Source organism: Oricola cellulosilytica (assembly GCF_019966575.1).
GTDB classification, from domain to species: domain Bacteria; phylum Pseudomonadota; class Alphaproteobacteria; order Rhizobiales; family Rhizobiaceae; genus Oricola; species Oricola cellulosilytica.
In genome coordinates this window covers 56,800-168,963 of record NZ_JAINFK010000004.1, presented here as the reverse complement: position 1 = coordinate 168,963, position 112,164 = coordinate 56,800, and the positions used below count along the sequence as shown (strand labels likewise).

Genomic DNA, 112,164 nt, shown 5'->3' with positions numbered 1-112,164 from the left:
CGGCGGCGAGGAGGGTGCGCACGCACCACTCCGGCAGCTTACGGCGGTGGCTGAAGACGGAGGCAAGCGTAGCGCCGAGATGCACGACCGGGCCCTCCCGTCCGGCACTTGCGCCGAAACCGAGCGAGATCGCTGTGGTGAGCGCCGAGAGGATGCCATCACGAAAATCGAGCGGGCGTCCGGCGTGGGCCTTGGCCTCGATGACATCGGCCACGCCGCCGGTGCGCCGCGAACCGATCTGGTGGAGGAGCACACCGACGATTGCGCCGCCCGCAACCGGGGCGAGCAGGACCCAGTACCATTCGAGGTTCGCGATGGACGTGACCACGTCCTCTGAGCGCGTGCCGAGCCACAGCATCTGGAAGAGACCGATCGATTCGCGAAACAGGATGGCGGCAATGCCAACGGCGGCGCCGATGAGAAGCGACAGCGCCCAGATCTTCGGCTGGCCGGTCGACAGGAATGTCTCGATGTTCGGACGGACCCAGCTTGCGACAATGGCGGGAACGCGTTTGAGGGTCTCGATCATCGCTTACAGTTGCACAAGCCGGATACGGCGCATAATGATTTGCTCCAGTTCAAGCGTGGCATGGGGGAGACCGGGCCCGCAAGCGCGAATTGAAATGCGGAGGACGCGTTGGCACTGAGCGACATATCGGCGATGGCCCGCAACGAGACCGGGATCGCGCTTGCGCTCGACATTCTCAAGCAGCGATTCGGAGAGCGCTTCGCGACGGGCGACGCGCTACGCCAACAGCACGCCCACACCATGACGTATATCCCGGCACAGTTGCCAGACGGGGTAGTGTTCGCGCAAAGCGCCGACGAGGTGCAGGCGGCGGTCGAGGTCTGCGCGGAGCACAAGGTACCGATCGTGCCATTCGGGACGGGAACATCGCTGGAGGGCGGCGTCAACGCGCCGGGCGGCGGAATCAGCGTCGATGTCAGCCAGATGAATTCCGTTCTCAGGGTCAATCCGGAAGATCTTGACTGTACGGTTGAGCCGGGGGTCACCCGCAAGCAACTGAATGAGCATCTGCGCGATACCGGCCTGTTCTTTCCCATCGATCCGGGAGCCGATGCGAGCCTTGGCGGCATGGCCGCGACTCGCGCCTCGGGCACCAACGCGGTGCGCTACGGAACCATGCGGGACAACGTGATAGCGCTTGAGGCTGTGATGCCGAACGCGCGCAGGATCCGCACGGGAAAGCGGGCGCGAAAAAGTTCGGCGGGCTACGATTTAACCCGCCTGATGATCGGCTCGGAAGGAACGCTCGGTATCATCACCGCTCTGACGCTCAAATTGCAGGGAATTCCCCAGGCGATCTCGTCGGGCGTGTGTCCTTTCCCGACGGTGGATGCCGCGTGTCAAGCAGTGATCATGACGGTCCAGATGGGGCTTCCGGTGGCGCGAATCGAACTGGTCAATGCTCTGCAGATGCAGGCAATGATCAACTATTCAAAGCTCGAACTTCCGGTTTCGCCGTGCCTGTTCGTCGAGTTCCACGGAACCGACGCCGGCGTGAAGGAGCAGGCCGAGACATTCGGCGAGATCGCCGCGGAGCTTGGCGGGGGCGAATTCATCTGGTCTGTGCGGGAGGAAGAGCGTGCGAAGCTCTGGCAGGCCCGTCATGACGCCTACTGGGCGGTGCTCGGTCTGCGACCCGGCGCCAAGGCTCTCGCGACCGATGTGTGTGTCCCGATCTCGAAGCTTGCCCAATGCATTGCCGAGACCGAGGCCGATATCGAGGAGTCGGGGCTGATCGCGCCGATCGTCGGACATGCAGGCGACGGTAACTTCCATGTTTCGCCCCTGGTGAACGTTGATGACCCGGACGAGATCGCGGTTCTCGAACGGTTCGTCGAACGGCTCAATCTGCGAGCGCTGTCGATGGACGGAACCTGTACCGGTGAACACGGAATCGGACAGGGAAAGATGCGCTTTCTCGAACTCGAACTGGGCGGGGCCGTCGACGTGATGCGCGCGGTCAAGCGTGCGATCGATCCGGACAATATCATGAACCCGGGCAAGGTCTTCATCCTCTAGGTCAGAACCCCAAGGCGTCGCACCGCGGGCAGAGCCCGTCCGCGACCTGCTGGACGGCGAAAGTTAATTCTCATTCCGGTTGCGGGCAGGGCAGTTCCCTCTAAACTTGCGGTCCAAGATTCCCCGCCTCGAAGCGGGCGAATGCAATCGGATGCACGGAGCGAACGCTGACACGCTTGTTCGTCATCTTCGGCGGTCTGGTCGCGCTGGCGCTTATTGCGGCGCTGGTGGCACCGTATTTCATCAACTGGAGCGTTTACCGCGACCAGTTCGAGCGGGAAGCTTCGCGGCTGCTCGGCCAACCGGTGACGGTGGCAGGCGACGCGACCGCACGTCTGCTGCCGTTTCCGAAGGTAACATTCGAGGAAGTCAGAGTGGGTGGCCCCGATGCTCCGGTGCTGGTCGCCGACAGGTTTTCCATGGACGCTGAACTTGCGCCCTTCCTGCGGGGCGAAGTTCTGATCTACGACATGCGGGTCGAAAATCCCCGGATGACGGTGCGGCTGGGGGAAAACGGGCTTCCCGTCTGGCCCATTGCGGCTGGCGGTCCGGTCAGTCCGGCGCGGGTGACACTCGAAAAGGCGCGAATCGTCAACGGTTCGATCGAACTTGCGGACGAGGCGGCCGGCCGTACCTGGATGCTCACCGGACTGGATGCGACGGTTTCCGCGCAGAGTCTCTACGGACCTTTCAGACTTGACGGAGATGCCCGGCTAAACGGCATGCCGCTCAACCTGCGCTTGAGCACCGGCAATCTCAGCAAGGAAGGTTTCGGCCTGCGGACGGTGCTGGACCTGCCGAGGCAGGAAATCGAGATCACTGCGGATGGCAGGATCGCCGAACCGGATGACGGGCAGACTGGGCCCTATGCCGGCACATTCGCGATCCGCCCCCGCAGCGGAGAAGCTCCACGCTATCTGGTCGAGGGGGATTTCACAGCCTCACCACGCACTCTCGACATACAACAATACCGGGCAGAGTTCGGCGAGGCTGACGATCCGTACATCGTCACCGGTTCCGCCGGAATTTCCGGCGGGACCGACCCGCGCTACCGGCTCGACGTGCGGGGCAATCAAATCACCTTTCCGGAGGAAACGGTTGAGGAAGACGGGGAGGCAACGGCAGGCGCGGATTTCGCGACGGTCGCCGAGCGGCTTGCGGTCGCGCGTTCGGCGCTGACGGCACTGCCGTTCCCGCCCATTCCCGGAAGCATCGACATCGATCTTCCGGCGGTGATCGCCGGGGGAACCACAATTCGTGACATCCGTGTGATCGCCTCACCGAACGACCAGGACGGCGAAGCATCGGAAAGGAGCTGGAAGCTCTCGCGCCTGGAGGCACAGCTTCCCGGCCGGACGAAGGTAGAGGCCGACGGAGTCCTGCGGCTGCCAGTCAGCGATGACGGGGAAGGTGGTGACGGGACCCGCTTTGCCGGCAATCTGGTGCTGGCTTCGCAACAGCCGTCAGGCCTAGCGGTGTGGCTGACGGGGTCGGCGGACGAAGCGGTGCGTAAGCTTGATGCAGCCGGTTTTGCGGCAAAGGTCGAGATAACTCCGCTGCGCCAGACGGTCGAGGATCTCGAGGTCATTCTCGGACCGGCGCGCTTGCGCGGTTCGCTCGAAAGGGTGTCGGATCCGGTGCGCCGCTCCACGCTTGACGTCACGCTTGGCGGGGATGAACTGGATTACGCCACGCTCGAAGCTCTGGCGATCGTTTTCGTGGGCGAAGATGGCGTGCGTCGTTTCGCCGATCAGGACGTGGACCTAGCCCTCAAACTCACATCACCGGAAATCCGCGGCGTCCGTCTCGCCAGTCTCGACGCATCGATCCGCTCGCGCGGCGCGAAGACCGAAATCGACCGGCTGTCGATGACGGGCCTGTACGGCGCTTCCGTCTCCGCCACCGCGAGCCTCGAACGGCGCGAAGACGGTGTCCGGGGAACGCTCGACACGACAATTTTCGCCATGAACGGAGCCGAACTGCTGACCGGACTCGCGCAAAGGTTTCCTTCAGTCGAGATGATCGGTGCGGCCGGTGCGGTGGCGGCGCGCAATCCCGATGCATTCTCCGAAACGAGGCTCGATGTTGTTGGAACGGTCGATCAGAAGGCCGAATTGTCCGGGGAAGCCAGCCTGAGCGTGTCGGGTGCCTCTGGCGGAACCGGGATCTCTTTCACAAGCACGGCTACGGGTTCACTTTCGGATGCTGAGAAGATCAGGGTGATGGTGGATGCCGGCTTCGTAAACGGCGATGCCGAAACCCTGCTGCGGCAAACAGGCCTGGAGGCGATCACACTGGACGGGCTGGGGGGACTTTACGCGCGGCTCTCCGCGAACGGGAGCCTGTTCGACGGAATGAAGTCGACATTCTCGGTCGAGGGCAACGACATGTTCGCTCAACTCAATGGCGTGCTGACCTCGGATATACTTTCGACCGGATTCACGGGAACAGGAACCGTCGAGGCACGCGACATCGAGCCATGGGTGATGGCGCTCGGCTACAGCCTTCCCGGGATGGGGCTAGGGACTGCGACCGATCTGACCGCGGCGGTCTCGCATCGCGGGGGAAAGACCGTGCTGCATCAGGTCGAGGCGATTTTCGACGGAAATCGAGTGCGCGGCGATCTGACGGTCGACCGGAACGGAGGCGTGCCGGCAGTTCGCGGAGACCTGGCCTTAGACTATCTCAACGCCGTCAGGCTGTATGATATCGTCACCGGGAAACCGGGCGACCTCGGACTCGGCGGAGGGGAGGGTGCGGACAAGCGCCGTTTCGCCGCCCCCTATCTCTCCTTGCACGATATCGCCATCGGCCTGCGGGCGGAGGAGGTCGCCTTGCCCGCTGGGGCTACACTCAAAGCGCTCAGCGGGGATTTCACCTACGCGGCCGGGGCGATGGCGCTGAAGGAGTTCGAGGGCCGTTTTGCCGGTGGGCACGTCGGCGGGCGGGTCGAATTGCAGAACACCGGCGGCGAGTTGATCGCAAGCGGGCAGATCGCCATGAGCGGCGTGGAGGCGGCGTCGCTGCTGCCCTCGATCGACGGCGTCATCTCCGGAAAGGGCGATCTCACCTTGCAGGTGACGGGAAGCGGCCGGACCACCGGCGCGGTGGTATCGTCGATCGCGGGATCGGGGGTGCTTTCGACCGGTCCTCTGGAGGTTGCGGGTATTCGCGCGGACGGATTTGCGCCGATGGTCGCCGAAGCCGATGCGATTGGCTACGAAATTAGCGCCTCGGAGATCGAGGCGCTAGCAGAAGCTGCGTTCCTGACTGGCCGTGTGACGCTGCCGGCGGCAGACTACCCAATCCGCCTCTCAGACGGCATAGCGCGGATCACCAATGCGGCGATTTCGACCGGCCCGCTGTCGATTTCCGCCGATGCCAGCCTGGATCTGAAGTCCGGCGCGATCAGCGGCAATGCGCGCCTGGGTTACGATCCGGGCGAGGAGAGCGTGGCAGGTCCGCAGCCGGAAGTATCGCTCTCGTTCCAGGCTGCGGATGGCGGTTTCTCCGTGGAGCGCGATTTTGCCGCGGTGACGGGGTATCTGACTCAGAGGGCTCTCGAGCAGGAGCAAGCGCGGGTCGAGGCCTTGCAGGCGCGTCTTCTGGAAAAGCAGCGGCTGCGCCGGGAGGTACAGTATCTGCGGTACCGCACAAATGCATGGATCAGGGCGCGCGAGGAAGCCCGCTTGCGCGCCATTGCCGCCGAAAGGGCAGAACGTCTCGCCAACGATGCCGCGGTCCCGCCGGAAGCGGAGGATGCGGAAGAAGATGCGCTACTGCTCCAGGAACCGAAGAGCACGTCACCGAGCGCAATCCCCAAGGTGAGCAAGCCCTCCATAGAGATCCAAAGACTGCTGGATGTGCTGCCGGAGGCGCCCGGCACCGGAAACGGAACGCCGCAATTCAGGTTCGGTCAGTAGGTTTCGCGGACAGCCTGCCAGCCAGAGCCTCGTACAGGACATGTACCCGCAGCGCGGAGGAAAGGTTGGAGTCGCGCGGCTTGCGGCGGTCGACTTCGGCGATCAATGAGGCGAGTGAAAGCCCGGACCGTTCTGCCAGGTGCCGAAGACAATCCAGGAAGGGCGGCTCGATCGAAAAACTGGTCCGGTGGCCCGCAATGGTGATCGAGTGTTTGCGAACGGCCACGACGCGGAAAATTCCCGACGCGCTACTTGTTCTTGCGGAATGAATCCAGCGACACCACGTCGGCGCCGGGTTTGCCGTCGTCGTCGGTCTCCTCGTCGGCGGTTTCCTTCGCCGAAGCCGAAGACTTCTTCTTTTTCTTGCCGCCGGATTTATCCGGCGCGGAAATTTCCTCAATGGCGCTGGAATCGTTTCCCGCCATCGCGGGCCGCTCGCCGCTAACGTCAATCGGTTCAGCGTTCTCTACGTCGAACTCCAACTCGAAATTGACGGAGGGATCATAGAAGCCGCGGATCGCGGAATATGGGACGTGAAGCTTTTCCGGCACGTCCGAGAACGATAATCCCACGTCGAAGGCGGTCTCGGAGACCTCCAGTTCCCAGAACTGGTGCTGGAGCACGATCGTCATCTGCTCCGGGTACTGCTCGCGCATCCGGTTTGACACCTTGACGCCGGGTGCGCCGGTCACGAAGGTAATGAAGAAATGATGGTTCCCCGGCAGTCCCGTCTTGGCGACTTCCGACAACACTTTCCGGATCACGCCACGCAGCGCATTCTGCACCAGAATGTCATAGCGAATCATGTCCTCGGTCATCGGATACACGGTCCTTCGGCGCGCTTTTCGATCCGCCATGGTGTGCGTTTTTCGCGCTCCAAGGTCAAGGGGTTTGGGGGCGCCCAGCCGTGTCACTTTTTGCCGGGCCGATCCGACCGGGCGATTACTGGAAGGTTCGAAGGACAGGGGAACGGGGACAAAGTGAAGGCTTCTGTTGCCAGGTGCCTCCGAACCCCGCCTAGAGGGGCAAACCCCTAGGACTTAATTTGAAGCTGTCGCACCGCCATTAGGCAGCGAGACGTGCCTCTGCATAGTTGTCGTTTGCAACTACTGAATTGACCCGATAACGGTGGTATCATACCGGACAAAAGAACGATCTTTACACCCTCGTCGATCCTGTTTCGCCCCCATCACAAGCGGTTCGGCGGAACCGTTTATGGTGGAGGCGCCGGGTACCGCCCCCGGGTCCGAATGGTTTATTGCATCGCCAGTTTATTGTCATAGCCGGTTGCCCGGCACTTCCAGATATAGACACTTCGCGCCGCGATTTCAAAGGGGTCGGGTTGACTTTGGCCACCCTGTCACGATCATGCGCGAAACCGGGCGAGCACACCGGAATGGTGCCGCGGCGATCCCGGCCAAGGCGTACTTCCGGCTCGAGGGAGGATCTGCGGATGAGCGATTATCTCGACGATGTGAGGCGTTACGACGCGAACGCGGACCCGGCCGTGGTCGACAAGATCGTCAAGCATCTCGGGATCGCGCTGCGCAGTCGCGATTCCTCGCTGGTTTCTTGCTCCGATCCAGGCGAACTGGCGCGCGTGCGCCAGAAATGGTGCGGCAAGAAGCTCGGCAACAAGAATGAAGCGGCGTGTGACGAAGTTATCTCCAAGGTCTGCGGGCAGATGGGCGGCGATCGCGCAAAAAGCCGGGTGACCTTCTATTATCTCGTCGCCAAGCACTTGGGAAAGCTCTCGGACCTCTGAGTTTCGGTGACCCGGCGGCGCATTTCTGTGCGCTGCCGTGCGCGCGGCGTGGACGGCAAACGTGGAATCGTGTTTCTGATCGGTCATGAAGCAGTATCTCGATCTCATGCGTCACGTGCTGGAAAACGGCACCGATCGGGGCGACCGGACAGGCACCGGCACGCGTTCCGTGTTCGGCCACCAGATGCGGTTCGACCTGTCGGAGGGGTTTCCGCTGGTCACGACCAAGAAGCTGCATCTTCGCTCCATCATCTACGAGTTGCTGTGGTTCCTGCGCGGCGAGACCAACATTGCATGGTTGAAGGAAAACGGCGTCTCGATCTGGGATGACTGGGCCGACGAGAATGGCGATCTCGGGCCTGTCTACGGCTATCAGTGGCGTTCGTGGCCGGCGCCGGACGGCAGGCATATCGACCAGATCGCGAACCTCGTGGAGGGCATCCGGAGCAATCCGTTCTCGCGCCGGCATATCGTTTCGGCGTGGAATCCGGCGTTGGTGGACGAGATGGCGCTGCCCCCCTGCCACTGCCTCTTCCAGTTCTACGTCTCCGATGGCCGGCTTTCCTGCCAGCTCTACCAACGCTCAGGAGATATCTTTCTCGGCGTGCCGTTTAACATCGCCTCCTATGCGCTGCTGACCCACATGGTGGCGGAGGTGTGCGGATTGCAGCCGGGAGAGTTCGTGCACACGTTCGGCGATGCGCATCTCTACTCCAACCATTTCGAGCAGGCGAGGACCCAGCTTGCCCGCGAGCCGCGCCCGCTGCCGTTCCTGAAGATCAGGCGCAAGGTCGACGACCTGCTGGACTTCCGTTTTGAGGATTTCGAGATCGTCGGCTACGAACCGCACCCGCACATCAAGGCGGCGGTGGCGGTGTGACCGGCATCGATCCTGTGGTATCGATCGCCGTCGCGATGGCGGAAAACCGCGTGATCGGCCGGGATGGGGGGCTGCCTTGGCGGCTGTCATCCGACCTCAAGCGCTTCAAGGCGCTAACGATGGGAAGCCCGGTCATCATGGGACGCAAGACCTATGACAGCATAGGCAAGCCGCTGCCAGGACGGCTGAACATCGTCATCACGCGAAATGTCGACTGGGCGGCCGACGGCGTCATGCGGGTTGGCACTCTTGACGCGGCCATTGAACTCGCGACCGCGTATTTGGAAAGCGCTGAACCCGATCCGGCCGATCAGCAGGTGCCGCTCCCCAACGAAATCTTCGTCATCGGCGGCGGGCAGATCTTCGGACCCGCCATGGCACTGGCCGACAAGCTTTGCGTTACGCATGTGCTGGCGGAGATTGAGGGCGATACGTACTTTCCTGTCATCGATCCTGTCGTCTGGAAAGAGGTGTTGGGTGAGGACGTTCCGGCCGGCGAGAAGGACAGCCACGCGACGCGCTATGCGGTTTATGAGCGGCGGGCTGTGTAGCCTGCAATCTCATCGCGCCTGCAGCTCCGCCAGCAGTTCGGCGAGAAGCTGCATTCCGGCGCCCCAACCCTTGTCCAAGTTGGCGATCGCCGCAGAGAAACAGGCAATCTCGGCGTCGGTCGCTTCATGTGGCACCCAGGACAGGTGCAACCTCGTCTGACCGGCAGCTTCCCTGAAAGTCACAGTCGTCAGCAGGACAAGCGGCCAGTCAGCCATCATCGGATTGGCGACCACGTTCCAGTTCACGTCGCAATTTGAGTGCAGCCAGACCAGTCTTTCGGGCGGCGTCACCTCTGAATACTCCACCCGCTGATAATGGGAGTTGCCCCCCCATTTCATCTCGTTAAGCCAAAGTCCGCCGGGTTTCACCTCGAGGCGGTGGATGATTGTCTCCGCACCCGGACCATACCAGCGCGGAATGAGCTCCGGATCGGTCCAGGTTTTCCAGACCAGTTCACGCGGGGCGTCGAATACCCGCTCCAGTTTGTAGGTCGGCAGATCACTCATTCACCCCTCCCTTTGTCTCGGCGTTCTGTATTGCTTCCAACAGGCCATCGAGCTGATCGAAACTTGACGACCAGAACGTCCTGAATTCCTCGAGCCAGTTTACCGCATCGGCCATCGGTGCGGCCTTCAGCCGAGCTGGCCTGCGCTGCTTCTCAGTGTCCCGCTCGATCAATCCGGCGTGTTCCAGCACCTTAAGGTGCTTCGACACTGCCGGCTGACTCATTTCAAAGGGCGCGGCGATTTCATTTACCGATGCCTCGCCAGAGGCCAACCGGGAAAGTATTGCCCGACGGGTTGGATCAGCCAGCGCGGCAAACACCGCATCGAGGTCAGGAGGTTTAATATAACCAACTGGTTCCATAACTAATTGGTTATATGTAGTGTCTAATCATGTCAAGCTGCTTGTATGGAGTGACTGATGAAACGATTTGGCGACAGCTCACGATCCATGCGCCGCAGGTGCCATCTTGCTCTTCTTTAAGTTCCAGCCAAACAACGCCGCGAACGCGGCGAGCGCCATCAGGTTGATCCATACCGGTGCCGGCCAAAGTAGCGCGGCGCCGACTGCAAAAGTGGCGGCACGCTCGAAGATGTTGAGGCGAGCCTCCCAGTAGCCTTCGATGGCGGCCGCCACGGCCCACAAGCCGAATACCGCGAAGGCGAAGATGCGGAGCATTTCCGGCCAGTCGCCGGAGAGGAAGGGCGTGTAGGCGAAGAGCAGCGGAACAAAATAGAGTCCCTTTGCGGCCTTCCAGGCGGCGAACCCGGTTTTCATCGGCGGACTGCCGGCAATCGCAGCGCCCGTGAAGGCGGCGAGGCAGACCGGTGGTGTGACGTTGGAATCCTGCGAAAGCCAGAAGATGATCATGTGCGCCGACAAAAGGGCGGCGGCAAGCACCTCCGGCTGGAACGCCTGGTCGTAGAGAAGCGATAGGCTTTCGAGCGGCAGCGCCGCAATGATCGCGGAGGCTTCGTCGACCGGCATCGGCGCTGCCAGCGCCGCCAGCTTCTCCGGCACGGCAAGCATGAAGATCGCCTTCGCTGTTTCCGGCAATTGTCCGGAGGCGAGGATTTCGGTCAGCTGGCTCTGGAGGATGAGCTGGTAAAGCGCGGGGGCCGACAGTGTGCCGAGCACGATATAGGCCGCCGTGACCGGCAGGCCCATACCGAGAACGAGCGACGCGAGCGCGATCAGCACCATGGCGATGAGGAGCGAGCCCTGCGACCATGTCGAAATCATCAGCGAGAAGGTGTTGCCGATTCCGGCGGTGGTGATGACGTTGACGATCAGGCCCACGGCGGTCAGCAGGACGGCGGTCATGATCATGTTGCGGGCGCCGAGTTCCAGCGCCTCGACAATGCGGACAGGGCCCATGCGGTTCGGTGTCAGCCATGACGCCGCGACGCAGGCGAGGATCGCGTAGCCGGCGGCGTAGGTGGGGGTAAATCCGCGCACCAGCAGGACGATCAGCAACGCCACCGGGATGATGAAGGACGGGCCGCCGTCGCGGAACGTTTTCCAGATGCCGGGACCGTCTTCCTCCGCCAGCGCGGTCGCGTGCGAGCGCTTGGCCTCGATTCGCACGAAAAAGCCGACCGTCAGAAAATAGAGGATTGCGGGAAGCACGCTGACGGTAACGATCGTGGTGTAGGGGATCTGCGTGAACGAGGCCATGACGAAGGCGCCAGCGCCCATGATAGGCGGCATTAGCTGGCCCCCGGTCGATGCGGCGGCCTCGACGCCGCCCGCAAAGGTTGGGGGAAATCCGGCCCGTTTCATGAGCGGGATGGTAATGACGCCGGTCGAGGCGGTGTTGGCGACCGCCGAGCCGGAGATCGTTCCTGTCAGGCCGCTTGCCAGCACGGCGACAAATCCCGGCCCGCCGGTCATGCGCCCGGCGACTGCGCGGGAGACGTTGACGATGAAATCCCCCGCGCCAGATTTAAGGAGGAAAGCCCCGAACAGGATGAACATGAAGACGTAGGTCGAAGAAATGCGCGCGATGGTTCCAAACATCGCGTCATCACCGTAGAGCGCCCGGAACAGCACCGTCTCGGCGGAAAGCCCGCCGAAACGGAAGACGCCGGGAACGTATCTGCCCCACCAGACGATGTAGGTGAGCGCCAGCAGGATCAGGATCGGGATGATCAGGCCGGTGGTGCGGCGGGTGAATTCCAGTGCGCCGAGAATGCAGAGCGTTCCGGCGAGCCAGTCACTCCAAATCAGCCGGACCCCCCGGTCATAGATGGCGGTCTCGGCGTTGACCACGTAAATCGCCGCCGCCGCAACGGCGATTCCGAAACTGACGTCGACCACGCGCACGAAGCGGGCGCTGGCCCATTCGGCCGACACCACCGGAGAGACCAGTGCGCACAAAAGTACGAAACCGGCGAAGTGGAAGCCGTTCTGGGCGAGCGTCGACACGTTGCCGAACGAGTTCATCCAGATGTGGGCGAGCGATATGACTACGGCGATGACAAGGGTGACAAGCGCAAGTCCGCGCCGGTTCAGCCCCGGCGACCGGCTCTGGGTCAACGTCTCCGCGCGCAATGTCCGTCCCCCGTCTTGCGGCAGCAGGTCCGCGGAGCGGTCGTCCGCGGACCGTGAGATTTCGGCGCCAAGGCTGGTCGCCGGTGCTTTCCGCCGTTACTTGGCCATCAGGCGTTCGGGGATTTCCAGGCCCTGTTCCTTGTAATAGCGCGCTGCGCCTGGGTGCAGCGGTACCGGAAGACCGGCAATCGCCTTTTCAAGCGCCATCGCCTTGGTGGCCGGATGGATCGCCTGTAGGAACGGCAGGTTCTCGTACATGGTCTTGGTAATCAGGTAGACGTCCTCCTCCGGGAGGTCTGCATGGGTGGCGAGAAAGTTCGGTTGGGCGATGGTCGTGACGTCCTCGTCCACACCGGGATAGGTGCCGCCGGGGATGACGTATTCCGTCCAGAGGCCGCGGTCGCCGTCCGCCTTTTCCATTTGCTCGGGCGTGAAGGCGAGCAGCCTGACCTTGTCTCCGGCCGACGAGAAGAGTTGCGTGACGGCGCTGACGGGAACGCCCGCGGGTGTACCCATTCCGGCGGCCTTGCCGTTCTGTACCGCCTCCGCGCTTGGTCCGTACCCGCCATAGACCAGTTCGTAATCGTTATCGATGTCGATCCCGAAACCTGAAAGTATTGTGCGGTTGGAACCGATGGTTCCTGAATTCTGGCTGCCGAGGGCCATTGCCTCGCCCTTCAGGGCGACCATGTCCTCAATGGTTCCGGTCTGCGCCTTGTCGCTTGCGACAACGAAGTGCTCGACGTTTTGCCAAAGCATCGAGACCGCGCGCAGGTGTTCCTGCGGACCGTCGGCCTCTACCGGGCCGGTGCCGGACGCAGCGTAGAAACCGTAAAGGCCCTGGAGAATGGCGAACTGCGCCTCGCCATCACGTATGAGCTTGACGTTCTCGCCAGACCCCGCCGAGGAAATCGCCGACATGCCGATCTTTTCCTTCGGCTCCAGCTTGACCTTCGACAGCGTCGAGATTGCAACGCCAACCGGGTAGTAGGTGCCGCCGGTCGAAGCCGTCGCGAGGATGTAGTTGCGTGATTCCTGCGCCTGGACGCCAAACGAAGTGGTCGCCGCCACGGCGAGCGCCGCTGCGGCGGACAGGATAGTGCGTCGGGTCGATGTCGTCATAAAATTCCTCCCAGAATGACGATTTTCCGATGTCTAAATCCCCAAAGGGGACCGGACATGCCGGCGGCCATTGTTTACAAACCGCAAGGGGTTGCAAGCGGTTATCGCGAAATTTGGCGGAAGAACGAGGCTGGACGTGCGGTGTGGTGTCGCGGAAACCCTTGCTGCAACGTCGAAAAGGCGCAATTCGCGTTGAAAGCACTCCGTCACATTCCTATAACAGTCCTACGACTGATACCGCCGGATCGGGGTCCGGCGGTCTTTTACAATTCGAGAGGACGTGCATGCCCTGGAGCAATCAGAACGGCGGCGGAGGCCCTTGGGGGGGCGGCGGCAACAATGGCGGCGGCCCGTGGGGCCAAGGGCCTTCGGGTCCGCGCGGACCGCAGAGGCCAGGCGGACAGCCACCAGACCTCGAGGAGATCATCAAGAAGGGTCAGGACCGGCTGAAGCGCGCCATGCCCGGCGGTGGCGGCGCGAGTCCCGCATTCTTCGGCATTGTGGCCGTCGGTCTACTCATTCTCTACGGCATCCAGGCTTTCTACCAGGTCGATACCGACGAGCGCGCGGTCGAGCTGCTATTCGGCAAGCCGAAGGCCGAACTGTCCGAACCGGGCCTGCATTTCCACTTCTGGCCGATCGAAACGGTGGAAAAGGTGCAGATTGTCGAGAAGCAGATCGCGATCGGCACCGGCGGTCCGCGCCAAAGTTCCGGGCTGATGCTTTCCGGCGACCAGAACATCGTCGACGTGCAGTTCGCCGTTCTTTATTCGGTCATCGAACCGGCAGCATTCCTTTTCAACGTCGCCGCGCCCGACGAGATGGTGCGTCAGGTGGCGGAAAGCGCCATGCGCGAAATCGTCGGCCGGCGTCCGGCACAAGATGTGTTCCGCGACAATCGTGCGGCGATCGCCGACGAGGTTCGTTCATCGATGCAGGCGACACTCGATGACTATGGAGCCGGCATCCAGGTGAACACGGTGTCCATCGAGGACGCCGCGCCGCCCCGCGAAGTGGCCGACGCGTTCGAGGAGGTGCAGCGCGCTGAACAGAACGAGGACCAGTTCCGCGAGGAAGCCAACCAGTACTCAAACCAGAAGCTGGGCGAAGCCCGCGGTGAGGCGGCGCAGATACGCGAGGATGCGTCAGCATACGCGACGCGGGTCGTGCAGGAAGCCGAAGGTGAGGCGCAACGCTTCATCTCCATCTATGACCAGTACCGACTCGCTCCTGACGTGACGCGAAAGCGCCTGTTCCTCGAGACGATGGAAAATGTGCTGGCCGACTCCAACAAAATCATCCTGGACGAGGACGGAAACGGTCAAGGCGTCGTGCCGTACCTGCCGTTGCCGGAAGTGCAGAAACGCCGCACCCAGGACGGAGGCGCACAATAATGCTTAATTCCAATAGACTGACGCTGATCGGTATTTTGATCGCTGTCATCCTGATCACGATCTACGCCTCCGTCTTCGTCGTGAACGAACGCCAGCAGGCGATCGTGCTTCGGTTCGGCGAGATTCAGGACGTGAAGACCGAACCGGGCCTCTATTTCAAGGCACCTTTCGCATTCGCGGGCTTCGACAACGTGCAGATTATCGAAGACCGTTTGCTCCGGCTTGATCTCAGCGATCAACCTCCGCTGCAGGTTTCGGGGGGACGGTTCTACGAAGTCGACGCGTTCCTGACTTTCAAGATCACCGATGCGCGGCGTTTCCGCGAGCAGGTCTCCGGCGATCTGACTGCCGCGGCCGCCCGTCTGCGCACGCGTTTCGACGCGGCGCTTCGTCGGACTTACGGTCTGCGCAGCTTCGAGGCAGCATTGTCTGACGAGCGCGCGGAAATGATGCGGGAAGTGCGCGATCTGATCCGTCCGGATGCACAGTCGCTCGGGCTGACCGTGGAAGACGTGCGGATCGTTCGCACCGACCTGACGGCGGAAGTCTCGCAGCAGACCTTCGACCGGATGAAGGCGGAGCGTCTGGCGGAAGCCGAACGGATCAGGGCGCGGGGCCGCGAGACCGCCCGCCGCATTCGCGCCGTCGCCGACCGCCAGGTCATTGAAACGGTCGCCGAGGCGCAACGTGAATCCGAGATCCTTCGCGGTGAAGGCGATGCCGAGCGCAACCGCATCTTCGCCGATGCGTTCAACCGCGATCCGGAATTCTTCGAATTCTACCGGTCGATGGCTGCGTATCAAAAGGCGCTCGAGGATTCGGACACGACCATGGTGCTGTCGCCGAACTCGGAGTTCTTCCGGTTCTTCAAGAACGCGACGGGCACGTCATCCGCCGGCCCTTCAGCAGGCCTTCAAGGCGCAACTCAGGGCCAGCAGTAAGAGCTGCAATCCGCGATGAGCCTTTTTCTGACGGCCCTCGGTCTCGTTCTCGTGATCGAGGGCTTTCTCTACGGCGGCGTGCCGTCGTTTGCGAAACGCATGGCCGCGCTGCTGCAGGAGACGCCGGATGAAACCCTGCGCGTCGCAGGACTGCTGGCGGCGGTGGCGGGGCTCGGCCTGGTATGGCTCGGGCGTGCATTTTGACGAACGCCGTTTCAAAATGCGGCCATGCTTCTCAACTATGCGTGACCCGACTGTTGTGAACGGCCTCGCGCTCTTTAAGTATCAATGATGAAGACGGCGTTGGACGGCGGTCCGTGGACGCCCGGTCAAGTGGAGGAAGCCAGATGGCATCGCATTCAGTAGCGTCCGGAATTTGCCGTGGGGCGGTCAGCGCCGTTCTCGCCGCGGGAATCGTGATGGTACCGCCTACCATGGAAGCCGGTTTCGGCGGACAGGTTGCGGCGCAGGAGGGTCCCGCTTCGGTTGCCGAACTCTCCGAGCGCCTGATCGATTCTGTCGTCAACATTTCGACGTCGCAGTCCGTAGGCGGAGCGGACCGTAATGTGCCGCGTCCCAACCTTCCGGAGGGCTCTCCCTTCCAGGAGTTCTTCGATGAATTCTTCGAAAATCAACCCGATGGCCCCGGCGGTCCGCGAGGACCGCGTTCGCGCCAGGTGCAGTCTCTTGGCTCCGGTTTCGTGATCGACGCCGAAGGCATCGTCATCACCAACAATCATGTGATCGCCGATGCCGACGAGGTGAGCGTCAACTTCAACGATGGCACCAAGCTCGACGCGGAAATCATCGGCCGCGATGCGAAGACGGATATTGCCGTATTGAAAGTCGATCCTGGCGAGATGGAACTCAAGGCCGTCTCGTTTGGCGATTCAGACACCGCGCGGGTGGGCGACTGGGTGCTGGCAATCGGCAATCCGTTCGGTCTCGGCGGCACAGTTACGATCGGTATCGTTTCGGCGATCGGACGCGATATCAACTCGGGCCCCTACGACAATTTCATCCAGACCGACGCTGCCATCAACCGCGGCAATTCGGGTGGACCGCTGTTCAACATGAAGGGCGAGGTTATCGGCATCAACACTGCGATCATATCGCCCTCGGGCGGGTCGATTGGCATCGGCTTTTCGATCCCGGCGGAGCTGGCCGCCAACGTCATCGGGCAGCTTCGTGAGTTCGGCGAGACCCGGCGCGGCTGGCTCGGTGTGCGAATTCAGGCTGTCACGGACGAAATCGCTGAAAGTCTCGGCATGGATTCCGCCACGGGCGCGCTGGTCGCCGGCGTGGTCAAGGGGGGGCCGGTGGATGACGGCTCCATCGAGCCGGGCGATGTCATCATCGAGTTCGACGGCAAGGAAGTCACCAGCATGCGTGAACTGCCGCGCGTAGTTGCGGAAAGCCCGGTGGGCAAGGAAGTGGACGTGGTGGTGATCCGCAAAGGCGAACGCCAAGTCGTGCAGGTGACGCTCGGGCGGCTCGAGGATGGCGAGCAACTGGCGCTCGCCGAAGAGGAGGGCGGAGCCAACGGCGAGGCGGCCGGATTTGTCGAATTGTTCGGAATGACGCTGGCCGAACTCGACGACGAGCAGCGGGCGGCCTTCGAAATCGAGGAATCGGTCGAGGATGGCGTCGTGATCGTCCAGGTCGACCCGGATTCCGCAGCCGCGGAAAAGGGCATCCAGGCCGGTGAAGTGATCGTCGAGATCGCGCAGGAATCGGTCACCACCCCACAGGGAGCGGTCGATGCGATCGAGAAACTGAAGGGCGAGAACCGGCGCAACGCACTGTTCATGCTGTCGTCGCGCAGCGGCGAGTTGCGTTTCGTGACGATCCGTGTGGACTAAGTCTATCGGTCCCGAAAGCGGGAAGGGACGGGATTGCCAGCCTTCTGCTGTTTGCGCCACTCTTCCGCTGTGATGCGGTAGAGAACATGACGCTTCAAATGCGGATGGGTGTCGGGGACCCGAGGATGGTCGAAATCTCCCGACGCGTCGCGCCGCATTCCGAGCTGCTCCATAACGGCAGTCGAACGGCGATTATCCTGCGCGGCATACGAAACGATCTCCGGTAGTCCGAGATCAGCAAGTCCATAGCCGGTCCATTTCACGGCAGCCTCGGTCACATAACCCTTGCCCCAGTGGCGCTTGGCGAGCCGCCATCCAATCTCGACCGCTTTCGTCGGCAGATGTGGCTCGACATGGGCGAGTTGCAGGCCGCAAAATCCCAAGCATTCGCCGGAGGTGCGAAGTTCCATCGCATGAAACCCAAGTGTTGCGTCCGCATCCGCAACCCATTTGGCCAAAAGCTCATCGGCCTCCGGCCGCGTTCGCCGGAATACGAAAAACTCCATAACCTCCGGGTCTGAATTAATCTCGAAGAAGAGGTCGCCATCAGTATCCGTCCACGGCCTGAGAACGAGACGGTCAGTTTCCAGCCGGATCATCTGACGATTTCGCTATCGCGATAGCCCTGGAGGTACAACAGGGCCGTCAGATCGTTGTGGTCGATCCGGATTCCTGCCTGTGCCGCGACGGCTGGCTTGGCATGAAGCGCGACGCCGGCGCCCGCCATGGAGAGCATCGTCAGGTCGTTCGCACCGTCGCCAACCGCGATCACATCCGCGGGTTCGAGGCCGAGCCGCGCGGAGATCTCGGCCAACGCGTCGGCCTTTGCCTGCCGGCCGAGGATCGGCTCAGCGACCTCGCCTGTCAGGTGACCGTCCTTGCGAACAAGCCGGTTCGCTCTGTTCTCCTGAAAGCCGATCATCTCCGCGATGCGGCTGGTAAAGTCGACGAAGCCGCCGGAAACGAGGGCGCACCAGGCACCGTGCTTGCGCATGGTGCGGACCAGTTCCGGCCCGCCCGGCATGAGCGTGATCCGGTTTGCGATGACGGCGTCGATGGTGCTTGTCGGCAGGCCCTTTAGCAGCGCAACGCGTTCGCGAAGGGCCCCCTCGAACCCGATCTCGCCGTTCATGGCTCGTGCGGTGATGTCCGCGACGCGGGCGCCGACGCCGGCCTCGTCGGCGAGTTCGTCGATGCATTCCTGCTGGATCATGGTTGAATCCATGTCGGCAATCAGGAGTTTTTTGCGGCGGTTTTCCGCCGCGAGGAACTGCACCGCCGTGTCGATCTGCATGCCCGCAAGGTGACGCGCCAGGTCGCTTCGGAACGCGTGAACAGCCGCCTCGTCGAGAACCTGTCTTGACCAGACGTCCGCGGCGCGCTCGTCCGACAGCCAAGCGATCTCGGGGTCGGGCAGCAGAGATGCGACCATGCGCACCAGATCTGCGTCAAGAGTTGTGGCCGCCGGGTTGGCAATCAGGGTGACGATGGTGTTCATGGAACGGCTGCCTTCGGGGCCCGGATGAAAGATGGTGACGTATTGCAGAGAGACAAAAAGGATCGGCGCGCCGTCCTGATAGCGGGGCCAACGGCGAGCGGCAAGTCGGCCTTGGCCCTGGCGATCGCGGCCAGGTCGGGCGGCGTGATCGTCAACGCGGATTCCATGCAAGTCTACGAGGTGCTGAGGATTCTTACCGCGCGTCCCGGGCCCGAAGACATCGAAAAGGCGCCGCACCGGCTTTACGGACATGTCGATCCGGCGACCCCCTATTCGACGGGCCGCTGGCTTGAGGACCTGCAGGGTGTCATAGACGATCCCGCCATCGATGGCAGGCCGTTGATTTTCACTGGCGGAACAGGGCTCTACTTCCGGGCGCTGGAGCAGGGACTGTCGCCAATGCCGGCCATTCCGGTGGAGATCCGCGAAAGATGGCGAACACGGATGGCTGATGACGGGCCGGAGGCACTCCACGAAATACTGCGCGCCCGCGATGCGGCCGCCGCTGCGGCGATCCCCCCGCCTGACGGTCAGCGCATCGTGCGGGCACTGGAAGTGCTTGAAGCCTCCGGGATGTCCATTACAACTTTGCAGGCGCAGGCAGGCAAGGGACTGATCCGTTCGTGGAAGGTGGCACGCTATCTCGTCATGCCCGATCGCAAAGATGTCTATGCAAATATCGAAAAGCGGCTCGACGCCATGGTGGATCAAGGCGTGCTGGAAGAGGTAGCGGCGCTGCGCGCTCGGCAACTCGATCCGGCGCTTCCGGCCATGAAGGCGATCGGTGTGCGCGAATTCTCCGCCGTGCTCGAGGGGCGCATGACGATGGATGTTGCAATAGGGCAGGCGAAGACCGCCACCCGCCGATACGCCAAGCGGCAAATCACCTGGTTCCGCAATCAGCTGGGCGAAGACTGGCGCAAGGTGGGATCAGAATTCGCGGAGAAGGACTTCATTTGACGGATCGAGTTATTTAGCGGCCGAAATTAACGCACGGGAAATTCATCCCCGCTATTGTCGTCGAATCCATTGGCGGGCCGGTATGAAGTTCTATCGTTCGGAAATTGCATTTCTCATTTTTCTGTCCTTGCTGGTCGGGGCGGCGGCGTTCAGTTACCAGGCGCATGACGCAGTTCTGAGCCAAATGTCCGCGCGGCAAGGGGCGGCGGCAGGTCTCGATAGCGGGCTCTTCGCCGTGCGCGCGTCACTGACGCTCATTGCGATCGGGCTCCTTGCCGGATTCTTCTACTTTTATCCGCTCATCCGAGAGCAGGCGCGCGAGCGCGGCGAACTGCGCGAGATGACCGTGTCGCTGTCCGAAAAATCGGCGACATTCCAGCAGGCTGCGCTGACAGATCCGCTGACCGGTCTTCAGAATCGCCGCTACTTTGACGACGCGCTGGCGCAATACATGGAAGAGTTCGCGCGCATCGAGCGGCCGCTTGGCATCATGATCATCGACATCGATCACTTCAAGTCGATCAACGACACGCATGGCCACGATGTCGGCGACGAGGTGATCAAGTCTCTGGCGAAAACGGTTCTCGAATATACGCGGTATCATGACATCGCGGCGCGGATCGGCGGAGAGGAGTTCGCGGTGGTTGCGCCGAACTTGTCGATGGACGAACTGAACAGGCTCGCAAACCGCCTGCGGCTTGCAGTGGCGGAGCTGGCGATGAAGATCGGCAACGTAAGGTTGCGGATTACGGTTAGCATCGGCGTCGCGATCTGGGACGGCAAGGAAACGACTGCCAAACTCTACAAGCGCGCCGATTCCAATCTATACCAGGCGAAACGTGGGGGACGAAACCGGGTTTGCGCCTGACCGATCTGGGTCGGCCCGATCCGGTGCGATAATTTGGGCAGCGTTGCCGCCTTTACTTACGGAAACGGCTGATCAGATCGCGAGCCGACTGGGTATCTTCGCGGCGGGGCGGCGAAGAGGGTTGCGTCGCATTGCCGGGTGGATCGCGCAGCGGCGGTTCCTTCGTGAAAAGCGTGTCGTCGGCTGCGGAGGCTTGGCCGGGCGCCCGCTGATAGGTCGGCGGTGGCGCTGTTTTAAGCGAAGGCGCCTCGATACTGGGACGCTGCTCACCGACCCGTTCATCGCCCAATGGTTGGCGAACCTCCGAGAAACCACTGCTGTATTCTTCGCCGATTCCGCGCGGGTAACGCATCTTGTTGATCACGTCCCCCACGTTGACCGGCGTTTCCGCGTTCCTGGCGATGGCTTGCTCTTCGTAAAGATGATTGCCTGGCAGACGCTTCGTCTCGACATTCTGGAACTTCATGCGCATGGGCGTCGAGACGCCCTGACCGAAGGCAATCGCTTCGCGGTTGGCTAGCGACGGCAGGAAGTTGATGGCCGACCGGGACGAGCCGCTGATCGCGCGGCGCATGATCTCCTGGTCCCGGTCATTGCCGAGACGCATCGCGAAATAGGTATTGCACTGTGACAGGATCGTCTCGTCCAGTTCGCCCGGGCGCTGGGTCACGATGCCGAGATAAACGCCGTATTTGCGGCCTTCCTTCGCGATCCGTGCGATTGCCGAACGGGTGGGCGCGAACCCGGCGCTCTGGTCGGCCGGAATGTAGCGGTGGGCTTCTTCGCACACCACCAGCGTTTGTATTTGCGACTTACTCCAGATCGCCAGATCGAACGCGAGCCGGCACAGAACCGAGGCGACCGAGTTGACGACTTCCGAAGGCATGCCGCTCATCTGGAAGGCAGTGATAGGCTTGCCATGAGCTGGAACGCGGAAGAGCGTGCTCACGACGTCGGCGACGTTGTCCTCGATTGTCTTGCTGGCGAACATGAAGCGATAACGCGGGTCGTTGACGGCGGCGTCGATCCGCCCCATCAGCGCCTTCAGAAAGGGGCGCCCCTCGCGTCCATCCAGCATGCCCACGCGCTCGTCGAGCAAACGCATGAGATCCGATATACGATAGGGAACCGGTGTGTCCGACGTGATGGAGGTGGATTCCGAACTCTTGCGCAGGCTGGTCTTCTCGCTTCCGCTGAACTGCATCTTGGCAAGTGGGATGAGATCGCGCAGCGCATCGAGTTCCTCAGGAATGGAGGGGCGGCCGCGGTATAAAACCTCGGCAAATTCTTCCAAGCGGAACAGCCAAAACGGAAGGTCAAGGTCCCTGTCGTTGATGGTGATCGCCAGGTCCGGGAAGGCCACCGTGAATTCATTGTGGGGATCGAGAATGAGGATGCGGACGTCCGGTCGGCGTTCGACGATCTTGCGAAGCAGCAAAGCGACCGCCGTTGATTTACCGACGCCAGTCGTGCCGACTACCGCAAAATGGCGGGTAATCAAGCTGTCGACCGAAATCAGTGCCGGAATTTCCTGGTTCTGCGACAGGTAGCCGACCTCAACTGCCTGTACGTCCTTGTTTTCGTAAATAGCCAGCAAATCCTTGGCGCGAATGCGGTGCGCGACCGCGCCAAGATATGGATAGCTGGAAATACCGCCGGAAAACCGTGCGTTGCCATTGAGGTCTTCAGTGATCTCTCCGACTAGCTCGACGTGGATGGAGATCTCGTTTTCGGCGTCGCGAATCCAGGACCTGGATTGATTGTCGACCTTGAAGAGCATCCCGACGACGCGGTTTTCTCCAACCTTTATCGAAATCAGCTGACCGACCGACCAGTAATCATCGCTTGCGCCATCGGGGGCCGGCGACAGGGACGCGACGATCGCGTGCGTGCCGTCGCAGTAGACGACGTGTCCGTCGGTCCGGTTCCGTTGCTGGACAGATGGTTCCGGCATCGCTCCGTCTTCAACTGGAACCGCATTCCTCACGGTCTTCCTTCCCTGCAACTGATCGCGGTCTGGGTTTGCCGTACTATGAATAGGCGCGGTTAACGAATGCCTACGCTGCTCTGCACTTGACCTCGCAGGCTCTCACTCATAATCTCTCCACCAATGGCAAAAGTTATTCTCGTAGTACGATCGCGCATGGGCAGGGTGATGTAGTCACCCGGCGAAAGCACCCATGCGCGGACGACACCAAGGCTCCTCACGGGGCCTTTTTTATTGCACAGCTCCTTCAAAAACATCATTAGGTCTTGGTTGCCAGCGGACACCACAAGACGCCGAGAACGGGAATAGACGAATGAACGCGACGACGAAAACCACCGAACCGAAGGAAATTTCCGGTGCGGAGATGGTTATCCGCGCCCTGAAGGATAACGGGGTCGAACACATTTTCGGATATCCTGGCGGCGCTGTCCTTCCGATTTACGACGAGCTTTTCCAGCAGGAGGACGTGCAGCACGTTCTCGTCCGCCACGAGCAGGGAGCCGGCCACGCCGCGGAAGGATATGCCCGCTCGACGGGCAAACCCGGGGTGATGCTCGTGACGTCCGGCCCCGGCGCCACGAATGCTGTCACGCCGCTGCAAGACGCGCTGATGGACTCCATCCCGCTCGTCTGCATTACCGGCCAGGTCCCCACCTCGCTGATCGGCTCGGACGCGTTCCAGGAGTGCGACACCGTGGGGATCACGCGGCCATGCACAAAACACAACTGGCTGGTGAAGTCGGTCGACGACCTGCCGCGTATCCTGCATGAAGCGTTTCGCGTAGCTACGACCGGACGTCCGGGGCCGGTGGTCGTCGATATTCCGAAGGATGTCCAGTTCGCCAAGGGCGTCTACCAGTCACCCAAAACGGCAGAAATCCGGCCAAGCTATCAGCCCAGGCTGAGCGGCGACGAAGAATTGATCAAGGCCGCGGTCGAGCTGATGGCGACGGCCAAGCGGCCTATCCTCTACACCGGAGGGGGGGTCGTGAATTCGGGCCCGGAGGCCAGCGGATTGCTACGCGAGCTGGTGGAATTGACGGAATTTCCGATCACCTCGACGCTGATGGGGCTGGGCGCCTATCCGGCGAGCGGAAAAAACTGGCTGGGCATGCTCGGCATGCATGGGACGTACGAAGCGAATATGGCGATGCACGACTGCGACGTCATGATCAACATCGGCGCGCGCTTCGACGACCGGATAACCGGAAGGCTAGACAAGTTCGCGCCCAAGGCGAAGAAGATTCACGTCGATATCGATCCGTCCTCAATCAACAAGGTCGTCCATGTCGATCTCGGGATCATCGGGGACGTGCGTCACGTGCTGGAGGACATGGTGCGCATCTGGCGTGCATCGAAGGGCCAACAGGACCGGGCGGCTTTGGGACCGTGGTGGGAGCAGATCGACCGCTGGAAGGCGCGCAACTCGCTGGCGTACACGCCGAGCAAGGATGTCATCATGCCGCAGTTTGCGGTGCAGCGGCTCTACGAGGCGTCGCGCGCCTCAGGCAAAGAGACGTTCATCACAACCGAAGTCGGCCAGCATCAGATGTGGGCAGCCCAGTTTTTCGGGTTCGAGGCGCCGAACCGCTGGATGACATCGGGCGGGCTCGGAACGATGGGATACGGCCTTCCGGCCGCGTTCGGAGTGCAGATCGCGCATCCGGACGCCCTCGTCATCGACATCGCGGGAGACGCCTCGGTACTGATGACGATCCAGGAAATGTCATCCGCCGTTCAGCACAGTGCGCCGATCAAGGTGTTTATCCTGAACAACCAGTATATGGGGATGGTCCGCCAGTGGCAGCAGTTGCTGCACGGCAACCGGTTGTCGCATTCGTACACCGAGGCGCTGCCGGATTTCGTCAAGCTTGCCGAAGCGTATGGAGGGGTCGGGATCCGGGCGGAGAAACCCGACGAGCTCGACGACGCGATCCAGGAGATGATCAATGTGGATGCGCCGGTGATCTTCGATTGCCGGGTGGCCAATCTCGCCAATTGTTTCCCGATGATCCCGTCCGGAAAGGCACATAACGAGATGCTGCTGCCCGACGAAGCGACCGACGAGGCTGTGGCCAGCGCCATCAGTGCAGAGGGCAAGGCCCTTGTCTGAGGAAGCGGTACGGAATTGACGAGAAGGCCCCACATGCATCTCGTAATCGGCAACAAGCTCTATTCGTCCTGGTCGCTTCGGGCCTGGATGTTGCTGCATGCCTTCGAGATCCAGTTCGACGAAACCGTGATCGCGATGTATCAGCGCGATACCCGGGAGCGGATGCTGGCCTTTGGGCCGACGGGCAAAGTGCCGGTGCTGATCGATGGCGATGTGACCGTTTGGGAGAGCCTCGCGATTATGGAATATGTCGCTGACCGCTTTCCGAACAAGCGCGTGTGGCCTGTCGATCTTGATGCTCGCGCGCATGCGAGGTCCGCTGCGAGCGAAATGCATGCCGGCTTCACCGGCCTGCGCGCTGCCTGTCCCATGAACCTGACGAAGCGATTCGCGCCGAAGGATCGGGGCGCGGCCTGCGCGGCCGATGTGGTGCGTTTGCAGCAGTTGTGGAGCGAAGCGCGCGACCGGTTTGGTGGCGGTGGGCCTTTTCTTTATGGCGACTTCTCGGCGGCGGACGCTATGTTCGCTCCCGTGGTGACGCGGCTCGACACATACCAGGTTGCGGTCGACAAGCCGACCCGGAGCTACATGGACACCGTGCTGGCGCATCCGGCCTTTGCTGCATGGCGCGCGAGTGCGCTGGAAGAGCCTTGGCAACTGCCGCACTACGAAGAAGGCGAAACCGCTGTCGAAGTATTTCACCGGCCCAAATACAGGACCGTTGCACTCCAACACCCGGATCCACAGGGGAGTCATCCATGAACCGTCCCGTCAATCCGCCGGCATCAGCCTACTTCATAGCCAAGGAGACCGAGCGCCCCGAAACGCATACATTGTCGGTCGTGGTCGACAACGAACCCGGTGTTCTTGCACGTGTGATCGGATTGTTTTCCGGGCGCGGCTACAACATCGAAAGCCTGACCGTCTCCGAGACCGAGCACGAAAAGCATCTTTCGCGCATCACTATCGTGACGCGCGGAACGCCGCATGTGCTGGAGCAGATCAAGGCGCAACTCGAGCGCATCGTGCCGGTACACCGGGTTGTGGACTTGACGGTGGTCGCGCACGAGCGCGGTCATGAAAAGCCGCTGGAGCGGGAATTGGCCCTCATCAAGGTCTCGGGAACAGGTGATAACCGTGTCGAGACCCTCAGGCTGGCGGACGCATTCAGGGCGACGGTGATCGACGCCAATGTGGAGCACTTCATTTTCGAGGTAACGGGGCGCACATCGAAAATCGAGCAGTTCATCGCCATCATGGCACCGCTTGGACTGGTTGAAGTCTGCCGGACCGGCGTGGCTGCGATGAGCCGCGGTCCGGAGGGGATGTGAAATGAACGCCCGGCGAAGCTACACGCTTCGCCAGGCTGAAAGATTATCTCCCGCACGATGCAGTCGGGTGTGGGCCTTCATCACCGCCGCCGCCTCGCTCGCGAATTTCTCGCACGCGGCCAGACCGTCATCGGTCAAGAGGTCTACAAGGCTATCCGCTTGACAGCATTCGTGGGGGTTTCCTGCGTCGCGGGGTTGCTTCTGGCGTTCCGTTAGGGTCGGCCACGGTGGCCTGTTGCGCGGCGGCAGGGCCAGCGAACGAGAGCAGGGCAGCGGCGGTGAGTTTGCGGATCGTGAGCATTTTCATAATGTTGACGCCAATATCCAGACCGGTTTTAGGTCCTCATCGCCTGAACGTCCAAGTGTCAGCGGGGTCCGCGGTACGCACCCAGCGCAATGTCGGCTGCTGGCTCTAGCCAGCCGCATCATCGAGCGCCCGCGACGCTTCAATCAGCCGCCAACCGTCCTTCGAGCCGGCCAACTCGTCGCGCAGTTCGCGGTTCAGTTCGGCGGCGAGCCCTGGCACAATGACGGCCCGCATATGACGTCCGGTTTCACGGACGCGCACCTCTCTGCCAGGGTAACGGCGCTGGAGTTCGTTGCGGATTTTTTCTGCTGCAGGGTGGGTGTCGCTTGAGTCGAGTTTCCGCGGCGCGCCGTCTAGCAGTTCGGCAAAGGCAATGCGCACGTTGTCGAAGCCATCCTTCAGGATCGAGAAGGAAATGATGCCGGCTGCGGCGGCATCCGCCCACCAGAAACCGAACGCAATTCCGGCGATTCCGGCCATGCCCGCCACTCCCGTCTGCCAATCGGCAGCGTTCATTTGTGAATCCGTATGGAGGATCTTGTCGGCCAGGCGGTGGGCCGGACGTCTCTTCATGCGTCCTAGTATGACGGGCGGAACAACCGAATAGGCGAGAGCCGCCATCATCAGCCAGCCAAGCCATATGTCGCGTCCGAGGATCTGGACCGAGCCGATGGTGGGATGTTCCTGCCTTATCAGAGTAACCACCGCCTCGTAGAGCAGATATCCGCCCATGGCGGCCAGCGCGCAGGCGGCCGCGAAGAAGGCCAGCGAACCGAAGCGATGATACCCGAAAGGAAAGGCCGGATTTGGCTGCCGTCTCTCCAGTCTGATCGCCACTAGAAAAAGTATTGGCGGAAGAAGACTTAGGGCATCCTCGATCCACGCCGTTTTCATCGCCTGGCTCGAGCCCATCGTGAAAAACATAACAATAACGATCGTGACGAGGAAAAAGATCGTCCAGAGTTCCAGCCGAACGGCCCGGCGGGCCTCTTCCTCCAGTTCGGGTGGTAAATTTGCCCTCTGGGCTGTTCCCAGGACGCGATCGACCAGCATCTAATCCCCGACCGCCTTGTTCACTTGAAGCAGAAAGCCATTTTCACCCTTTCGGATCGCGAAAACCGTCTTCTCTCGCTTACCGTCGAGCAACACCTCGGAGACGGGTGACGAAAGACCAAACCGATTCTTGAAAGGTGTGTTTCGCGGCAATCCCCCAGCGAGGACGTGGATCTCGCCACTTTCGAGATCCGCGGCAAGGGCGTGTATTCCCGCCTGCCGATACTCCAGCCGGGCGTTTAGGTTTGCGGCCAGCCGGGTCAACGCCGCTTTTTCCGCTTCGTTTTCAGGTGGCACTGGCCCATCGGTTCCGACAATCAAGACGTCGCCTCTTACCGTCTGGCTGGTGCGGGATGGATCTTTCGGTAGCTCGCAGCCCAGAAGTGCCGACAGGCAAAAGAAAATCGCGCTTGCATATCGTAGCGAGTATGCCATGCCGGGTTCCTGTTTTTCCCGGATTGAGGAACGTACGGCCCGATAAATTGTTCCGGAGCCAGGCAACCTTCTGGTCGGCCCGGTTCGAATCCTCTAGAGCAGCGGAGATGAGATTTTCTCCCCAACAGGACGAGGCGCTGCAGGCCGTGGCGCGGTGGTTGAAGTCGGGCGAACGGCAGCTTTTTCGGCTGTTCGGCTATGCGGGCACCGGCAAGACGACGCTGGCGCGGCACTTCGCCGAGGACATCGACGGTGCAGTGCAGTTTGCCGCGTTCACCGGCAAGGCGGCGCAGGTGCTGCGCGCAAAGGGCGCGTCCAACGCCAAGACCATCCACTCTCTGATCTACCGTCCGCGCGGGGAGGAGGCCGTGTCGGACGAGACAACGGGGCGCACATCGATGTCGCCGACATTCTCGCTCAATCGCCAGAGCGATGTCGCCAAGGCGAAACTCATCGTGGTCGACGAATGCTCGATGGTCGACGAAGCGCTCGGGAGGGATCTCATGAGCTTCGGCACGCCGATCCTCGTCCTCGGAGACCCGGGGCAATTGCCGCCAATTTCCGGCGGAGGCTTCTTCACCGACGCTGAGCCGGACTACCTGCTAACCGAGATCCACCGGCAGGCGGCCGAAAACCCGATCATCCGGCTGGCGATGGATGTGCGAGCCGGCCGCGAGATCATGCATGGCGATTACGGTACGACGCAGGTAATCGCGAAGAGCGAGGTTGACCAGCAGGCTGTGCTTGCCGCCGATCAGGTATTGGTGGGCATCAATCGCACACGCCGCCGCTACAATCAGCGTCTTCGGGAGTTGAAGAACTTTACCTCGCCCTATCCCCAGGCAGGGGACAAATTGGTCTGCCTGCGCAACGATCCGGCCAAGGGTCTTCTCAACGGATCGCTGTGGAATGTCATGACCGCTTCGAAAGAGACGAGCAAGCCGGGCGTAAACTTGCTGATATCTCCTGAGGAAGGTGATTCCGATCGCGGCGTCTCGAAGATAAAGCTCCTGAAATCGGCCTTCGACTCACCAGAGCAGGACGTCGCCTGGCAGACGAAGAAGCGATATGACGATTTCGATTTTGGCTACGCGTTAACCGTGCACAAGGCACAGGGTTCCCAATGGAACGATGTTATGCTCTTTGACGAGAGCTTCGCTTTCCGCGACATGCGCAGCCGATGGCTGTATACGGCGATAACCAGGGCCTCGAATACACTTACCATAATTCGCTGATTGACAGCCCATTTTTCGGGTCTCTATACTGAGAGCAAAGAATTTTGGCGTTTTTTATCTTTTTAATTGTCGGCGCGTTATCAAGAAATGAATAGGTTCTCCGTATTTCGTAACATTCTAGCGAGTTCTGTACTTTTTTGGGATCACCATGACGGCATATGAGTTCATGCTTTACGGAGGGATCGGTCTTCTGCTCGTTTCCGCGCTCGTTCTGATCGTCCTAGGTTCACGAAAATCCGGGAACGAGCACGAAGGGTTTACCGAGACCTACGAGAGCCAACTCGAGGCGTTCCGGGGTAAGGGGCGGGATTAATACGGGGGTCGGTGCCGCCGGTTCGACGATGTTCATGTCGGGTCGCGTCGATCCCCAAACAGCACCCTGAAGGCCAATCGGCGTAGTGTGGTTTTGATTTTGCCGCGTCGGTGCTAGAGCGACGGTCCCGGCAATGGATCGAAGCTTGAGCGCATGCCAGCCAAACTTTCCGTAAATCTCAACGCGGTCGCGATGTTGCGAAACCGGCGCGATCTTCCCTGGCCCAGCGTCACCGGGCTTGGCCGGATCGCGCTTCAGTCAGGAGCGCACGGGTTGACGGTGCATCCGCGCCCGGACCAGCGACACATCCGATTCAGCGATCTGCCGGAACTGCGTGCGCTCATCGATGACGAGTTTCCCGACGCCGAGTTCAACATCGAGGGCTATCCGACACCGGAGTTTCTGGATCTCGTCGAGGCAAATGAACCCAATCAGGTGACGTTGGTCCCGGACCATCCGGCGCAAGCCACGTCGGATCACGGTTGGGATTTTGCCCTACAGGCGAACTTTCTTCGCGACTGCGTTCAACGCTTGAAGGCGCGGCGGATCCGCGTTTCCCTTTTTGCCGATCCCGACGCCGGAGACGCCGGCGTGGAGCAGGCCATGCGCACCGGCGCCGATCGGATAGAGCTTTACACCGGGCCATACGGCGCCTGCCACGACGATCCCGCTCGCGCGGCGGAACAAGCGGAGATTCTCGGAAGGACGGCTGACGCGGCGGTGGCGCGGGGGCTCGGGGTCAATGCCGGACACGACCTGACGGTGGACAACCTTCCGATGCTCGTCAGACGGGTTCCAAATTTGGCCGAGGTGTCAATCGGTCACGGCTTGACGGCGGATGCGTTGGAGTACGGGATGGCTGGAGCCGTTCACCGTTTTCTCCGTGCCTGCGAGAGCTAGCGCTCCTCAAAAATGTTTTCCGGAATTGAACGGTCCGACGCGGATACTTGCGGCGATCAGGCAGGCGGTGCTCCAGCCGATCAGCAGCAAACTGTTGATGCTCTCACTGCGGTGGCCGCTCAGGCGTACCTTGCTGCTCAGCCAGTTCATGAAATCGGTAACCCAGATCAGGCCGAAGTGTGAATGGCGACCGTGAGAAAGCCGATGGGGGTTCCGAGCGCGAGATTGGCCATCATGGCGGATCGAAGGACACGTTGTGCGGCTACGCTGAGGGTGGAAAGGGGCAACACCCTGTTCATCTTTGACTAATAGAATCCGCCATGAATCCCATGGAGGCGGCTCATGTTTCAGCGCCTGTTTACCAAGAGCGTTCCGCAGCAACGGTTGGAAGGTGCGATCGATCACCTGTCGGATCGGGAGGCGCAGGAAGCGCTGAGGGCCCGCAGCGCCGCGATGATACAGCGACTGGAGCGCAGGAGCAGCGAGGCGCGGCGCAAAGCTGTTGAGGAACAAGAGGCACGGCTCAAGGCAATCACCACTCCGCCGAGAGCGGACGACGGTCTCGCCCGCAGAACGCAACCGGATCTCGCAGAATCACCGGCGCCGGTGATTTACCAGTCAGCGACCGATAGCGAAACGGATCGAGGCGTGCCAACCGGGGCTATGGCCGACTGCGAGCAGTACGGCGAGGATGAGTTCATTGCTTCTGAAGAGCACCCTCCGGTCCAACACGAGGGCGCGGAAGTGAAGGTGAGTGCCGCTGATCCGGACGATGACGAACTTCGGCGTACGGCTGAAGAGGCGAAGGTGCGGATCGCAGCCCGTCTGAAGGCTCGCGAAGAGGGTGAGGGGGCGGAGCCATCCGAAACCGAAGGCCGGTTGGACTTCGGCCATGACGTTCCGCCGCTCGTGGATGACGGCGAGCCCGTCGACGGCGGCTGATCACATACGTAGATCGTACATCCTGGATATCCGGTCCACAGGTGTTCCGTCCGCGAGCGGCATGGCGCGCTCGATTGCCCAGTCCCTGAAACCCATTTTTTCGTAGTACGACAAGCCGCTGCGGTTGTCGGCGCGGATCGTCGCATTGATTGCGATTATGCCTCTTTGACAGGCGAATTCCAGCGTTGGGCCGAACAATGCGCGGCCGATGCCGCGCAGCTTCCGTTTCGGGCGCGCGTACGTCGCAATGTCGAGCCATTCTGACGGCAGGCGCGGGTGGGTGGAAAGACTCTGGAAACCGACCGGAACGCTCTCGGGGCCCGCAACCGCGGTATGACAGCAGACGCTGTTGTCGACGCACAAAAATGCCGCCAGAAAATCTGCGTCATCGATTGGCGTTTCCATGGCCGTCGTTCCACCGATCGCGATGATTGCATTCAGGATCGCGCTCAGTTCCGTGGCATCGGCCGGTCGGGCGGACAGCGATGTGTGTTCGAGTCGTATTGGAATGGTTGGCGGGGGCTGCCGGTTTCGTCAACGGTAATCGGATTTTACCTTGACGCAGTACCGTACGGTACGGTACGGCATCCGCATGAATAGTCATGAAGAGGCAGGCAGTAAGGCCAATTCCAACGGCGACGATTTTGCGCCCCGGCAGGCCGATGTGCTGGAGGCGGCGCTGGCGTTGCTGGTTGAGCGCGGGGGAGCGGGGTTGACGACAGCACGTCTGGCGCGCAGCGCGAACTGTTCCAAAGAAAGTATCTACAAGTGGTTCGGGGATAGGGATGGCTTGTTGGCGGCGATGGTCACCTATCAGGCAAGCAAGGTGGGTATCGGCGAGCCATGCGGCGGAACGTCGAGCGCGGCCGAGTTTCGGGCACAGCTTCTGGGCTTTGCGCACGATCTCCTGACGGTTCTGTCAGGACCGACGTCGCTTGCCCTGAACCGGGTTGCGATCGGGGAGGCGGGCCATGATGACGCCAATCTCGGAGGGCTACTGATCGAGCGCGGCCGGCGGATGATCGAGCGCCGCGCATCGGGTCTGCTGGAGGCCGGTCGCGCCCAAGGGTATCTGCGTTTTGACGACCGCGACGAGGCGTTCAACACGCTGTACGGCCTGATTGTCGGTGACCTCCACGTCCGTCTGCTGCTCGGGGACAAAGTCCCTGCCATGGCCAGCCGGGTGGCGATCGAAAGACAGGCCGCAACGGCCATCTCGAATTTCTACCGGCTCTACGGAGCCCCGGAAACAATCCAGACAGTCAACACGTAACAGCGAAGGAAACGATCATGCGTGTCTATTACGATCGCGATGCCGATCTCAATCTCATCAAGGGCAAGAAAGTTGTCATCGTCGGCTATGGCAGCCAAGGCCGGGCGCATGCGCTCAACCTGAAGGATTCCGGTGCGAAGAATATCAAGATCGCCCTGCGCGAGGGGTCCGCGACGGCCAAGAAGGCGGAGGCCGACGGCTTCGAGGTCCTTTCTGTCGCCGACGCCGCGAAATGGGCCGATCTGATGATGATGGCGACGCCGGACGAACTGCAGGCGGACATCTATCGCGATCATATCGCCGGTAACATCCGCGATGGCGCGGCGATTGCCTTTGCCCACGGCCTGAACGTTCACTTCGGGCTTATCGAGCCGAAGGACACGGTCGATGTGGTGATGATTGCGCCCAAGGGCCCGGGTCATACCGTACGCGGGGAATATCAAAAGGGCGGCGGCGTGCCGTGCCTGATCGCTGTCCATCACGACGCCTCGGGCAATGCGCACGACCTGGCGCTTTCCTACGCCTGTGGTGTTGGCGGCGGTCGTTCAGGCGTGATCGAGACCAATTTCAAGGAAGAGTGCGAGACCGACCTGTTCGGCGAACAGGTCGTCCTGTGCGGCGGTCTGGTCGAACTCATCCGCGCTGGCTTCGAGACCTTGGTGGAAGCCGGATACGCGCCGGAAATGGCATATTTCGAGTGCCTTCACGAAGTGAAGCTGATCGTCGACCTGATCTACGAGGGCGGCATCGCCAACATGAACTACTCGATCTCCAACACCGCCGAGTGGGGCGAATATGTTTCAGGCCCACGAATCATCACCGCCGAGACCAAGGCCGAGATGAAACGCGTTCTGACCGATATCCAGACGGGCAAGTTCACAAGCGAATGGATGCAGGAGTATCGTGCCGGTGGCTCGCGCTTCAAGGGCATCCGCCGGATGAACGACTCCCACCAGATCGAGGAAGTCGGCGAGAAGCTGCGCGGCATGATGCCCTGGATCAAGGGGAACGCCCTGGTGGACAAGGCCAAGAACTGACGACGCTCTAGCCAAACGAGTAGGGCCGCGGAATGATCTGCGGCCCGAACCGATACGAAAGACTCTGCCATGGCAATCGCAGATGACATCGAGACGCTGAAACGGCAGGAAGAAGCCCTGCTGTTCGAGACTTTTACGGAAGACGACGCATGGGCGCTCGGTTCGAGAATGCGCCAGCGGGCGGCCGATCAGAACCTGCCGCTCGTCATTGATATCCAGATTGCGGGGCGGCCGCTGTTCTATTCCGCCCTGCCCGGTACCTCTCCGGACAATCCCGAATGGGTGCGGCGCAAGATCAACGTCGTCATGCGCTATCATAAATGCTCCTACCGGGTGAGCCGGGAGATCGCGGCAGGCGGGGGAGCGCTGGATGAATTGCGCGGCGTCGCGCCGATTGACTTCGCTCCGCATGGGGGGTGTTTTCCAGTCCATATCCGGAGTGTCGGCGTCGTCGGAACGGTCACCGTGTCGGGTATTCCGCAGCGCGAAGACCACCGTTTCGTATTCGAGAGTCTTTGCGAGTTTCTCGGAACCGATCCGGCTCCGATCGCGCTCGGGCTCGAGGGGTGACCGGTGCGTGCTTTCCGGCCACTGATATCTGCCGGTTGAACAGCGCATGAAGATGCGAGACATGGAGACCATGTCCCGCTTTCCCTCGCTGAGTCGGCTTCGCGATACCCAACTCCTGCTGTCGCAGAAGCCGTTGCCCTACGTGGCCGGCAACCGTGCCGAGGTCGACGCCTACTGGCGGGCATGTGTCTCCACAAATCCGAGGCTCTGGAACGGTCCGTTCTTCATGTTCGACGGTGTGCGGATCGAGGACGGAGTTCTGCACGGGACCGGTTACCGCACGGATTTCGCCACCTTCCTGCACTGGCGCGCTCACGGCCGTTCTCAGGAACTCGTGCATATCACGGGGACGTCACTACCTGTGACGGAGGACGGCGCGCTGTTCGCCGTGCAAATGGCCGCCCATACGGCGAACGCCGGAGAGGTCTACTTTCCTGCGGGATCGTTCGACCCGAACGACCTGCGGAACGGGGTCTTCGACGTCGCGGCCAATATCGGGCGTGAACTTCTGGAAGAGACCGGATTTCTGCTCGAATGTGACCGGCCGGACGAGGGTTTCGTCGCGGTCTTCGAGAATGGCTGCTTGCATGTCGCCAAGCAGAGTCGTCTTCCGGGCTGCTTCGGCACCTGCGCGGCGATGCTGTCTTCGCATCAGCTAGCAACGGGCGACGACGAGATCGAAAGCGCGATTGCAATCCGTCGTAACGACCACAGCCGAATGCGGTTGCGGTCTTCCGCGCGCATGCTTGCCGATTGGCACTTCAGCAGCGCCGGATGAGCTATTCCGCAGGCTGGAGGCGATAGGCGATCAGCCTTGAGGTAAAAACCTGCACCGGCTCGCCGCCGCCATTGAGCGTAATGCTTTTCAGCGTCACCCGGGCCTGGTTCGGCCGCGAGCGGGACGGAACGATTTCGAGGATCTCCGAGCGCACGCGCAGCGTGTCGCCAGGGCGGACCGGCTTGGTCCATTCGATCTCTCCCCCCGATCCGATCATGCCACGGGCCAGCGGTACGCTCTCGACCAGTAGTCGCATGGTGATCGCAGCGGTGTGCCAGCCGCTTGCCACCAGTCCGCCGAACATGGTGTCGCGGGCTGCCATCTCATCGAGATGAAACGATTGGGGGTCGAACTCCGCGGCAAAGGATTTGAGCCGCTCTTCCTCCACCTGGTGGGCGCCCGATTCGAATATCTGGCCGACGAAAAGATCGTCGAGATAGAGCTGGGCGGTTCGGGATCGGGGCATGGGCGGTTCTTCGGCACTGGCGGATCGGAGTATTTTCCCCTAGCAGGATTACAGCGCAAAGGAGACATCATGCAACGAAGCTATGCGGTTTACGACGTCTTCACGGAGCGGGCGCTGGCCGGCAATCCGCTGGCCATCGTGTTCGACGCCGAAGGGCTGGAGACTGACGCCATGCAGGCGATCGCCAGAGAGTTCAACCTTTCGGAGACTGTGTTCGTTCAGCCGCCGGAACAGGAAGCGCAGACCGCGCGGATCCGCATATTCATGCCGGGCGGAGAACTTCCGTTCGCAGGCCACCCGACTGTCGGCACCGCAGTCGCCCTTGCTGAACGCAACGGCATTGGCGATGCGCTCGATCAGATCATCATCCTCAGGGAAACGATCGGCAACATTCGCTGCGCAGTACGCACTGAAGGCGAGTCCGGTTATGCCGAATTCGATCTGCCGCGCCTGCCCGAACCCCATCCTTGCGAACTCGACCCAGCTGCCGTCGCCGAGGCGTTGCGGCTTAATCCGCAGGACATCGGTTTCGAAAATCATACGATCAGTGCCTGGACCGCCGGAAAGCCCTATTTCTGCGTGCCCGTTCGCGGGCTCGATGCCGCGGCCCGCGCACAAATGAACGCGCAACGATGGACGGCGCTGTTCGAAGAGACCGACCCGCTAAAGATCGACTGTCCTTATGTCTATTGCCGCGAGACGGTGCACCACGAATGTGCCTTCCACGCGCGCATGTTTGCGCCGCACCACGGTATTCCAGAGGATCCCGCCACCGGCTCGGCGGTGGCGGCGTTGGCCGGCGCCATCAGCCATTTTGATGGCCTTTCCGACGGACCGGTTGCACTGCCGATCGAGCAAGGGATCGAGATGGGCCGGCCGTCCTTTATGCGGCTGGAGATCGAGGCGGCTGGCGGTGAGATCCGATCTGCCCGCATCGGGGGGGCGGCGGTTAAGGTTGCTGAAGGCACACTGTATGCGTGACACACTTTACATCCGGATTTCAGGCGACTAGATAGCCGCATCCGGCGGGTGTGTAGCTCAGATGGTAGAGCAGCTGACTCTTAATCAGCGGGTCCAGGGTTCGAGTCCCTGCTCACCCACCAGGGATTTCTGAATATGATCAGGCTCTTGAGTAGATCCGTTAAGCGGAACCAAAGGGGAACGTGAGACGCCGTGAGACCGTCTCACGTCTCACGCTCCGTCTCACGATAATCAGCGGGCTGGCACGTTGGCCGCCATAGATTTCCGGCTTTGGAAACCGGACTCCACAAGCGCGAGGATCACCGTTAAGATGCATGCGATGCGCAAATTTGTTAATATCCTCCTGCCGCTGGCGCTCTCTGGCTGTGTCGACGCGGCGCCGCCGCCAGCCGAAGAGCCGAAGTTAGAGGTGACGCCCGGCATGACGGACGGGCAGAAGGCGGCGGCCATCTACAGCTATTGCGGGCAACTGGCGCGCCGCGAATGCCCGCGGGCTACAATCGCCTGCGACGCGTACCGCCCGGAGTTCGTCAAGATCTGCATGACCCGGGCCGGCGTGCGGCCGGATTACACGCTGATGCTGTTGAGCCGCTGACGACCGCTCACGGCAGCTCGTCGATCGCCTCGTTCAGGCTGTCGAGCGTGGTCCAGAGGGAGCTGATCATGGTTTCCCGCAGTTCGAGCCAGCGGGTTTCGTCGGCCTCCTCGGCGACGTTGCGCAGGAGGGTCAGCAGGGCGACGGCTTCGGCAATGTGCATTTCGGATTTATCGGAAACGCTCACGGTTTTTCTCCGGACATTCCCCATGGTCCCGATCATAACGCTAGTGCGCATGGCGGGCTTGTCAGCCCCTGAAATTTTGTCAGTTCCGTTGGGGCATTTCGCCGCCGGCCGGCTGCAGGGCGTCATGGGCTCGGCGCACGGCGGCCATCGCCTGGTCCCGCGCCGGCGCGACGCCGTGCGTCGCCACGCCGCTGCCGGGCGGATTGTAGAGCAGGCAGGACCAGAACCATTTCCCGTCCTGCGGTCCGCCGTCGTGGCGATAGACGCGGCCGATGCCGGGCACGGCATAATCATGCGCGCCGATCCGCTGCCAGTTCACAGCGCCTTGTTCCCTTTCAGTCGGACGGTCTCCGGCGCCAAACGCTCCGAGACCAGATCGCCATGATCGTCGATATAATGCCGGACGAAGGCAATGCCAGCGGATTTCAGATCGTCGGCGATGCCGTCGACCGGCGCTGTCCAGCCGAGTTCGATCAGCGCCCGGTGCACCTGCCTGTCCTGATCGGCCGCGAGGTGCGCTGCAAGCTGCCGAGTGACGGCTTCCTGCAGTGGCAGCGTGTAGCCGATCGAGTGCCGGCCGTCCCTTTCGGCGTGCCAGATCGCGGCGTGCTGGCCTTCCGCCTTGATGCCCTTGTCCCTGTCGTATCCGTTCACAGCGCCTTCTCCTTCTCCGCCTCGACCTGCCGGTCGAACCACGCCTCGGTTTTCGCCACCGCGCGGGCGGCCCTGGCCGGATCGAACTTCGTCACGTAATGGCGCAGGATCTGCGTCTCGCGGGCGAAGCGGTGGCCGGAGAGATTGCCGATCTCGGCATAGTCGCAGCCGGCATAGTCCGCCCAGGACAGCGCCGTGTCGCGCAGATCCTGATCGCGAAAGTCGGAGAGCGACGGCATCGAGGCCGCCGCATGGTCGCGCACTTCGCGGAACACCTTGCGCCACCAGTCGGCCTTGAACGGCCGTTGCGCCCGCTCGTCGACGATGACGCGGGTCGGCACGACCTTCCAGCCCTTGCGGCGTTCTCTTGCCGCGGCAAACCGTTCGCGGACGATGCGCGCCTGCGGAATGAGCAGCCGCTCGCCGGTCTTGGACTGCTGCCAGAGGATGCCGTCCGCGCCGAACTGGCGCTCCTCGAGGGCGAGGCGGTCCTTCTGGCGCTGGGCCGAGAACAGGGCGAGCCAGATGCAGTCGGCGGCTTCGGGCCGGCCGAGCGCATCGGCGGCGGCGGTCAGCGCCAGCATCTCGGCGACCGTGCCGACGCGCACCCTTTCTTCGGGAACCGGAAGCCGGTCCTCGATCAGCGCCACCGGATTGGCGCGGGCAAGCCCCTCGCGGACCGCCCAGGCGAAGGCCTGCGACAGCATTGCCCGGACGCCGCGCGCCGTCGACAGGCCGCGGGCGATCTCGACGCGCTCGATCGCCTTGCCGAGATCGGCCGGCGCCAGCGCCGCGGCGGGACGGTGCCAGCCATGATCGGCCTCGGTCTCGGCGAGTGCGGCCGCGCAGCTGCGGTAGAACCGGACCGTGTCGGCGGCACGGGGCTTGCGGCGTTTGCGCCCCTCGACGATTTCCCGGCCCTTGTTGCGCGGATCGCGGTCGAGAAATCCCTCGACCAGCTGGGAGAGCGTGGTCAATCGAGTGGGGTTCGCCCTTAAGCTTCTCGCCGGCTGTACCCGCCGGCGTTTCCCGAAGGCGGCGGCCGTAAGCTCCTCGCCATGCGGCTTCGTCGCTGCCGCCGCAGAACGCGCGGCCGCGATATCGGCCTGTTTGGCTTCCGACCAGGCGCGGCATTCCTCGACCGTGAACCACGGACCGTCCCCGCCGTGGCGCAGATCCTCGCCGGCAAAGCCGAGCCGGCGCTGCGCGGCCGAGGCGAAGAAGCGCGGCCGGCCGTCGCGCCAGGTGACCAGCGGAATGCGGATCGTGATGGTTCCCATTGTGGTGGCCTTCGCCCTTAAGCGCCTCGCCTGCGGCTCGTTGCTGGCGAAGGCGGCGTGTCCCGTGTGCATGTCCTGTCTCCTGTCAGAATGCGGTCAGCGCTTGCGGTTTGTCAAAGGCGGCCGCCGGCGCGGGTCCGGCGCCGGCGGCCACGATACCCGGCCGGGAGGGGAAGGCCGGGCGGGGTGTCACAGCTGCAGCCGCTTTTCGAGCAGTTCGCGCAGGGGCGCGTCATCCTCCCCGGCCGCGAGAAGAAGGCGCAAGCCGTCCATGGCGCAGGCGAGCGTGTCGCCTTCCGGGAGGCTGGAGCCCATCAGGCCGTCGGGATCGCGCACGAACTCGATGCAGTCCTGACAGGCGGCTGCGAACTGGGCGGCGGCCGCCATGATCTTCGACTTCTGGTCGGCAGTCATAGCATTTTCCCTTCGGCGAGACTTTCGTCCAGCGCTTCCTTGATTGCCGAGAGGTGGTTTAAAACGTCGTCGCACTCCATGACGACGGTGTTGTCGACGTCGCCGTAGCAATAGCCGATTTCCTGCAGCAGACCTTCGATCTTGAGGACACGGCGCATTGAAAAGGAATGCGCCCGCTTCGGCGTCCAGTTGTTGAGGCTGGCGGTGCCGGTGCCTATCCGTCTCATGCGGTGCGCCTTTCCGCATTGCGTTGACGCCTCTGCTCGTCGGTCAGCAGGAAGTCCGGAACGCACGCCGGAATACTGGTCGGACCCGGCACTTGCGCTCTATCGATCAGCGCTTCGTCGGCTGGGAAATCAGCTCCGGCGCCGGCAGGCGGATTGCAGAGTGCGTTCAGCAGTGCGGCGAGATCATCGCGCGAGCCGACCTCGATTTTAAGCGTAAAGGCCGGACGCAAACGCTCTGCCTTCCGGTAGGTTTCCGCATCCTCTTTCTTGGCGAGAAAGCGCCTTCGCACATTGTAGATAATCATGGCGTTCTCCTTTGATGATGAAATGGGGAGGTTCGCGAGAGTCCGCCTCCCCGGTCGGGTCCTGCGCGCGGCCGGCGGAGAAAGGCAACGCCGCCGCGCGTCTCGCAATTCAGATGCGCCTTGCCCGTCAGGCTACGCGGCGCGGCGGGATCCTCGGCGGGACGCTTGGCGCAGGATCAAGATCGAGCGCCACAGGTTCGGCGTCGGGCACCGGCTTCGACGGCTCCATTCCGACCGACATCGCGTCGAGGGAAGCCTCCAGCGCCGTGCAGCGCGTCTTGAGGAACGCGATCTCCGTCTGGCGCCGGGCGATCTCGGCCTCATGGGCGGCGACGGCGTTGTCGGCCGCGGCGAGATCGGCGAGCATGGTCTCGACGAAGCGGCGGTTCTCCGCTTCCGCCTGCCCGCCGAACTCGGCCTCGATCGCCGCGCCGACCGCTTCCTCGAGGAGGGCGTCATGGCCGCCGCCGGGTATTGTCGTTTGCACCATGTTCATGATGGGTCATGCTCCTTTTGCTGGTGACGGAAAACCATTGCCGGTCGCGCCGGGCGGTGCGGCCGTCGCCGATGAGGACGAAGGCGGCGACCGCGAAACAGACGGCAAATGCGAGGACGAGGGCGGCATCCGCCCATGCGTTGGGATCGCTCATTCGATGCCCTCACCAACGCTTCGAAATACCGCCGTTCCGAGATCCGAGATCCGGGCGATCCCCGGCGGCTTGTGAAGACCCTCAACGGCCAGCAGGCCCTGCCGCCGAAGGCTTTCGATCGTGTCGGTGGCAAAGCCGCCGCCGCTGTTGTTTGCGAACCACCAGTGCCTGCGGCGGCGGAGCGGTGCATCGGCGGCGGCATCGAGGGCCTTGCGCATTGGCGGCGAAAGACTCCGCCAGCACGCTCGCAGTTCACTCCGGGAGGAGTTGGGCGTCAGGGGGTCAGCCATTGGCCGCCTCCCTGGCCGGGCGTGCGCGCCGGGCGCGGGCGTCCATGATCGCCAGCGTCATCTTTCCCGAGCCGGTGATCAGCAGCGTGTTGCGGCCGGAGCCGATGACGGAGCGTACCAGGCCGAGGCGCTTGAGGACGCGCACGGTCGCCAGCGTCACCGTCCAGCGCTCGCCGATCAGCCCGTAGCCGCCGCGGCGGCGCGACAGGCGCCACATGCCGGCCTTGCGCAGCGCATCCTTTTCGGTGCGCGTCAGGAGGGAGGGATCGACCAGGTCGCCGGCGTCGACCGGCGGCGGCGCGACGGCGCGGCGGGCGGTCATGCCGGGCCCTCCTCGAGGACGAGGTCCGCCGGCAGCCATGTCTCGCCATTGGTGGCGACCCAGCGCTCGACCGCGGCGCGCGACCAGCCATTGATGCCCGGCAGCTTGGCCGGAAAGCCGTGCGCCTCGAGATCGAGGCGGTGCTGGCGGAATGAATTCTCGGTTTTCCAGCCGAGCGCGGCGGCGACTTCACGCGCCGTCATCACCAGCCGGTTTTCGATATGTTCCATTGCGCAAACGCTCCGTTTTTTCCGCAAATCAGATGCGATTTGCAGAAGGGAGCATTTCAGCAAATGTGATTTAATGCAACAGCGTCATGCGAAAAATCATCAACGCGCTGTAAACTGCTTCATGTGAAACGGGCGCGTTCAGGCATTTCGCTTCAGCCGCTCGGCCTGAAAGGAGATGATCGCGGCGTTTTCCTCGGCGCTTGAGTGGTCCTCGTCGGTCAGCCAGTCGGCGAGATCGACGACGGCGTCGGCAGTCATCCTCGCGTCGCCGGACTGCAGCGCGCCGGCCTCGTGCAGCGCGTGGACGACGTTCCAGACGGCCTGGCGGTAGCCGGTGACATTGAGCGCGCCGGCCGACATCGGCGGACCGTCGACGCCATAGGCATCGATGATGCGGCTGATCGTCGTCGCCGACAGGGCGTGCGGATGGTTGGCGTCGTTCATAAAGCGCGACAGCGTCGACGACGAAACGCCGGCGCCCTTGGCGATCGCCGACAGCGACAGGCCGAGATCGCCCTGGATCCTGCGCAGCCACTGGCGGTGCGCGTCCTTCAGATCGTCCGTCCTCGTGGTGAGCGGCTGCCCCGCCATCGCCTGTGCCCTCCTGGTCAATGCAGGAGGGCAGAAAAACACATGGGAATAATCAGGCACGAGGGGAAACTCTACACTTGACAAGACTGCACCAAATCAGATCGACGTTGCATTAATGCACACAATAGCGGGGAAGCCAATGGACCGCCACGAAACGCTGATGCCGATCGACGACCTGTTCGAGCGCGCCGGCCGTATCAATGTCAGCATGGCCGAACTTTCCCGCGACGCCGGGGTGCACAATTCCACGGCGAGCCGGATCCGCGCCGGCGCGGACCCCAACCGGCGCACCCACCTGAAGCTGCAGCGGGCGCTGCTCAACCGCGAGGCGCTTCTGCTGGAGCACCTGACCGGCCTGCAGCCGCATGCCGAAGGCGAGGGCGCGCGATGATCGCCTTCGCCCTTTGCGACCAGGTCGCCGACGACGCCGCGCCGGAGAAGCGCGCGGCGCTGGCGGCCGACATCGTCGCGCAGATCAACCGGGAAGCGGCGCTCGCTGGCCTGAAGGGGGCGAAGATCGAGCTCGTCTCGCTGCATCCGTCAAGCCGGGCCGGCTTCCGGCAGGTGCTGGTGACCGGCGGGCCGGGCGCAAGGCCCGCGACCGTCGAGGATTTCGCCGAAGCAAGAAGGAGAGGAATGTGAGCGACACGAAACAGATCAAGGTCAAGCGGCTGCGGCGAGGTTACATCCTCGAAACCGGTGGCGAGGAGATCGCCGGCGCGACGAATTTTGCCGATCTCGTCACCTTTCTCGCCGAGGCGCTGGGCGAGGAGCTCGTGGGCATCGAGACAGGAGACAGCAGTCTCTGGTGGGACCGGGAAATCGCCGAGGAGGAGCGACCGACCAGCGAGCAGATGAAGGACGTGCGGGAAGCGCTCAAACGGATTGACGAAGATCGCCCCACCGAAACCGAGCCGGACCGGCCGACCCCAGCGCCGGAAGCGACGCCGAGCAGGCCGCCAGACACGCCCGATCCTGAAGCGGCGGCTCCCGCGAAGCGGGAAGCGCCCAAGCTTTCGGAGAAGAAGGACGATCTGCCGGAAATGCAGCAAAGGGTGCTCGATCACCTGCAGCTCTGCGCCTTGCGGCATGGCGAGAGGTTTCAACTCGGCGGCGGCCGCCTGGCCGAGAAAGCCGGCGTTGCCCGCGGCAGCCTCGCCTGGCTGCTCGGCGAGCTGGAACGCAAGGGCTACATCATCGTCGAGAGCCGAGGTCGCGGCATCGACCCGTTCTATGTGGTGCCGATCCCCGACGACATGAAGGAGGCCGCGGCGTGAACGACCTAACCTTCAAAGCGTTTTCAGGTCTCAACCGGCTCCGGTGTGAGCACTCGAAAGGGTTCAATCATAAGCTGGAAAGCTGGACGCTCTCCGACTGGTTCACCGCGACAGTCGGGGAACTCGGCGAGGCGGCCAATGTAGCCAAGAAGCTGAACCGCGTGAGAGACGGCGTTGTTGGCAACCGCGAGACGGAAGCCGAGTTGCGGGCGAAACTCGCCGCCGAGATTGCCGATACGTTCATCTATCTGGACCTGCTTGCGCAGCGGATGGGGCTCGAACTGGCCGAGATCGTACCTCCAACCTTCGACAGGAAGTCGCGCGAGATCGGGTTCCCGTACCTGCTTCAACTCACGGCGTCAGATGAGGGCGTATCCGAAAGATGACATCCCATCCGGTCAGCCAGCCGATCGTTCACCAGTTCCTGCATGCCGAGGACGATGCCGTCCGCGCGGCGCTGATGCTGGCGACGCCCTGGGCCGTGCTCGAGCGCTTCCAGGGCCAGTACCGCAAAGTGTGCGTCGCGCTCGCCATGGCGGAGGGCGAGGCCTATCTCGACGCGATCCTGGCGGCGCTCGCGGCTCGGCGCGACGCCTTCGGCAATTGCGACCCGGAGATCGCCATGCAGCTGCGGGCCGCGCAGGTGCGGCTCTGCATCGCGGCGGGATCCGTCGCCATCGTTCCAGTCAGTAAAGCGTAATTTGCGTACCTCCCGTCCAACTGCCGGGCGAGCCAGTCTCGCGTGCGCCCGGCCCTTTTAACCGGACTGCAGAAAAGTCTCATGGCGCGAACGACATCCCGGCACCGGCGCAGAACCGAGGCGATACGGCCCGGCCAGCATTACGGCCCGCGCGTGCCGGGACGCCGCCGGCGCATGCAGGTCGCCGCCGCGGAGGCGGCATGGCGCACAGCCGCGCAGACGGTCGCACGCTTCTCCGGATACCCGCTCGACCGGATCCTCGAGGCGCGCCGGCCGGGCAAGCCGCGGATCGCCGGGCTCGCCTTCGCCCAGTCCGCGGCGATCTATCTGGCGGTCACCGTGTTCGACACGCGCCAATACTACCTGGCGCTGGCGCTCGGCCGCCCGCGCCGGCGCATCCACGCGATCTGCCACGCCGTCGAGGACCGCCGCGACTGCCCGGAGATCGACCGCCTGCTCGGCACGATGGAGCGGGTGCTTTCGTGCCCAGAGGCGACGCTTTGAACCGCCCGTCCGATTTCGCCGACATCAAGGAGGCCCTGCAGGACCGCATCGAGGCGCTGGCGCGCGAGCTGCTGCCGGACGGCCACCGCAATGGCGGCTACTGGATCGGCCGCAACCCGCTGCGCGACGACCGCCACGCCGGATCGTTCTGGATCCTGCTGAAACGCAATCCGGGCGTGTGGAAGGACGAGGCGACCGGCGACACCGGCGATGTCATCAACCTGGTGCAGTATCTCGGCCAGCTGCCGGACTACCGGGCGACGCGCGACTGGTGCGTGCGGTGGCTCGGCTGGAAAAGCGGGCCGCAAAAGCCGATGTCGGACGCCGCCCGCCGCGCGGTCGAGCGCCAGCGCGAGAAGCAGCGCGCCGAGCGCGAGGCGAGCGAGGCCGAGGAACTGGCAAAACAGTCCGGGCGGGCGTTCTCGCTGTGGCTGAAATGCGTAAAACTCACGCCGGACACCTTTCCCGGCTCGCTGCTCGAGACGTATCTGCAAAGCCGCGGGCTCGACCTGAAGCGCTGGCTGATCGACGCCGGCCGGCCGCTGCCGGGCGCGATCCGCTTTTCCGCCAGCGAGCCCTACGTCCTGGCGGAGGGCAGGGGCCGGACGCACCGGCCCTGCATGGTGACGCTGATGACCGGCGCGAACGGCCGCCACCAGGCGATCCACCGCACCTGGCTTTCGCCGGACGGAAGCGGCAAGGCGGCGTTCCCCGACCCCGAGCGCAACAAGGCGCGCAAGATCTGGCCGTCGCCGGTCGGCGCGGTGATCCGCATCTCGAAAGGCGAGGGCGACCTGACGCCCGAGGAAGCCGCGCGGCAGGGCCGCGCCGGCCCGCTCGTCGTCACCGAAGGCATCGAGGACGCACTTTCCATCGCAATCTCCTGCCCGGACCACCGCGTCTGGGCGGCAGGCACGCTCGGCAACATCGCCCATGTCCCGGTGTTGCCGTGCGTTTCGCGCGTGATCGTCGCCGCCGACAATGACTGGCACAACAAGCAGGCCTCGGCAGCCCTGGGGAGAGCCGTGGCCGCCCTGAAGGCCCACGGCAGGCCCGTCGCGATCGCGCGCTCGACGATCGGCAAGGACATGAACGACCTCTTGAAAGGAGAACCCGTATGAGATCCCGAGACATCCATTCGCTCGCCGACCGCGTCGCGGCCCATGTGGCCGAGTTCGACCGGCAAACCGGCGAGCCCGCCCCCGAGGAACTGCTTGCCTATTGCCGCGCCCGGCAGTTCCCGCCGGCCGAAACCGTGGCGCGCAAGTTCAGCGAGATCGCCGGCAGGCGCTTCCCCTGGACGTCGCTCGCCGAAGCGCCGCCGCCCGCGCGGCGGTTCTTCGAGATCTATGCCGGCATGGTGAAGCTGCTCGACCCGTATCTCGACGAGAACGCCGCGCCGCTGCCGTCGATCGACGGCGAGCCGGTCGCCCTGGACGCATCGATGGAGATCCTTGCGGCCCTGCTCGATGATGATGACGGGCCGCTCGAGTACCTGGCGAAGATCATTGCGACCCCGACGGATGACCTGGCGCACAAACTGCTCGGATGCAGCCTGATCGAGGCCGCGAACATACAGCTCATCGCCGCACGGGTCGCGGCGCCCTTCATCATGGAGAAATCCGATGCCGAGCCTGATCAGCATTCTGGGGCCGGCGCGGCCGCAGCGAAAGATCCCGGAGTACCGAAGGACCCCGGGGATGAAAAACCGGCCGGCGATGCTGCCGAGCAGGATCAAGGCGCTGACGGCAAGGCCGGCGCTGAAAAACCCGCCGCCGCATCTTCGCCTAAGAGCGGCCATGGGGATCGGCAGGACAGCCCGGAAAACAAGCCGCAAGAAAAGCCTGAAGTCAAAAAACCGGCTGCCAAAGCACGGGCTAAGTCGAAAAAAGCCGCAACCAAGTAAAGCGTAAATCCGATCCATGGCCAAGGAAACGCCCGGCGACGGCCAGGGCGAGGGGGCGTTCGACCCCTTCGCCACGGCCCGGCCGCTGAAATCGCAGAAGGCGCTCGCTGCGGCGGGCGGCCCGGGCGCGGGCCGCGACCGCGTGCGCGCCGCGGTCATGGACGCCGAGAGCGAGTCCAGCCCGTTCGACCAGGTCAACGACCCGCCGCCGGGCCAGAAGCTCGACGGCAGGGATCCCGGGCGCTGGGAGCCGGACGAATTCGGCCTGCCGCCCGACTGCCCGGTGATGCCGCTCGGCACGGACAACGGCATGTTCTTCTTCCTCGACACGATCGGGCAGCTGCGCGTCCTCAAGGAGGGCGAGTTCGGCCAGGGACCGCTGAACGCGCTGTTCATGGGCCGGCACTGGTGGCTCTACTGGGCGTTTCCGAAGAAGAACGCCGACGGCGCGGTGACCGGATGGCGCGCCGAGAAGGTGCGCGAATGCCTGATGGCGGCCTGCGCGAAAAAGGGCGCCTGGTCGCCGGCCAACAAGGTTCGCGGGCGCGGCTTCTGGACCGATCGCAAGGGCGACCTGGTGCTGCATTGCGGCGACCGGCTGATCACCGCGCGCGGCGAGGAACCGCTCGGCGAGTTCGAGGGCGCGGTCTATCCGACCCGCCCGCCGATCAACCGGCCCTGGCCGCAGGCGATCCGCGACAAGCCGGGGCCTGCGCGCCGCCTGCTGCCACACTTCCAGGCGTGGAACTGGGTGCGGCCGGGGCTCGACCCGGTGCTGCTTCTCGGCTGGATCGCCTCGGCCATGATCGGCGGCGCGCTCGAGTGGCGGCCGGAATGCTTCATCCTCGGCGACAAGGGCACCGGCAAGTCGACGCTGCAGCGCGATGCCAAGGCCCTTTTCGGCGACGGGATCGTCCAGACCGGCGACACCACGGCGGCCGGCATCTATCAGGAGCTCGGCTTCGACAGCCTGCCGGTGGCGATCGACGAATTCGAGGGCAAGGCCGACACCCGCAAGATGAAGGCCGTGATCGAGCTCGCCCGGCTGTCGTGCACCGGCGCGCCGATGATGCGCGGCGGCGACAACCACAAGGGCACCAAGTTCTTCGGCCGCTCAAGCTACCTGTTCTCCTCGATCAACACGCCGCCGCTCGACCCGCAGGACCTGTCGCGCCTGGCACTGCTGCGCTTGCGGCCGCACCGGGACGGCGCGGTCCGGCCGATCATCCCCGACCCCGAATTGCGGGAAATCGGCCGGCAGCTGATCACGCGGCTTCGCGAGGAGTGGCACCGCTGGCCGCAGACTTATGCGAACTGGCGCGAGTTCCTGGCGTCATGCGGCCATGACGGCCGGGGGCAGGACACGTTCGGAACGCTGATGGCGGCGGCCGACCTGGCGATCGGCTACGACGCCGAGGCGCTGAACCTGCTGATCGGCCCGGCCGCCGACGACCGCGAGGCCTGGCGCGAGCACTTCCAGGCGGCGCAGATGTTCGAGCACGACGACGCCAGCGAGAACTGGCGGTTGTGCCTCAACCACGTCCTGTCGCAGCGCATCGAGGCCTGGAAGGGCGGAACGCGGCACACGGTCGGCGAGGTGATAACCGAGTTCTGGGAACGCGACGACCCCAATTCGCGGCTTCGCGGCGATGCCGATCCGATCCGCTACGACGAGGCCCGCCGCCTCCTCGAGCAGACCGGCCTTTCGCTGATGAAGCCGCGCGCCGGCTCCAAGCATTTCGAGCTTTTCGTGCCCGACCAGCACCCGCTGCTGCACGCCCTGATGCGTGACAGCAAGTGGGCCGGCGAACTGTCGGCCGGGAGCTGGAAATACGCCCTGCAGAGCGCGCCGGAGGATATCTGGCGCGATGCGTCGGCGCGGATCGACGGCATCAAGAAGCGCGGCACGGCATTCATCCTTGGCGAAATTCTGGTGAAGGCCGAGGAGATCGAGGAATGAACGCGGTGCGTCCTGCCCCGACCCGGATCGCGCGGCAAATGGTAACAGCCCCGACCCCGACCCATAGTTTGCAGAAAACTGACCGCGCGGGTTTTCGGGAGGCAAGCGGGCAGGGGTGGAACGGCGGAACATGCCCCGTTCCAATATGCCGATGGCGCAAGCCGTTGAAAACAATGCAGCAATCGAGATGTGGAACAATGGAACGCTGGAACGTTGATGCCTCGCCTACGCGCGCGCGCATGAAGGATTGCGTGTTCCATTGTTCCATTGTTCCACATTCTGAATATCAGAGAGATATCAAAGGGTTATCCCTTGGTTTCCTTGGAACGGCGCTTGTTCCATTGTTCCAGACCGCGAAAAAACGTCGCGATTTCAGCCACTTGAATAAAAAAGGGGGTGAATATGGCCGGTGAGAAGCAGACCGGCGTCGGCAAGGCGCTCGATCTCGACGGCAAGGCGGGCGAGCTGGCCGATGAGCTGCGCGGCGAGGCGGACGCGCCGATCCAGAACGAGCTGTTCGCCGGATCCAGCGTGTTCGGCGAGATCAAGACGCCGGACGGCCAGACGACGCGCACCGGGCCGGGCCGGCCGAAGGGCTCGCTCGGCAAGTCGACCAAAGAGCTGGTGAAGCTGATCGAGGCGACCGGGCGGCATCCAATCCTGGCGATGGCCGAGATCGTCGCCACGCCGATCGACGTGATCGCCCGGACGCTGGGGTGCAAGAAGATCGAGGCGGCCGAGTATCACCGCAAGGTCATGAACGATCTGGCGCCCTACGTGGCGCAGAAGCTGCCGACCGCGATCGAGCTGCCGGGGGCGAACGCCGGGGCGCTGTTCATCAACCTGGGCGCGCCGGTCGAGACCGGCGAGAACATCGACCAGGCGTTCGGCAAGCTGCTCGAAGGCGTGAAGATCGCCTATTCCGAAACCGAGGAAAATCAACCACTTAGCGACGACGACGCCGGGCCGTCTCACGGCGCGCCGTCTCACGATGAGGGCAAGTAGATGAAATCATTGGCAAAATCGCCTTTCGGCCCGCTGATAGAGTTTCAGCAGGCCGACCACATGGCCGGCCCGCTGAAACGGCAGGAGAAGCGCGATCCGTCCGGCCACCCCACCCGCCTCGCGCATGGCCGCGCAGGCCGGGCCATTCCCCGAATTCGGGTTTCGCGCAGAGATAGGGGCAAGCCCGTGCGATTTTCGGGCTTCAAAACGGAAGGTCCCGGTTTGGGTATGTGCGGGAAACCAAACTCGGTGGGCCGGGGGTCGGGGGGAGAGAGGCGATGAGCAAGCTCGATCCTTCCATCGAACGCGAATTCACGCGCCGGCGCTGCTTCGGCTGGGATCCGATCGACCGCTTCCAGTGCTATTTCTGGTTCGTCGGCTGGTGGGCGATCTCGTTCGGCTTCCACGCCAGCCTGCGCGATCCGAATGTCGAGATCCACTTGCCATTCGGTTTTGTCCGCATCGGCTGGGTCGGCGCGTCGGCGCGGCGCTTCGAGAAATGTCTCGACTTCGTTCATCGAAGGGGCGAGCCATGACCGCCGATACAACCGCCCAGGTCATCGCGCTCTACAAGAAGCTGCAGCTCGAGAAGATCGATATCAACGGCTATACGCCGCCCGGCCCGGTGGCGCGCAACTTCATGCTCGACCGGACGAACAGCGTTCGCGGGCTGATGGGACCGGTCGGCTCCGGAAAGACCAACGTCAACTTCTTCGACAAGCTCGTGTGCGGCCGGCAGATACCGAAATGCACGTCCGGCAAATATGCCGGGCACCGGCTGCACCGCCACCTCGAGATCCGCGACACCTACGCCAATCTTTGGGGATCTACGATCCGCTCCTGGTGGCGGTGGTTCGGCCCGGATGTCGGCGACTGGTCGGGCGGGGAAAACCGCAAGGCAACCCACACGCTGGTTTTCGAGATGCCGGACGGCGGAAACCTGTTCTTCGAGATGGTGTTCCAGGCGATCCAGGATGCCGACGTCGACGCGGCGCTTCGCGGCATCGAGTTCACCACCGGCAACATGGGCGAGGCCGACCAGCAATCGGGCGACGTCCTGACCTATCTGGTCGGACGGTCGCAGCTTCGTCGCTATCCGCCGAAAGCATTTTTCGGCGGCGTTACCGACTACTACACGGGCATCACGCTAGACCTCAATCCGCCGGACCCGGAAAACTGGGTCTATCGCGTGTTCGAGGAGGAAAAGCCGAAAAACCACAAGCTGTATCGCCAGCCGTCCGGCAGGGGGCCAAACGGCGAGAACCGCATCGGCGTTACCCGGCAGGAATACATAGATTTGGCGGAAACGAACGCGCACAGGCCATGGTGGGTGCGCCGCATGATCGACGGCCAATGGGGTTATTCCCGCGAGGGCGAGCCGGTCTATCCCGAATATGACGACGACGTCCATTGCGAGCATGACGGATTCGACCCGATCCCCGGCCTGCCGCTGCGCTTGAGCTTCGACCAGGGCGTCACGGGACCGGCGATGCTGGTGAAGCAGTACACGCCGGAGGGGCAGCTGCGCGTTCTTCGCGAATACTGCCCCGGCCGGATCGGCCCTTCGGGCTTCTTCCGCAACTGCAAGATGATCCTGCAGACGGAATTCCGCGGATACCGGATCGAGCGCGCGACCGGCGACCTCGCAGGATTTTCCGGAGGTGACAGCGAGACCGGCGACAAGAGCTTCTTCGAGACCGGTTCCGTGATCCTCAACATCCCGATCTTTCCTTCAGAGACCAACGAGCTCGGCCCCCGCCAGGACGGGGTGCGCCAGCTCCTGCGCTACTCGATCCGCCCGAAGGTGCCGGCGCTGCTGATCGACGGGCGGAAATGCCCGAAGCTGCGCAAGGGCTTCAACTCGGCCTACCGCTACCGCAAGCGTCGCGGCAACGAGGAGCGCACGGACCCGCTCCCGGAGAAGAACGAATTTTCCAACCCGCACGATGCGCTGCAATACGGCGTCATGGATCTGGTCGGCCTGACCGGTATCGAGCGCGGCGACCTGATGGGCGGCCGCGGCGACAAGATGGGGCCGCAGGACGATGACGATGACGGCAATTCGGGGAGCGCGCATGTCGCCTCGTCCGATTTCGACGTGTTCCGGACATGATCGAATGGCGGCCGGCGGCGATCGGGGACCTGGCCGCGGTGCGTCCGCATTGCGGGGCGCGCCGCTTCAACCTGCTTTGCCGGCAGATTTCCGATTTCCCGGCCTGGACCGTGTGCCTCGACGGCAAGCCGGTGGCGGTCTGTGGCCTGGCGCCGGCCGGTCCGGACACATACGAGGCCTGGCTGACCGTCTCGGCCGACCTGCGCGGCCGTGCCGGCGTCACCGTCATCCGCGCCATTCTGATGCGAACCGCCGAGATCATGCCCTGGGATCACCTGATCTGCAGGATCCGCGACGGCCATGCCGCTGGGCGGCGGATGGCGACGCTTGTCGGTTTCCAGCCGACCGCGGAAACGCTTCGCTCCACCGACATCCGGACCTGGCACCGGCCGCCGCTGTTTGGCGAAACGCAAAAGGTAACAGCCGAATGCCGCCCGTAACCTGCCCGCCAATTCCACCGCACGGGAGAACCGACATGGAGACATTGTTCGGCATCAAGCGCCCCGAGGGGCCGTCCGCGGGCGAAAAGGCGCTGCAGCGGGAACGCTACGAGAAGGCCAGCAAGGCCGATGCCGAAGCCGACCAGAAGGTCGCGCTCGCCGCCCGCGCGTCCAGCCTGCGGCGTTCGCTCGCCTATCGCGACGACCGCAAGAAATCCGCGCTGGGAGGCTGACCGGAAGGTGCCTGCAGACAAGCCCGCCCGCAACACGAAAGCCGTCGCCAAGGCCTGCGCTTCCGCCTATGAGGATTGCCGGCCGCAGAAGCAGCGCGTCGACGAGCTGCACGAATACGTGCTGCCCTACCGCACGCCGTCCGGCGGAAAGTCCGGCAGCACCTCGGGCAAGGTCGACCGCATCTTCGACAGCACAGCGACCAAGGCCGCGTTCCGTTTCGCTGGCCGGATGCAGCAGGACGTGACGCCCGCGTTTCAACGGTTCTTCGAGCTCAAGGTCGGGCCGTATCTGAATATCGACGGCGACCGCAAGAAGGCGATCGAGGAAGAGCTCGAGGTGATCACGAAGAAGATCGCCGCGGTGCTGGAAGGGGCCGATTTCGCCGTCGCGTCCGGCGAGATGTATCTCGATCTCTTCGCCGGAACGGGCGCCATGCTGATCATCGAGGACGAGCACGACATCGCCCGCTTCGTGTCCGTTCCGGCGGCCGAGATCGCGCTGCGCGAGGACGGCACCGGCCGCGTCAACGGCGTTTACTGGAAAAAGGAATTCCGGGCGTCCGACCTGCCGACGCTGTGGCCGGACCCGGTGTTTTCCGACCGCCTGCAGTCGATAATCCGCGACAAGCCCGACCACATGGTCGCAATCATCCAGGCGAGCGAGTTCAACCACAAGTCCCGCAAGTGGGAATTCACCGCGATGTGTGCCGACCAGGAGGACGAGGCGGCTATTTTCGCGCATGACGAGAAGACGTGCCCCTGGCTGACGCCGCGCTTCTACAAGGTGCCCGGCGAGGCGATGGGCCGCGGGCCGGGGCTGATGGGCCTGCCGACCGCCAAGACGCTGAACAAGGTCACGGAGCTGACGATCAAGGCGGCCGCCTTCGCCATTCTCGGCCTGTGGGCCTACCGCAACGACCGGGTGTTCAACCCGAAGACGGCGAAGATGGTGCCGGGCGCGATGTGGCAGGTGTCCGCGACCGGCGGAAGCATGGGCGCCTCGCTGCAGAAGCTCGACGTTCCCGGCCGCTTCGACGTGTCCAACCTGATCCTACAGGATCTGCGCGAGAACGTGAAAACGGTCATGCTCGACGACACGCTGCCGCCTGACAGCGGGGCGGTGCGCTCGGCGACCGAGATCGTCGAGCGGATGAAGCGCTTGAGCCAGGACCTGTCGGGCGCCTATGCGCGGCTGATCCTCGAGATCATCCGGCCTCTGGTGCAGCGGCTGATGGACATCCTGCACCGCCGAAACCTGATCGAGATCGATCTCGACATCGACCAGCTGATCACGCGGGTCGAGGTGGTCTCGCCGATCGCCAAGCTGCAGCAGGCGCAGGACGTTTCGTCCCTGGTCGAATGGCTGCAGATCATCGCAGGCCTCGGCGGCCAGCAGATGATGATGCTGACCGCGCGCATCGAGGACGTGTTCACCGATATCGGCCGCAAGCTCGGCATCCCGGAAAAGCTCATGCGCTCGGAAACCGAGAAGAAGCAGATCCAGAACATGATCGCCGAAATGATCGCCCGCCAGCAACAGGCGGCGCAGCCGGAGCAACCGCCGCCGCAGGCCCAGCCGGCGGCCTAGGCAAGCGGAGAACAGGACACGCATGACCGAAGCAATCGACAAATCGAACGATCACGGCATCGATCCCGGCGACGAGGAGCGTTTCGTCGACGGACCCGATATCGACCAGCCGGCCCTCGACGATCTTCTCGGCGCGTTCAGCCGGGCGATCGGCGGCGACGAAACCGGCTGGGGCGCGATCGACAGCGCGCCGGCGGCGCTCGCCGAGCAGCGGCGGCAGTCGCAGGCGGCGATGAAGCGCAAGGCGAACGACTTCCGTGACTGTTTCTCGACGCCGGCCGGCCGGCGCGTGCTCGAGCAGCTTCTCGACCAGACGCTGCGCGCCGAGGCCTATCCGGAGGAGGCGCAGCTTCCGATGGAGGCCATCACGCCGCTTTGCATCGCGCACCAGACACGCTGCAATTTCGTCAGGGCCATTCTCGCGGCCATCGCCCAGGCGGATAACCGGCCGCAATCCCCGCAAGCACAGGACGCATGACATGAGCGAACAGGACACCGATCACGGCCTCGACCCGGCCGCCGACACCCCGCCGCTGGAGACCCCCGGCGGCAACCAGCAAAAAAATTCGTCGCAGGACCCGACGCAGGGCGGCAGGACGGACCCGATCGGCGGGGCCGACGGCGCGGCCGCGGACCTGCATTTGCCGGACGGGATCCCCGACCACCTGAAGGGGCAGTCCGATCAAGAGACGATCGACAAGGTTTGGGGCGCCTACAGGGGCGCGCGCGACGAGCTCGCCAAGAACAAGCCGGAGGGCAAGCCGGAAAAACCCGAGGCCTACAGTTTCGAGTGGCCGGACAGCATCAAGAGCTCGATCGCCGAGGACGACAAGGCGGTTTCGCTGTTCCGCGAGATCGCCCACGAGGCGGAGTTCACGCAAAAGCAGATCGCCGCAATCCCGAAATTCTTCGAGGCGGCCGCCGAGAAGGGACTGATCGACAAGCCGCAGGACAACAACGCCCTGCTGGAAAGCCTGGCCCCGGAGGGCTTCCAGGGCTCGGCCGAGGAAAAGCGCACCAAGGGCGCGCAGCGCCTGACGACGGCCGACAACTGGGTGAAGCAGCTCACCAAGGATCAGGGCTACGACGACGCCATGAAGGAGGAGCTGCGGCTGCTGACGACGTCCGAGCCGGGCGTCCGCGTCCTCGAGCGCTATATGGGATCCGGCGTCGTCAAGACGGTGACCCCCGGCGGAGAGCGGCAGGCGTCCGGCGTCACCCAGTCGCAACTCAACGCGCGCGTCGCCGATCCGCGCAACAACAGCACGTCGGAGAAATTCGACGAGGATTTCGCCAAGGAGACGCGCGAGCTGTTCAAGCGCGCTTTCCCGGACTGATCCTTGCGCCCCGCCCTTAAGCTCCGGCGCCGCGCGGTCAACAAGCATGGCACGGCGCTTAAGGGCATAGTTCCAAGGCCCTAGGAGGAACAATTGCCAAGGAAGAACGCCCGCCCAGCCGCGAAGAAGGCTGCCGCGAGAAAGAAAGCCCGCATGAGAGACGAGGCAGAGCGCCCGCCACATATAGGGCCAGTCCCGCTTCTTCAGACAACCGTTTCAGCGACATTGCTTGCCGCCATGGCAGCAGGCCTCCAGTTGCGCCCCAAAAGGTAACAGCGTTCCGGCGCTTCTATCGTGCCCCGTTATCGGAGGATGGACCCGGACGGCGCGCGGCACCCGTCGACACCGAAAGGCCCGCGCAACATCTGGCACTCGGCCCCCGGCTTGAAAACCTCAATCACGGGAAACGATCATGTCAGACACGGCACCCAATCATTACGTGCAGCAGTGGCGAACGACCGCGCTGCACGAATACCAGTCGGGCGGGTTTGCGCTTCGCAACACCACGACCGCGCCGGAAAAGATCACCGGCGAGAAAATGCATTTTCCGATCTTCGGCGTCGTCGAGGCGGAGGAGGACGTGAAGCGCGGCGACATCGCCAAGCCCTCCAATCCGAACGACACCACGGTCGCGGTCGACACCAAGAAATCGCGCGCCTTCGAGGAGGTGTACGAGGACGATCTCGACCAGATGACCGTCAACCGCCAGCAGGCGGTGGCGAAACGCTCGGCCATGGCGCTCGGCCGGGTGCACGACAAGACGATCGTGCGGGCGCTGCGCGCGGCGACCAAAACGGTCGGCGCCTATGCCAGCCTGATGTCGGTCGAGACGCTGGTGAAGGGCAAGCAGGCGCTGATGCAGGACGATGTCGAGGTGCAGGACGGCAACGTCTTCTGCGCGGTCGACAGCGTGAGCTGGGCGATGCTGATCGGCGACAAGCGCATCGCCAATTCCGATTATGTCGGGCCGAACCTTCCGTTCGTCACCGGCAACCTCGCCAAGACCTGGAACGGCATCCACATCTTCTCGCTGTCCGACAAGACGCTGCGTGAGCAGGACATCGCCGCCCAGGCGACCTGCCTGATGTGGCACCGCTCGGCGATCGGCTTCGGCTATGTCCGCCAGCTGACGGGCAATGTGGTCTGGGACAACCGGAAGGACTGCTGGACCCACAACATGCGCATGCGCATCGGCTCCAAGTTGCTGCTGCCGGAGGGCACCGTCAAGCTGCAGGCCAAATACGTGCCGGCCGACATCGTCCTGCCCGCCGCCTAAGGCGCTCCATCGAACCGGGCGGCGTCCGCGCCGCCCCGACATCACACCCAACAGAGGAAAACGCACATGCGAACCCTGGGAAACGGAAAGATCAGGCGCAAGGGCGAGGGCGTGTCCTACGGCTCGGGCGCCAACATCAAGCAGCTTTGCGACTGGGACTATGCGACCATCGACGACGCGGCGACGGTCGAGACGGCCGGCCACTTCAACACGCTTGCCGACGTGCTGCAGGTCGGCGAGCTGATCGACGTCCGCATGGATCTCGACGGCACGCCGCTCTACCGCACATACATGGTGGCGACAAACGACGGAACCAACGTCACGGTCAAGCGGGAGGGCATCGGCGCGGCCGTGGTCCTGACCGGCGTCGACCTTACCGACAATTCCGGCGGCGTCGCGTCCGACACGATCGCCGCGATCGGCGGCGCCTATAGCCAGGCGGAGGTGGCGAACGCGGTCGCCTCGCTGGCGCGGGCCACCGACCGCAACACCGCCGACATCCTGGCGATCAAGAACGCACTGGGGCTTTAACCAGCCCCGCCCTTAAGCTCCTCGCCGGCGGCTCGTCGCCGGCGGGGCAGTTTCCACCCCGCCCTTAAGCGTCGCTTCGCTCGCTGGCGGGGACCCCGAACACCAGGTTGCCCGCATGGACAAGATCACGATCATCAACCGCGCGCTTTCCCGCATCGGCTGCCTGCCGATCCAGAGCGAGGCCTCGCCCGGCCCGGCCGGCATCGGCGTCGTTTTGACCTATGACGCGGTGCTCGAGGACGTGCTTTCCAAATACCCCTGGCATTTCACGATCTTCTTCACAGCGCTCACGGCGCTGACCGCATCGCCGCCGCTCGGCTGGTCGAAGGCCTTCCAGCTGCCGCCGCAGCGGCTTGCGCAGCCGCGCGCCTATTACGAGAGCGCGACCGACAACCGGCCCTTGAGCCGGTTCCAGCTTTCCGGCAACGAGGTGTACACGGCAAGCGAGACCTGCTTTGCCGAATACCAGGCAAAACCGCCCGTGCCTCACTGGCCGGGCTATTTCCGCGAGCTGATGACGCTGTGCTGCGCAGCCGAATACGCGCTCGAGATCCGCGAGGACCGGACCCTGCGCAACACGCTGCGGCGCGACGCCTACGGCCCCCCCGACTTCCAGGGCGACGGCGGCCAGTTCAAGGTGGCCTGCGACCTCGATGCGCAGGCCGCCCCGTCGAAACAGCCGGCGGACGGCCGCAACCCGCTGACCGACATCCGCGACGGCTACGACGCCGACGACGCGCGCTACGGCTGGGGCTGACGCCATGCCGAACGTCACCACCTTCCAGGCCGCCCACACCTACGGCGTCCTAGCGCCGCTGACGATCGAGCGGCGCGACACCAAATTCGTCGCCGGGTCGCTGTCGGCGGGCGAGCGGATCGTGATGCTGCCGCAGGGCGGCTACGCCGACGCCGGCGGCACCACGGATTTCGGCCGCGCGCGAAGGGCGCTGACAGAGGAACCGATCACCGCCGGCATGCTGACGCTGCCGAACGGGGGAACCGCCGCCAACCTGCTCGACGACAACACCGACATCGTCACGTCGGCGGCCGCCGGCGCGCGCTTCGTGCTCGCCGAGATCGATTTCGGCGCCGTCAAAACGATCCACTTCCTCGACATAACCGGCGTCATGATGGCGACGGCCGGGGCGCCCGCCGCCCTGATCGCCGAATACTGGACCGGTGCGGCCTGGCAGGCGTTCGGCGCGGCGCTGAAGATCGACACCGTGGCGCGGGGCCGCCGCTTCGCATCGGGTGCGCCGGGTGATGGCGGGATAAGCGCGCAGAAATTCCGCTTCGCCGTCGACGCCACGACGGGCGCGTCCGGCGCGGTCACCGTCCGGGACATCGGCGCCTGGACCGAAAGCGGGGCCAAGACCGATGCGATCGTCCGCGATTTCACCGGCGAGGACGGCAGCGCGACCGAGCTGGTGTTTTCCGCGGGCAATTGCGACATCTTCAAGAACGGCGCGTGGCAGGCCGCAGCCGACTGGCCGGTGACCGAGGCGCAGCTGCGGATCGTCAAGCCCGAACAGCGCTACGACACGCTGCTCGGCTTCCACCGCGACGTGCAGACACTGAAACTGGTGCGCATGGGCGGTGACGGCGAATGGTCGCTCGAGCGTGTCTCGTTCGAGAACGTGCCGCTTGCCGACTATGGCGGGATCTACACCAACGGCGTCAACGAGATCCAGCAGGTCACGCTCTACACCATCGCCGGCAGCGAGCAGTTCGACCTGACGCTCGAGGGCCAGACGACGGTCGCGATCACTCGCGATGCGGCCGACTCCGTGACGGCGACCGCCATCAAGACGGCCCTGGAGGACTTGAGCGGCGTCGACGCCGGCCTGACGGTCACGGCGATCGGCGGGAACACGTTTCAGATCGAGTTCACGGGCGGCGACAATGCCGAGCGGGACTGGCTGATCATGGCCGGCACGGCGCTGAACGCCAACGGTTTCGTGCGGGTGCGCACCAAGCAGGAAGGCAAGGCGCCTGGCGAGCCGGTGATTTCCGCCTCGGCCGGATGGCCGGCGGTCGGGCGCTTCGTCGGGCAGCGGCTCGTCATGGGCGGGTTGAGGAAGCGCCCGAACGATATCATCGCCAGCGTCCAGGGTTCGCCCTTCGACCTCAACACGGAGATCGACATCGCCACCGCGGCGTTCTCATACGAGGTCGAGTTCCCGCAGAACAACGAGATCCGCGACATCGCCCCGGCGTCCTTGCTCGTCATCATCGGCGACAAGCAGGTCGCGTTCCTGCGCGACGACACGCTTTCGGCGACGGAAGCGCCGAAATTCGGGTTTTCCGACAGCCCCGGCATCAAGGCCGGCGTGCCGCTGACATCGTCCGACAACGCGCTGTTCTACGTCCAGGACGGGGGAACGACGCTTCGCCTGCTCAACTACACCGCGCTCGAGGAGAACTACGTCTCCGACAACGCCTCGATCCTGTCCTCGCACCTGATCATCGCGCCCGTCGACATGAACCGCAGGCGGGCCGCCGGCTATGTCAACGCCGACCTTTTGATGATCGTCAATGGCGACGGCTCGATCACCGTGCTGACGATGATGCGGACGCAAGAGGTGAGCGGCTTCGCGCCTTGGCACACCGACGGGCTTTTCAAGTCGCTGACCGTCTCGCGCTCCAACGAGGTTTGGCTGACCGCCGAGCGGACCGTCGACGGCGCCGCCGAGATCCGGCTCGAGCGCTACGACGCTGCCGGCTATCTCGACGAGGCGCTGGAACAGACCGTCGCGCCGGCCTCGGCGACGATCTCCGGGCTGTCACGCTTCAACGGCCGGCAGGTATGGCTGCAGAACGCCGGCTCGTTCTTCGGCCCCTACACCGTGGCCGGTGGCGCGGTCGAGTGCGACCGGGCGCTCGAGGGGACGGTGATCGCGGGCTCGTGGACGCCGCCCTCCGCCACCGATCCCAAGATCCTGCTCGAGGCGGAAACGGGGCAGCGCGAGGCGCGTCTGAAGCGGGTGTGCCGGGCGGTGATCTCCGTTCTCGACACGACGTCGCTGGCGATCGCCGCCAACGGCGCGGCGGCGGTCGACATCCCCCTGCATTCGAACGACAGCGTCACCACCGATACCGGACCGCTCGACCAGCCGGTCACCGGACGCATCGAGGCCGAGGGCATGCACGGCTTCACCGAAGACGGGACGCTGACAGTGACCCAGCTTCATCCCGGCCGGCTGCTGGTCAGGGCGGTGCAAAAGGACGTGGCGGCATAGGAGCGGCGACATGGAACTGGTAGGCGGCCTGGCGGCCAAACTGATCGGCGGCATCGGCGCAGGCGTCAAGGCCGCAACGGGTGCCGCCGGCGCGGCGGCGGGTGCGTCCGGATCGGGCGGCCTGTTCACGCTCAAGACGATCTCCACCACGTTCGGCGTGGTCAGCCAGATCGGCCGCGGCATCGCCGCGCAGCAGCAGCAGAACGCGGAAGCCCGCCAGCAACAGTACGAGGCCCGCGAGGAGTTCGTCGACGCCAAGGAAACGAGCGCCGCGCTGAAGGCGGAACTGGCAAACACGATCGCCAACCAGAAGGTTCTGTTCGCGTCGGGCGGGGTCAATCTCGGTTCGGTCTCGGTCGAACAGGCGCAGAAACAGGCGGTCGAGGACGCCGAGAGCGAACTTTCGATCAGTTCCAACCAGTCGCTTGCCCGGTCGCTGCAGCGCCGCCGCGCCGCCCGCAACGCCCGGTCGCGCGGCCGCTCGGCGCTGTTCCAGGGCTTCGCCGGCGCGGCCGGAACGCTCGCCAATGCGGCGCTCGACCGCAAGGAAATCGGCGCATGACGCAGATCCCGACATTTTCGGCCAGGGCGCCGCGCAAGGGCAGTGTCGCCGTCGATCTCGAAACGGGCGCCGTCGCCGCCGCCGGCGCGGTAGCATCGGTCGCCGCGCAATTGTCGGGCCGGCTGACAGACATGGCGGCAAAGACGGTGCGGCGCGAATTCGCCGAAAAGGGCGCGGCGGCGGCCGCCGCGGTCGAGATGCCGGGCGTCGACTTCGCATTCACCGATGCGCCGGTGCCGCGCGGCACCGGGAGCACCGGGCGGGTTTCGGCGACGACAGGCAACATCATCGCCAACGCGGCGCTGCGCTATGGCCAGAACCCGGAGGACCTGAAGGCGATCGCCTGGCTGGAGAGCCGCGGCAACACCAGGGCGAAAAACCCGAAATCGTCGGCAGGCGGCCTTTTCCAGTTCGTCGACGGCACCGCCGCCGATTACGGGCTCGCCAACCGTTTCGACGCCGTCGAGGCGTCTGACGCCGCCGCACGGCTGATGCGGGACAACCGGGCGGTGCTGAAGAAGGCGCTCGGCCGCGAGCCGACCCGCGGCGAGCTCTATCTCGCCCACCAGCAGGGCGCAGGCGGAGCGAGCAAACTGCTGTCGAACCCGAATGTACCGGCGGCCTCGCTCGTCGGCGCCGAGGCCGTGGCGCTCAACGGCGGCCGGCCCGGAATGACGGCCGGGCAGTTCGCCGGCCTGTGGCTTGCCAAGGCCGGCGGAGCCCCCGGCGCGGCGCTCGACAATTCGCTCCCTGGCGGCACCAGCGGCGCGGTGACGGTGAAACTGACCGGCGCGTTTGGCGGCGTGCCGCAGATGCCGGGCGTCTCGGTCGCGGCGGATGCCTACAACCAGGCCGCGGCGGACATCACGCTGAACCGGCTGGAAACGGCGATGCGCGGAAAGATGGACGCGCTCGCGATCCGCCATTCCGGCGATCCGGCCGGGCTCGAAGAAGCACTCGACGCTTCCTGGTCCGGCATCGAAAGCGAACTGCCGCCGCTGGCGAAGGCGCGCGTCCGGGCGGCCTTCGAACGCAACAAGATCGGCATCATGATCGGCGCCGCCAGCGACTACCGCGACCGGTTCGAGGAGGAGGTCAAGGCCTCCTTCGAGACCCAGATCGAGAGCCGGCGCACGTCCATCCTGCGCAACGCCCTGAAGGCCGGCAGCGACGAGACGGCCGACGCGGCGATCGCCGCCGAGCTCGCCGCGATCAATGCCGACATCGATGCCGCGCCGATGACCCCGCTGGCGCGCGAGAGGCTGAAGCGCGAGACCGCGCAGGAAGTGATTTCGGCGCGGCTGCTCGGCGGTTTCGAGCAGCAGCAGGACGCCGCCGGCCGGGCCGCGTTCCTGCAGCGCTTCCAGGAGGAATGGAAGGCGGGCGAGGGGCTGTCCGAGGCGCTGTCCCCGGAGAGCTACGACAAGCTGACCGGCGAGATGACGCGCCGCCTGCAGGCCGACGAGGTTGCCGCGCGCAAGCGCGACACGGCGCTGCAGAAGGACATCGACGGCCAGATCAAGATCCTGAAGAAGGGCCTGCCGATCCCGGCCGAACGGCGCGACGCGCTGGCCCGGGCCGTGGCCGAGACCGGCGATCCCGACCTTTCGGCGACGATGCAGTTCCTCGACGGCCTCGCCGACTGGCAGAAGGCCCACATCGCCGCACGGCCGGAAGTGGTGCGCGCGCAGATCGCCGCCCTCGAGGACCGGATCGCCAGGGACGGCGCGACCGATACGGCACTGACCACGCTCGACGTGATGGAGGGCCTGGCCGGCGAAATGGAAGCCGGTCTCGACGAGGATCCGCTGACCTTCGCCAGCCGCGCCGGCGTCGCCGCGGTCGAGCCGATCGACTTCTCCTCGGCCGACACGCTGACCGCGTCGCTCGCCGAGCGCGTCAACGACGCCGAAGCGATCGCCGGCCATTACGGCCGCGCGCCGCGTTATTTCACGCCTGCGGAGGCCGAGGCGCTGAAACAGGCCGTCCAGGACGATCCGATGCAGCTTCCCGGCCTGGTCGCTGGGCTGACCGCCGGGCTAGGCGACGCGGCGCCGGCGGCGCTCGCCGAAGTGTCGAAGGAAGCGCCGGTGCTGGCGCATCTCGGCGGGCTGTACCACGCGACCGGCAATGGCCGCCTTGCCGCCGAGATCGCCGAAGGGCTGCACCTGCGCGCGATGGACGGCTATTCCTCGCCGCTGCCGTCCAACGCCAAGCTCGACGCGGCGCTCGCCGAGACCGCCGGAGCGGCCTTTTATGCCGTGCCTCAGCTGCGCGACCCGGTCCGCCGCACCGCCAACATCCTGTTCGAACGCCGCATCGCGGCCCTCGGCATCGACGCGACGGATTTCGACATGGCCGGCAACGCCGCGCGCGAAGCCTATGGCCAGGCCGTCGAGGAAGTGCTCGGCGCGACGTGGCGGGACGGCGTCAAGCATGGCGGCATCGCCACGGTGAACGGGGTCGAGACGATCGCGCCGCCCGGCATGCGTGCCGATGCGCTCGAGGACCTGGTCGGCTCGATCAGCGAGGACGATCTCGCCGCGCAGATGCCGATCGGCACGGCCAACGGGGTTCCGATCACGGCGGCGCAGATCCGCGGCGGCGTGCTGGTCAACACCGGGCCGGGCCGCTACCGGGTGGCGCTCGGCGACCCCTATTCCGGCGATCCGCGCTTCGTACCGGCCGCCGCCGGCGGCTATTTCGAGCTCGACGTGTCGCTGATCGCGCCCCGCCAGCCCAGCCGTCCCTTCGGCCGCCGCCTCGATCTCCTGCAGGAAGGCGTGCCGTGAGCTTCTATTTCGGATCCCCGTCCTCGAGCGCGCTGCACACATTCGCAGGCGGCGAGGCCGGGCTCGGCGAAATCTGGTCGGCGGCCCGCGACGCGGCGGTCTATATCGACAACACCATGGCGCGCTCGCGCGCGATCGAGGAGGCCTACGACCGCCGCATCGACGCGATCCGCGAGGCGACCGGCGCCAAGCTCGCCAATCCGGCCCGATCCGCCTTTTCCGGCATGCCGGACCGCGAGGAACTGGCCTTCATGCGGCCGGGCGAGAACCGCTACGCCGCTGCCCGCCGCCGCTTCGGTCTCGAGCTGGCGGCGCTCGTCGAGAAATTCCCCGGCGACCAGAACGCGATCGCCGCGCACCGGCCGATCGAGGAGGACGCCCGCGCCATCGCCCGCGAGGCCGACGAGCAGCTGGCGCTCTATTCGTCGTCGCGCCCCGGCTTCGGCAAATGGATGGCGGTGCTCGGCGGCGGCGTCGCCGGTTCGCTGCGCGACCCGATCCAGGTGACGACGCTGCTGATCGGCGGCGGCCCAGGGGCGGCACGCACGGTCGCCGGCAGGATCCTGACTGCCGCGGCCCGCGAGGCAGTTGTCAACGGCGCGGTCGAGGCGGCGCTGCAGCCGATGGTGCAGGCCTGGCGGAAGGAGGCCGGGCTCGACGCCGGCATCGACGAGGCGCTGCGCAATGTGCTGTTTGCCGCCGGGATGGGCGCCGGCTTCGGCGCGATTGTCCAGGGCGGAACCGAGGCGGTCCGCACCCTGCGGCGCGCGCCGCCCGAGGCCGTCGACCGCGCTTCCGAAGCGCTCGCCGGCGAGACGGGGATCCGCGAGCGGTTGCGCCGGGCGATCGGCGGGGACGCCCGGGCGGCGGAGGCGGAACTGCCGCAGATCCGCGAGGCACTGGCGCCCGAAGCGCGCGGCGCCCTCGACGCGGCGCAAACGACCCGCCATTTCGACGCCGGCCGGCCGAAGGCGATTGCCGGGGAGGCCCACGACAGGGCGCAGACCGCCGCGCACCGGATCCTCGAAAGCCCGCCGGAGGAAGCGCCGAAATTCGAGATCGACGCCGGCCATATCGAGCGCATCGTCGAGGCGATCATGCCGGAAGCGTCGCGGCCGAAATCGTCGCGGCCGCAAACGCTGACCGAGTTCCTGGCAAAACACGGGGGCATCGACGCCGGCGACGCGGAGATCCGGCGAAGCGACCTTGCGCGGATCTCGATCCCGTTCAAGGGCCGGCTGGCGCGCGAGGGCGGCATGAAGCTGGAAAGGGCGCGCGAGCTGGCGGCGCAGAACGGCTATATGTGGGAATTCGGCCCGGTCGACCAAGCCACCGCAACGACGACGCCGGACGATCTGACCCAGCTGCTGCTGCGCGAGGCGCGCGGCGAGCGCATCGTCACGCTCGACCAGATGGAAATCGACGCCGATTTCGACGGCGGCCGCCAGCTCGTCGAGGAATACGCCCATGCCGTGCTGACCGAAGGCGGACCGGGGCTCGACGACGTGATCGTGATCCGCGCGATGGAGCTGATGAGGGACGAGGGCGCAATGGCGGGCGAGGCGCTGACGCGGGCGCTGCCGGACGATCCCGGCCGGGCGGGCGCCGCCCCGGACGGCTGGACGGACGCCGAGCTGCTGGCGGCCAGCGAGGACCGCGGGCTCGAGCCCTTCGCCGGCGACATCGCCGACACGTTCGACAATCCGGAGAAATATGCGGTGACGGATCTCGACATCGAGGAATTCGGCGCGGCGCTGGTGCCGGATGACGAGGACCGGCTGATCCCGCTTTCCGAGCGAATGGAGCAACTGGCGCGCGAGGACGATTACGCCGCCATTCTAGAGGCCTGCAGGGTATGAGCATCCAGAACTGTCTCAACGAGGCCGTGCGCGGCGGCGAACTGTCGAAACAGGAGGCCGAGCGGCTGAAGCGCGATTTCGAGCGGTTCCGCAAGCACCGCGCCGCCGGCGGCGACGCGCTCGCAGACGAGCAGGCGCGGCTCGACCTTCTGCAAAGCCTGAAGGCCGACACGGCGCAGAAGCGCCGGCGGGCGAAGATCGCGCTTCAGAATATCCGCGAGATCGAGAACGATTTCTTCACCCACCGCAACGCCGCCGGCAACGCCGACATCGCCGAGGCCGGACTGCTGAAGCTCGAGCATTTCGGCAACGCCGCCTTTTCCTCGGTCGCCGGACGCCAGGGTGCGATTACCGGCATGGCACACGCCAAGATGGAAAGCGTTCTCCATCATTTCCGCCGGGGGGCGCTCGCCGGGGACGCCGCCCGCCACAATGCCGCCGATCTTCGCAACGTTCTGCGCGAGGCGTTCGGCGAGGACACCGGCGACATGGCCGCCAAGGGGCTAGCGAAGGCATGGCGGGAAACCCACGAATGGCTCCGCGCCCGCTTCAACGCCGCCGGCGGCGCGATCGGCGAACTGGAAAACTGGGGCCTGCCGCAGCATCACGACGCCCGCGCCCTGCGCAATGCCGGCATCGACACCTGGAAGGAGACGATCCGACCGATGCTGGACGTCGAGCGGATGACCCATCCGCTGACCGGTGCCCGCGTCGACTCCGCAGAGCTCGACGCGATCCTCGACGACATCTACTATTCGATCACGACCGAGGGCTGGATCGACCGGAAGCCGGCGCGCCTGGCCGCCGGCCGCGGCGCGCTCGCCGGCCAGCGGGCCGAACACCGTTTCCTGGTGTTCCACGACCCCGACACATGGCTCCAATACCAGACGTTCTTCGGCGGCGGCTCCGACCCGTTCGCGGCGATGATGGGGCATGTCAACCTGCTGGCGCGAGACATCGCGGCGATGGAAGTGCTCGGCCCCAACCCTAACGGCACGATCGAGTGGATCAAGCAGGCGATCACCAAGGAGGCCCAGAACGCGGCCGCAGGGCGCAAGAGCCGGATCGACGCGAAACCGCAGCGGGCGCTCGATCGGGCAAAGGGCGCCAACAAGCGCATCGACGACGTCTGGGCCTCGCTGCGCGGTGCGCTGGAAACGCCGGTCGGGGGCAGGTCGGCGAATGTCGCCGCGGCGGCGCGGTCGCTGATCACCGCCAGCGTGCTCGGCTCGGCGGCGATCTCGTCGATCTCTGATGCCGGCACCTCGATCATCGCGCGGCGCTTCGCCGGGATCTCGTCGAAAGGCGCGATCGCCGACATCATGAAGCATTTCGGATCGATGAACCGGCGCGAGGCGGTGGCGGCCGGGCTGATCCTCGATAGCGCCCAGCACGTCTTTCACGCCCAGGCGCGCTATGTCGGCACGCTGCAGGGGCCGCAATGGGCAAGCTACCTCGCCGACCGGGTGCTCACTCTGTCCGGCCTGACGCCGTGGACGCAGGCGGCCCGCCACGCCTTCGGCATGGCGTTCCAGCACGAACTGGCCAACCACGCCAAATCCGCCTTCGCCGATCTGCCGAAGGCGCTGCGCGGAACGCTCGAGCGCCACGGCATGACGAGCCGGCAATGGGACATGCTGCGCAAGGCCCCGCTCCACCGGAACAATGGCGCGGCGTTCCTGCGCCCCGCAGAGATCGCCGACCGGATCGACCCGAAACTCGCCGAGCGCTATCTGGAGATCATCCAGGCGGAAACCGAATTCGCCGTCCCCAACGGCTCGCACCGTTCGAAGACGGTGATGCGCGAGAATACCCGGCCAGGCACGTTCCTCGGCGAGGTGGTGCGCTCGTTCACCCAGTTCAAGAGCTTCGGCGCGGTGTTCATCCTGCTTCACGGCATGCGCATCCATGCAATGGCCGCGGGGCGGGAATACGGCAGCGCGGCGGCCTATGCCGGATCGCTGCTGCTCTCAACGACGCTGTTCGGCGCCGCCGCTTTGCAGATAAAGCAGGTGGCCGCCGGCCGCGACCCGCGCGACATGACCGACCCCGAAAGCTGGGGCGCGGCGCTGCTGCAAGGCGGCGGGCTCGGCATTTACGGCGATTTCCTGTTTTCCAATGTCAACCGCTACGGCGGCGGCTTCTCGACGACGCTGGCCGGCCCGCTGGTGCAGCGCGCCAACGATTTCTGGAACCTGACCGCCGGCAACGCCATCCAGCTCGCCACCGGCGAAAAGACCCATTTCGGCCGCGAGCTGGTGCGCTTCGCTCGCGGCAACGTGCCGGGCGGCAATATCTGGTATCTGCGGCTCGCCTTCGAACGCACCGTGCTCGACCAGCTGCAGTTCCTCGCAGATCCGGAGGCCAACAAGGCATTCAAGCGCCAGCAGCGTTTCTGGCAGCGCGAGTTCGGGCAGGAATTCTGGTGGAAGCCGGGAACGGCCGCCCCGCAGCGCGGGCCGGATATCGGCGCTATAGCAGGAAGTTAAAGGTAACAGCGGGCTGGTGGGGATAGCCTTGATGCGCGCCCGGACCGTCCTGTTCCCCGGCGCTTACCGCGGCCCCGGTTTTCTCCTTGTCCGGGGCCGCTTTCCCTGCCCCGCCATTTCCTGTTCGTAAGCGTCGGCTTCGCCTCGCTGTCCGGGGCTTCGCTTTGTTCGCTGGCGGGGACGGGCATTCTGCCCCGCCCTTAAGCTTCGCTTCGCTCGCTGGCGGGGACCCCGGGCCAAAAAGGTAACAGCGTTACGGCGCGCATAGGCTGGCGCGCATGACCGAGACCCCGCTCCCCCTCAACGATCGCTTTGTCGATCTCTCGCCGGCCGCCGGAACGACCGTTCTGGCCTACGACTTCGAGCTGACCGCGGAGGCCGGCCTGAAGGTGACGCGGATCCGCGCCGGCGTTCGCGAAACCCTGGTGAACGGCGTCGATTACGTGTTCCCGACAGGGATCGGAGACGCCAGCGGCGGCTCGGTTCAGCTCGGCGTCTCCAGCCTCGCCGGCGACCGCTACATCCTGTTTGGCGATATCGAGCCGGCCCGGCTGTCCGACTTCCTGGCGTCGCGCGCCTTCGACACGGCGAAGATCAACGCCGATCTCGACGTGCTGACGATCATCGCCCAGGAGCAGCGCCGCGACATCGAGCGCAGTTGGAAGTCGGATTACGGCTCGTCCGGCAAAAACATCTTAGCCGGCCTCCCCGAAACGGTGGCGAAATTCGATGAGGTCGGAAATCTCGTGGAGGGACCAAGCGCCGGCGAAATTGAAAACGCGCAGACATATGCAGCCCAGGCGTTGTCGTCAAAAACAGACGCGGAGACCGCAAAGGTGGCCGCCGATGCGGCGCGCGACCAAGCACTCGCCGCCGTACCGAACGCCTTTCCTCTGACGCGCAGCTCCATGAAGGGACTGCCATGGGCGACGACGACGACCGCAGCCTACCTGCTCGAGCCGGGCCGGGAAGGCCAGTTCGCAAAAGACAATACCGATCTGAGCGCGGTGCTGACCGGCCCGTCCATCCTCTCGACCGCCGTCGACCCGGCCACGGACACCGTCACCAGCGCCGGCCACGGGCGGCGGCTGGGCCAGGCGTGCTACGTCACGGCGGCGGTCAACGGCCTGACGCCAAACCGGCTCTACTGGTTCATCGTCGTCGACGCCAACAACTTCAAGCTGGCCGACAACTTTGCCGACGCGTTCGCCGGAACGCCGATCGACCTGACCGGGACGACGAACTTCACCGCCTACGTGCACAACGATCCGTTCGAGGGCGTCTACGTGATCGCCACCGGCGATGCCATCGGCGGCGCTAACGGAGCCATTGTCCGCGTCGTGGGATCGGACCATGAAGCTAGCTGGTGGGGCATCGCCGCCAGTGCCTCTGCCCCCTACAATGCGGCGGCCTTCAATTCGATGACCGCGCTCGATGAGGTGAAGAGCGCCAATTTGCCGGCGGGAAATATAAACTACACAAACATCTTCATCGAGCGCGGCGGACTGCGGTTGCGCGGCCAGAAGTCCGCGACCGTTCTTGTCCAGAGCGCCTCGACCGGGAACGGCCTGACCATCGGCACCGGCGCTTCTGAAATCTTCGATCTGCACCTGCGCGATTTCGATATGTGGGCGCTCTCGCAAAAAACCGCAGGGTGGGCGATATACGCGCAGAAGCTCGTGCGATCCTCGATCATCGGCGTCGATCCGTCGTCTCTCACTCGGTATTCGTCCAACGGCAACGCATCTAATCAATATGGCGGGATATGGTTTGACGGATACGACCGCGTTGTCTTCGACGGCGAAATCTGGGGATGCAACGACAACCTGAAAGCCAATGGACTGGCCGGGCAGGTTTTCGGCGCTGAACTCACCATAGCCGTCGATGCGGCTCTTGGAAAAGCGCTGAATTACAACCTGCACATCGCAGGTTCGGCCAATGTCTACTGCTATTGCGAGATCAGCCAGGGGCTGACCGGTGTCCGCATCGACAAGGCGGAAAGCGGCGAATACAACCGCGAGGTCTTTATCGACAATGAGATCGACGCCGCCACGGGCAGTGGTCTTCATGTGGCCGCAGACAGTCTTGCGATTCTCAAGATCCCAACTCTCTGGCTGGCGTCGTGCGGCACTGTCGCGAATAATCTGCCAGCAATGCAGATTGATCCCTGCACGACAGTTTTCCCGCAGATTATCGCCACTGGTATGCTCGCATACAACAACGTCAACAGTGCTGTCGTGATCAATGCCTGCGATACCGCCAATTTTTCCGGCGCGGAGTTTTCGGGCAACGGCACCGGCGCAAACGGCGGCATCGACCTGTGGCTACCGAATGCCGGTGCTAATCGCGTCGTTGCAGCGGGCGCGAAGTTCCTGCGCAGCGGCAACGCCACCTTGGGCGAAGCTCTGCGCATTGCCGCGCCCGTAACGAATTTTGCTTTCACCGGCTGCGTTTTCAGCGGCTCCGGAACGCAGCCGGTCAACAATGCTGCGGGATTGTCCAAAGACAAGATCATTCGCAATTGCGTCGGATACACCACCGACAATGGCAGTTATTCGACGCTTCTTTCAGGAACTACAACGCTTGTGGTCAATCATGGCTGCAACGCCGCGCCCGGACGGATTTCGATCTCGTTTGCAGGGCCGCAGGACGCCGGCGCGCATGCCTATGTCGCGCCGGGCAGCATCACCGCCACGCAATTCACCATCACCTATTCCGTTTCAGCCGGCGCGAACCGCTCTTTCTCGTGGACCGCGCACCATCCGGGTTTCTAAGTTCTGGAGGAGTTGGCCATGACCAAAGATCCCCGCCACGTCTATCGCCCGATGCTAAACCTGATCGGCCTTGCCGAGGGGACCGATCCCTACCCGCCAAATCCGCCGCATGCGCGCGGCTATAACGAAACGCTGGCATATGGCGCTTATACGGGCGGCCCGGTCGAACTGGTGTCTATGACGCTGGACGAGGTGGACGCGCTGCAAACCCGCATGCTGCGGCACCCCCGCAATGAGCAGAACTCGTCGGCCGCCGGTCGCTATCAGATCGTCCGCACCACGTTGCGCTCGATCCGCAACACGCTGAAACTCTCCGGCAACGCCGTTTTCGACGCGGCCATGCAGGACAGGCTGGCCTGCTTTCTGCTCGGCGCTCGCGGCATCGACCGCTGGCTGGCCGGCCGGATGGGCCGGGACGCGCTGATCAACGCGCTCGCCAAAGAATGGGCGTCGCTGCCACGCGCCAACGGCAAGGGTCACTACTCTGACCAGAAAGCGCGGGTGACGGTCGACCAGATGCGCCAGGCGCTCGACGCGACGCGACAGCGCCACGGGGCCGCCACGCGGCCGCCCGCCGCGCCCGATCCTGAGCCGGACCTGCCCGCTGCGCCTCCTGCGCCTTCTCCGGGCGAAACCGAGATCATCGCGGCGGCCCGCCACCTGGCGGCGCTGCCCGACGCCGAGTTTTCCCGGCTGGCCGCGGCGCTGGCCGTCGCCACGGCGCTGCGCGCCGGCTATGCCGTCACCGGCCCGGGCGCTGCGCCGCTGCTTCCAAACCTCCAGCAAGAAGGAAAGACAGCCATGTTCGAAACTCCGCAAAGCCCGTTTCCGCCGGCGCCGCCGCCGGCCGCAAAACCTTGGTGGCAGTCGAAAGGCGTTCTCGGCGGCATAGGCGCGATCGGTGCGCTGCTCGGCCCGGCGATCGGCCTCGACCTCGGCCAGACCAACATCAACGACACCGCGGTCGCGGTGAACGACCTGCTGGCGGCCGCTGCCGCGCTGGTGGCGATCTGGGGCCGCGTGACGGCAAAGACCCGGATCGGATGAGCCGGTGGCCGGCAACCGCCTGTTTTTCGCGCTGTGCGCGCTCGCCGTCCTCGCGATCGGGCTTCTGAGCTATGCGGCCGCGGCGCACGACGCGCCTGGGACCGCCGCGCATCCCGAAGGCTGGGCATATCCCCTGGCTTGCTGTTCCGGTTATGATTGCCGTCCTGTGTCTGCGGCATGGATCCAAGAGCGTGGCGGCGCGTTTGTCATTCCGACGACGGGGGAATTGATCCCCTACACCGACACGCGCATCAAGGCGTCGCCGGACGGCCAGTATCACTGGTGCTCGAAATACGGCCGGGACGACACCGACACGATCTGCCTGTTCGTGTCGCCCAGGAGCTTCTGACATGGCCGGGGCGGGCGCCAACCACGGGAGCGGCCGCGATGTCGCGCGAAGTGCATGAAACCGGACGAACTGGAAGAACACCTCAACCGGCTGGTCGAGGCGCTGGATCGCCGCGAGATCACGATTTTCTCGCGCGACGAGGCGGGCGCGCTGAAGGAAATCGCGACGCTCTCGGCCGAGGACCGCGAGGCCCTGCGCGAGATCACGAAATTCTGGCGCGCGGCGAAGGGATCTGCGTGGCTTGCTGGCCTACTTATGAGCGGGTTGAAATGGGCTGCTGGCCTGGTCGCGATCTGGATCGCGTTCAAGGCCGGGCTTCTCGACTGGCTTCGCGGGGAGCTAAGGCCGTGATCCGCATGCTGGCCGGGCCGGCGATCGGCTTCCTGATCGCCTTCGCCGCCGTCTCAGCCTGGCAGACGACGATGCCGGTCACCGTGCTGATGCGGCCGCATGCCTGGAGCCTCGCCGGCGGCGCCGCGACGGCCACCGTCGCCGGCTACAAGCTGCGCGACTGCAGCGTCGTCGCCGACAGCTTCGTCGGCTTCGCCCGCACCGGCGGTGTCTGGCAGGAAGACGTGCCGTTCGATTTTCCCGGCGACCGTTCGCCCAACTCCTCGAAGCCGTCCGCCCTGCAAAAGCAGTCCTTCGGCAAGTGGCGCTGGAACCTCGCCGCCTATCCCGGCGCGACGTATGTCAAGATGACCATGCAGCACCTGTGCGGCGATGACGTGCGCTTGAGCGTGTTCGGCCCGTGGGAACTGCCGAAACCGGGCAGTCTCACGCCAAATCACACGGGCCTTCCGGCCAAGTGACTGATTTCAAACGATCCTGCGAAAACTCTTAATCAGCGGGTCCAGGGTTCGAGTCCCTGCTCACCCACCAGGGATTTCCAATCGTAGCAACGGCTTCCGCGGCTTAAGCCGATCCACCAAGCGGGCGGCGGCGTTCCGCTTGGTGAATGACGACGACGGCGACGTTTCTCCCTCGCCGCCTCATTGGTTCTTTGCAGGAGCAAAGTTTCTTGTCAGTTCGTCCGCCATGCTCTGCCAGGAGTATTTCTGAAGGGATGACTGGATGTTCGGACGCAGTTCCCCCGCAGCAAGCGAAGTAATTTTCTCACGCAACAGATCGGCGAGGTGTTCGTCGTTTCCCGCCTCGAAAAGCCAGCCGGTTTCGCCGTCGACAACGACGTCGGAGAGTCCCGGAAGGTTGCTGGCGATAACCGGGCGGCCGTACCATTGTGCGAGGGCTGCAACCCCGGAGCCGGTTGCTGAGCGGTACGGCAAGAGCACAGCGTCGCTTCGATGAAAAAGCTCGGCGGCAACTTCATCGGAAACATATCGCGGGACAATCTCAACCTTCTCGTTCAAATCGAGTTTGGCAACCAGGTCTTCGGTCTCTCTCAGGCCGCTCCAGAATTCGCCGGCGATCGTGAACCGCACGTCTTCCAGGCCGCTGCGTGCGATCCCCCTGAGGGCAATGTCGAGACCCTTATAGGGGCGAACTAGTCCGAAATACAAAAGTTCCAATCCTGCCCGTCTTGGAAGGGTGCCGGTCGGAGGCGGATAATCGTCAAAGACGGGATGGGGGCGAATGCTGACAGGCCTGCCGGGGACGAGTCGCTCGAGAGACGCCTTTACCGAAGCATTGTGTGTCATGAAAAAGCCGGCTTGCCGGAGCTGAAAACGAGAGAACGCCCGCTTCCAGGCGGCTGCTTCGTGATCTTCCGCATTGTGTACGATCATCGCCACCGGCACGCCTTGGCGCCGCAGCGATCGCGCGATGAACCCCAGGCATGGGGCGAGAAAGAATGTCCAGGCCGGAATTACGACGAGGTCGGGCCTGTCACTCAGAACTCTGGCGATCACCCTCCTCCAGGTGAGCGGATTGATCGAATCCAGTTCGCGACTTGCATCAAGATCGTGCGGGAGCCGCGCGTCCCTTAGCGTGTCATCCGCGCCGGGGTAGAGAAAGCGGGGATATTGCCGGGCGAAGGAAATGATGCTCACGGTAATGCCGTTCCTGCCCGCGAGTTCGCGCGCAAGCGCGGTCGTATGGCGCGCGATGCCGCTGCGAAGCGGCAGAACCGGGCCGATGATGGCGATTTTCATTCGAAATTCCTGGGTCAGCTTCTGGTTTTAAGAAAGTCTTTTTCCTTTCGAAGTCAGAAATTTTCCTGCTGGAAGCGAAATTTCCACTGATCTATGCCGGATGGAGGATCAGGAAGAAGCAGATACGGATTGATGATGCATCCGCGTGACGAAGCCAGTTCCTTGGGCACGGTGACGGTCGTCATTCCCGTTTTCGGGGAAGGACCGCATCTGGAGAGGGTGGTTACGGCACTGCTTGCACAAACGCCAAGGATCGAACGAATCATTGTCTCGCATAGCGGACCTGGAGATCCGACGACGCGTTTTTCGGACGTACCCGAAGTTACAGTGCTGCATTCGGCCGAGCGACTCTATGCGGGCGCCGCGCGCAATCGCGGACTCGCCATCGCCGATACCGAGTGGGTAGCATTCATCGACGAGGACGTGATCGCAGACCGGAGTTGGCATGCCGGCCTGCTGGCGGCTATCGGCGAAGGGCAGGCAGACTGCATCGTCGGTTCGGTTGGATATGCAGAAACCGGCGGTTACTGGGGCATGTGCGTTTGGTTTATCGAGTTCGGCAGCGTCCATCCGTATCTTCCGCCAAGGGACATAATTGCCGGCCCCTCAGCCAATATAGCGATACGGCGTTCCGCCCTTGTAAATGCAGGCGGCTTTCCCGAGCACTGGAGACGGGGACAAGACGCGATTGCCCAAATGAGGCTGCGAGAGAACGGCGCACAAATTGTGTTCAGCCCGCAGATTAAGAGCGGACATGTAAACCTGCACGGACTTCGAAGGATGATATCCCACCTATACGATATGGGCCGATCGGGATGCAGAGTCAGGCGGAATTTCGCGATGCCGGGCACCTCAGCGGCTAATTATCCAGTACTTACAATAGCACTCTTGCCCGCAAGGCTGCTTCAGATGACAAGAAGGGCCGCCGCCCCCGGCGCCCCTTTGGCTAAGTTTCTTGCTTGCTTTCCCGGCATCCTGGTGGGTCTGATCGCCTGGAACGTCGGTTTTAGTGCTGAATCATTTGCAAGCCGGAGAACTGACATTTCAAGCTATTATTAGCTTTTATTTCTTTACTATAAATATATTTCGAATATTAATAAATAATCTATTAAAAAATAGACGGTCTGGATAGCATAAAAAAGACATAATGTAATAATATAAGCTTATAAATACTTTTTTTCTTTACGATATAGCAAACCGATCGAAGAATAATGTCTATAATATAATATTAGCAATTTTACTCCAAAATAATCTGTCTTTATTTTATCAAAAATCATCTTTCTGCCACGCGTCGCGTTTGAAAAACAGGTACTTATCCTTTCCACATTTGAAGCGCTATAATATACTAAAGATTCCTGCGCGAAGTCGAATTTACAGTGCTTTGAAAGACGGTAGTAAATATCCCAATCCTGACAACTTGGGAGGTTATCGTCAAATCCGTCGACAATTATTAAAAATGATTTTCGAATTATTGCGACAGAGGTAGTTCCGATAATATTTCTTGATGCGATGTCGAACTTAAATTGATCCCAATCCTCGTTCGATGGCGCCGCGCGATCTAACAGTACTCTTCTTGTCGCTGAATCGACTTTCAAGAAGCCGCAATATATCATTCCCGCTGTCGGATTTGTCTCAATAATTTTAAATTGCTTGGCCAGTTTCTTCGGATGCCAGCTATCGTCCGAGTCGAGAAATGCAATCCAATCGCCTTTCGCTTGGTGCCATCCGGAATTTCGTGCAGCGCTGCCTCCCAGATTTTTTGAATGTTTGATTACGGATATCAGTTCATTGCCACGGGCCAACTCCGTGGCGACGTCAAAGGTCCCGTCAGTGGACCCATCATCGACAATTATAATTTCATCGGGAGGAAGGGTTTGGCGCAGCACGCTGCCGACGGCGCTCGGCAGTTCAGCACTTCTTTTATGTGCCGGAATGACAACAGAAACACTCAAAGTGCCGCCCTGCCGTTTTCAGTGCACACAAACAACACATCGCCGCGCTTGAGCGCGAGACGACTGACATCGGGTTCTTTCGCAACGACCATTGTCGGGTCAAACCCGGATCGTTCGATTCTTTCGCGGATATCGGCTCCGAAATAGCGGACATGATCTCGCTGGCCGAAGTGCAACTTCCGGTCTGTATCGGACAAGATGCCCGGATTTTCGTACGTCTCCGGCCACGACCAGATAACGGGCGTCATCAGGAGCAATAAACCTCCGGGCCGCAAAATGCGGTGAAGTTCCGCGAACGCTCTGGTATCATCGACATGCTCGAGTACATGGGAGCAAATAGTTACATCATAGCTGCAATCTGGGAGGTTTATTTGTTCGAGATCGATTGATATATCGGCTTTTGTTCCATCAATGTCAGCAGTTACATACTTTCCCGCCATTGGTGCGATAAACGCGGTGACCGCAGCTTCCGGTGCGAAATGTAATATCTCGCGTCCCTGTATCCTGTCGTGGTGCGCCTGTATCCAAAGCTTCATGAAGCGGTGCCGTTCCAAACTCTCGCATGACGGACACCCTGCATCGTACCGTGGCGGGCTGCCGTAAGGATAGAAATGGCCAAAATACCCACATATGTTGCATTCGCGCGAAGCAACCGGCGATTGCAACAAGAGTTTTGCGCAAGACCTGAATTTGTGCCTTAGGAGATTTAATCTCGATCGCCGGCTCCCGGTTCTCATATCATCTCCCTCGCACCGTCTGCGAGCTTTGGTTTTTCCGCCACCAGAATGTAGCCGAGGGGTACCTTATCTGCCTTCGATCCGGAGGCATTTCGAATGGCTGGGATAGACAGAATCCAGCTCGCGAAAAAATTGACGATTCCTGTTGCCCTCATTTTCGAGCCCGCAATCTTGGCGACGAGGTCGAACAATACCTCGAGGGGGCCTCCGAACGGGTAAAGTTCAACAAGTTGCAAGCCGCTGTCACTGGTCATTTTTTCCAACGCATAGCGGGTATAGCGAAAATAGTCGTGCGGCGCCTCATGTACCCAATAAAGAAAGGGAACGCCGACAATCAATTTTCCATCTTCCTTCAAAATCCGCGCGGAGCTCCGAAGAAACTCGTACGGGTCGTGCAAATGCTCAATCACGTCAGTAGCAATCACCGTGTCGAAACTTCCGGGCGGCATATCAAGTGGCGCGTTAAGATCGGCAAAGAGATCAATGTGCGACAAGTTGTGAAAACTGTTGGGCCAATCAACACAGAAAACTTCTGACGCAAGGCTCCTGTACATTCCGTAGAGCGGAACTGTACCGCACCCGAGATCAGCAATACGGCCATGCGCGTGCGTATCCAGTGCGCGCGCATAGGCCTTCGCCACCAAATCCACAAAAAGATGAGAGGTTGCGGGAACAACGGATCGGTTGCAGCGCCAGCGGCCTCGACTGTCTTTCGAAAATTTTGTTTCTGTCCAAGCACTCTCATTACGCATCAGCGGCCACCGCGTATTTTAACGCAGACTTGAGTCTACCGTAAGTTTCATCGCCGAACGTAAACACATAGCCGATTTCTCCAGCGTGAAGTTCTTCAGAACGCGTTCGCGGCCTGCCTTTCCCATTTTTCCGGCGCGAGCCGGATCGTTCAGCAACTCGGCCATAGCCGCAGCCATGGCGTCGATATCGTGCTCTTCGACCAAGAGGCCGGTCACGCCGCCGACAACAGCCTCAGATATGCCGGCATGGCGTGTGGAAACGACTGGCAAACCGGCTGCCATGGCCTCAAGCATAGAGACTGGCAAGCCCTCGGTGTCCCCGTTCGCGGCGGTCACGGAGTGCTGCACGAAAATAGCCGCTTCGCTCATGAAGCGCGCGACGTTTTCGTGGTCCTGCGCGCCATAAAGCAAAACCCGCCTTTGTAGCCCTAAAGCGGCAATGCCATCGCGGCAGGCCTCCAAAAGCGGGCCGTCGCCGATAAAATGCAGCCTCGTTTGCGGAAACCGTTCTGCAATCAATCCAAATGCCTTGATCGTGTTAAGCGGGGCTTTCTTGGGCACCAGCCGCCCGACTGCTACAATGCCGGACGGACGTTGGCTGCCTGTCGCAAAAAACTCCGGATCTATGCCGCACGGACAAACACTGATCTTCGTATTGTCGCAGCCCGCTGCAACCAATTTGCTCCTGAGAAAAACGGACGGAACAATCACGCCATCGCAGAGCTGGAACAACCGTCGATAATGCCTCAGCCACAATTCGCGACCCATTAGAAGAGAGGCATCGTAGCCATGAAAATGCACGTAAAGCGGCGTATCGGTCCTCAGGCAGCTGTCAAGAAGATAGCACCCGGTCGGACCATATTCAGCCAGGACGACCGGAGACGGCAGGCCATTTAGAAATGATATGACGCGACGAGATTGTTGCGGAAACAGCCCCGCAGCGAAACGCAGGCTCAGGGTGTTGTAAATGCCGATCAGGAACCGTCGAAGGAGCGGGCCAGGCGAGGACCAGCTCGGGCGCAATCCGGCAAGCATGGGGCCGCTGAAGCCGGGTACCGTATTTTCGGAAAGGCACATGATTGCGGTCTCGCCGGGTGCTATGGTGCGCACATGATTCCGGATGAAGGTTTCCGATGGTCTGGTAAAATCCGGAGCGGCTATAACGAGCATTTTCAGCAGTTATTTATTGCGCAAAATGCGAGTCTTATAGTACCATATTCTATATGGACGGTATAATCTTGTCAATGTTCCGCGGATTAATCTTGTAAGAAATTTGTCATAGATCTTTATTAATTGATAATCGTAAATTCTTTCGAATACACAATGTATATACTGGTCTTTGTACCACGCATCTTTTTTTTCAAAAGCCCTAAGATCCCATCCATAGGCACCAGCTTCAATACAAATTTGATTGATTTCTATTACGTTGTCAATAATTTGTAATTCTTCTGTCTGATTTCTCTTTACAAATTTTATATATTCCGGATTTGGATACGTAATTATTAAAAGTGAATCTTTTTTAGAAATTTTTTTAATTTTGGAAAAAATATTTTTTCTGTCTGTTTCTGGTATGTGCTCTATGACATCAAAAAGTGCAATAATGTTGTAGCCGTTGGGAGAAAATGACTTTAATATCGAAAATTGCTCTGTGATATCAGATCTGAAGAAAGTGACATTTCCTAACTTTATTGTTCTTTTTGCGTAGGCTATATTTTTGTGAGATATATCGACTCCTACGACCCTAGCGTTTGGATAGCGCTTACCGGCCGCTTCTGATATCATCCCTATCCCACAACCTATGTCTGCTACCACGTCGCCATCTCTCATGCATGAGAGCAAAAGCTGCTTCGCTCGTTCTAGTCTGATGTTCCCTTTTATCCTATATTTTATCATTCGGTCTTCAAGGAACTTATCGTAGTAATGCTCGACATTTTTATTTATCACAGCCCTGCCCCTTTTTTAATATACTAAAAATTTTATTTGTAATTCTGTAGGTGTTATTCACGTTTTTGTATTCTATTGATATTATAAAAGTAATATATAATATAAGTGATAATATTATTGTTATTATTATGTTATAAAATGTTTTCAAATCGATCAAAATTTCTGAAATCTTATAACCTGCAATCCCGGCTATTGCACCTGCGACTATTTTAGGGGTGATAGTTGAGAATACCATCTTCGATTCTATGTGCGTATTTTGTGTAGCGAATGGAATACCGGTGAAAAGTAGGAGGCTCACGCTGACGCTATATGCCAATGCCATCCCCTCTGAGCCAAATGGCAGGCCCATCAAAAAGGAAACTATGATCACTGAGGTAGCAAGACATCCCCATATAAACATCCGGTCAGTACGTCCTAGTGAAATGAAGATCCACCCGGTCGTATTCAGTGGCGTTGTGGCGAACATTGAGATGGACAGAAGTGCGAAAATGTCGGCGACTTGTTCCCAGCCAGGACCGAAAATTAGCGCCGTCAGCGGTCGCGCTGTGGCGATAAGGAGCGCCGTAATAGCTGATGAAACCAGCGTCACCGTCGCGAGCGCGTCCAGATAGAGTTGCTTCCAGCGAACGGGGTCGGTCTGCAGCCGGCTCAAGGCAGGAATGACAGCCGACCCTACTGGTGCGTTGATCAGAGACAGTGGCAATGTCAGCAACTGGTAGGCACGGCTATAAAATCCGAGTTCTATGGCCCCCCAGCGCCAGCCGATCAACACGTCATCGAATTGACGGTGGAAGTAATTGACGAAATTGAAACCGGTGAATTGGATCCCGAAAGTGAGCGCAGTTCGAATTTTCTTCCAGCTGGAAATACGTCCCGGCCGCCACGGGCAAACGGCCCAGACCAGGCTCGTCCCGAGCAGCGCGGATGTCCAGCCCTGAGCCACCAACGCCCAATAACCGGTATCGGTTTTCCAGGCCAGACCTACCCCGACGATCGCTCCCGCCAGTTGAGCGGAAATGCCTGTCCACTGGATCGCGGCCCAGCGCATGCCACGCTGGAGCAGCGCTCCGTGCTGCGCCCCAGCTGCGACGAGCGGAATCTGCGCCGCAAGCGCCACGACTACGCCCGAGACGCGTGGATCGCCGAAAAACATGGCGACGAGCGGCGCCACCGCTATCGTGATCGTCATGAGCGCCACCCCGGCCGCAAGGTTGATATAAAAAAGGGCGCTAACGGTCCCGTCGTCAATTTCCTTGCGCTGGACGGTCGCTGCCGACAGGCCGAGATCCGTAAACAGGCCAACAAAAATCGTGACGGTCGCCGCCATTGCCACCAATCCGAAATCCTCCGGCGCAAGCAGTCGAGCGAGAATGGCAAGCGAGGCGAGCTGGATGATGATGCGAATTAGCCGACCACCAACGGCGACAATGCTACCGCTGGCAACACGGTATCCGAGGTCGGCCATCAGATGGTCGGTTTCGAGGATGTACCGCTCTCTTTTCTTGTCAGGATTTTTCACCCGGGGATTCCGCTGCGCGATCCCGTTCTTGGCCTTTCAGAACTTACGAACGGGGGGGCGGACTTATCTAGCGCGGTGTCGACCGGCAGGCGTCCCCGACATGGCTTGCCGGTGGCCGGCGTGTGTTCCGGATTATCCGTCGATACGTGTTCCGATACGGGCAAGCGCACTACGAAGGCCGCTCCCTTTCCATGCCGGGCTCAAGCCGGATCCGTCTGTTGTGCGAAATAATATCTCATTCGAGAGCCAGACACGCAATGCAGCGCACATCGAGGCGAGGCCGACGTCTGAAGCTGACGCGGTTGAATGCCGTGCCCAGGGTGCGGGATGAAGTAAGCTTGAAGCTGCAGTCTCAGGCGGATTGGCGGTTCAGACGACTTTGACCGTCAGGCTTCCCAGCCCCTCGATAATCGCTTCCATCGTGTCGCCCTTTTCGACGGCGGCGACGCCTGAAGGAGTGCCCGACATGATGATGTCGCCGGCCGCCAGCTCGAAATACTCCGAAAGGTAGGAAATCATTTCCGGTACCTTCCAGATCATTTGGTTGAGGTCGCCTTCCTGGCGGAGATCACCATTGACCTTGAGCTCGATTCTTCCCTCGGCGAGATGGCCAACCTCGGTCGCGGGCTGGAGCGGACCGACAGGCACGGATCGCTCGAAAGCCTTCCCTATTTCCCACGGGCGGCCGAGCTTCTTGGCCTCGGCCTGGCGATCGCGGCGGGTCATATCCAGCGAAACCGCGTAGCCCCATACGTGATCGAGCGCCTCCGTCGTGGCGATGTTCGTGCCTCCCGACTTCAGAGCGACGATGAGTTCCACCTCGTGATGAACGTCCGAACTGTGCGGAGGGTAGGGGAACTCCCCGGACGGATCGAGGTTGTCCGGATTCTTCTGGAAGAAAAAGGGGGCCTCGCGATCCGGATCGTGTCCCATCTCCACGGCGTGGGCTGCGTAATTTCGGCCGATGCAATAGATCCGCCGCACAGGGAACCGGCCCCCGCCAGCCACGGGTACCGCCACGATTGGCGGCTTGGGGATCACATATTCGGACATGTTGGAGGCTCCCTGACTTGAAAGATCCGGGTTCTCTTACGTCAAACCATGATACAGATCAATCTCGACCAATTCATAAATTTGTATATTGCTTGTCGAAACTATCGGTACATGTTAAGGAATTCCAGGCCCATATCGAAAATTGGTTGACCAATTCGGATGTTTTTTGCTGATGCTGCAACAATCGATCAATGAAGACGCTGAGGTGGGCCGGCTGCGGGCCTACATTGCCGATAACAGGTTGGAAACGGGTGCACGATTGCCGGCAGAGCGCGAATTGACCGAGAAGCTTGGAATGAAGCGAACGGTGCTCCGCAAGGCGCTGGACGTTCTGGAGCGCGAAGGTGCGATTTGGCGGCACGTAGGGAAGGGAACCTTCGTCGCTGGTGGCGGCGCCGGCCGCCCGGACAACGTGCTGATTGAACTCGGCCGTCAGTTGACGCCCTTTCGCATGATGCGCGCACGTCTTGCCATAGAGCCTGCGCTTGCCCGGGAAGCGGCGGTCAACGCGCCCGGCGCGGCAATGACCCGGATGCAACTGGCAATGGAGCGCGCCCATTCGGCGTCGAGTTGGAATGATTACGAGGTTCAGGACGACATCTTCCATCGCTCGATCGCCGAGGCGAGTGACAATTTGCTGCTGCTGGCGCTTTTCGATCAGTTGAACCAGGTCCGGCGCGCGGTGACGTGGGGTAGTGTCAGCCGCGAGACCGCGCGGCCGGCGCCGGATCATTTGAGTTTTGCCGAGCACGAGGCCATCGCTTCCGCGATCGCGGAGCGTAACCCGGAGGGCGCACACGATGCGATGCGGGGTCACTTGCGGTCAGTTGCCCGGCGTCTGTTCGAGGAGGTTTGACGCGGAGAAAACAACTGCGGGTCAAATAGGGTGCCAGTGCGCCCTGAACGCTAACAACGTCACTCTAGTTTCTGGGAGGAAATCTAATGATGAAACTCTTGAGGAAAATCGCCCAACTGGCATTTGCCGTGCCGGTCGTTGCAGGCCTGGTGATGTCCGCGACTTATGCAGACACGATCAAGATCGCGCTGGCTGAGACGCCTTCCGATGAGCTTGCAGCATTCTTCGTGGCGCTGGACCGGGCCAAGGCGAACGGGCTCGATTACGAATGGACCGCCTTCTCGGATGAGGAACTGGCGATCCAGGCTGTGCTCAGCGGCCAGATGGACATCGGATTCGGGACCCCCTACGCCGCGATGCAACGCTCGAAGGCGCCGCTCCGCATCGTATTCCAGCTCTCCAAGTTAAAGTTCTTTCCCGTGACAACGAAGAAATACGAGAAGCTGGAGGACCTTGATGGCGAGCCAATCCTCCTGCATTCGCGCGGCGGCGGCACTGATTCCATTGCCAACGTGATCGAGGACCGGTTGGGTATCGAGTTTGGCGAACGATCCTACGTGCCCGGCTCCTCGAACCGAGTTGCTGCTCTGCTCGGTGGTCGGGCGGATGCCACGATCATCGACCTGTCGAACAAGAACAAGCTGATGCGTAGCGAGGCCGGCAAGGACTTCAACGTGCTCGAAATGTTCGACGTGGACGCCAGCGACGAGGCGCTCTTCGCCAACCTAAACTGGATCCAGGAGAATGAGGAAGACGTGCAGATCCTGATCGACGCGCTCGTCAGCGTCTACAAGGACATGCATGACGATCCGACTTTCGTCCGGCGGGAGACAAACCCGGACGGGCCGATCGGCCAACTGCCCGAGGAGATTCTCGCCGAGCTCGACGGATTCTACACCGATGCAGTCGAGGCGGGTCTTTACGATCCGAATGGCGGCGGCCGGAAGGCCGCGCAGGCCGACATGGAGTGGTACTCTGCGGCTGGTCAGCTCGATGGCGACCCCTCCGAACTGAACATCGAGGACTTCTGGTACCTGAAGCCTCTGGATGCGGCGACCGAATGAGACAGGTCGCCCCTGTATCCATAGCGGGGGCGCCTCCGGGCGCTCCCACAGCAGGGAAACGATCGATCGCGCCCAGCCGTTCGCTCGTGCTGAAGATCCTGTCCGCTGCAATCCTTTTCGGCGCTTGGGAAATCGCTGGCCGCATACCGGTCAGCTACGCTTTCCCGACATTCGTGGAATCGATGGCCGCGCTGTTCCGTCTGGCTGCAGATGGCACGCTGTGGACGGCATATGCCGAAACCCTTCAACCGCTGGTCGTCGGGGTCACGATCTCTGCTCTGCTCGGCATCGCCATCGGACTCTGGGTCGGACTGAGCGAATTCTTCGATTGGCTGTTCTCGCCAATCTTCATCGTGATGCAGGCGGCGCCGCTGGCGGCCTTGATCCCGCTTCTGGTGCTGGCCTATGGCATCGGGCTGACCTCAAAAGTGCTCGTGGTGTGCATCATGGCGATGCCGGTCATCGTGCTGAACACCGCCAGCGCGGTGCGCAACACGCCCGAGTCCATGAAGGAGATGGCGCGCGCCTACTTGGCCACCGATCTTACGATCCTTCTGAAGATAATCATTCCCGCTGCCTCCCCGGTGATCTTTGCCGGGCTGCGGCTCGGCATCTCGGCAGGCTTCATCGGCGCGATCCTGGCCGAATTGAAGATCACACCCACCGGTGTGGGCGACATCATTACCTTCAGTCGCTCCATCGCCGACTACCCGACGATGTATGCGGCCATCTTCTCGATCATCCTTCTTGCGGTCCTTTTCCTGAACCTTCTGGAATGGATCGAGGCGGTGCTCTTCAAAGGAAACCAACGTGGCTATGTCTCAGATTAAACCAGCGCTGGTGGCCGTGCCCGGGTCGGACATCGCTGTATCGACCCGTAATATCACTAAATTCTATGGCTATGTCGAAGCCCTTCGTGATCTCTCGTTGGAGTTTCCACGCGGACAACTGACGTCGCTTCTTGGGCCCTCGGGGTGTGGAAAGACCACGCTGCTAAAGATTATCGGGGGGTTACTTGAACCGACATCGGGCGAGGTGGAGGTAAATGGCCAGACCGTCACCGGGCCGGGTCCCGACCGCGCCTTCGTCTTCCAGGATTTTGCCTTGCTCCCCTGGGCGAGCGTCATGCGCAACGTGGCCTTCGGTCTGGAGATGCGCGGCGTGGGGCGCTCCGAGCGCGAGGACATCGCGGCGCGCTACATCAAGGAGGTCGGCCTCGCCGGGTTCGAAAAGGCCTATCCGCACCAATTGTCGGGCGGCATGCGCCAGCGCGTTGGCCTTGCCCGGGCGCTCTCGGTGGATGCCCAGGTGCTGCTGATGGACGAGCCGTTTTCGGCGGTCGACGAGCAGACGCGGCGCAAGTTTCAGGAAGACCTGCTTTCGCTGGTGCAAAACGAAAACAAGACCTTCATCTTCGTCACCCACTCGATCGAAGAGGCAGTCTATGTCTCCGATCAGATCGCGATCCTTCTGCCGCGGCCGAGCCGCGTCTCCGAGATCATCCGTCCCAGCAATTTCCGCGAGAAGGGCGTCGACAACATCCGCCGTGACCCGGAATATCTCGACATCGTCGACCAGATCTGGAGCTCATTGCGTTCCTATGTGGAATAGACCATGACCGTTTTCGGATACCGCCTGCCCGGCATGTCGTCGCTGCTGATCTGGGGCCTTCTGTGGGAGGTCGTCGGCCAACTCGACCTGACCTTCTTCATTCCGGCGTTGTCGGAGGTCATCAGCACCCTGTTCACGGTGATCCAGACTTCCGCGTTTCAGGTTGCATTGGCAGAGACGGCCTATGCCTTTCTGGCCGGCGTGTTCTTCGCCATTGTGATCGGCATACCCATTGGAATTCTGATGGGCAAGAACCGCCTGATTGACGAGATGCTCCTGCCTTGGGTGAACGTGTTCCTCAGCGCACCGCTCACCGCCCTGGTGCCGGTGCTGATGGTACTGTTCGGATTTGGAATGAAGTCGATCATTATCACCACCACGCTGTTCGCGATCTGGATCATTATCCTGAACGCACGCGCCGGCGTGAAGCAGATCAACCGGTCCTTGGTCGAGATGGCCCGCAGCTTTGGCGCAAGCCCTGTTGATGCCTTCACCAAAATCTACTTTTGGGCGGCATTGCCCGAAATCCTCGGCGGCGTGCGCATCGGCGTTATCCGGGCAGTCAAGGGCGTGATCATCGGCCAGCTGCTGATTTCGATCGTCGGCTTCGGTGCGCTGTTCGAGCTCTACTCGGCCAATTTCCTGATGAGCCACTTCTGGGCCGTACTGATCGTCCTCTTCGCGCTTGCCTTCACGATCTCGGAATTCCTGGCCTATCTGGAGCGCCGGGTCTCCTACTATGCGGCGAAGCGGTAGCCCCGGCGCCAGACAGAAATGAAATCTTCGACAAGGAAGGTGAAATGCCCGGCACCATGAAAGCGCTATTCGCGCATCACGATGATGATCTGCCCGCCATCGGGGCGCCGGACCGCGCATGGCTCAGCTACGGTACGCTGCGGCGGCTTTCAGAGGATGTAGGAGAGACATTACGCGCGGCCGGTATCGACGCCGGAGACCGGGTCGCCATCGTTCTTCCGAACGGGCCGGAGATGGCGACCGCGTTCGTGACCATTGCACAGGTAGCCGTCACCGCGCCGTTGAACCCGGCCTACCGGCAGGAGGAATACGAATTCTACTTGGACGATCTGAAGGCGAAGGCGCTTGTCGTCGAAGAAGGTTATGACGGCCCGGCACTGACGGCGGCCCGCAAATTCGGCATGACGATTTTTCGGCTGCAGACCGCGACGGATCATCCTGCAGGCCAGATCACGATCACTGCGGAGAATGGCGCCGATGCCGCCGCCTCCGACAGGACGGAACCGGGCCCGGACGATATCGCGCTGATCCTGCACACATCGGGGACCACATCGCGGCCGAAGATCGTGCCGCTCTTGCAGACGAACGTCGCCGCGTCCGCTCGTCACATCAGCACGACGCTTGCGCTGACGCCTGAAGACCGCTGTCTGAACGTCATGCCGCTATTCCATATTCACGGGCTCATCGCCGCAGTCACGGCTTCGCTTGTGGCCGGTGCCTCGATCTGGTGCGCCCCCGGGTTCGACGCACTGAGGTTCTTCGGCTGGATGAAGGAGGCGCAACCGAGCTGGTACACGGCCGTTCCGACCATGCATCAGGCTATCCTGGCTCGCGCAGACCGCAACCGGGAGGTAATCGACGCGACACCGCTGCGGTTCGTGCGGTCCTCCTCCGCTTCGTTGCCGGCTCAAGTGATGACGGTGCTGCAGCAAACGTTCGCCGCCCCTGTTATCGAAGCTTACGGCATGACGGAGGCGACCCATCAGATGACTAGCAATCCGCTTCCGCCGCTGCCGCAGAAGCCGGGCTCGGTCGGGATTGCCGCCGGTCCGGTCGTTCGCATCGCGCACGAGACCGAGAACCGGCTGATCGAGGGGACGGGTGAAGTCGTGATCTCCGGGCCGAATGTCACGCCCGGCTATGAAGGCAATCCCGAGGCGAACGAGAAGAGCTTTTTCATGGCCGATGGATTACGGTGGTTTCGCACTGGCGATCAGGGGGCGTTCGATGCGGACGGCTATTTGAATCTGACCGGACGGTTGAAGGAAATCATCAACCGCGGCGGGGAAAAGATCAGCCCGTTGGAGGTTGACGGCGTGTTGCTGGACTACCCGGCTATCGCTCAGGCGGTGACGTTCGCGCTTCCGCATCCGAAGCTGGGCGAGGATGTTGCCGCGGCGGTTGTGCTGCGGGACGGCGCGACGTCGACGGAGCGCGATATCCGCGATTTCGTCGCTGCCCGGCTGGCCGATTTCAAGGTCCCGCGCAAGATCGTGATCGTCGATGAAATCCCGAAGGGCGCGACGGGCAAGATGCAGCGCATCAATCTTGCCGAAAAACTGGGGCTGACGCAGACGGCCTGACGCCGAACGCGGCCGGAGGAGCGGGATATGAAGATCTGCATTTTCGGCGCGGGCGCGATCGGCGGCTATGTCGGGGCAAAGCTTGCGCAGGCTGGTGCGGATGTGAGCCTGGTGGCGCGCGGTCCGCATCTTGTCGCGATGCGCGAAAAGGGGCTGACGCTGATTGAGGCAGACAAGGACCCCACAACGGTTCGCGTGCGCGCGAGCGACGACCCCGGCGAACTCGGACCGCAGGATTACGTGATCGTCACGCTCAAGGCTCACTCCGTACCGGGTGTGGTCCCGGCAATGCAACCGCTGATCGGTCCCGCGACCACGGTCGTCAGTGGCGTAAACGGCGTTCCCTGGTGGTATTTCCACAGGATCGGGGGCCCGCTCGAGGGCACGCGCCTCGAGAGCGTCGACCCCGGCAATGTGCAGTGGGAGGGGATCGGGCCGGACCGCGTCCTGGGGTGTGTGGTCTACCCGGCCGCCGAGGTGAGCGAGCCCGGAATCGTTCGTCATATCGAAGGCAACCGGTTTTCGCTGGGCGAGCCGGATGGCTCGAAATCCGACCGGGCAGTAGCCCTGTCGAACGCGCTTGCCGCAGCTGGCCTCAAGGCACCCGTCCGGCCTCGTCTGCGTGACGAGATATGGGTCAAACTTTGGGGTAACCTGTCGTTCAATCCGATTTCCGCGCTGACCCATGCCACACTGGACGTCCTGTGCACCGATCCCGGCACGCGGGCCGTCGCCCGGCAGATGATGGTCGAGGCCCAAGAGATTGCCGAGAAGCTCGGCGTCAAGTTCCCCATCGATGTCGACCGCCGTATTGACGGCGGAGCGGCCGTCGGCGCCCATCGCACGTCCATGCTGCAGGATCTGGAGGGTGGACGTCCGATGGAGATCGATGCGCTGGTTGGATCTGTACGTGAACTCGGCCGCATCACGTCAACGCCAACGCCGGCGATCGATATGGTCTTCGCGCTGATTGCACTGCGTGGAAGTGTTGCAGGGCTTTATTCCTGAGCCATGCTTTCCAGCTCAACCGTGCCGACAATCGAAGGCGTGGACACCGCCGACGTGGCTGCGTACGACACGGCACGCGTCATCGAGTTCGACGAAGTCGGCGTCCGCACCTCTTCGGAGCATACCCTTTGCGGCCCCGATTCCGATGGCCTCGGCCGGATAGCGGCTTGTCATGAGCAATGAGGTTTCGAAGGGGAGGCCAACCTCGTTTTCTAGAAACCGAACGGAAGCTGCCATGTCGATATCGGCACCGGCCAGCGTGCCGTCGTCGAGCGTCAGGCGTCCCATGCTGCGGTGGACCTTCCTGCCGTTGAGGATGAAGCCTTCCATATCGGTGCCAATTGTCGCCATGGCGTCCGTCACCAGAAAGATGCGACCAGGCGGTGCTTTCGCGCGCAGCGCGATGCGGATTACCGCCGGGTCCACGTGGAAACCGTCCGCGATCAGCCCGGCGGAAAGAGCGCTCTCGTCGAGCACTGCTCCGACGAGGCCAGGCTCGCGGTGTCCGAGCGGGCTCATGGCATTGAAGAGATGGGTAGCAAGGCCTGCGCCGGCGGCCACATAGGCGAGGGCGGTCTCCCGACTGCACTCTGTGTGTCCCAGGCTCACGCGCACGCCACCTGCCACGAGCCGGGCGACCTGATCCGGCGTCACGTTTTCAGGCGCGATGGTCACCAGGAGGACTGGCAACGCGGCACTCGCGTCCACGAGCCGCCGCAGGTCACTTTCCTCCATTGGGCGCACCAGATCCTCGCGGTGCGCGCCCCGGCGCGCCCACGACAGGTGCGGGCCTTCGAGATGCAGGCCGAGGAAGCCGGGAACCGATGCGCGGGCGGCGTCCACCGCAGCGCCGATCGCAGCTTCGGTGATCTGTGGCGTGTCAGTGATGAGGGTCGGGAGGAGCGCCGTCGTGCCGAAGCGCGCATGCGCTTGGCAAATGGTGCGAATGCCCTCCAGTGTCGGCTGTTCATTGAACAGGACACCGCCTCCCCCATTGACCTGCAGATCGACGAAGCCCGGCGCGAGAACACTGCCCTGCGCGTCTTCCATGCTCGTTCCGGCCGGCACATCGCCTCTTGTCACAACGCCGGCAGAATGCGCGCCGTCGATCAGCAGCACAGCGTCGTCGTGCCAGACATGCCCGTCGAATATGCGAGCGCAGCGTATCGCCCGGTCGGCCATCACCGGGTCTCCGTGACCTTGGCCAGCCGTGCGGGCCGGTCCGGATCGCGGCCGCGGTGGCGGGCCAGCGCCTCGATGAATGTGTAGCACGGGACGATCTGGATCAGGGCGTCGAGAAGAGGATGTCCCGCCGCCGGAACGGAGAGATGCGGAGCGCGCCCTTTTAGCGAGGTCGCCACGTGAACCGCGGCGCCCTCGTCGGCGAGGTTGTCCGCCACTTCACGGACCGATTTTGACGCCCGGTCGCATCCTGCAAGTGCCAGGACCGGAAAGCCGCGATCAACAAGCTCGACCGGGCCATGCAGGACTTCTGCCGACGAATAGGCCTCTGCATGCAGGCCACAGGTTTCCTTGAACTTCAGCGCGACCTCCGCGGCGACGGCCAGCGAAGGGCCGCGGCCTAGCACGTATAGCGAATTCGCATTCTCTAGGCCGTCCGCGACTTGCGACCAGTCGGCATTCAATGCTTCGGAAAGACGCTTGGGAAACGCCGCCAGCCCGTCGCCGAGCCCGTTCTCCGGTTCCATCGCGGCCAGCAACGCCAGTCCGGCAAGAACCGAGGAGACAAACGATTTGGTCGCGGCGACGCTGCGCTCCGGCCCCGCTGCGAGATCGATCGCGAAAGCCGAGACCTCCGCGAGGGGGGAGGGCATCGTGTTCACCAGCGCCACGGTGAGCCCGCCGCCATCGCGCGCGGCGCGCATCATCGCGACGATGTCCGGGCTCTGTCCGGACTGGGAAATGGCAAGCGCGACGGCGCGCCGGGTATGGGGGACCACGCCGTAAATGGACGCGAGGGACGGGCCCAGCGATGCGCATGGTAGGCCAAGCGTAATCTCGAAGGCGTATTTCAGAAACAGCGCCGCGTGGTCGGATGAGCCGCGCGCGATAGTGAGGAGCACCGCGGGATCGTGTTGGTGGAAGCTGTCGGCGATTTCGTCGATTGCCGCATGGGACGTGCTGAGCAGTCTTTCAGCCGCCTCGGGTATCTCCGCAATTTCCCGACTCATGAAGCTTGCGGTCATATCGGCGTATCTCCGGACTTCGGGGGATTGTCTCCGAGCCGCAATTCGGCAACAAAATCATAGGCGTCGCCGCGGTAGATGGAGCGGGTAAGCTCGATTGCGCGGCCCGACGAGAGATAGGAAATCCGCTCGATCTTCAACACCGCATCGCACCTGCCGATCTGGAGCAGTTCAGCGTCGGCCGGTTCGACGAGGGCGGCGGAAATCCGTTGCACGGCCTTTGAAGGTCGGGCGTTCAGCCGCTCCAGGGCTTCGTACAAGGACTGGTCAACCGCAGCGGGATCGGGGAGGACATCAGAAGCGATTGCCGCTCTCTCGATCGCGAGGGGAACCTCCGCGGCAAAGCGCAAACGCTCAAACCGGGCAACCCTGTCCTCAACAGACAGGCCAAGACTCATCATCTCGTCGGGCGACGGGGTGAACAGACCGCGGCCGAGCCAGACCGAACGCGTCGCAAGCCCCCGGCGCGCCATGTCCTCCGAAAAGGAGGTGAGGGTCGACAGCGACTGCTGTACCCTGGTCGGTGACGGTGCGACGAATGTGCCGGAGCCATGACGCCGGACGAGCGTACCCGCCCGCACCAGATCGTCAACGGCGCGCCGCACGGTCACCCGGCTCAGTCCCGACATCTCGGCGATGTCGCGTTCGGTGGGCAAAGCCTGGCCTTGTTCGAGCTTCCGGCTGGAAATAAGGTCGTCGAGGACTCTGCGCAGCCGGACGTAGAGAGGTCCGGCCCCCCGGGCTCGGATATTGCTTTCCGAAAACAACGTGGTGAAATCCATCGCGATCATTCTTTTTTCAGCGATGAAGAAAATACGCGCAAGCCGAGTTCGATCGCGCCCGACAAGGCGTCGCCTCGCGGTGTCTTCAGGATGCCGCGAAATTGGGCGTCAATACGCTGAGCGTAGAGCGGCGCGAGGCCGCCGAGCAGACATAGTGTTTCGCAGCCAGGCCAGGTAACTGCAGCGAGGGCGGCATCCACATGGGCAACCGCGCCTCGAACGAGGGCGGTCCCCACCATGTCGCCCCGCTCGGCATATTCGAACACGAGTGGCGCAAAACGAGCGAAGCCTACCGGCTTCTCGTCGATCGCGAATGCCACCAGCCGCGCTGGTTCGTCGTCGAACTGGCTCATAACGTGGCGGGTAAGCGGGGAGCGTGGCATGATACGGTCATAGGCCAGTAGCGTATCCTGCAGCAAAGCGCGGCCAAGGCGCGCTCCGCTCCCCAGGTCGCCGACGACGAAGCCCCATCCGCCGGCGCGCGAGAAGACATCACCATTGCGGCCCAGATAGACCGAGCCGGTGCCGAGCACCGCTATCACGCCGTCTGCATCTCCCAGCGCACCCTGTAGTGCGATGACGGCATCGTCTGAAAAGCGTGTCTGGCGGAACGGCAGGTGGGCCGCCAAATCTTCGGTGTGGGACGAAACATTGGCACCGGCCAATCCGAGGAAAGCCGGAATATTCTCCATTCGAAGATCTGCGCGGCCTGCATCTGCGAGCGCCCCCCGTGCCGCTTCGACGATGTTCTGCGCGGCGCCTGCCGGGTCGGTCGAAATGTTCGCCGGGCCGGTCGTTGCACGGCCCAGTATCGTGCCATCGGGACCGGCAAGCGCGGCACGGCAGTTGGTGCCCCCTCCGTCGAATGCAAGCATAAAGTCCATGACGCTCGGTCTCCTGCATCAACAATACCAAAGAAATACCATTTACCAAGTGAAATCTTCACGGAACTGCTCGATACCAATTTGTCGCCTATTGTGACGGAGAAAATATTGTTTCAAACCAATCGATTACCGCTCTCTCCCGTTTGGGCTGGACAAATGGTATTATTTTGGCATTAATTGTTAACAGGGAGGCGGAGATGCCACAGCAGACGGAAGCACGCAATCAGACCGACGCGCCGATCGATACGCTGAGCCCGGTACGCGCCGCCGAGGCTCTGGCGAGGGCGCAGCTCGATGCCGTGCGAACCGTCGTGCAGGCCGCGCCCGAAATCGCAGCGGCGGCGGAAGCGGCCGCCGGAGCTTTGACCCGCGGCAACCGCCTTTTTTACTGCGGAGCGGGGAGTTCCGGCCTGATGGCGCTTGCCGACGCCGTTGAACTGCCGGGCACGTACGGTATTGGGTCGGAACGGATCAAGATCGTCCTGGCCGGTGGTGCCGCAAGCCTTCCGGAGCTTCCGGGAGGCTACGAAGACGATTTCGATGCAGGCATGGCGGACCTGACCGACGCCGGAGTTTCGAAAGGCGACTGTGTCATCGCCGTCTCGGCAAGCGGCAAAACGCCTTACACGCTCGGGGCAGCGGAAAGGGCGCGTCGTGCCGGCGCCATCCTGGTTTCGATAGCGAACAATGACAGTGCTCCGCTGCTTGGAATGGGCGATGTAGCGATTTTGCTTGCGACACCGCCTGAACTCGTTGCCGGATCGACACGACTTGGCGCAGGCACCGCTCAAAAAATCGCACTTAACTCGATATCGACGCTCGTCGGCGTGCTGCTCGGACACGTACATGACGGCATGATGGTCAACCTGCGCGCCGACAACCTGAAACTGCGGGACCGGGCGGTGCGCACGGTGCGCACTGTCGCCAAGGTGGACGAGGCGGTTGCGAAAGAGGCGCTTGCAGTGTCGAATGGCGCGGTGAAGCAGGCCATTCTGGTTGCCGGTGGTGCTGAGAGCCTGGAGGAGGCGACTGCCAGACTTGAAAAAGCGGGGCAGAACCTGCGCCGCGCAATGCAATTGGAAAGCCGCTGATGCGGTTTTGCCAACAAACCGCTCCGGAAGGGGGCGAAATCAGGGAGACTGTCATGAATTCGAAACTTGCAAGGGGCCTTTTACTCTCGGCCGCGGTCTTGTCACTGGCGGGCGCCGCCCAGGCGCAGGACGTGACGCTGACGATCGAGAGTTGGCGCAATGACGACCTGTCCATCTGGCAGGACAAGATCATTCCCGCATTCGAGGCCGCCAATCCCGGAATTAAGGTCAACTTCGCGCCTTCGGCTCCGGCCGAGTACAATGCCGTGCTGAATTCCAAGCTCGAAGCAGGTTCAGCCGGCGATCTCATCACATGCCGCCCGTTCGACGCCTCGCTGGCGTTGTATGACAAGGGCTATCTGGCGTCGCTTGCCGAACTCGAGGGCATGAAGAACTTCTCCGACGTGGCGAAATCTGCATGGATCACCGACGATGGCGAGAACCCGTTCTGTGTTCCGATGGCCTCGGTAATTCATGGCTTCATCTACAACAAGGACGCCTTCGAGGAACTCGGCCTGTCGGTACCCGAGACCGAGGACGAGTTTTTCGCCGTGCTCGAGAAGATCAAGGAAGATGGTACCTACATTCCGATGGCCATGGGTACCAATGACCAATGGGAAGCCGCGACGATGGGCTACCAGAACATTGGTCCCAATTACTGGAAGGGCGAAGAGGGCCGGAAAGCCTTAATCTCCGGCGAACAGACGCTCACCGACGCGGCGTGGGTGGAGCCTTACAAGACGCTTGCGCGGTGGAAGGACTATTTGGGTGACGGCTTCGAAGCGCAAACCTATCCGGACAGCCAGAACCTGTTCACGCTCGGACGTGCCGCCATCTATCCGGCAGGATCCTGGGAGATTTCCGGATTCAACACCCAGGCCGATTTCGAAATGGGCGCCTTTCCGCCGCCCGTGAAGGAAGCGGGAGACACATGCTACATTTCGGACCACACCGATATCGCGATCGGCATGAACGCCAATACCGAGCACCCCGAGGAGGCGAAAACGTTCCTCAATTGGGTCGCTTCGCCGGAGTTCGCCTCGCTTTACGCCAACGCTCTCCCTGGCTTCTTCCCGTTGTCCGAGGAACCGGTGGAATTGGAAGATCCATTGGCACAGGAGTTCATCTCATGGCGCGAGAAGTGTGAGTCGACGATCCGTTCGACCTATCAAATCCTGTCGCGCGGTACGCCAAATCTCGAGAACGAGACATGGAACGCCTCGGCCAATGTCATAAGGGGAAGCGAAACGCCTGAAGACGCGGCCAAACGTCTGCAGGACGGTTTGACGAGCTGGTACGAGCCGCAGAAGAACTGACCGTTGCGAAGCCGGCCCGATCTCGATGGTCGGGCCGGCGGTTGCGCACCCCGCTGATCGCAATGCGCCGGGTCCGCGGGGGCAGACGAAACCGCGACCGAAATCTAGAGGCTTGAATGACCGTTTCTTCACCCCGCATGCCAGTCCGCTGGCATATCGGCGTTTTTCTCGCACCTGCCGTGCTGGTCTACACCGCAATTATGGTGTTGCCCCTGTTCGGTACGCTGCAACTTTCGTTCTTTCGGGTCGTCGACGGGCGTGACGTATTTGTTGGGCTGGACAATTTCCGCACCTTGCTCGGCGATCCGCGATGGTCGGCTTCGTTCTGGAACGCGCTCGGCAACAATTTCTGGTTTTTTCTCATCCATATGGCGGTTCAAAACCCGATTGGAATTCTCCTGGCGGCCCTGTTGTCCAATCCGCGGCTGCGAATGCGCGCATTCTACCGAACAGCCATTTTTGTGCCCACCATCCTGTCCTTCGTCATCGTCGGGTTTGGCTGGAAGCTAATCCTCTCACCGATCTGGGGCGTCGCGCCGAGCATTCTCGATGCGGTCGGTCTGAAATCGTTGTTCGCACCTTGGCTTGGCAAGGAGGAATACGCACTGACGACGCTCGGACTGATCTCGGTGTGGCAGTTCGTCGGGATTCCGATGATGCTGATCTACGCGGCGCTTCTCTCCATTCCCGACGAGATACTGGAGGCGGCGGAGTGCGACGGAATCACCGGCATGTCGCAATTCTGGAAGATCAAGCTGCCGCTCATCCTGCCGTCGATCGGGATCATCTCGATCCTGACTTTCGTCGGCAACTTCAATGCGTTCGACCTGATTTATGCAGCGCAGGGCGCGCTCGCCGGACCGAACTACGCTACCGATATTCTCGGGACCTTCCTCTATCGCACATTTTTCGGCTTCCAGCTCCAGATCGGCGATCCGAATATGGGTTCGGCGATCGCTTCGATCATGTTCCTGATCATTCTCATGGGTGTGTGTATCTACCTATTCGGTATCCAGACGCGGCTTCGCCGCTATCAGTTCTGAGGGCGCGGCGATGACGCCAAGACCGGCAACAAATTCTTTCGGCCGCGCGCTTGCCTCGCATGCCATTCTGATCGCCTACACGGTGATCGCGCTGTTTCCGGTTCTCGTAATCGTCGTCAACTCCTTCAAGCAGCGAAACGCCATATTCCGCTCGCCGCTTTCGCTGCCGAATTCCGAGACGTTTTCCCTCGTCGGCTATGAGACCGTCATGGCTCAGGGAGATTTCCTGCATTATTTCCAGAACAGCCTGGTCGTCACGGTCGCTTCACTTTTCTTCGTGTTGCTGTTCGGCGCCATGGCAGCCTTTGCGCTGTCCGAGTACCGCTTCCGCGGCAATTCGCTCATGGGGCTGTACCTCGCGCTCGGGATCATGATTCCGATCCGCCTCGGGACGGTGGCGATCCTGCAGCTGATGGTCGCCGGCGGCCTCGTGAACACGTTGACCGCCCTCATTCTCGTCTATACGGCGCAGGGCCTGCCGCTCGCCGTCTTCATTCTCTCGGAGTTCATGAAGCAGGTGTCGGATGATCTGAAGAATGCCGGGCGGATCGACGGACTGTCGGAATACACGATCTTCTTTCGTCTTGTCCTGCCGCTGGTGCGGCCGGCGATGGCGACGGTGGCGGTTTTCACCATGATCCCGATCTGGAACGACCTCTGGTTTCCGCTGATCCTCGCGCCGGCCGAGGAGACCAAGACCGTGACGCTGGGCGCGCAGGTCTTCATCGGCCAGTTCGTGACCAACTGGAACGCGGTCCTTTCCGCGTTGTCGCTGGCTATTCTTCCGGTGCTGGTTCTCTACATCATCTTCTCGCGCCAGTTGATCGCCGGAATCACCGCGGGAGCCGTCAAATGAACGCAGCAAAGCCTGTAAGCGTGCTGGTTGCCGGTCTCGGAAACATGGGCCTCAGCCACGCCAAGGCCTACGCCGCCAATCCGGGATTCGAGATCGCCGGTCTGGTTAACCGCTCGCAGGCGACGCTGCCTGCGGAACTTGCCGGCCACGAAGTCCTGCCGTCATTCGAGGATGCGTTGGCGGAGCTGAAACCCGGTCTCTGCTCGATCAACACCTATTCCGACAGCCATGCCAGGTTCGCAATCGAGGCGATGGAAGCTGGGGCTCACGTGTTCGTTGAAAAGCCGCTCGCGACAACCGTCGCCGATGCCGAACGCGTGGTTGCCTGCGCCCGGGCCAATGGCCGAAAGCTCATCGTCGGCTACATATTGCGGCATCACCCGTCGTGGATACGGCTCATCGCCGAGGCGCGATCGCTCGGCGGACCATACGTCTTTCGAATGAACCTCAACCAGCAGTCGAGCGGGCCGACATGGGAAACGCACCGCCGGCTGATGGACACGACGCCGCCCATCGTGGACTGCGGCGTCCACTATGTCGACGTGATGTGTCAGATCACCGATGCTGCACCGGTTGAGGTGCGGGGCATGGGCCTTCGGCTGACGACGGACATCGCGCCCGACATGTACAACTACGGCCACTTCCAGGTGCTGTTCGACGACGGTTCGGTCGGCTGGTACGAGGCCGGTTGGGGACCGATGATGTCGGAGACCGCGTTTTTCGTGAAAGACGTGATTTCGCCAAACGGGTGCGTCTCGATCGTAATGGACGAAAACGCGAAGTCTGACGACATCGATACCCACACCAAGACGTCGGTCCTGCGGGTGCACCGCGCGGAAACGGATTCGGATGGGCATTTTGCGAACGCCGACAAGAACCTGTCGATGAAGGATGAACCGGGGCACTATGAGCTTTGCGCCCGTGAACAGGCTTACGTGCTCAAGGCAATCCGCGAGGACCTCGACCTCGACCGCCATATGCGCGACGCGGTCCAGTCCCTGCGGATCTGTCTTGCCGCAGACGAAAGCGTGCGCTCCGGCGCTGCCGTGACACTTTAGGAGGGGAAAACTCAGTGGGTTCGCTCGAACTGCGAAATGTGCGCAAATCCTTCGGGTCGGTGGACGTGCTGCGCGGCATCAATCTCGAAGTTGCCGATGGAGAGTTTGTCGTTTTCGTCGGTCCTTCGGGATGCGGGAAGTCGACTCTTTTGCGGATCATCGCCGGGCTGGAGCATGCCACCGAGGGAAGCCTCATCATCGGGGGGCGTGATGTTTCCGCGGTGCCGCCGGCAAAACGCGGTATCGCCATGGTCTTCCAGACCTACGCGCTCTATCCACACCTCAATGTGCGCGACAATATGGGTCTGGGGCTGAAACAGGCTGGAATGCCCAAGGCCGACATAGCCGCTCGCGTCAAAACCGCTGCCGCCATGTTGTCGCTCGATGCGCTGCTCGAACGGCGTCCGGCTGAACTTTCCGGGGGGCAGCGCCAACGTGTCGCCATCGGCCGGGCGATCGTGCGCGAACCGGACCTCTTTCTGTTCGACGAACCATTGTCCAACCTTGACGCAGCGCTGCGCGTACAGACCCGGCTGGAAATCGCGCGCCTCCACGACGAGATCGGCACTACGATGGTGTACGTGACCCATGACCAGGTCGAGGCGATGACGCTTGCTGATCGCATCGTTGTCCTGCATGGCGGCGTCATCCAGCAGGTCGGATCGCCGATGGAGCTTTACAACGACCCGGCAAACATCTTCGTCGCTGGCTTCATCGGTTCGCCAAAGATGAACTTCATCGAGGGAAGCGTGGTCGGAAGAGACGGAGTGCATACGCTCGGCGTCCGGCCGGAACACATTACACTCGACAGCGAGGGCGGGGACATCGAAGGCCGCGTGACGCATGTCGAGCATTTGGGTGCCGATACCAATATCTATCTCGACTGCGCCGCGGTGGGTCTGCTTGTGGTAAGAGGTTTCGGCGAACAACTGGTGGAGCCGGGGAGCCGTCAGTACGCACGTTTCGACACCGAGCGCACATTCGCCTTTTCCGCGGACGGAAGCCGGGCAGGGGTCTGAATTCGGGCGTTTCCCACTGCTCAAACGACATCGTAACGCACGAAGGCGAACCGTCTACCATCGGGAGACCAGGAGGGAACATTGATCGTGCCCTGTCCGCCGAAGAGCTTGGTCAAAAGCTGTGACGTTCCGCCGTCGGCGGGCATCATCCGCAGTTCGACATGCCTGTTGGCCGGGTGCCCACGTGTCCCGTTTTCGTAGGCGAGATATACGACCGATTTCCCGTTCGGGGAGGGGTGCGGGAACCAGTTGACCCGCTCATCGTCGGTCATGCGCTCCAGGTCCGTGCCGTCCGGGCGAATGCGCCAAAGCTGGACCGATCCGTCCGTTTCGCCATTGAACCAGATCCACTCGCCATCCGGCGTGTAATCCGGCCCGTCACAATGATCGAAATCGCGGGTTACGCGGGTTTCAGAACCGCTATCTGCCGGACAGGTGAAGATCTGGAAGGTCTTTTCGCGCCTCGCCGTATAGGCAAGGTCGCGTCCGTCGGGCGACCAGCCGTGCCAATAGGACGGAACCTTTTCGGTAATGCGCCTCGGCTCGCCGCCCGTGAAGGGCAGCGTGTAGATGCAACTTTCTTCGGTGCGGGTGGAGTCACTGATGACGAGCATCGTACCATCCGGCGAAATGCCGTGATCGTTATTGAGCCTGCACGCGAACCCGGTGTCGATTTCCTGCAGCGAAGGCGATGCGAGAGGCAGGCTGAAAAGCCGGCCGCCACCATTGACGATCAGCGCGGTCCCGTCGCGCGTCCAATTCGGCGCCTCAAGGTGCAGGTCAACCGCGAGCACAGTTTGGCTGGTCCCGGTTTCCAGATCGAACGTTGCGACGATGCTTTTCAACGTGGTCCCCGGTCCGGGATTGGGCGATCGTTGCCGTCGGCTACGGGTTCATTTGCGCCGACCGGGCGATCAGGTCGATTCCCATCTGATCGAAGAGATCAAGATAATCGAGGAAAACCCAGTTCTCCATGATCTTTCCGCCGGCGCAGCGGTAGAAGTCCATCACCCGAAGCGTCAGCGCCTTGCCGGACGCGGGAGCACCGAGATAGTCGCCCTGATGCGTCATCGTCATGGAGGGCCAGCCGGAAATCGCGGCGAAGTTTCCGTCACCGATCCGGCAATAATGGTTTCCGCCCTTGCGGTCCGGAAAGGCGCTCAGAAAAGCTTCGCGATGATCCTTGACGAAACCCTCCCAACGGAAATTCGAGCCGATGCCCGCCGGTCCGTACCAGAGCATGTCCTCGTCCCAGTAGCCGTCGTCCCCGGTCTGTGCCGATGAACTGAAGGTCGACGGGTCGAATGTGTGAAGGTCGGCCAGCATTCTCTCGATGATATCGAGAGAGGCTTCGCCGTTCTGCCTGTCGTCCGGGAGCACCCCGTCATGGCTGGCGGGTCCCGGAAAGAGCATTTCCGTACCAAGCATCTCAGGGAGAGGGAACCGGCGTGCCTGACGCATCAGGTCGAGGAAATCGACGATCAGCTTCGCCTCAACTATCTTGCCGCCCTCGAGCCGATAGAACTCGCCGGATCGCAGGAAAGCCAGCCGGTCACTCGGCGCGATGCCGAAAAGCGCGTCGGCGTGGTTGCCGACATAATGGGTGATCGAGGCCACCCAGTCTCCGCCATAGGAGCGGCGGTTCGCCCCCCCGATGAACAGTTCGTCGCGGCGGTGGACATGATGCAGGGCGCGCCGGAAGGGAAGGATGAACTCTTCAAGGACAGCATCGATTCCGTGGAGCCTGCCAACGGGAAAAGCCACATCCCAAAAGGTTTCTGGCGAAAGGGTCTTCCGGGCAAAGGCGGAAAGGTCAGATTCCGGAACGCGGAGTAGGGCGTTCAGGAAGTCGTGCGCGACAGCGCGATAGTCAGTCATGAGGGGAGAGTCCCGTGATTTGGGTACGTATGCAAAAATAACTTGCCAAAATCCTGCTTGTGAGTCTACTGTTTTGCATTCGTATGCAAAATGATGTTTGCGACCGCTTTCCGGGGGGGGCGAATGGCTGAAATCCAACTGCGCGGCGTATCCAAGCGATGGGGGAATTTCGTCGGCGTCGACAATTTCGATCTGACGATTGCCGATCGCGAGTTTCTCGTTCTTCTCGGACCGTCCGGGTGCGGGAAGACCACGACCATGCGGATGGTGGCGGGGCTCGAGGAGGCGACCGAGGGCGAGATCGTCATCGGCGGGAAGGTCGTCAATGATCTCGACCCAAAGGATCGCGATATCGCGATGGTGTTCCAGTCCTACGGGCTCTACCCGAACATGAATGTCTACGACAACATCCGCTTTCCGCTGAAAGTCCGCAAGGTGCCGGAAGGCGAGCACGACGACCGTGTTCGGCGGGCGTCGGCGATGGTCGAGCTTGACGAGTTCCTGCATCGCAAGCCCGCCGAACTGTCGGGCGGACAGAGGCAGCGAGTCGCCCTTGCACGCGCGATCGTCCGGCAGCCGCAGGTGTTCCTTATGGACGAGCCTTTGTCCAACCTGGATGCGAAGCTTCGGGTGTCCACCCGCGCACAAATCAAGAATCTCAGCCACGAACTCAAAGTGACGACGATCTATGTCACGCATGACCAGATCGAGGCGATGACGCTTGCGGACAGGGTGGTCGTGATGTCGCAAGGCGTCGTGCAGCAGGTCGGCACGCCAACCGATATCTACGACAGGCCCGCCAACACGTTCGTAGCCGGGTTCATCGGCAGTCCGGCCATGAATCTGATGGAAGGCACGCTGCAGGGCGGCGTCTTCACTGCGAACAATGCCCAAATCGGCGGACTTCAGGGGTCGGACGGCCCGGTCACGCTCGGATTTCGCGCCGAGGATGCGGCCGTCGGCGAGGGCGGCGGCGAGATCAACGCGAAGGTCTACACCATGGAACTGCTTGGCGACGCGACGATGATCACGGTGCGCGCCGGCGGCGCGCTGGTCAGCGTCAAGGCTCACAAGGAATACCGTGCCGAGATCGGCCAGGAGATATCGATCTCCGTACCGGCACAGATTTGCCACCTGTTTGACAGTCGGACAGGGGCGCGAACGGGAGGGATGTAGGTCTCTTCGTCAACCGCCCGGCACACGGGCAAGCCGGCGTGGATGTGTGTTTCGAAGGCACATCGCGCCAAACCACCAGGGAGAAGCAGATGAAACTCAAGACACTCGCGATCGGCGTTGCCCTCTCGCTCATGAGCTCAGGCGCGTATGCCGCCTGCTCATTTGAAAACACCACACCCATCAAATCGCTTTCGGCTGGCTTTGAGGCCTGGAAATCCGTGACCGACGCGATGGCGGAGTGCGGGAATTTCGAAGCCGAACTGGACCAGGAATTCCGTACCAAGCAGCCAAGTGCGCTGGCGGCGAATCCCGCGCTCTATCAAATCGGGGGCGTTTCCAACGGCACCGTAACGCCGTTGCTGAATGAGGGGCTGATTCGACCGCTGGACGACCTGATCGCAGAGCACGGGCAGGGGCTCAGCGAAAACCAGATGATCAAGATCGACGGTAAGACGATGGCCGTCGCGATGATGGTGAACACGCAGCACCTGATGTACCGAAAGGACATTTTCGACGAGGTCGGGATCGAAGTTCCGAAGACCTGGGACGAGGTGATCGCAGCCGCGCAGAAAATAGAAGAAGCAGGCGTTGTCGAGTATCCATTGGGCGCGACGATGAAATCCGGATGGAACCTGGCTCAGGATTTCAACAACATGTTCCTCGGCTATGGCGGCAGCTTCGTGAATGACGACAGTACTCCGAACGTCAATTCCGAAGTTGGCGTCAAGGCGCTGGAGACCATGAAGAAACTGACGCAGTTCATGGATCCGGAATATCTCGTTTCGGACTCGACCTACGTCCAACAGCAATTCCAGCAGGGCAAGATCGCAATGGCGAACCTTTGGGCGAGCCGGGCGGGCGCAATGGACGACGAGAGCGAAAGCCAGGTCGTTGGTAAGGTCCATGCGGCCGCCGCGCCTCTTGCAATGGAGGGCGGAGCGCCTGCCACTACCCTGTGGTGGGACGGCATGGTGATTGCCAAGAACATTACCGACGAGGAAGCGGAAGCAGCGATGAAACTCATCGTCGAAGGTTTGGATACCGAAATGGTGAAGGCGAACAACGACGACGCGATCTGGCTGATTCCGGGCTATGAGCCCAGCCGTCTCGCCGAAGGCGCGATCGCAACGGTCAATGCGAGCCCCGCGCCTGCATCCTACCCGTCGACCTCGCAGATGGGGCTGATGCACACGGCGCTCGGCAATGAACTCCCGGCGTTTTTCACCGGAGAACGCGACGCAAAGGCGACGCTGGAGGCAGTCGAGGCGGCCTATGTGACAGCCGCCAAGGAAGCGGGCGTCCTGGAATAGTCGCACCCGGCGGGGCGGCCTGACCGCTGCCCCGTCATCACCCCCATTTTGCAGATCCGCTGAGAAAGGCCGAGCGCCATGAAGTTCAGAACTTTCGCTGCCTTCGTCGGGCCGTCGATCTTTCTGATGGTTCTGTTCATCGCGGCTCCGCTCGTCACCGTCTTCCTGCAGAGCTTTCAGTTGAACCAACCGATCGTCGAGCGGGTCGAGGTCGAGACCTGCACTCCCGGATTTCCGGCCCAGAAATGCGTGACGGAAGTGAAGACGCAACCGCTTCTCGACGAAAACGGCAATGTGCGCACGACATCCACATGGGTCGGCTTCGAAAGCTACGCCAATGTGCTTCAGCTCGACCGCGTGGCAGAGGCGATCTCGGACGGCCGTCCAGGCCGCATTCTGACCATCGACTTCTGGAAAGCGTTACGGTTCACACTGACTTTCACCCTGGTGACCCTTCCGCTGGTGATCGGCGTCGGGCTCGCCATTGCGTTGGCTGTCAACAATCTCACCAGGGCGTTGCGTGGCCAGATCATCTTCGTGTCGCTTCTGCCTTTCATCATCACCCCGGTCATCGGGGCGCTGTCGATCCGCTGGCTGTTCATCGGCGACGGTATTCTGACCTCGCTTCTGGAGAGTTGGCTCGATCGCGACATCTCGATGTTCGCACAGGGCTGGACGATCGAAGCGATGATGCTGTTCTACCGGGTCTGGCACGTCGCGCCGTTCGCCTTCGTTGTCTTTTATGCGGGCCTCCAAACCGTCAATCAGGATACGCTCGAAAGCGCAATCATCGATGGCGCGTCCCGGTGGGAGCGCCTCAGATACGTGATCATCCCCCACCTGATGCCGCTGATTGTGTTCATCGCGCTGATCCATCTGATGGACGCCTATCGCGCATTCGAGGAAGTCGTCGGCTTCTCCTCGCAGGCGCATCGCATCACGCTGCAGTGGCTGACCTACGATTACCTGACGCCTGACGACAGCGGCAACCGCTCGATCAGCCGGGCGTCCGCTTCGGCCATGCTGACCATGGTTGGCATCGTCATCCTGCTCATTCCGTTGTTGCGCCGGAGTTGGCGCGATCACAGGGGAGGGTGATTTCGATGGTCACGCCCAAAGCCCTCCGTCAGCCGATGAGCCTGCGCTTCGGTTCCGCGGCCTTTCTTGCGGCCTGGTGTTTCATCGCGGCGTTTCCGATCTTCTGGATCGCGGTGATGAGCTTCAAGACGCCGGTCGACGCCTTCGCCGCAAATCCGCTCGACGTGGTCTTCGGACCGGAAACGCGCGCCCGCGGAAATGGCTTGTCCGTCATCGACATCCTCGCGGGACTGGCGATGCTGTTCCTGGCGGCGCGCCTCGCCATGCGTTGGCTGCCGAGGATGGTGGCGAGATACAGCCCGCCCGGCTTGAGCGTCGTCGGCTGGATCATCGGCTCGCTCGCGTTCGGGATCGGCTTCATCGTTGTCTTTTTCGTCATCCTGCCGCCAATCCTCGATGTTGTGAACGGCATGACGGGGCCGTTGGGAGCGCCCGTCATCGGGCTCACGGCCGAGCACTACGAGGCGGTCTGGGTCGAGAACGACTTCTGGCGAAACTTCGTCAATTCGCTGATCGTCACCACCGGCGTCGTCACCGTATCGCTCACGGTCGGTACGCTCGCAGGCTACGGTCTGGCCCGGTCGGGGAGCACGCTTGCGTTCTGGATTCTGATCGTCGCGCTGATTTTCCGCGCGCTTCCGCATTCGGTGCTGGTCGCCGGCTATCTTCCGGTGTTCATCAATTCGGCGGAGATGCTTCGCCCGATCCTCGGCGAAAACGCGCCGACGCTGTACGGCCAGCCGCTCGCGGTGATTGCGGTGCTGGTGTCGATCAACCAGCCGTTCACCATCTGGATGCTGCGGTCGTTCTTCCAGAACATTCCGGCTGAACTGGACGAGGCGGCGCGCGTCGACGGATGCACCCACTTCCAGGCGTTCCGCTGGGTCATCATGCCCGTCATGTGGCCGGGTGTGATCACCACCGGGCTGTTCTCCTTCCTGCTCGCCTATAACGACTTTCTGGTCACGTCGCTTCTGCTTGATGCCCAGAACCAGACGATGGTTCCGGCGATCGCGGGCTACTTCAATCGCGAGACGACAACGACAGACCAGGTCGAGGCGGTGGCCGCGGCGGTTTCGATCACCGCACCGCTGTTCCTGCTGGTGATGGTCTTCCAACGGCAAATTGTCTCGGGCCTGACGGCCGGAGCGGTGAAGGGATGAAGGAATGAAAACATGAAGGGATCTCGCCCGAAGCAGGCGGCGCTGAGCTGCGATACCGATCTTTCGAAGAGCGGCGAAACGCGCGGCGTGATCGAGGGCATGGTCGATGGCCTGAACGACCACCGCATCGGCGATATCGGCGAGTTCTTTGCGGATAATTTTCGCTGGATGGGCAATTACGGCTGCGGCACGAAGAACGGTCTGAGGGAGTTCCAGGACAACTGGCAGCGACCGTTTCAGGCCGCCTTTTCGGACAAGACCTGCGTCGACGAGGCACGTCTGTTCATGGGCGAATGGGCCGCGGCCTTTGGCCGGCAGGAAGCGACCCACTCGGGCGCGTTCATGGGTATCGAGCCGACCGGAAAGCGGGTCGAAATCCGGTACATGGACTTCTGGAAGGTCGTTGACGGCAAGATCGCCGACAACTGGGTGATGGTCGATTTCCCGCATGTGATGGCGCAATTGGGCGTCGATGTTTTTAACGGCGAAGGCTGGGAGGCCTTCGATCGCGGCGAAAAGACGCCGCCACAACCGGCTCAATGAGGCAACAATGGCAATCGAATATCTCAAACGGGGAAAGCCCGACGCCGAACGGTCCGACGACGACGCGAAGGTGCGTACTGTCGTGGAGGGCACATTAAAGGATATCGATGCGCGGGGCGATGCGGCCGTGCGCGATCTGTCGGAGAAGTTCGACAAGTACACTCCGGCTTCGTTTCGCCTGTCGGAGTCCGAGATCGAAGCCCTGATGCAGAAGGTCTCGGCGCGAGAGATGGAGGATATCCGCTTCGCGCAAGCGCAGGTCCGACGGTTTGCCGAAGCACAGCGGGCATCGATGACCGACATCGAGGTCGAGACCCTGCCAGGCGTCATTCTTGGCCACCGCAACATACCGGTCCAGTCGGTTGGATGTTACGTGCCGGGCGGAAAATTCCCGATGGTGGCCTCAGCCCACATGTCGGTGTTGACTGCCACGGTTGCTGGCGTTCCCCGGATCGCGGCGGCCACACCGCCATTCCGCGGGGAGCCGAACCCGGCGGTGATCGCGGCGATGCATCTCGGCGGGGCGCACGAAATCTACGTGCTCGGGGGAATACAGGCGATCGGCGCGCTCGCCATAGGCACCGAGACGATTGACCCGGTGCACATGCTTGTCGGGCCCGGCAACGCGTTCGTTGCCGAGGCCAAGCGGCAATTGTTCGGCCGGGTGGGGATCGACCTCTTTGCCGGACCGACGGAAACGATGGTCATTGCGGACGATACGGTCGACGCGGAAATGTGCGCCACGGACCTGCTCGGGCAGGCCGAGCATGGTTACAACTCGCCGGCCGTTCTCGTCACCAACTCCCGGAAGCTGGCGACCGGGACGCTGTCGGAGATCGACCGGTTGCTCGAGATCCTGCCTACTGCGGACACCGCCTTGAAGAGCTGGGAGGATTACGGCGAAATCATCCTCTGTGACAGCTACGACGAAATGCTCGACGTCGCCAACAACATTGCGTCCGAGCATGTTCAGGTGATGACCGACCGTGACGACTGGTTCCTGGAGAACATGCATTCCTACGGGGCGCTGTTTCTCGGCCCGCGTACCAATGTCGCCAATGGCGACAAGGTAATCGGCACGAACCATACCCTGCCGACGAAGAAAGCCGGTCGCTATACCGGCGGCTTGTGGGTCGGTAAGTTCCTGAAAACTCACAGCTATCAGAAAATAATCACCGACGAGGCCGCGACGATTGTCGCCGAATATTGCTCGCGGCTCTGCATGCTCGAAGGGTTCGTCGGCCATGCCGAGCAGGCCAACATCCGTGTCCGCCGCTATGGCGGCCGCAATGTCGCCTATGGGGCGGCGGCACACCCGCGCGAGGCTGCAGAGTAGCGCCATGGACCGGCATACCAGGAACAAGTCCCTGATCGCGCCCGTGCGCGCCGCCATGTACGACTTCTCCGAGGAGGGTGTGCGGTCCGCGCTGAATGCAATTGTCGCACCGGACGCGGAGATCCGTCTCGCGCACCCGCTGGGCGAGATGTCGGGGCCGGACGCGCTGTATGACGGGGTCTATGCGCCGCTGAATCGCGCCATCCCTGATCTGGAGCGGCGCGACACCATCGTCATGGCCGGGCCGACTCCGGAGGGCGTCGATTGGGTCGGCTGCGGGGGATACTATGCCGGAACGTTCCTGCGTCCATGGATGGACATTCCACCGACCGGCCACCAGATGGCGATGCGCTTCCACGAGTTCTACCGCCTTGCCGACGGCAAGGTTACGGAGATTCAGGCGCTCTGGGACATCCCGGAAGTGATGATGCAGGCAGGCGCCTGGCCGATGGCGCCGAGCCTTGGACGCGAATGGCACGTTCCGGGGCCTGCGACGCAGGACGGGCTTGTTCCCGGCCCGTATGACGACGAGCAGGGCGGTGCCACCTGTCAGCACATTATCGACATGCTTGCGGCCCTGAAACGTCATCCCTCGCAAGGCGGTCCCGAGGTCATGGAGATGGAGCGGTACTGGCACCCACGCATGAGCTGGTACGGGCCATCCGGCATCGGCACCGGGCGCGGCATCAGGGGGTTCCGGAACTGGCATCAGATCCCGTTTCTCAACGGCATGCCGGATCGGGGGCAGTATGTCGGCGAGATTGAATATCATTTCTTCGGCGACCGGAACTACGCCGGCGTGACCGGCTGGCCTGACATGATCCAGACGCTCACGCATGGCGGCTGGATGGGCATCGCGCCGGTGAACAAGAGGATCACGATGCGGAGCCTCGATTTCTGGCGCCTGGAGAACGGCCGAATCCGGGAAAACTGGGTGCTTGTCGATCTCCTGGACATGTACGATCAGATCGGCGTCGACGTGCTGGCCCGCATGCGTGAGTTCAACAAGGCGCGGATCGGGTTCGATCCGGAAACCGGGATCGCGGCGGCATGACCAAGCTCCCGAAACCGCCTTCGCTGCGGCTCGACGGCAAGCGCGCGCTGGTGACGGGCGCATCCTCCGGCATCGGGCTCGGCTGCGCGGTGGCGCTTGCCGAAGCCGGGGCGCACGTGGTGATGGCGGCACGGGGCCGCGCAAAACTGGACTCGGCTGTCGATGCAATCCGCGACGCCGGCCACAACGCGGAGGCGCTCGTACTTGATGTCGCCGATATCGATGCGACGGCAGAAAGAGTTCCCGAACACGGACCGTTCGACATCCTGGTCAACTCGGCCGGGATCGCCCGGCATTCGCCGGCATTGGAAACCGATCCCGAAGACTACGATGCAGTGATGCGCGTCAATGTGCGTGGAGCCTACTTCGTATCGGTGGCGGCAGCGCGCGGCATGATCGAAGCCGGGAAGGGCGGTTCGATCATCCAGATTTCCTCGCAAATGGCGCATGTCGGCGGACCCGAGCGCGCGGTCTATTGCGCCTCTAAACATGCCGTCGAGGGTTTCGTGAAGTCGATGGCGATCGAGTGGGGCGCTTACGGCATTCGGGTCAATACGATCTGCCCGACCTTCATCCGGACGCCGCTGACCGAGCCTACATTCGCCGATCCTGACCGTGTGCGATGGATCGAGGAAAAAATCAAGCTGGGCAGGGTCGGAGAGATCGAGGATATCATGGGCGCTACCGTGTTTCTGGCTAGCGAGGCGTCCGCCCTGGTGACCGGCACCTCGTTGCGAATCGACGGGGGTTGGACGGCGGGCTGATGTCGCAGGAGAAGGTTACATCAACCGATGTCGCACGGGCGGCGGGCGTTAGCCAGTCGGCGGTCTCGCGGGTGTTTACTCCCGGCGCCAGCGTCTCGGCGCGCACCGCCGAAAAGGTGCGAAAGGCGGCGGACGAACTGGGCTACCGTCCCAACGTTCTCGCCCGTTCGTTGATTACAGGGCGCAGCCGGATCATCGGTCTGGTGGTCGCGTATCTCGAAAATTACTTCTATCCCGCAGCGATCGAGAAGCTGTCGAACGCCCTGCAAGCCGAGGGCTATCACGTCCTGATCTTCATGGCCTCCCAGACGAGCGGCAATATCGATCAGGTACTGCAGGAGATTCTCGACTATCAGGTGGACGGCATCATCATGGCGTCGGTCGCCATGTCGTCGGATCTTGCCGGGCGCTGCCAGTCCGCCGGTGTTCCGGTCGTGTTGTTCAACCGTGGACAGGACGACGAACGCGTATCGTCGGTCACGACCGATAACCGTGCCGGTGGTCGGGCGGTCGCCGGTTTCCTCATCGCGGGCGGCCACCAACGCATCGGCTACATTGCCGGTTGGGAAGGCGCCTCTACGCAGCGGGATCGCGAGAGCGGATTTGCCGAGCGTCTCGCGGACGCGGGCATCCACGATTACGTCCGCGGGTTGGGCAATTTCGAGGTCGGTCAGGCACGGCAGGCCGCCCTCAACATGTTCTCCAGCGCGGACCGGCCGGACTCCGTATTCGTCGCAAACGACCACATGGCTTTCGCAGTGATGGACGTGCTGCGGTCGGATCTGGGGCTTCGCGTGCCGGAAGATGTCTCGGTGATCGGCTTCGACGACGTGCCGCCCGCCGCCTGGCCGGCCTACAACCTCACCACCGTACGTCAGCGGGCGAACATGATGGTCGAGGAAACGGTGCGAACGCTGCTCGGGCTCATCGACCATACCGGCATCGGCCACGAGCATGTCGTCATACCCGGTCCGCTGATCGTCCGGGGATCGGCGCGCATACCTGAAGGATGGAGCAGATGAAGGGCTTTGACCCGAAATGGAAGGATTTCCCGGATTACATTCTCGGGATCACCAAGGAGATCTGGGAAGATCGCGGCATCCATACGCTGCACCGGTATTACGCGGAGGACATCGTGGTTCGTTCGCCTGCGTCCGTCGTCGTCGGCAACGAAGGCGTCATAGCGGCGACCATGGCGACGCTGGCCGAGTTTCCCGACCGGCAATTGCTGGGGGAGGACGTGATCTGGTGCGGGACCCCGGAGACCGGAATGCTGTCGTCACACCGGCTGCTGTCGACCGCCACGCATGCCGGTGACGGAATCTATGGCAAGGCGACCGGTACCAAGCTCACCTACAGGATCATCGCCGACTGCCATGCGGTGGACAACCAGATCAACGATGAATGGCTGATCCGCGACCAGGGCGCGATCGTCCGGCAGATGGGTTGGGATCCGAAGGACTACGCGCGCGACGCGATCCAGCGGGAGGGCGGTCCGGACAATGCCGCCGCGCCGCTTACGCCAGCCAGCGATCGCCCGGGGCCGTATGCAGGAAAGGGCAATGACAGCGCCTGGGGCGCGAAATATGCCGACATATTGACGCGGCTGATGGATGCGGAGCTGTCGCTCGTCCCCGAAGAGTACGACCGCGCCTGTCACCTGGAGCATCCGGGCGGAAACACCGCACATGGATGGGAAGCCGCCGACCGCTTCTGGATGGGACTGCGCGCGAGCTTTCCGTCGGCGTCCTTCAGCATCGACCATGTAATCGGCAATGAGGGGGACCTGATGGCGCCGCGCGCCGCCGTTCGCTGGTCGTTGCACGGCAAGCATGACGGTTGGGGCGCCTTCGGCCAGCCGACGGGCGCTGACGTATACGTGCTGGGGATTTCGCACGCCGAATTCGGGCCGTGGGGATTGCGGCGGGAATACGTGGTTTTCGATGAAACGGCGATCTGGAAGCAGATCGTACTAAAGACGGGATAGAGAGATGACACCGCAGGAAATGGAAGCGCGGATCGTCCGGTATGGCGATCTGCAACCGTGTAAAACCGCCTTCATCGACGCGCATACGCCGGGCTCGGACCAGAAGGAAAACTTCACGATCATCGGCGGCGGGGTTTCCGAGAGCCCGGACCAGCACGTTCATATTGCAATCCCGCACGGCTTCAACATCGGCGCGGCAGGTCAGCCCCCGAAGTGCCGCAACTCGCTTCATTCGCACCGGACGGCAGAGGTTTTCTTCGTGCTCAAGGGCCGCTGGCGCTTTTTCTGGGGCCGTTGGGGCAATGCGGGCGAGGTGGTGCTGGAAGAAGGCGATATC

The 112,164-nt window shown here is 62.6% G+C and carries 122 protein-coding genes, 1 tRNA gene and 1 other RNA gene (2 of these 124 cut by a window edge); 81 read left to right on the top strand and 43 right to left on the bottom strand.

Annotation, left to right across the window (positions count from 1 at the left end; translation table 11 throughout):
• Positions 1-529, bottom strand: partial view of a chloride channel protein gene (locus LC298_RS10890; protein WP_131567032.1) — the start only. 1,103 nt of this gene lie to the left of the window's left edge; 529 of the gene's 1,632 nt are visible here — the first part of the coding sequence; it begins with the start codon at positions 527-529; the stop codon falls past the left edge of the window.
• Positions 530-637: 108 nt separating this feature from the next.
• Here LC298_RS10890 and LC298_RS10885 point away from each other — a divergent pair, with 108 nt between their 5' ends.
• Together LC298_RS10885 and LC298_RS10880 are read left to right on the top strand one after the other, a co-directional pair.
• Complete coding sequence (locus LC298_RS10885; RefSeq protein ID WP_131567029.1) at positions 638-2,047, top strand: FAD-binding oxidoreductase; 1,410 nt, start codon at positions 638-640, stop codon at positions 2,045-2,047.
• A gap of 176 nt (positions 2,048-2,223) precedes the next feature.
• Positions 2,224-5,970 (top strand): AsmA family protein, encoded by a 3,747-nt coding sequence (locus tag LC298_RS10880; RefSeq protein ID WP_131567026.1) that lies wholly within the window; start codon positions 2,224-2,226, stop codon positions 5,968-5,970.
• Here the strand turns inward: LC298_RS10880 and LC298_RS10875 are convergent.
• The 3 genes from LC298_RS10875 to ssrA form a co-directional block, all read right to left on the bottom strand.
• Positions 5,954-6,196, bottom strand: a complete 243-nt coding sequence (locus LC298_RS10875) for a ribbon-helix-helix domain-containing protein (protein ID WP_131567023.1) — start codon at positions 6,194-6,196, stop codon at positions 5,954-5,956. The two genes, LC298_RS10880 and LC298_RS10875, sit on opposite strands and share 17 nt — an antisense overlap.
• A gap of 22 nt (positions 6,197-6,218) precedes the next feature.
• Complete coding sequence (locus LC298_RS10870) at positions 6,219-6,788, bottom strand: SspB family protein (protein ID WP_131567019.1); 570 nt, start codon at positions 6,786-6,788, stop codon at positions 6,219-6,221.
• Positions 6,789-6,949: 161 nt separating this feature from the next.
• Positions 6,950-7,306: a transfer-messenger RNA gene (gene ssrA / locus LC298_RS10865) on the bottom strand.
• A 117-nt stretch (positions 7,307-7,423) separates the two neighbouring features.
• On the opposite strand from ssrA, the gene LC298_RS10860 reads away from it, so the two are divergent.
• From LC298_RS10860 to LC298_RS10850, 3 genes are all read left to right on the top strand, one after another.
• Entirely contained in the window at positions 7,424-7,735 is a 312-nt protein-coding gene (locus LC298_RS10860; protein ID WP_131567016.1) for a DUF2853 family protein, read from the top strand.
• An 85-nt stretch (positions 7,736-7,820) separates the two neighbouring features.
• Complete coding sequence (locus LC298_RS10855) at positions 7,821-8,615, top strand: thymidylate synthase (RefSeq protein WP_131567013.1); 795 nt, start codon at positions 7,821-7,823, stop codon at positions 8,613-8,615.
• Positions 8,616-8,650: 35 nt separating this feature from the next.
• The gene (locus LC298_RS10850) at positions 8,651-9,166 is read left to right on the top strand and encodes a dihydrofolate reductase (protein ID WP_428977539.1); all 516 of its coding nucleotides are present in this window, start codon (positions 8,651-8,653) and stop codon (positions 9,164-9,166) included.
• A gap of 9 nt (positions 9,167-9,175) precedes the next feature.
• Here the strand turns inward: LC298_RS10850 and LC298_RS10845 are convergent, their stop codons facing one another.
• The 4 genes from LC298_RS10845 to LC298_RS10830 all read right to left on the bottom strand — a co-directional run bounded on the left by LC298_RS10845 (position 9,176) and on the right by LC298_RS10830 (position 13,346).
• Positions 9,176-9,673, bottom strand: coding sequence for an SRPBCC family protein (locus LC298_RS10845; RefSeq protein ID WP_131567007.1), 498 nt, complete (start codon positions 9,671-9,673; stop codon positions 9,176-9,178).
• Positions 9,666-10,034 carry an ArsR/SmtB family transcription factor gene (locus LC298_RS10840; RefSeq protein WP_131567004.1) on the bottom strand — a complete coding sequence of 123 codons (369 nt, stop codon included), beginning with the start codon at positions 10,032-10,034 and terminating at the stop codon, positions 9,666-9,668. Before LC298_RS10840 ends, LC298_RS10845 begins: the two co-directional genes overlap by 8 nt.
• Before the next feature lie 78 nt (positions 10,035-10,112).
• Complete coding sequence (locus LC298_RS10835; protein ID WP_199223223.1) at positions 10,113-12,209, bottom strand: TRAP transporter permease; 2,097 nt, start codon at positions 12,207-12,209, stop codon at positions 10,113-10,115.
• Positions 12,210-12,320: 111 nt separating this feature from the next.
• Positions 12,321-13,346, bottom strand: a complete 1,026-nt coding sequence (locus LC298_RS10830; RefSeq protein ID WP_131567001.1) for a TAXI family TRAP transporter solute-binding subunit — start codon at positions 13,344-13,346, stop codon at positions 12,321-12,323.
• Positions 13,347-13,630: 284 nt separating this feature from the next.
• On the opposite strand from LC298_RS10830, the gene hflK reads away from it, so the two are divergent.
• The 4 genes from hflK to LC298_RS10810 all read left to right on the top strand — a co-directional run bounded on the left by hflK (position 13,631) and on the right by LC298_RS10810 (position 17,543).
• The gene (hflK, locus tag LC298_RS10825; protein WP_131566998.1) at positions 13,631-14,740 is read left to right on the top strand and encodes an FtsH protease activity modulator HflK; all 1,110 of its coding nucleotides are present in this window, start codon (positions 13,631-13,633) and stop codon (positions 14,738-14,740) included.
• Positions 14,740-15,681 (top strand): protease modulator HflC, encoded by a 942-nt coding sequence (gene hflC / locus LC298_RS10820; protein ID WP_131566995.1) that lies wholly within the window; start codon positions 14,740-14,742, stop codon positions 15,679-15,681. Before hflK ends, hflC begins: the two co-directional genes overlap by 1 nt.
• A gap of 15 nt (positions 15,682-15,696) precedes the next feature.
• Complete coding sequence (locus LC298_RS10815) at positions 15,697-15,885, top strand: DUF2065 domain-containing protein (protein ID WP_131566992.1); 189 nt, start codon at positions 15,697-15,699, stop codon at positions 15,883-15,885.
• Between the two features lie 143 nt (positions 15,886-16,028).
• Positions 16,029-17,543: a Do family serine endopeptidase gene (locus LC298_RS10810; RefSeq protein WP_199223222.1), complete on the top strand. Its 1,515-nt coding sequence runs from the start codon at positions 16,029-16,031 to the stop codon at positions 17,541-17,543.
• A gap of 2 nt (positions 17,544-17,545) precedes the next feature.
• On the opposite strand, the gene LC298_RS10805 is transcribed toward LC298_RS10810, so the two are convergent.
• Positions 17,546-18,142 (bottom strand): GNAT family N-acetyltransferase, encoded by a 597-nt coding sequence (locus tag LC298_RS10805; protein WP_131566989.1) that lies wholly within the window; start codon positions 18,140-18,142, stop codon positions 17,546-17,548.
• On the bottom strand, positions 18,139-19,041 hold the full coding sequence (gene serB, locus LC298_RS10800) for a phosphoserine phosphatase SerB (RefSeq protein WP_131566986.1): 903 nt from the start codon (positions 19,039-19,041) through the stop codon (positions 18,139-18,141). The genes LC298_RS10805 and serB overlap by 4 nt, the downstream gene beginning before the upstream one ends.
• 24 nt (positions 19,042-19,065) lie before the next feature.
• Here serB and miaA point away from each other — a divergent pair, with 24 nt between their 5' ends.
• A complete protein-coding gene (gene miaA, locus LC298_RS10795; protein ID WP_131566984.1) occupies positions 19,066-20,001 on the top strand; it encodes a tRNA (adenosine(37)-N6)-dimethylallyltransferase MiaA in 936 nt (311 codons plus the stop codon).
• 82 nt (positions 20,002-20,083) lie between these two features.
• A complete protein-coding gene (locus LC298_RS10790; RefSeq protein WP_131566981.1) occupies positions 20,084-20,869 on the top strand; it encodes a GGDEF domain-containing protein in 786 nt (261 codons plus the stop codon).
• A 52-nt stretch (positions 20,870-20,921) separates the two neighbouring features.
• Here the strand turns inward: LC298_RS10790 and LC298_RS10785 are convergent, their stop codons facing one another.
• Complete coding sequence (locus tag LC298_RS10785; protein WP_131566978.1) at positions 20,922-22,823, bottom strand: ATP-binding protein; 1,902 nt, start codon at positions 22,821-22,823, stop codon at positions 20,922-20,924.
• Between the two features lie 346 nt (positions 22,824-23,169).
• Between LC298_RS10785 and LC298_RS10780 the strand changes: the two genes are divergently transcribed.
• Genes LC298_RS10780 through ilvN form a run of 3 tightly spaced genes read left to right on the top strand, consistent with a single transcriptional unit; the run spans position 23,170 to position 26,300 of the window.
• Positions 23,170-24,969 carry an acetolactate synthase 3 large subunit gene (locus LC298_RS10780; protein WP_131566975.1) on the top strand — a complete coding sequence of 600 codons (1,800 nt, stop codon included), beginning with the start codon at positions 23,170-23,172 and terminating at the stop codon, positions 24,967-24,969.
• 33 nt (positions 24,970-25,002) lie between these two features.
• Positions 25,003-25,731 carry a glutathione S-transferase family protein gene (locus tag LC298_RS10775; RefSeq protein ID WP_131566972.1) on the top strand — a complete coding sequence of 243 codons (729 nt, stop codon included), beginning with the start codon at positions 25,003-25,005 and terminating at the stop codon, positions 25,729-25,731.
• Positions 25,728-26,300, top strand: coding sequence for an acetolactate synthase small subunit (ilvN, locus tag LC298_RS10770; protein WP_131566969.1), 573 nt, complete (start codon positions 25,728-25,730; stop codon positions 26,298-26,300). Before LC298_RS10775 ends, ilvN begins: the two co-directional genes overlap by 4 nt.
• Before the next feature lie 412 nt (positions 26,301-26,712).
• Here ilvN and LC298_RS10765 read toward each other — a convergent pair whose 3' ends face one another.
• Positions 26,713-27,660, bottom strand: coding sequence for a cation diffusion facilitator family transporter (locus LC298_RS10765; protein WP_131566966.1), 948 nt, complete (start codon positions 27,658-27,660; stop codon positions 26,713-26,715).
• Entirely contained in the window at positions 27,661-28,095 is a 435-nt protein-coding gene (locus LC298_RS10760) for a type 2 periplasmic-binding domain-containing protein (protein ID WP_131566963.1), read from the bottom strand.
• A 107-nt stretch (positions 28,096-28,202) separates the two neighbouring features.
• Here LC298_RS10760 and LC298_RS10755 point away from each other — a divergent pair, with 107 nt between their 5' ends.
• From LC298_RS10755 to LC298_RS10745, 3 genes are all read left to right on the top strand, one after another.
• On the top strand, positions 28,203-29,330 hold the full coding sequence (locus LC298_RS10755) for an ATP-dependent DNA helicase (protein WP_131566960.1): 1,128 nt from the start codon (positions 28,203-28,205) through the stop codon (positions 29,328-29,330).
• A 148-nt stretch (positions 29,331-29,478) separates the two neighbouring features.
• Complete coding sequence (locus tag LC298_RS10750; protein ID WP_158284715.1) at positions 29,479-29,643, top strand: hypothetical protein; 165 nt, start codon at positions 29,479-29,481, stop codon at positions 29,641-29,643.
• Positions 29,644-29,796: 153 nt separating this feature from the next.
• Positions 29,797-30,543 (top strand): pyridoxine 5'-phosphate synthase, encoded by a 747-nt coding sequence (locus LC298_RS10745; RefSeq protein WP_131566957.1) that lies wholly within the window; start codon positions 29,797-29,799, stop codon positions 30,541-30,543.
• A 6-nt stretch (positions 30,544-30,549) separates the two neighbouring features.
• On the opposite strand, the gene LC298_RS10740 is transcribed toward LC298_RS10745, so the two are convergent.
• Complete coding sequence (locus tag LC298_RS10740) at positions 30,550-30,693, bottom strand: hypothetical protein (RefSeq protein ID WP_199223221.1); 144 nt, start codon at positions 30,691-30,693, stop codon at positions 30,550-30,552.
• A 192-nt stretch (positions 30,694-30,885) separates the two neighbouring features.
• On the opposite strand from LC298_RS10740, the gene LC298_RS10735 reads away from it, so the two are divergent.
• Entirely contained in the window at positions 30,886-31,485 is a 600-nt protein-coding gene (locus LC298_RS10735; RefSeq protein WP_131566955.1) for a hypothetical protein, read from the top strand.
• Here the strand turns inward: LC298_RS10735 and LC298_RS10730 are convergent, their stop codons facing one another.
• Positions 31,486-31,890, bottom strand: a complete 405-nt coding sequence (locus LC298_RS10730; protein ID WP_131566952.1) for a GNAT family N-acetyltransferase — start codon at positions 31,888-31,890, stop codon at positions 31,486-31,488.
• A 187-nt stretch (positions 31,891-32,077) separates the two neighbouring features.
• Here LC298_RS10730 and LC298_RS10725 point away from each other — a divergent pair, with 187 nt between their 5' ends.
• The 4 genes from LC298_RS10725 (at position 32,078) to LC298_RS10710 (ending at position 35,143) form a co-directional block, all read left to right on the top strand.
• Positions 32,078-32,758 (top strand): TetR/AcrR family transcriptional regulator, encoded by a 681-nt coding sequence (locus LC298_RS10725; RefSeq protein ID WP_131567637.1) that lies wholly within the window; start codon positions 32,078-32,080, stop codon positions 32,756-32,758.
• Positions 32,759-32,775: 17 nt separating this feature from the next.
• The gene (gene ilvC, locus LC298_RS10720; RefSeq protein ID WP_131566949.1) at positions 32,776-33,795 is read left to right on the top strand and encodes a ketol-acid reductoisomerase; all 1,020 of its coding nucleotides are present in this window, start codon (positions 32,776-32,778) and stop codon (positions 33,793-33,795) included.
• 69 nt (positions 33,796-33,864) lie between these two features.
• On the top strand, positions 33,865-34,365 hold the full coding sequence (locus LC298_RS10715; protein ID WP_131566946.1) for a heme-degrading domain-containing protein: 501 nt from the start codon (positions 33,865-33,867) through the stop codon (positions 34,363-34,365).
• Positions 34,366-34,411: 46 nt separating this feature from the next.
• Positions 34,412-35,143 (top strand): hypothetical protein, encoded by a 732-nt coding sequence (locus LC298_RS10710; RefSeq protein WP_131566944.1) that lies wholly within the window; start codon positions 34,412-34,414, stop codon positions 35,141-35,143.
• A gap of 1 nt (position 35,144) precedes the next feature.
• Here LC298_RS10710 and LC298_RS10705 read toward each other — a convergent pair whose 3' ends face one another.
• A complete protein-coding gene (locus tag LC298_RS10705; RefSeq protein WP_131566941.1) occupies positions 35,145-35,609 on the bottom strand; it encodes a MaoC family dehydratase in 465 nt (154 codons plus the stop codon).
• Positions 35,610-35,678: 69 nt separating this feature from the next.
• Between LC298_RS10705 and LC298_RS10700 the strand changes: the two genes are divergently transcribed.
• From LC298_RS10700 to LC298_RS10690, 3 genes are all read left to right on the top strand, one after another.
• Entirely contained in the window at positions 35,679-36,590 is a 912-nt protein-coding gene (locus tag LC298_RS10700; RefSeq protein WP_263289124.1) for a PhzF family phenazine biosynthesis protein, read from the top strand.
• Between the two features lie 46 nt (positions 36,591-36,636).
• A tRNA-Lys gene (locus LC298_RS10695) sits at positions 36,637-36,712 on the top strand.
• Between the two features lie 197 nt (positions 36,713-36,909).
• Complete coding sequence (locus LC298_RS10690) at positions 36,910-37,185, top strand: hypothetical protein (protein ID WP_131566938.1); 276 nt, start codon at positions 36,910-36,912, stop codon at positions 37,183-37,185.
• A gap of 7 nt (positions 37,186-37,192) precedes the next feature.
• Here the strand turns inward: LC298_RS10690 and LC298_RS10685 are convergent, their stop codons facing one another.
• The 13 genes from LC298_RS10685 to LC298_RS10625 form a co-directional block, all read right to left on the bottom strand.
• On the bottom strand, positions 37,193-37,372 hold the full coding sequence (locus LC298_RS10685; protein ID WP_131566935.1) for a hypothetical protein: 180 nt from the start codon (positions 37,370-37,372) through the stop codon (positions 37,193-37,195).
• Positions 37,373-37,451: 79 nt separating this feature from the next.
• Positions 37,452-37,691 carry a hypothetical protein gene (locus tag LC298_RS10680; protein WP_131566932.1) on the bottom strand — a complete coding sequence of 80 codons (240 nt, stop codon included), beginning with the start codon at positions 37,689-37,691 and terminating at the stop codon, positions 37,452-37,454.
• Positions 37,688-38,026, bottom strand: a complete 339-nt coding sequence (locus LC298_RS10675) for a hypothetical protein (RefSeq protein WP_131566929.1) — start codon at positions 38,024-38,026, stop codon at positions 37,688-37,690. The genes LC298_RS10680 and LC298_RS10675 overlap by 4 nt, the downstream gene beginning before the upstream one ends.
• Complete coding sequence (locus LC298_RS10670) at positions 38,023-39,378, bottom strand: site-specific integrase (protein WP_131566926.1); 1,356 nt, start codon at positions 39,376-39,378, stop codon at positions 38,023-38,025. Before LC298_RS10670 ends, LC298_RS10675 begins: the two co-directional genes overlap by 4 nt.
• A gap of 117 nt (positions 39,379-39,495) precedes the next feature.
• Positions 39,496-39,720, bottom strand: coding sequence for a hypothetical protein (locus LC298_RS10665; RefSeq protein WP_131566923.1), 225 nt, complete (start codon positions 39,718-39,720; stop codon positions 39,496-39,498).
• Entirely contained in the window at positions 39,717-39,947 is a 231-nt protein-coding gene (locus tag LC298_RS10660; protein WP_131566920.1) for a metal-sensitive transcriptional regulator, read from the bottom strand. Before LC298_RS10660 ends, LC298_RS10665 begins: the two co-directional genes overlap by 4 nt.
• Complete coding sequence (locus LC298_RS10655) at positions 39,944-40,252, bottom strand: hypothetical protein (protein WP_131566917.1); 309 nt, start codon at positions 40,250-40,252, stop codon at positions 39,944-39,946. Before LC298_RS10655 ends, LC298_RS10660 begins: the two co-directional genes overlap by 4 nt.
• Before the next feature lie 127 nt (positions 40,253-40,379).
• Positions 40,380-40,748, bottom strand: coding sequence for a hypothetical protein (locus LC298_RS10650; protein ID WP_131566914.1), 369 nt, complete (start codon positions 40,746-40,748; stop codon positions 40,380-40,382).
• Positions 40,708-40,902, bottom strand: a complete 195-nt coding sequence (locus LC298_RS10645; protein WP_131566911.1) for a hypothetical protein — start codon at positions 40,900-40,902, stop codon at positions 40,708-40,710. The genes LC298_RS10650 and LC298_RS10645 overlap by 41 nt, the downstream gene beginning before the upstream one ends.
• Entirely contained in the window at positions 40,899-41,192 is a 294-nt protein-coding gene (locus LC298_RS10640; protein ID WP_131566909.1) for a hypothetical protein, read from the bottom strand. The genes LC298_RS10645 and LC298_RS10640 overlap by 4 nt, the downstream gene beginning before the upstream one ends.
• Positions 41,185-41,514 (bottom strand): hypothetical protein, encoded by a 330-nt coding sequence (locus LC298_RS10635; RefSeq protein ID WP_131566906.1) that lies wholly within the window; start codon positions 41,512-41,514, stop codon positions 41,185-41,187. The genes LC298_RS10640 and LC298_RS10635 overlap by 8 nt, the downstream gene beginning before the upstream one ends.
• Positions 41,511-41,744: a hypothetical protein gene (locus tag LC298_RS10630; protein WP_131566903.1), complete on the bottom strand. Its 234-nt coding sequence runs from the start codon at positions 41,742-41,744 to the stop codon at positions 41,511-41,513. Before LC298_RS10630 ends, LC298_RS10635 begins: the two co-directional genes overlap by 4 nt.
• A 138-nt stretch (positions 41,745-41,882) precedes the next feature.
• Positions 41,883-42,335, bottom strand: coding sequence for a helix-turn-helix domain-containing protein (locus LC298_RS10625; RefSeq protein WP_131566900.1), 453 nt, complete (start codon positions 42,333-42,335; stop codon positions 41,883-41,885).
• Between the two features lie 139 nt (positions 42,336-42,474).
• On the opposite strand from LC298_RS10625, the gene LC298_RS10620 reads away from it, so the two are divergent.
• The 31 genes from LC298_RS10620 (at position 42,475) to LC298_RS10470 (ending at position 73,128) form a co-directional block, all read left to right on the top strand.
• A complete protein-coding gene (locus LC298_RS10620) occupies positions 42,475-42,726 on the top strand; it encodes a hypothetical protein (RefSeq protein WP_131566898.1) in 252 nt (83 codons plus the stop codon).
• Complete coding sequence (locus tag LC298_RS10615; RefSeq protein ID WP_131566895.1) at positions 42,723-42,977, top strand: hypothetical protein; 255 nt, start codon at positions 42,723-42,725, stop codon at positions 42,975-42,977. The genes LC298_RS10620 and LC298_RS10615 overlap by 4 nt, the downstream gene beginning before the upstream one ends.
• Positions 42,974-43,612, top strand: coding sequence for a hypothetical protein (locus LC298_RS10610; protein WP_131566892.1), 639 nt, complete (start codon positions 42,974-42,976; stop codon positions 43,610-43,612). Before LC298_RS10615 ends, LC298_RS10610 begins: the two co-directional genes overlap by 4 nt.
• Entirely contained in the window at positions 43,609-43,998 is a 390-nt protein-coding gene (locus LC298_RS10605; RefSeq protein WP_131566889.1) for a MazG-like family protein, read from the top strand. Before LC298_RS10610 ends, LC298_RS10605 begins: the two co-directional genes overlap by 4 nt.
• Positions 43,995-44,312 carry a hypothetical protein gene (locus LC298_RS10600; RefSeq protein ID WP_131566886.1) on the top strand — a complete coding sequence of 106 codons (318 nt, stop codon included), beginning with the start codon at positions 43,995-43,997 and terminating at the stop codon, positions 44,310-44,312. The genes LC298_RS10605 and LC298_RS10600 overlap by 4 nt, the downstream gene beginning before the upstream one ends.
• Positions 44,313-44,393: 81 nt before the next feature.
• Positions 44,394-44,816 (top strand): hypothetical protein, encoded by a 423-nt coding sequence (locus tag LC298_RS10595; RefSeq protein WP_158284714.1) that lies wholly within the window; start codon positions 44,394-44,396, stop codon positions 44,814-44,816.
• The gene (locus LC298_RS10590) at positions 44,813-45,937 is read left to right on the top strand and encodes a DUF7146 domain-containing protein (RefSeq protein WP_158284713.1); all 1,125 of its coding nucleotides are present in this window, start codon (positions 44,813-44,815) and stop codon (positions 45,935-45,937) included. Before LC298_RS10595 ends, LC298_RS10590 begins: the two co-directional genes overlap by 4 nt.
• Before the next feature lie 44 nt (positions 45,938-45,981).
• Positions 45,982-46,722, top strand: a complete 741-nt coding sequence (locus LC298_RS10585) for a hypothetical protein (protein WP_131566880.1) — start codon at positions 45,982-45,984, stop codon at positions 46,720-46,722.
• Positions 46,723-46,738: 16 nt separating this feature from the next.
• Entirely contained in the window at positions 46,739-48,682 is a 1,944-nt protein-coding gene (locus LC298_RS10580; protein ID WP_131566877.1) for a hypothetical protein, read from the top strand.
• A 197-nt stretch (positions 48,683-48,879) separates the two neighbouring features.
• On the top strand, positions 48,880-49,095 hold the full coding sequence (locus tag LC298_RS10575; protein ID WP_131566874.1) for a hypothetical protein: 216 nt from the start codon (positions 48,880-48,882) through the stop codon (positions 49,093-49,095).
• Positions 49,085-49,687: a hypothetical protein gene (locus LC298_RS10570; RefSeq protein ID WP_131566871.1), complete on the top strand. Its 603-nt coding sequence runs from the start codon at positions 49,085-49,087 to the stop codon at positions 49,685-49,687. The genes LC298_RS10575 and LC298_RS10570 overlap by 11 nt, the downstream gene beginning before the upstream one ends.
• A gap of 278 nt (positions 49,688-49,965) precedes the next feature.
• On the top strand, positions 49,966-50,223 hold the full coding sequence (locus tag LC298_RS10565; RefSeq protein WP_131566869.1) for a hypothetical protein: 258 nt from the start codon (positions 49,966-49,968) through the stop codon (positions 50,221-50,223).
• Entirely contained in the window at positions 50,220-51,800 is a 1,581-nt protein-coding gene (locus LC298_RS10560; protein ID WP_131566864.1) for a hypothetical protein, read from the top strand. The genes LC298_RS10565 and LC298_RS10560 overlap by 4 nt, the downstream gene beginning before the upstream one ends.
• Complete coding sequence (locus LC298_RS10555) at positions 51,797-52,240, top strand: GNAT family N-acetyltransferase (protein WP_131566861.1); 444 nt, start codon at positions 51,797-51,799, stop codon at positions 52,238-52,240. Before LC298_RS10560 ends, LC298_RS10555 begins: the two co-directional genes overlap by 4 nt.
• Before the next feature lie 35 nt (positions 52,241-52,275).
• Positions 52,276-52,473 (top strand): hypothetical protein, encoded by a 198-nt coding sequence (locus LC298_RS10550; protein WP_158284712.1) that lies wholly within the window; start codon positions 52,276-52,278, stop codon positions 52,471-52,473.
• A 7-nt stretch (positions 52,474-52,480) separates the two neighbouring features.
• Positions 52,481-54,061: a portal protein gene (locus LC298_RS10545; protein ID WP_158284711.1), complete on the top strand. Its 1,581-nt coding sequence runs from the start codon at positions 52,481-52,483 to the stop codon at positions 54,059-54,061.
• A 22-nt stretch (positions 54,062-54,083) separates the two neighbouring features.
• Positions 54,084-54,539, top strand: coding sequence for a hypothetical protein (locus tag LC298_RS10540; protein ID WP_131566855.1), 456 nt, complete (start codon positions 54,084-54,086; stop codon positions 54,537-54,539).
• 1 nt (position 54,540) lies between these two features.
• A complete protein-coding gene (locus tag LC298_RS10535) occupies positions 54,541-55,398 on the top strand; it encodes a hypothetical protein (RefSeq protein WP_131566852.1) in 858 nt (285 codons plus the stop codon).
• A 412-nt stretch (positions 55,399-55,810) separates the two neighbouring features.
• Entirely contained in the window at positions 55,811-56,674 is an 864-nt protein-coding gene (locus LC298_RS10530) for a phage capsid protein (protein ID WP_131566849.1), read from the top strand.
• A 66-nt stretch (positions 56,675-56,740) separates the two neighbouring features.
• Positions 56,741-57,205, top strand: a complete 465-nt coding sequence (locus LC298_RS10525) for a hypothetical protein (RefSeq protein WP_131566846.1) — start codon at positions 56,741-56,743, stop codon at positions 57,203-57,205.
• Positions 57,206-57,320: 115 nt separating this feature from the next.
• Positions 57,321-57,962, top strand: coding sequence for a phage connector family protein (locus LC298_RS10520; RefSeq protein WP_131566843.1), 642 nt, complete (start codon positions 57,321-57,323; stop codon positions 57,960-57,962).
• Between the two features lie 4 nt (positions 57,963-57,966).
• A complete protein-coding gene (locus LC298_RS10515; protein ID WP_131566840.1) occupies positions 57,967-60,444 on the top strand; it encodes a phage tail protein in 2,478 nt (825 codons plus the stop codon).
• Positions 60,445-60,454: 10 nt separating this feature from the next.
• Positions 60,455-61,006, top strand: a complete 552-nt coding sequence (locus tag LC298_RS10510; RefSeq protein ID WP_131566837.1) for a hypothetical protein — start codon at positions 60,455-60,457, stop codon at positions 61,004-61,006.
• Entirely contained in the window at positions 61,003-63,798 is a 2,796-nt protein-coding gene (locus tag LC298_RS10505; RefSeq protein ID WP_223385633.1) for a transglycosylase SLT domain-containing protein, read from the top strand. The genes LC298_RS10510 and LC298_RS10505 overlap by 4 nt, the downstream gene beginning before the upstream one ends.
• Complete coding sequence (locus LC298_RS10500; RefSeq protein WP_131566835.1) at positions 63,795-65,657, top strand: hypothetical protein; 1,863 nt, start codon at positions 63,795-63,797, stop codon at positions 65,655-65,657. The genes LC298_RS10505 and LC298_RS10500 overlap by 4 nt, the downstream gene beginning before the upstream one ends.
• Positions 65,654-68,146, top strand: coding sequence for a hypothetical protein (locus LC298_RS10495; protein ID WP_131566832.1), 2,493 nt, complete (start codon positions 65,654-65,656; stop codon positions 68,144-68,146). The genes LC298_RS10500 and LC298_RS10495 overlap by 4 nt, the downstream gene beginning before the upstream one ends.
• Before the next feature lie 278 nt (positions 68,147-68,424).
• Positions 68,425-70,920, top strand: coding sequence for a hypothetical protein (locus LC298_RS10490; RefSeq protein WP_131566829.1), 2,496 nt, complete (start codon positions 68,425-68,427; stop codon positions 70,918-70,920).
• An 18-nt stretch (positions 70,921-70,938) separates the two neighbouring features.
• Entirely contained in the window at positions 70,939-71,967 is a 1,029-nt protein-coding gene (locus LC298_RS10485) for a lysozyme family protein (RefSeq protein ID WP_131566826.1), read from the top strand.
• Positions 71,968-71,971: 4 nt separating this feature from the next.
• Positions 71,972-72,316, top strand: a complete 345-nt coding sequence (locus LC298_RS10480) for a hypothetical protein (RefSeq protein WP_131566823.1) — start codon at positions 71,972-71,974, stop codon at positions 72,314-72,316.
• 54 nt (positions 72,317-72,370) lie between these two features.
• Entirely contained in the window at positions 72,371-72,667 is a 297-nt protein-coding gene (locus LC298_RS10475; protein WP_131566820.1) for a hypothetical protein, read from the top strand.
• Positions 72,664-73,128 carry a hypothetical protein gene (locus LC298_RS10470; protein WP_131566817.1) on the top strand — a complete coding sequence of 155 codons (465 nt, stop codon included), beginning with the start codon at positions 72,664-72,666 and terminating at the stop codon, positions 73,126-73,128. Before LC298_RS10475 ends, LC298_RS10470 begins: the two co-directional genes overlap by 4 nt.
• A 180-nt stretch (positions 73,129-73,308) precedes the next feature.
• On the opposite strand, the gene LC298_RS10465 is transcribed toward LC298_RS10470, so the two are convergent.
• The gene (locus LC298_RS10465) at positions 73,309-74,427 is read right to left on the bottom strand and encodes a glycosyltransferase (protein ID WP_131566814.1); all 1,119 of its coding nucleotides are present in this window, start codon (positions 74,425-74,427) and stop codon (positions 73,309-73,311) included.
• A gap of 132 nt (positions 74,428-74,559) precedes the next feature.
• Between LC298_RS10465 and LC298_RS10460 the strand changes: the two genes are divergently transcribed.
• A complete protein-coding gene (locus tag LC298_RS10460) occupies positions 74,560-75,486 on the top strand; it encodes a glycosyltransferase family 2 protein (RefSeq protein ID WP_223385641.1) in 927 nt (308 codons plus the stop codon).
• 104 nt (positions 75,487-75,590) lie between these two features.
• Here LC298_RS10460 and LC298_RS10455 read toward each other — a convergent pair whose 3' ends face one another.
• The 7 genes from LC298_RS10455 to LC298_RS10425 form a co-directional block, all read right to left on the bottom strand.
• On the bottom strand, positions 75,591-76,379 hold the full coding sequence (locus LC298_RS10455) for a glycosyltransferase family 2 protein (RefSeq protein ID WP_131566808.1): 789 nt from the start codon (positions 76,377-76,379) through the stop codon (positions 75,591-75,593).
• Complete coding sequence (locus LC298_RS10450; protein ID WP_158284709.1) at positions 76,376-76,915, bottom strand: class I SAM-dependent methyltransferase; 540 nt, start codon at positions 76,913-76,915, stop codon at positions 76,376-76,378. Before LC298_RS10450 ends, LC298_RS10455 begins: the two co-directional genes overlap by 4 nt.
• A 197-nt stretch (positions 76,916-77,112) precedes the next feature.
• Entirely contained in the window at positions 77,113-77,868 is a 756-nt protein-coding gene (locus tag LC298_RS10445) for a class I SAM-dependent methyltransferase (protein WP_131566802.1), read from the bottom strand.
• Positions 77,869-77,886: 18 nt separating this feature from the next.
• Positions 77,887-78,903, bottom strand: a complete 1,017-nt coding sequence (locus LC298_RS10440; protein ID WP_223385631.1) for a glycosyltransferase — start codon at positions 78,901-78,903, stop codon at positions 77,887-77,889.
• 144 nt (positions 78,904-79,047) lie between these two features.
• A complete protein-coding gene (locus tag LC298_RS10435; RefSeq protein ID WP_131566796.1) occupies positions 79,048-79,761 on the bottom strand; it encodes a class I SAM-dependent methyltransferase in 714 nt (237 codons plus the stop codon).
• A gap of 40 nt (positions 79,762-79,801) precedes the next feature.
• Positions 79,802-81,331, bottom strand: a complete 1,530-nt coding sequence (locus LC298_RS10430) for a lipopolysaccharide biosynthesis protein (RefSeq protein WP_131566793.1) — start codon at positions 81,329-81,331, stop codon at positions 79,802-79,804.
• Between the two features lie 369 nt (positions 81,332-81,700).
• Positions 81,701-82,384, bottom strand: a complete 684-nt coding sequence (locus LC298_RS10425; protein ID WP_131566790.1) for a fumarylacetoacetate hydrolase family protein — start codon at positions 82,382-82,384, stop codon at positions 81,701-81,703.
• A 172-nt stretch (positions 82,385-82,556) separates the two neighbouring features.
• Between LC298_RS10425 and LC298_RS10420 the strand changes: the two genes are divergently transcribed.
• The 7 genes from LC298_RS10420 (at position 82,557) to LC298_RS10390 (ending at position 89,262) form a co-directional block, all read left to right on the top strand.
• On the top strand, positions 82,557-83,240 hold the full coding sequence (locus LC298_RS10420) for a FadR/GntR family transcriptional regulator (protein ID WP_131566787.1): 684 nt from the start codon (positions 82,557-82,559) through the stop codon (positions 83,238-83,240).
• An 89-nt stretch (positions 83,241-83,329) separates the two neighbouring features.
• Positions 83,330-84,304 (top strand): ABC transporter substrate-binding protein, encoded by a 975-nt coding sequence (locus tag LC298_RS10415; RefSeq protein WP_223385630.1) that lies wholly within the window; start codon positions 83,330-83,332, stop codon positions 84,302-84,304.
• Positions 84,305-84,486: 182 nt separating this feature from the next.
• Positions 84,487-85,134 carry an ABC transporter permease gene (locus LC298_RS10410; protein ID WP_223385629.1) on the top strand — a complete coding sequence of 216 codons (648 nt, stop codon included), beginning with the start codon at positions 84,487-84,489 and terminating at the stop codon, positions 85,132-85,134.
• Positions 85,121-85,915, top strand: a complete 795-nt coding sequence (locus LC298_RS10405) for an ABC transporter ATP-binding protein (RefSeq protein WP_131567631.1) — start codon at positions 85,121-85,123, stop codon at positions 85,913-85,915. The genes LC298_RS10410 and LC298_RS10405 overlap by 14 nt, the downstream gene beginning before the upstream one ends.
• Before the next feature lie 3 nt (positions 85,916-85,918).
• Complete coding sequence (locus LC298_RS10400) at positions 85,919-86,671, top strand: ABC transporter permease (RefSeq protein WP_131566777.1); 753 nt, start codon at positions 85,919-85,921, stop codon at positions 86,669-86,671.
• 44 nt (positions 86,672-86,715) lie between these two features.
• Complete coding sequence (locus tag LC298_RS10395; RefSeq protein WP_131566775.1) at positions 86,716-88,254, top strand: acyl--CoA ligase; 1,539 nt, start codon at positions 86,716-86,718, stop codon at positions 88,252-88,254.
• Positions 88,255-88,281: 27 nt separating this feature from the next.
• Entirely contained in the window at positions 88,282-89,262 is a 981-nt protein-coding gene (locus LC298_RS10390) for a 2-dehydropantoate 2-reductase (RefSeq protein ID WP_131566772.1), read from the top strand.
• Between the two features lie 15 nt (positions 89,263-89,277).
• Here the strand turns inward: LC298_RS10390 and nagA are convergent, their stop codons facing one another.
• Genes nagA through LC298_RS10370 form a run of 4 tightly spaced genes read right to left on the bottom strand, consistent with a single transcriptional unit; the run spans position 89,278 to position 93,135 of the window.
• On the bottom strand, positions 89,278-90,447 hold the full coding sequence (gene nagA / locus LC298_RS10385) for an N-acetylglucosamine-6-phosphate deacetylase (protein WP_428977534.1): 1,170 nt from the start codon (positions 90,445-90,447) through the stop codon (positions 89,278-89,280).
• On the bottom strand, positions 90,444-91,469 hold the full coding sequence (locus LC298_RS10380; protein WP_131566765.1) for an SIS domain-containing protein: 1,026 nt from the start codon (positions 91,467-91,469) through the stop codon (positions 90,444-90,446). The genes nagA and LC298_RS10380 overlap by 4 nt, the downstream gene beginning before the upstream one ends.
• Entirely contained in the window at positions 91,466-92,251 is a 786-nt protein-coding gene (locus tag LC298_RS10375; RefSeq protein WP_131567629.1) for a GntR family transcriptional regulator, read from the bottom strand. The genes LC298_RS10380 and LC298_RS10375 overlap by 4 nt, the downstream gene beginning before the upstream one ends.
• A gap of 5 nt (positions 92,252-92,256) precedes the next feature.
• Complete coding sequence (locus tag LC298_RS10370) at positions 92,257-93,135, bottom strand: glucosamine kinase nucleotide-binding domain-containing protein (RefSeq protein ID WP_131566762.1); 879 nt, start codon at positions 93,133-93,135, stop codon at positions 92,257-92,259.
• 197 nt (positions 93,136-93,332) lie between these two features.
• On the opposite strand from LC298_RS10370, the gene LC298_RS10365 reads away from it, so the two are divergent.
• From LC298_RS10365 to LC298_RS10340, 6 genes are all read left to right on the top strand, one after another.
• Entirely contained in the window at positions 93,333-94,226 is an 894-nt protein-coding gene (locus LC298_RS10365) for an N-acetylmuramic acid 6-phosphate etherase (RefSeq protein WP_131566759.1), read from the top strand.
• 53 nt (positions 94,227-94,279) lie between these two features.
• Positions 94,280-95,542 carry an ABC transporter substrate-binding protein gene (locus tag LC298_RS10360; protein WP_131566756.1) on the top strand — a complete coding sequence of 421 codons (1,263 nt, stop codon included), beginning with the start codon at positions 94,280-94,282 and terminating at the stop codon, positions 95,540-95,542.
• A 116-nt stretch (positions 95,543-95,658) separates the two neighbouring features.
• A complete protein-coding gene (locus LC298_RS10355) occupies positions 95,659-96,585 on the top strand; it encodes a carbohydrate ABC transporter permease (RefSeq protein WP_131566753.1) in 927 nt (308 codons plus the stop codon).
• A gap of 10 nt (positions 96,586-96,595) precedes the next feature.
• Entirely contained in the window at positions 96,596-97,441 is an 846-nt protein-coding gene (locus tag LC298_RS10350; protein WP_131566750.1) for a carbohydrate ABC transporter permease, read from the top strand.
• Positions 97,438-98,499, top strand: a complete 1,062-nt coding sequence (locus LC298_RS10345; RefSeq protein ID WP_131566747.1) for a Gfo/Idh/MocA family protein — start codon at positions 97,438-97,440, stop codon at positions 98,497-98,499. The genes LC298_RS10350 and LC298_RS10345 overlap by 4 nt, the downstream gene beginning before the upstream one ends.
• Positions 98,500-98,513: 14 nt before the next feature.
• The gene (locus tag LC298_RS10340; protein WP_131566744.1) at positions 98,514-99,518 is read left to right on the top strand and encodes an ABC transporter ATP-binding protein; all 1,005 of its coding nucleotides are present in this window, start codon (positions 98,514-98,516) and stop codon (positions 99,516-99,518) included.
• A gap of 20 nt (positions 99,519-99,538) precedes the next feature.
• Here LC298_RS10340 and LC298_RS10335 read toward each other — a convergent pair whose 3' ends face one another.
• Together LC298_RS10335 and LC298_RS10330 are read right to left on the bottom strand one after the other, a co-directional pair.
• Positions 99,539-100,363, bottom strand: a complete 825-nt coding sequence (locus LC298_RS10335) for a TolB family protein (protein WP_131566742.1) — start codon at positions 100,361-100,363, stop codon at positions 99,539-99,541.
• Between the two features lie 40 nt (positions 100,364-100,403).
• A complete protein-coding gene (locus LC298_RS10330) occupies positions 100,404-101,396 on the bottom strand; it encodes a nuclear transport factor 2 family protein (protein WP_131566740.1) in 993 nt (330 codons plus the stop codon).
• 123 nt (positions 101,397-101,519) lie between these two features.
• Here LC298_RS10330 and LC298_RS10325 point away from each other — a divergent pair, with 123 nt between their 5' ends.
• The 11 genes from LC298_RS10325 to LC298_RS10275 form a co-directional block, all read left to right on the top strand.
• Entirely contained in the window at positions 101,520-102,572 is a 1,053-nt protein-coding gene (locus LC298_RS10325; protein WP_131566737.1) for an ABC transporter ATP-binding protein, read from the top strand.
• A gap of 89 nt (positions 102,573-102,661) precedes the next feature.
• Positions 102,662-103,882, top strand: coding sequence for an ABC transporter substrate-binding protein (locus tag LC298_RS10320; RefSeq protein ID WP_131566734.1), 1,221 nt, complete (start codon positions 102,662-102,664; stop codon positions 103,880-103,882).
• Between the two features lie 78 nt (positions 103,883-103,960).
• Positions 103,961-104,980 carry a carbohydrate ABC transporter permease gene (locus LC298_RS10315; RefSeq protein WP_131566731.1) on the top strand — a complete coding sequence of 340 codons (1,020 nt, stop codon included), beginning with the start codon at positions 103,961-103,963 and terminating at the stop codon, positions 104,978-104,980.
• A 5-nt stretch (positions 104,981-104,985) separates the two neighbouring features.
• A complete protein-coding gene (locus LC298_RS10310) occupies positions 104,986-106,143 on the top strand; it encodes a carbohydrate ABC transporter permease (protein ID WP_131566728.1) in 1,158 nt (385 codons plus the stop codon).
• 12 nt (positions 106,144-106,155) lie between these two features.
• Positions 106,156-106,686, top strand: coding sequence for an ester cyclase (locus tag LC298_RS10305; RefSeq protein ID WP_131566725.1), 531 nt, complete (start codon positions 106,156-106,158; stop codon positions 106,684-106,686).
• A gap of 7 nt (positions 106,687-106,693) precedes the next feature.
• The gene (gene hisD, locus LC298_RS10300) at positions 106,694-108,022 is read left to right on the top strand and encodes a histidinol dehydrogenase (RefSeq protein WP_131566722.1); all 1,329 of its coding nucleotides are present in this window, start codon (positions 106,694-106,696) and stop codon (positions 108,020-108,022) included.
• A 4-nt stretch (positions 108,023-108,026) separates the two neighbouring features.
• Positions 108,027-109,076, top strand: a complete 1,050-nt coding sequence (locus tag LC298_RS10295) for an ester cyclase (RefSeq protein ID WP_131566719.1) — start codon at positions 108,027-108,029, stop codon at positions 109,074-109,076.
• The gene (locus LC298_RS10290) at positions 109,073-109,840 is read left to right on the top strand and encodes an SDR family NAD(P)-dependent oxidoreductase (protein WP_131566715.1); all 768 of its coding nucleotides are present in this window, start codon (positions 109,073-109,075) and stop codon (positions 109,838-109,840) included. Before LC298_RS10295 ends, LC298_RS10290 begins: the two co-directional genes overlap by 4 nt.
• Positions 109,840-110,862, top strand: a complete 1,023-nt coding sequence (locus tag LC298_RS10285) for a LacI family DNA-binding transcriptional regulator (protein ID WP_131566712.1) — start codon at positions 109,840-109,842, stop codon at positions 110,860-110,862. Before LC298_RS10290 ends, LC298_RS10285 begins: the two co-directional genes overlap by 1 nt.
• The gene (locus tag LC298_RS10280; protein WP_131566709.1) at positions 110,859-111,827 is read left to right on the top strand and encodes a nuclear transport factor 2 family protein; all 969 of its coding nucleotides are present in this window, start codon (positions 110,859-110,861) and stop codon (positions 111,825-111,827) included. The genes LC298_RS10285 and LC298_RS10280 overlap by 4 nt, the downstream gene beginning before the upstream one ends.
• Before the next feature lie 4 nt (positions 111,828-111,831).
• On the top strand, positions 111,832-112,164 hold the 5' end (the start) of the coding sequence (locus LC298_RS10275; protein ID WP_131566706.1) for a cupin domain-containing protein. 660 nt of this gene lie beyond the right edge of the window; the window shows 333 of its 993 coding nt (coding positions 1-333); it begins with the start codon at positions 111,832-111,834; its stop codon lies off the right edge, out of view.

Coding starts and splice junctions, on each gene's coding strand:
- LC298_RS10870 (WP_131567019.1), bottom strand. CDS start 6,788: ATGACCGAGGACATGATTCGCTATGACATTCTGGTGCAGAATGCGCTG.
- LC298_RS10860 (WP_131567016.1), top strand. CDS start 7,424: ATGAGCGATTATCTCGACGATGTGAGGCGTTACGACGCGAACGCGGAC.
- LC298_RS10855 (WP_131567013.1), top strand. CDS start 7,821: ATGAAGCAGTATCTCGATCTCATGCGTCACGTGCTGGAAAACGGCACC.
- LC298_RS10850 (WP_428977539.1), top strand. CDS start 8,651: ATGGCGGAAAACCGCGTGATCGGCCGGGATGGGGGGCTGCCTTGGCGG.
- LC298_RS10845 (WP_131567007.1), bottom strand. CDS start 9,673: ATGAGTGATCTGCCGACCTACAAACTGGAGCGGGTATTCGACGCCCCG.
- LC298_RS10840 (WP_131567004.1), bottom strand. CDS start 10,034: ATGGAACCAGTTGGTTATATTAAACCTCCTGACCTCGATGCGGTGTTT.
- LC298_RS10830 (WP_131567001.1), bottom strand. CDS start 13,346: ATGACGACATCGACCCGACGCACTATCCTGTCCGCCGCAGCGGCGCTC.
- hflK (WP_131566998.1), top strand. CDS start 13,631: ATGCCCTGGAGCAATCAGAACGGCGGCGGAGGCCCTTGGGGGGGCGGC.
- hflC (WP_131566995.1), top strand. CDS start 14,740: ATGCTTAATTCCAATAGACTGACGCTGATCGGTATTTTGATCGCTGTC.
- LC298_RS10815 (WP_131566992.1), top strand. CDS start 15,697: ATGAGCCTTTTTCTGACGGCCCTCGGTCTCGTTCTCGTGATCGAGGGC.
- LC298_RS10810 (WP_199223222.1), top strand. CDS start 16,029: ATGGCATCGCATTCAGTAGCGTCCGGAATTTGCCGTGGGGCGGTCAGC.
- LC298_RS10805 (WP_131566989.1), bottom strand. CDS start 18,142: ATGATCCGGCTGGAAACTGACCGTCTCGTTCTCAGGCCGTGGACGGAT.
- serB (WP_131566986.1), bottom strand. CDS start 19,041: ATGAACACCATCGTCACCCTGATTGCCAACCCGGCGGCCACAACTCTT.
- miaA (WP_131566984.1), top strand. CDS start 19,066: ATGAAAGATGGTGACGTATTGCAGAGAGACAAAAAGGATCGGCGCGCC.
- LC298_RS10790 (WP_131566981.1), top strand. CDS start 20,084: ATGAAGTTCTATCGTTCGGAAATTGCATTTCTCATTTTTCTGTCCTTG.
- LC298_RS10785 (WP_131566978.1), bottom strand. CDS start 22,823: ATGCCGGAACCATCTGTCCAGCAACGGAACCGGACCGACGGACACGTC.
- LC298_RS10780 (WP_131566975.1), top strand. CDS start 23,170: ATGAACGCGACGACGAAAACCACCGAACCGAAGGAAATTTCCGGTGCG.
- LC298_RS10775 (WP_131566972.1), top strand. CDS start 25,003: ATGCATCTCGTAATCGGCAACAAGCTCTATTCGTCCTGGTCGCTTCGG.
- ilvN (WP_131566969.1), top strand. CDS start 25,728: ATGAACCGTCCCGTCAATCCGCCGGCATCAGCCTACTTCATAGCCAAG.
- LC298_RS10765 (WP_131566966.1), bottom strand. CDS start 27,660: ATGCTGGTCGATCGCGTCCTGGGAACAGCCCAGAGGGCAAATTTACCA.
- LC298_RS10760 (WP_131566963.1), bottom strand. CDS start 28,095: ATGGCATACTCGCTACGATATGCAAGCGCGATTTTCTTTTGCCTGTCG.
- LC298_RS10755 (WP_131566960.1), top strand. CDS start 28,203: ATGAGATTTTCTCCCCAACAGGACGAGGCGCTGCAGGCCGTGGCGCGG.
- LC298_RS10750 (WP_158284715.1), top strand. CDS start 29,479: ATGACGGCATATGAGTTCATGCTTTACGGAGGGATCGGTCTTCTGCTC.
- LC298_RS10745 (WP_131566957.1), top strand. CDS start 29,797: ATGCCAGCCAAACTTTCCGTAAATCTCAACGCGGTCGCGATGTTGCGA.
- LC298_RS10740 (WP_199223221.1), bottom strand. CDS start 30,693: ATGAACTGGCTGAGCAGCAAGGTACGCCTGAGCGGCCACCGCAGTGAG.
- LC298_RS10735 (WP_131566955.1), top strand. CDS start 30,886: ATGTTTCAGCGCCTGTTTACCAAGAGCGTTCCGCAGCAACGGTTGGAA.
- LC298_RS10730 (WP_131566952.1), bottom strand. CDS start 31,890: ATGGAAACGCCAATCGATGACGCAGATTTTCTGGCGGCATTTTTGTGC.
- LC298_RS10725 (WP_131567637.1), top strand. CDS start 32,078: ATGAATAGTCATGAAGAGGCAGGCAGTAAGGCCAATTCCAACGGCGAC.
- ilvC (WP_131566949.1), top strand. CDS start 32,776: ATGCGTGTCTATTACGATCGCGATGCCGATCTCAATCTCATCAAGGGC.
- LC298_RS10715 (WP_131566946.1), top strand. CDS start 33,865: ATGGCAATCGCAGATGACATCGAGACGCTGAAACGGCAGGAAGAAGCC.
- LC298_RS10710 (WP_131566944.1), top strand. CDS start 34,412: ATGAAGATGCGAGACATGGAGACCATGTCCCGCTTTCCCTCGCTGAGT.
- LC298_RS10705 (WP_131566941.1), bottom strand. CDS start 35,609: ATGCCCCGATCCCGAACCGCCCAGCTCTATCTCGACGATCTTTTCGTC.
- LC298_RS10700 (WP_263289124.1), top strand. CDS start 35,679: ATGCAACGAAGCTATGCGGTTTACGACGTCTTCACGGAGCGGGCGCTG.
- LC298_RS10690 (WP_131566938.1), top strand. CDS start 36,910: ATGCGCAAATTTGTTAATATCCTCCTGCCGCTGGCGCTCTCTGGCTGT.
- LC298_RS10670 (WP_131566926.1), bottom strand. CDS start 39,378: ATGCACACGGGACACGCCGCCTTCGCCAGCAACGAGCCGCAGGCGAGG.
- LC298_RS10665 (WP_131566923.1), bottom strand. CDS start 39,720: ATGACTGCCGACCAGAAGTCGAAGATCATGGCGGCCGCCGCCCAGTTC.
- LC298_RS10660 (WP_131566920.1), bottom strand. CDS start 39,947: ATGAGACGGATAGGCACCGGCACCGCCAGCCTCAACAACTGGACGCCG.
- LC298_RS10655 (WP_131566917.1), bottom strand. CDS start 40,252: ATGATTATCTACAATGTGCGAAGGCGCTTTCTCGCCAAGAAAGAGGAT.
- LC298_RS10650 (WP_131566914.1), bottom strand. CDS start 40,748: ATGAACATGGTGCAAACGACAATACCCGGCGGCGGCCATGACGCCCTC.
- LC298_RS10645 (WP_131566911.1), bottom strand. CDS start 40,902: ATGAGCGATCCCAACGCATGGGCGGATGCCGCCCTCGTCCTCGCATTT.
- LC298_RS10640 (WP_131566909.1), bottom strand. CDS start 41,192: ATGGCTGACCCCCTGACGCCCAACTCCTCCCGGAGTGAACTGCGAGCG.
- LC298_RS10635 (WP_131566906.1), bottom strand. CDS start 41,514: ATGACCGCCCGCCGCGCCGTCGCGCCGCCGCCGGTCGACGCCGGCGAC.
- LC298_RS10630 (WP_131566903.1), bottom strand. CDS start 41,744: ATGGAACATATCGAAAACCGGCTGGTGATGACGGCGCGTGAAGTCGCC.
- LC298_RS10625 (WP_131566900.1), bottom strand. CDS start 42,335: ATGGCGGGGCAGCCGCTCACCACGAGGACGGACGATCTGAAGGACGCG.
- LC298_RS10620 (WP_131566898.1), top strand. CDS start 42,475: ATGGACCGCCACGAAACGCTGATGCCGATCGACGACCTGTTCGAGCGC.
- LC298_RS10615 (WP_131566895.1), top strand. CDS start 42,723: ATGATCGCCTTCGCCCTTTGCGACCAGGTCGCCGACGACGCCGCGCCG.
- LC298_RS10600 (WP_131566886.1), top strand. CDS start 43,995: ATGACATCCCATCCGGTCAGCCAGCCGATCGTTCACCAGTTCCTGCAT.
- LC298_RS10595 (WP_158284714.1), top strand. CDS start 44,394: ATGGCGCGAACGACATCCCGGCACCGGCGCAGAACCGAGGCGATACGG.
- LC298_RS10580 (WP_131566877.1), top strand. CDS start 46,739: ATGGCCAAGGAAACGCCCGGCGACGGCCAGGGCGAGGGGGCGTTCGAC.
- LC298_RS10575 (WP_131566874.1), top strand. CDS start 48,880: ATGGAACGCTGGAACGTTGATGCCTCGCCTACGCGCGCGCGCATGAAG.
- LC298_RS10570 (WP_131566871.1), top strand. CDS start 49,085: ATGGCCGGTGAGAAGCAGACCGGCGTCGGCAAGGCGCTCGATCTCGAC.
- LC298_RS10565 (WP_131566869.1), top strand. CDS start 49,966: ATGAGCAAGCTCGATCCTTCCATCGAACGCGAATTCACGCGCCGGCGC.
- LC298_RS10560 (WP_131566864.1), top strand. CDS start 50,220: ATGACCGCCGATACAACCGCCCAGGTCATCGCGCTCTACAAGAAGCTG.
- LC298_RS10555 (WP_131566861.1), top strand. CDS start 51,797: ATGATCGAATGGCGGCCGGCGGCGATCGGGGACCTGGCCGCGGTGCGT.
- LC298_RS10550 (WP_158284712.1), top strand. CDS start 52,276: ATGGAGACATTGTTCGGCATCAAGCGCCCCGAGGGGCCGTCCGCGGGC.
- LC298_RS10540 (WP_131566855.1), top strand. CDS start 54,084: ATGACCGAAGCAATCGACAAATCGAACGATCACGGCATCGATCCCGGC.
- LC298_RS10535 (WP_131566852.1), top strand. CDS start 54,541: ATGAGCGAACAGGACACCGATCACGGCCTCGACCCGGCCGCCGACACC.
- LC298_RS10530 (WP_131566849.1), top strand. CDS start 55,811: ATGTCAGACACGGCACCCAATCATTACGTGCAGCAGTGGCGAACGACC.
- LC298_RS10525 (WP_131566846.1), top strand. CDS start 56,741: ATGCGAACCCTGGGAAACGGAAAGATCAGGCGCAAGGGCGAGGGCGTG.
- LC298_RS10520 (WP_131566843.1), top strand. CDS start 57,321: ATGGACAAGATCACGATCATCAACCGCGCGCTTTCCCGCATCGGCTGC.
- LC298_RS10515 (WP_131566840.1), top strand. CDS start 57,967: ATGCCGAACGTCACCACCTTCCAGGCCGCCCACACCTACGGCGTCCTA.
- LC298_RS10510 (WP_131566837.1), top strand. CDS start 60,455: ATGGAACTGGTAGGCGGCCTGGCGGCCAAACTGATCGGCGGCATCGGC.
- LC298_RS10505 (WP_223385633.1), top strand. CDS start 61,003: ATGACGCAGATCCCGACATTTTCGGCCAGGGCGCCGCGCAAGGGCAGT.
- LC298_RS10495 (WP_131566832.1), top strand. CDS start 65,654: ATGAGCATCCAGAACTGTCTCAACGAGGCCGTGCGCGGCGGCGAACTG.
- LC298_RS10490 (WP_131566829.1), top strand. CDS start 68,425: ATGACCGAGACCCCGCTCCCCCTCAACGATCGCTTTGTCGATCTCTCG.
- LC298_RS10485 (WP_131566826.1), top strand. CDS start 70,939: ATGACCAAAGATCCCCGCCACGTCTATCGCCCGATGCTAAACCTGATC.
- LC298_RS10475 (WP_131566820.1), top strand. CDS start 72,371: ATGAAACCGGACGAACTGGAAGAACACCTCAACCGGCTGGTCGAGGCG.
- LC298_RS10465 (WP_131566814.1), bottom strand. CDS start 74,427: ATGAAAATCGCCATCATCGGCCCGGTTCTGCCGCTTCGCAGCGGCATC.
- LC298_RS10460 (WP_223385641.1), top strand. CDS start 74,560: ATGATGCATCCGCGTGACGAAGCCAGTTCCTTGGGCACGGTGACGGTC.
- LC298_RS10450 (WP_158284709.1), bottom strand. CDS start 76,915: ATGAAGCTTTGGATACAGGCGCACCACGACAGGATACAGGGACGCGAG.
- LC298_RS10445 (WP_131566802.1), bottom strand. CDS start 77,868: ATGCGTAATGAGAGTGCTTGGACAGAAACAAAATTTTCGAAAGACAGT.
- LC298_RS10440 (WP_223385631.1), bottom strand. CDS start 78,903: ATGCTTGCCGGATTGCGCCCGAGCTGGTCCTCGCCTGGCCCGCTCCTT.
- LC298_RS10435 (WP_131566796.1), bottom strand. CDS start 79,761: ATGATAAAATATAGGATAAAAGGGAACATCAGACTAGAACGAGCGAAG.
- LC298_RS10425 (WP_131566790.1), bottom strand. CDS start 82,384: ATGTCCGAATATGTGATCCCCAAGCCGCCAATCGTGGCGGTACCCGTG.
- LC298_RS10420 (WP_131566787.1), top strand. CDS start 82,557: ATGCTGCAACAATCGATCAATGAAGACGCTGAGGTGGGCCGGCTGCGG.
- LC298_RS10415 (WP_223385630.1), top strand. CDS start 83,330: ATGAAACTCTTGAGGAAAATCGCCCAACTGGCATTTGCCGTGCCGGTC.
- LC298_RS10410 (WP_223385629.1), top strand. CDS start 84,487: ATGGCCGCGCTGTTCCGTCTGGCTGCAGATGGCACGCTGTGGACGGCA.
- LC298_RS10405 (WP_131567631.1), top strand. CDS start 85,121: ATGTCTCAGATTAAACCAGCGCTGGTGGCCGTGCCCGGGTCGGACATC.
- LC298_RS10400 (WP_131566777.1), top strand. CDS start 85,919: ATGACCGTTTTCGGATACCGCCTGCCCGGCATGTCGTCGCTGCTGATC.
- LC298_RS10395 (WP_131566775.1), top strand. CDS start 86,716: ATGCCCGGCACCATGAAAGCGCTATTCGCGCATCACGATGATGATCTG.
- LC298_RS10390 (WP_131566772.1), top strand. CDS start 88,282: ATGAAGATCTGCATTTTCGGCGCGGGCGCGATCGGCGGCTATGTCGGG.
- LC298_RS10380 (WP_131566765.1), bottom strand. CDS start 91,469: ATGACCGCAAGCTTCATGAGTCGGGAAATTGCGGAGATACCCGAGGCG.
- LC298_RS10375 (WP_131567629.1), bottom strand. CDS start 92,251: ATGGATTTCACCACGTTGTTTTCGGAAAGCAATATCCGAGCCCGGGGG.
- LC298_RS10370 (WP_131566762.1), bottom strand. CDS start 93,135: ATGGACTTTATGCTTGCATTCGACGGAGGGGGCACCAACTGCCGTGCC.
- LC298_RS10365 (WP_131566759.1), top strand. CDS start 93,333: ATGCCACAGCAGACGGAAGCACGCAATCAGACCGACGCGCCGATCGAT.
- LC298_RS10360 (WP_131566756.1), top strand. CDS start 94,280: ATGAATTCGAAACTTGCAAGGGGCCTTTTACTCTCGGCCGCGGTCTTG.
- LC298_RS10355 (WP_131566753.1), top strand. CDS start 95,659: ATGACCGTTTCTTCACCCCGCATGCCAGTCCGCTGGCATATCGGCGTT.
- LC298_RS10350 (WP_131566750.1), top strand. CDS start 96,596: ATGACGCCAAGACCGGCAACAAATTCTTTCGGCCGCGCGCTTGCCTCG.
- LC298_RS10345 (WP_131566747.1), top strand. CDS start 97,438: ATGAACGCAGCAAAGCCTGTAAGCGTGCTGGTTGCCGGTCTCGGAAAC.
- LC298_RS10330 (WP_131566740.1), bottom strand. CDS start 101,396: ATGACTGACTATCGCGCTGTCGCGCACGACTTCCTGAACGCCCTACTC.
- LC298_RS10325 (WP_131566737.1), top strand. CDS start 101,520: ATGGCTGAAATCCAACTGCGCGGCGTATCCAAGCGATGGGGGAATTTC.
- LC298_RS10320 (WP_131566734.1), top strand. CDS start 102,662: ATGAAACTCAAGACACTCGCGATCGGCGTTGCCCTCTCGCTCATGAGC.
- LC298_RS10315 (WP_131566731.1), top strand. CDS start 103,961: ATGAAGTTCAGAACTTTCGCTGCCTTCGTCGGGCCGTCGATCTTTCTG.
- LC298_RS10310 (WP_131566728.1), top strand. CDS start 104,986: ATGGTCACGCCCAAAGCCCTCCGTCAGCCGATGAGCCTGCGCTTCGGT.
- LC298_RS10305 (WP_131566725.1), top strand. CDS start 106,156: ATGAAGGGATCTCGCCCGAAGCAGGCGGCGCTGAGCTGCGATACCGAT.
- hisD (WP_131566722.1), top strand. CDS start 106,694: ATGGCAATCGAATATCTCAAACGGGGAAAGCCCGACGCCGAACGGTCC.
- LC298_RS10295 (WP_131566719.1), top strand. CDS start 108,027: ATGGACCGGCATACCAGGAACAAGTCCCTGATCGCGCCCGTGCGCGCC.
- LC298_RS10290 (WP_131566715.1), top strand. CDS start 109,073: ATGACCAAGCTCCCGAAACCGCCTTCGCTGCGGCTCGACGGCAAGCGC.
- LC298_RS10285 (WP_131566712.1), top strand. CDS start 109,840: ATGTCGCAGGAGAAGGTTACATCAACCGATGTCGCACGGGCGGCGGGC.
- LC298_RS10280 (WP_131566709.1), top strand. CDS start 110,859: ATGAAGGGCTTTGACCCGAAATGGAAGGATTTCCCGGATTACATTCTC.